Annotated in this window: 89 protein-coding genes and 14 pseudogenes (1 of these 103 running past the window's edge); 54 read left to right on the top strand and 49 right to left on the bottom strand. The window is 68.7% G+C overall.

Features of this window, described 5'->3' with window-relative positions; all coding sequences use genetic code 11:
- The 4 genes and pseudogenes from IG02_RS0105875 to IG02_RS0105860 form a co-directional block, all read left to right on the top strand.
- A protein-coding gene (locus tag IG02_RS0105875; RefSeq protein WP_234314619.1) for an APC family permease crosses the window boundary here: on the top strand, nt 1-847 show its end. 890 nt of this gene lie to the left of the window's left edge; the window shows 847 of its 1737 coding nt (coding positions 891-1737); its start codon lies off the left edge, out of view; it ends in the stop codon at nt 845-847.
- A gap of 98 nt (nt 848-945) precedes the next feature.
- Nucleotides 946-2517 (top strand): GMC family oxidoreductase, encoded by a 1572-nt coding sequence (locus IG02_RS0105870; RefSeq protein WP_030742613.1) that lies wholly within the window; start codon nt 946-948, stop codon nt 2515-2517.
- Between the two features lie 142 nt (nt 2518-2659).
- Nucleotides 2660-4183 carry an aldehyde dehydrogenase family protein gene (locus IG02_RS0105865; protein ID WP_030742611.1) on the top strand — a complete coding sequence of 508 codons (1524 nt, stop codon included), beginning with the start codon at nt 2660-2662 and terminating at the stop codon, nt 4181-4183.
- 18 nt (nt 4184-4201) lie between these two features.
- Nucleotides 4202-5908: pseudogene (locus IG02_RS0105860) on the top strand (ATP-binding cassette domain-containing protein); the annotation flags it as partial.
- Between the two features lie 280 nt (nt 5909-6188).
- On the opposite strand, the gene IG02_RS0105855 reads toward IG02_RS0105860, so the two are convergent.
- Complete coding sequence (locus IG02_RS0105855; protein WP_037802394.1) at nt 6189-7100, bottom strand: helix-turn-helix transcriptional regulator; 912 nt, start codon at nt 7098-7100, stop codon at nt 6189-6191.
- Nucleotides 7101-7322: 222 nt separating this feature from the next.
- Between IG02_RS0105855 and IG02_RS0105850 the strand changes: the two genes are divergently transcribed.
- The 3 genes from IG02_RS0105850 to IG02_RS0105840 all read left to right on the top strand — a co-directional run bounded on the left by IG02_RS0105850 (nt 7323) and on the right by IG02_RS0105840 (nt 9004).
- Complete coding sequence (locus IG02_RS0105850; RefSeq protein ID WP_030742605.1) at nt 7323-7643, top strand: carboxymuconolactone decarboxylase family protein; 321 nt, start codon at nt 7323-7325, stop codon at nt 7641-7643.
- A gap of 72 nt (nt 7644-7715) precedes the next feature.
- Nucleotides 7716-8150: a cupin domain-containing protein gene (locus tag IG02_RS0105845; RefSeq protein WP_030742603.1), complete on the top strand. Its 435-nt coding sequence runs from the start codon at nt 7716-7718 to the stop codon at nt 8148-8150.
- Nucleotides 8147-9004: an aldo/keto reductase gene (locus IG02_RS0105840; RefSeq protein ID WP_030742601.1), complete on the top strand. Its 858-nt coding sequence runs from the start codon at nt 8147-8149 to the stop codon at nt 9002-9004. Before IG02_RS0105845 ends, IG02_RS0105840 begins: the two co-directional genes overlap by 4 nt.
- 342 nt (nt 9005-9346) lie before the next feature.
- Here IG02_RS0105840 and IG02_RS37630 read toward each other — a convergent pair whose 3' ends face one another.
- A complete protein-coding gene (locus IG02_RS37630; protein ID WP_051764506.1) occupies nt 9347-10339 on the bottom strand; it encodes a helix-turn-helix transcriptional regulator in 993 nt (330 codons plus the stop codon).
- A gap of 123 nt (nt 10340-10462) precedes the next feature.
- On the opposite strand from IG02_RS37630, the gene IG02_RS41370 reads away from it, so the two are divergent.
- The 10 genes and pseudogenes from IG02_RS41370 (at nt 10463) to IG02_RS0105790 (ending at nt 18824) form a co-directional block, all read left to right on the top strand.
- Nucleotides 10463-10651: a hypothetical protein gene (locus IG02_RS41370; RefSeq protein ID WP_158712242.1), complete on the top strand. Its 189-nt coding sequence runs from the start codon at nt 10463-10465 to the stop codon at nt 10649-10651.
- Between the two features lie 786 nt (nt 10652-11437).
- Nucleotides 11438-12311, top strand: a pseudogene (locus IG02_RS35980) (helix-turn-helix domain-containing protein).
- A 2-nt stretch (nt 12312-12313) separates the two neighbouring features.
- Entirely contained in the window at nt 12314-13015 is a 702-nt protein-coding gene (locus tag IG02_RS0105825) for a hypothetical protein (protein WP_030742597.1), read from the top strand.
- A gap of 158 nt (nt 13016-13173) precedes the next feature.
- Nucleotides 13174-13806: a WhiB family transcriptional regulator gene (locus IG02_RS0105820; RefSeq protein WP_030742595.1), complete on the top strand. Its 633-nt coding sequence runs from the start codon at nt 13174-13176 to the stop codon at nt 13804-13806.
- Nucleotides 13803-15384 (top strand): annotated as a pseudogene (locus tag IG02_RS35975) (hypothetical protein). The gene IG02_RS0105820 and the pseudogene IG02_RS35975 overlap by 4 nt, the downstream one beginning before the upstream one ends.
- On the top strand, nt 15381-15572 hold the full coding sequence (locus IG02_RS0105810) for a hypothetical protein (RefSeq protein WP_030742593.1): 192 nt from the start codon (nt 15381-15383) through the stop codon (nt 15570-15572). Before IG02_RS35975 ends, IG02_RS0105810 begins: the two are co-directional and overlap by 4 nt.
- 87 nt (nt 15573-15659) lie before the next feature.
- The gene (locus tag IG02_RS42565; protein ID WP_078854235.1) at nt 15660-15896 is read left to right on the top strand and encodes a hypothetical protein; all 237 of its coding nucleotides are present in this window, start codon (nt 15660-15662) and stop codon (nt 15894-15896) included.
- A complete protein-coding gene (locus IG02_RS43800) occupies nt 15893-16513 on the top strand; it encodes a plasmid mobilization protein (RefSeq protein ID WP_037802392.1) in 621 nt (206 codons plus the stop codon). Before IG02_RS42565 ends, IG02_RS43800 begins: the two co-directional genes overlap by 4 nt.
- A gap of 5 nt (nt 16514-16518) precedes the next feature.
- On the top strand, nt 16519-18258 hold the full coding sequence (locus IG02_RS0105795; RefSeq protein WP_030742584.1) for a relaxase/mobilization nuclease domain-containing protein: 1740 nt from the start codon (nt 16519-16521) through the stop codon (nt 18256-18258).
- A 122-nt stretch (nt 18259-18380) separates the two neighbouring features.
- Nucleotides 18381-18824, top strand: coding sequence for a hypothetical protein (locus IG02_RS0105790; RefSeq protein WP_030742582.1), 444 nt, complete (start codon nt 18381-18383; stop codon nt 18822-18824).
- A gap of 537 nt (nt 18825-19361) precedes the next feature.
- Here IG02_RS0105790 and IG02_RS0105785 read toward each other — a convergent pair.
- The 3 genes and pseudogenes from IG02_RS0105785 to IG02_RS42555 form a co-directional block, all read right to left on the bottom strand.
- The gene (locus tag IG02_RS0105785; RefSeq protein ID WP_030742580.1) at nt 19362-20183 is read right to left on the bottom strand and encodes a DUF317 domain-containing protein; all 822 of its coding nucleotides are present in this window, start codon (nt 20181-20183) and stop codon (nt 19362-19364) included.
- 15 nt (nt 20184-20198) lie between these two features.
- On the bottom strand, nt 20199-20489 hold the full coding sequence (locus IG02_RS0105780; protein WP_030742578.1) for a hypothetical protein: 291 nt from the start codon (nt 20487-20489) through the stop codon (nt 20199-20201).
- 109 nt (nt 20490-20598) lie between these two features.
- Nucleotides 20599-20924 (bottom strand): annotated as a pseudogene (locus IG02_RS42555) (DUF317 domain-containing protein); the annotation flags it as partial.
- A 453-nt stretch (nt 20925-21377) separates the two neighbouring features.
- Here IG02_RS42555 and IG02_RS35970 point away from each other — a divergent pair.
- The 5 genes from IG02_RS35970 (at nt 21378) to IG02_RS0105745 (ending at nt 28713) form a co-directional block, all read left to right on the top strand.
- Entirely contained in the window at nt 21378-21956 is a 579-nt protein-coding gene (locus tag IG02_RS35970) for a TnsA-like heteromeric transposase endonuclease subunit (protein ID WP_078854233.1), read from the top strand.
- Nucleotides 21953-24076 carry a helix-turn-helix domain-containing protein gene (locus IG02_RS0105765; RefSeq protein ID WP_030742576.1) on the top strand — a complete coding sequence of 708 codons (2124 nt, stop codon included), beginning with the start codon at nt 21953-21955 and terminating at the stop codon, nt 24074-24076. Before IG02_RS35970 ends, IG02_RS0105765 begins: the two co-directional genes overlap by 4 nt.
- Before the next feature lie 206 nt (nt 24077-24282).
- On the top strand, nt 24283-25188 hold the full coding sequence (locus IG02_RS0105760) for a TniB family NTP-binding protein (protein WP_234314616.1): 906 nt from the start codon (nt 24283-24285) through the stop codon (nt 25186-25188).
- 17 nt (nt 25189-25205) lie between these two features.
- Complete coding sequence (locus tag IG02_RS0105755; RefSeq protein WP_158712240.1) at nt 25206-27365, top strand: TniQ family protein; 2160 nt, start codon at nt 25206-25208, stop codon at nt 27363-27365.
- Between the two features lie 415 nt (nt 27366-27780).
- The gene (locus IG02_RS0105745; RefSeq protein ID WP_037802387.1) at nt 27781-28713 is read left to right on the top strand and encodes a quinone oxidoreductase family protein; all 933 of its coding nucleotides are present in this window, start codon (nt 27781-27783) and stop codon (nt 28711-28713) included.
- Between the two features lie 109 nt (nt 28714-28822).
- On the opposite strand, the gene IG02_RS0105740 is transcribed toward IG02_RS0105745, so the two are convergent.
- Entirely contained in the window at nt 28823-29215 is a 393-nt protein-coding gene (locus tag IG02_RS0105740) for a winged helix-turn-helix transcriptional regulator (RefSeq protein ID WP_023536348.1), read from the bottom strand.
- 119 nt (nt 29216-29334) lie between these two features.
- Here IG02_RS0105740 and IG02_RS0105735 point away from each other — a divergent pair, with 119 nt between their 5' ends.
- From IG02_RS0105735 to IG02_RS0105715, 5 genes are all read left to right on the top strand, one after another.
- A complete protein-coding gene (locus tag IG02_RS0105735; RefSeq protein WP_030742565.1) occupies nt 29335-31575 on the top strand; it encodes an LLM class flavin-dependent oxidoreductase in 2241 nt (746 codons plus the stop codon).
- Nucleotides 31572-32474: an LLM class flavin-dependent oxidoreductase gene (locus tag IG02_RS0105730; protein ID WP_030742563.1), complete on the top strand. Its 903-nt coding sequence runs from the start codon at nt 31572-31574 to the stop codon at nt 32472-32474. The genes IG02_RS0105735 and IG02_RS0105730 overlap by 4 nt, the downstream gene beginning before the upstream one ends.
- A complete protein-coding gene (locus tag IG02_RS0105725; protein WP_030742561.1) occupies nt 32474-35245 on the top strand; it encodes an AAA family ATPase in 2772 nt (923 codons plus the stop codon). Before IG02_RS0105730 ends, IG02_RS0105725 begins: the two co-directional genes overlap by 1 nt.
- 159 nt (nt 35246-35404) lie before the next feature.
- Nucleotides 35405-36844: an aldehyde dehydrogenase family protein gene (locus IG02_RS0105720; protein WP_030742559.1), complete on the top strand. Its 1440-nt coding sequence runs from the start codon at nt 35405-35407 to the stop codon at nt 36842-36844.
- A 27-nt stretch (nt 36845-36871) separates the two neighbouring features.
- Nucleotides 36872-37462: an antibiotic biosynthesis monooxygenase gene (locus IG02_RS0105715; RefSeq protein WP_030742557.1), complete on the top strand. Its 591-nt coding sequence runs from the start codon at nt 36872-36874 to the stop codon at nt 37460-37462.
- A gap of 42 nt (nt 37463-37504) precedes the next feature.
- Here IG02_RS0105715 and IG02_RS38795 read toward each other — a convergent pair whose 3' ends face one another.
- The gene (locus IG02_RS38795; protein WP_158712239.1) at nt 37505-38092 is read right to left on the bottom strand and encodes an LLM class flavin-dependent oxidoreductase; all 588 of its coding nucleotides are present in this window, start codon (nt 38090-38092) and stop codon (nt 37505-37507) included.
- Between the two features lie 271 nt (nt 38093-38363).
- On the opposite strand from IG02_RS38795, the gene IG02_RS41355 reads away from it, so the two are divergent.
- On the top strand, nt 38364-38522 hold the full coding sequence (locus IG02_RS41355; protein WP_158712238.1) for a hypothetical protein: 159 nt from the start codon (nt 38364-38366) through the stop codon (nt 38520-38522).
- A gap of 243 nt (nt 38523-38765) precedes the next feature.
- Here the strand turns inward: IG02_RS41355 and IG02_RS0105705 are convergent, their stop codons facing one another.
- From IG02_RS0105705 to IG02_RS0105675, 7 genes are all read right to left on the bottom strand, one after another.
- Complete coding sequence (locus IG02_RS0105705; RefSeq protein WP_030742556.1) at nt 38766-39908, bottom strand: Gfo/Idh/MocA family protein; 1143 nt, start codon at nt 39906-39908, stop codon at nt 38766-38768.
- A gap of 168 nt (nt 39909-40076) precedes the next feature.
- Nucleotides 40077-40799 (bottom strand): alpha/beta fold hydrolase, encoded by a 723-nt coding sequence (locus IG02_RS0105700; protein WP_030742555.1) that lies wholly within the window; start codon nt 40797-40799, stop codon nt 40077-40079.
- Between the two features lie 51 nt (nt 40800-40850).
- On the bottom strand, nt 40851-41756 hold the full coding sequence (locus tag IG02_RS0105695; RefSeq protein ID WP_030742554.1) for an NADP-dependent oxidoreductase: 906 nt from the start codon (nt 41754-41756) through the stop codon (nt 40851-40853).
- 52 nt (nt 41757-41808) lie between these two features.
- Entirely contained in the window at nt 41809-42891 is a 1083-nt protein-coding gene (locus IG02_RS0105690; protein WP_030742553.1) for an MBL fold metallo-hydrolase, read from the bottom strand.
- A 46-nt stretch (nt 42892-42937) separates the two neighbouring features.
- Nucleotides 42938-44053 carry an NAD(P)-dependent alcohol dehydrogenase gene (locus IG02_RS0105685; protein WP_030742552.1) on the bottom strand — a complete coding sequence of 372 codons (1116 nt, stop codon included), beginning with the start codon at nt 44051-44053 and terminating at the stop codon, nt 42938-42940.
- A 195-nt stretch (nt 44054-44248) separates the two neighbouring features.
- Nucleotides 44249-44962, bottom strand: a complete 714-nt coding sequence (locus IG02_RS0105680; RefSeq protein WP_420707727.1) for a Gfo/Idh/MocA family protein — start codon at nt 44960-44962, stop codon at nt 44249-44251.
- 364 nt (nt 44963-45326) lie between these two features.
- Nucleotides 45327-46955 carry an ISAzo13 family transposase gene (locus IG02_RS0105675; RefSeq protein ID WP_030742550.1) on the bottom strand — a complete coding sequence of 543 codons (1629 nt, stop codon included), beginning with the start codon at nt 46953-46955 and terminating at the stop codon, nt 45327-45329.
- A 349-nt stretch (nt 46956-47304) separates the two neighbouring features.
- Here IG02_RS0105675 and IG02_RS0105670 point away from each other — a divergent pair, with 349 nt between their 5' ends.
- Nucleotides 47305-47736, top strand: a complete 432-nt coding sequence (locus IG02_RS0105670) for an RICIN domain-containing protein (protein WP_030742548.1) — start codon at nt 47305-47307, stop codon at nt 47734-47736.
- Nucleotides 47737-47813: 77 nt separating this feature from the next.
- Here IG02_RS0105670 and IG02_RS40365 read toward each other — a convergent pair.
- Nucleotides 47814-48255, bottom strand: a pseudogene (locus IG02_RS40365) (IS5 family transposase); the annotation flags it as partial.
- 143 nt (nt 48256-48398) lie between these two features.
- Here IG02_RS40365 and IG02_RS0105665 point away from each other — a divergent pair.
- Nucleotides 48399-49705, top strand: a pseudogene (locus IG02_RS0105665) (IS701 family transposase).
- On the opposite strand, the pseudogene IG02_RS35960 reads toward IG02_RS0105665, so the two are convergent.
- The 5 genes and pseudogenes from IG02_RS35960 to IG02_RS0105640 form a co-directional block, all read right to left on the bottom strand.
- Nucleotides 49703-50196, bottom strand: a pseudogene (locus tag IG02_RS35960) (IS5 family transposase); the annotation flags it as partial. The pseudogenes IG02_RS0105665 and IG02_RS35960 overlap by 3 nt on opposite strands.
- A 95-nt stretch (nt 50197-50291) precedes the next feature.
- Complete coding sequence (locus IG02_RS0105655) at nt 50292-50780, bottom strand: DUF5994 family protein (protein ID WP_030742543.1); 489 nt, start codon at nt 50778-50780, stop codon at nt 50292-50294.
- A 282-nt stretch (nt 50781-51062) separates the two neighbouring features.
- A complete protein-coding gene (locus IG02_RS43795; RefSeq protein WP_420707723.1) occupies nt 51063-51584 on the bottom strand; it encodes a hypothetical protein in 522 nt (173 codons plus the stop codon).
- 6 nt (nt 51585-51590) lie between these two features.
- Nucleotides 51591-52127, bottom strand: a complete 537-nt coding sequence (locus IG02_RS0105645) for a DUF5994 family protein (RefSeq protein ID WP_030742541.1) — start codon at nt 52125-52127, stop codon at nt 51591-51593.
- A gap of 189 nt (nt 52128-52316) precedes the next feature.
- Nucleotides 52317-53294 (bottom strand): magnesium transporter CorA family protein, encoded by a 978-nt coding sequence (locus IG02_RS0105640; protein ID WP_030742540.1) that lies wholly within the window; start codon nt 53292-53294, stop codon nt 52317-52319.
- Between the two features lie 255 nt (nt 53295-53549).
- Here IG02_RS0105640 and IG02_RS0105635 point away from each other — a divergent pair, with 255 nt between their 5' ends.
- Both IG02_RS0105635 and IG02_RS0105630 read left to right on the top strand, forming a co-directional pair.
- Nucleotides 53550-54587 (top strand): fatty acid desaturase family protein, encoded by a 1038-nt coding sequence (locus IG02_RS0105635; protein WP_030742539.1) that lies wholly within the window; start codon nt 53550-53552, stop codon nt 54585-54587.
- Between the two features lie 458 nt (nt 54588-55045).
- Complete coding sequence (locus IG02_RS0105630) at nt 55046-55846, top strand: PP2C family protein-serine/threonine phosphatase (RefSeq protein ID WP_420707722.1); 801 nt, start codon at nt 55046-55048, stop codon at nt 55844-55846.
- A gap of 165 nt (nt 55847-56011) precedes the next feature.
- Here the strand turns inward: IG02_RS0105630 and IG02_RS0105625 are convergent, their stop codons facing one another.
- Nucleotides 56012-56572, bottom strand: a complete 561-nt coding sequence (locus IG02_RS0105625; RefSeq protein WP_030742535.1) for a TetR family transcriptional regulator — start codon at nt 56570-56572, stop codon at nt 56012-56014.
- Nucleotides 56573-56686: 114 nt separating this feature from the next.
- Between IG02_RS0105625 and IG02_RS0105620 the strand changes: the two genes are divergently transcribed.
- The 3 genes from IG02_RS0105620 to IG02_RS0105610 all read left to right on the top strand — a co-directional run bounded on the left by IG02_RS0105620 (nt 56687) and on the right by IG02_RS0105610 (nt 59633).
- Nucleotides 56687-57379 carry an SDR family oxidoreductase gene (locus tag IG02_RS0105620; RefSeq protein ID WP_030742533.1) on the top strand — a complete coding sequence of 231 codons (693 nt, stop codon included), beginning with the start codon at nt 56687-56689 and terminating at the stop codon, nt 57377-57379.
- Nucleotides 57380-57438: 59 nt separating this feature from the next.
- Nucleotides 57439-58494: an aldo/keto reductase gene (locus IG02_RS0105615; protein ID WP_030742531.1), complete on the top strand. Its 1056-nt coding sequence runs from the start codon at nt 57439-57441 to the stop codon at nt 58492-58494.
- A 134-nt stretch (nt 58495-58628) separates the two neighbouring features.
- The gene (locus IG02_RS0105610; RefSeq protein ID WP_030742530.1) at nt 58629-59633 is read left to right on the top strand and encodes an NADP-dependent oxidoreductase; all 1005 of its coding nucleotides are present in this window, start codon (nt 58629-58631) and stop codon (nt 59631-59633) included.
- 664 nt (nt 59634-60297) lie between these two features.
- Here the strand turns inward: IG02_RS0105610 and IG02_RS42545 are convergent.
- Nucleotides 60298-60594, bottom strand: coding sequence for a hypothetical protein (locus IG02_RS42545; RefSeq protein ID WP_051764500.1), 297 nt, complete (start codon nt 60592-60594; stop codon nt 60298-60300).
- 416 nt (nt 60595-61010) lie between these two features.
- Here IG02_RS42545 and IG02_RS0105600 point away from each other — a divergent pair, with 416 nt between their 5' ends.
- Nucleotides 61011-62180: a PP2C family protein-serine/threonine phosphatase gene (locus IG02_RS0105600; RefSeq protein ID WP_051764593.1), complete on the top strand. Its 1170-nt coding sequence runs from the start codon at nt 61011-61013 to the stop codon at nt 62178-62180.
- A 504-nt stretch (nt 62181-62684) separates the two neighbouring features.
- On the opposite strand, the gene IG02_RS0105595 is transcribed toward IG02_RS0105600, so the two are convergent.
- The gene (locus tag IG02_RS0105595) at nt 62685-63227 is read right to left on the bottom strand and encodes a DapH/DapD/GlmU-related protein (protein WP_030742526.1); all 543 of its coding nucleotides are present in this window, start codon (nt 63225-63227) and stop codon (nt 62685-62687) included.
- A gap of 102 nt (nt 63228-63329) precedes the next feature.
- Here IG02_RS0105595 and IG02_RS40355 point away from each other — a divergent pair.
- A pseudogene (locus tag IG02_RS40355) lies at nt 63330-63478 on the top strand (IS982 family transposase); the annotation flags it as partial.
- A gap of 53 nt (nt 63479-63531) precedes the next feature.
- Here IG02_RS40355 and IG02_RS42055 read toward each other — a convergent pair.
- From IG02_RS42055 to IG02_RS0105560, 7 genes are all read right to left on the bottom strand, one after another.
- A complete protein-coding gene (locus IG02_RS42055) occupies nt 63532-64026 on the bottom strand; it encodes a hypothetical protein (RefSeq protein ID WP_199813968.1) in 495 nt (164 codons plus the stop codon).
- Between the two features lie 147 nt (nt 64027-64173).
- On the bottom strand, nt 64174-64437 hold the full coding sequence (locus IG02_RS42050) for a hypothetical protein (protein ID WP_199813960.1): 264 nt from the start codon (nt 64435-64437) through the stop codon (nt 64174-64176).
- A 105-nt stretch (nt 64438-64542) separates the two neighbouring features.
- Entirely contained in the window at nt 64543-64833 is a 291-nt protein-coding gene (locus IG02_RS42045; protein WP_030742524.1) for a hypothetical protein, read from the bottom strand.
- A 159-nt stretch (nt 64834-64992) separates the two neighbouring features.
- Nucleotides 64993-65898, bottom strand: a complete 906-nt coding sequence (locus IG02_RS0105575) for an SCO6745 family protein (RefSeq protein WP_030742521.1) — start codon at nt 65896-65898, stop codon at nt 64993-64995.
- Between the two features lie 57 nt (nt 65899-65955).
- Complete coding sequence (locus tag IG02_RS0105570) at nt 65956-66846, bottom strand: fumarylacetoacetate hydrolase family protein (protein ID WP_030742519.1); 891 nt, start codon at nt 66844-66846, stop codon at nt 65956-65958.
- On the bottom strand, nt 66843-67622 hold the full coding sequence (locus tag IG02_RS0105565; RefSeq protein WP_030742517.1) for an SDR family NAD(P)-dependent oxidoreductase: 780 nt from the start codon (nt 67620-67622) through the stop codon (nt 66843-66845). Before IG02_RS0105565 ends, IG02_RS0105570 begins: the two co-directional genes overlap by 4 nt.
- Complete coding sequence (locus tag IG02_RS0105560) at nt 67619-68728, bottom strand: epoxide hydrolase family protein (RefSeq protein WP_234314614.1); 1110 nt, start codon at nt 68726-68728, stop codon at nt 67619-67621. Before IG02_RS0105560 ends, IG02_RS0105565 begins: the two co-directional genes overlap by 4 nt.
- A 94-nt stretch (nt 68729-68822) precedes the next feature.
- Here IG02_RS0105560 and IG02_RS0105555 point away from each other — a divergent pair, with 94 nt between their 5' ends.
- The gene (locus IG02_RS0105555) at nt 68823-69749 is read left to right on the top strand and encodes a LysR family transcriptional regulator (protein ID WP_030742512.1); all 927 of its coding nucleotides are present in this window, start codon (nt 68823-68825) and stop codon (nt 69747-69749) included.
- A gap of 367 nt (nt 69750-70116) precedes the next feature.
- Here the strand turns inward: IG02_RS0105555 and IG02_RS0105550 are convergent, their stop codons facing one another.
- Nucleotides 70117-70440 (bottom strand): ArsR/SmtB family transcription factor, encoded by a 324-nt coding sequence (locus IG02_RS0105550; RefSeq protein ID WP_030742511.1) that lies wholly within the window; start codon nt 70438-70440, stop codon nt 70117-70119.
- Nucleotides 70441-70488: 48 nt separating this feature from the next.
- Here IG02_RS0105550 and IG02_RS35945 point away from each other — a divergent pair.
- Both IG02_RS35945 and IG02_RS42540 read left to right on the top strand, forming a co-directional pair.
- Nucleotides 70489-71460, top strand: a pseudogene (locus IG02_RS35945) (MFS transporter); the annotation flags it as partial.
- Nucleotide 71461: 1 nt separating this feature from the next.
- Nucleotides 71462-71761: a hypothetical protein gene (locus IG02_RS42540; protein ID WP_234314637.1), complete on the top strand. Its 300-nt coding sequence runs from the start codon at nt 71462-71464 to the stop codon at nt 71759-71761.
- A gap of 140 nt (nt 71762-71901) precedes the next feature.
- On the opposite strand, the pseudogene IG02_RS38180 reads toward IG02_RS42540, so the two are convergent.
- Nucleotides 71902-73134, bottom strand: a pseudogene (locus IG02_RS38180) (transposase); the annotation flags it as partial.
- Between the two features lie 15 nt (nt 73135-73149).
- Nucleotides 73150-75117, bottom strand: a complete 1968-nt coding sequence (locus tag IG02_RS38175) for a DUF4158 domain-containing protein (protein ID WP_063756729.1) — start codon at nt 75115-75117, stop codon at nt 73150-73152.
- Nucleotides 75118-75662: 545 nt separating this feature from the next.
- On the opposite strand from IG02_RS38175, the gene IG02_RS0105535 reads away from it, so the two are divergent.
- Complete coding sequence (locus IG02_RS0105535; protein WP_030742509.1) at nt 75663-76058, top strand: peptidase inhibitor family I36 protein; 396 nt, start codon at nt 75663-75665, stop codon at nt 76056-76058.
- A 1595-nt stretch (nt 76059-77653) separates the two neighbouring features.
- Here IG02_RS0105535 and IG02_RS0105525 read toward each other — a convergent pair.
- Nucleotides 77654-81991 (bottom strand): trypsin-like peptidase domain-containing protein, encoded by a 4338-nt coding sequence (locus tag IG02_RS0105525; RefSeq protein WP_030742507.1) that lies wholly within the window; start codon nt 81989-81991, stop codon nt 77654-77656.
- Nucleotides 81964-82290 carry a CU044_2847 family protein gene (locus tag IG02_RS0105520; RefSeq protein WP_030742505.1) on the bottom strand — a complete coding sequence of 109 codons (327 nt, stop codon included), beginning with the start codon at nt 82288-82290 and terminating at the stop codon, nt 81964-81966. The genes IG02_RS0105525 and IG02_RS0105520 overlap by 28 nt, the downstream gene beginning before the upstream one ends.
- Before the next feature lie 70 nt (nt 82291-82360).
- Here IG02_RS0105520 and IG02_RS42535 point away from each other — a divergent pair, with 70 nt between their 5' ends.
- On the top strand, nt 82361-82798 hold the full coding sequence (locus tag IG02_RS42535; protein WP_030742502.1) for a hypothetical protein: 438 nt from the start codon (nt 82361-82363) through the stop codon (nt 82796-82798).
- Nucleotides 82799-83292: 494 nt separating this feature from the next.
- Nucleotides 83293-84706: pseudogene (locus IG02_RS35935) on the top strand (NF041680 family putative transposase).
- A 10-nt stretch (nt 84707-84716) separates the two neighbouring features.
- Here IG02_RS35935 and IG02_RS0105505 read toward each other — a convergent pair.
- Nucleotides 84717-85004, bottom strand: a pseudogene (locus tag IG02_RS0105505) (metallophosphoesterase family protein); the annotation flags it as partial.
- Between the two features lie 416 nt (nt 85005-85420).
- The gene (gene speB / locus IG02_RS0105500) at nt 85421-86416 is read right to left on the bottom strand and encodes an agmatinase (RefSeq protein WP_078854227.1); all 996 of its coding nucleotides are present in this window, start codon (nt 86414-86416) and stop codon (nt 85421-85423) included.
- 217 nt (nt 86417-86633) lie between these two features.
- Here speB and IG02_RS38755 point away from each other — a divergent pair, with 217 nt between their 5' ends.
- The gene (locus IG02_RS38755; protein ID WP_158712237.1) at nt 86634-87707 is read left to right on the top strand and encodes a serine hydrolase domain-containing protein; all 1074 of its coding nucleotides are present in this window, start codon (nt 86634-86636) and stop codon (nt 87705-87707) included.
- Here the strand turns inward: IG02_RS38755 and IG02_RS0105490 are convergent.
- The 10 genes from IG02_RS0105490 to IG02_RS0105445 form a co-directional block, all read right to left on the bottom strand.
- Nucleotides 87644-88129: an aldehyde dehydrogenase family protein gene (locus tag IG02_RS0105490; RefSeq protein ID WP_030742498.1), complete on the bottom strand. Its 486-nt coding sequence runs from the start codon at nt 88127-88129 to the stop codon at nt 87644-87646. The genes IG02_RS38755 and IG02_RS0105490 overlap by 64 nt on opposite strands.
- Before the next feature lie 57 nt (nt 88130-88186).
- The gene (locus tag IG02_RS0105485; protein ID WP_234314613.1) at nt 88187-89800 is read right to left on the bottom strand and encodes a GMC family oxidoreductase; all 1614 of its coding nucleotides are present in this window, start codon (nt 89798-89800) and stop codon (nt 88187-88189) included.
- Between the two features lie 47 nt (nt 89801-89847).
- Nucleotides 89848-90975, bottom strand: a complete 1128-nt coding sequence (menC, locus tag IG02_RS0105480) for an o-succinylbenzoate synthase (protein WP_030742496.1) — start codon at nt 90973-90975, stop codon at nt 89848-89850.
- A 2-nt stretch (nt 90976-90977) separates the two neighbouring features.
- Nucleotides 90978-91781: a hypothetical protein gene (locus IG02_RS0105475; RefSeq protein WP_030742494.1), complete on the bottom strand. Its 804-nt coding sequence runs from the start codon at nt 91779-91781 to the stop codon at nt 90978-90980.
- Nucleotides 91778-95083 carry a serine hydrolase gene (locus tag IG02_RS0105470; RefSeq protein WP_030742492.1) on the bottom strand — a complete coding sequence of 1102 codons (3306 nt, stop codon included), beginning with the start codon at nt 95081-95083 and terminating at the stop codon, nt 91778-91780. The genes IG02_RS0105475 and IG02_RS0105470 overlap by 4 nt, the downstream gene beginning before the upstream one ends.
- A complete protein-coding gene (locus IG02_RS0105465; protein WP_030742490.1) occupies nt 95080-95880 on the bottom strand; it encodes an ABC transporter ATP-binding protein in 801 nt (266 codons plus the stop codon). The genes IG02_RS0105470 and IG02_RS0105465 overlap by 4 nt, the downstream gene beginning before the upstream one ends.
- A complete protein-coding gene (locus IG02_RS0105460) occupies nt 95877-97748 on the bottom strand; it encodes a dipeptide/oligopeptide/nickel ABC transporter permease/ATP-binding protein (RefSeq protein ID WP_051764493.1) in 1872 nt (623 codons plus the stop codon). Before IG02_RS0105460 ends, IG02_RS0105465 begins: the two co-directional genes overlap by 4 nt.
- Nucleotides 97748-98683: an ABC transporter permease gene (locus IG02_RS0105455; RefSeq protein ID WP_234314612.1), complete on the bottom strand. Its 936-nt coding sequence runs from the start codon at nt 98681-98683 to the stop codon at nt 97748-97750. The genes IG02_RS0105460 and IG02_RS0105455 overlap by 1 nt, the downstream gene beginning before the upstream one ends.
- An 8-nt stretch (nt 98684-98691) precedes the next feature.
- On the bottom strand, nt 98692-100251 hold the full coding sequence (locus tag IG02_RS0105450; RefSeq protein WP_037802373.1) for an ABC transporter substrate-binding protein: 1560 nt from the start codon (nt 100249-100251) through the stop codon (nt 98692-98694).
- 192 nt (nt 100252-100443) lie between these two features.
- The gene (locus IG02_RS0105445) at nt 100444-102063 is read right to left on the bottom strand and encodes a PucR family transcriptional regulator (RefSeq protein ID WP_158712236.1); all 1620 of its coding nucleotides are present in this window, start codon (nt 102061-102063) and stop codon (nt 100444-100446) included.
- A 116-nt stretch (nt 102064-102179) separates the two neighbouring features.
- On the opposite strand from IG02_RS0105445, the gene IG02_RS0105440 reads away from it, so the two are divergent.
- Complete coding sequence (locus tag IG02_RS0105440; protein ID WP_030742480.1) at nt 102180-103025, top strand: M55 family metallopeptidase; 846 nt, start codon at nt 102180-102182, stop codon at nt 103023-103025.
- Here the strand turns inward: IG02_RS0105440 and IG02_RS0105435 are convergent.
- Both IG02_RS0105435 and IG02_RS38750 read right to left on the bottom strand, forming a co-directional pair.
- Entirely contained in the window at nt 103011-104186 is a 1176-nt protein-coding gene (locus tag IG02_RS0105435) for a M20 family metallopeptidase (protein WP_078854257.1), read from the bottom strand. The genes IG02_RS0105440 and IG02_RS0105435 overlap by 15 nt on opposite strands.
- A 785-nt stretch (nt 104187-104971) precedes the next feature.
- Nucleotides 104972-105187 (bottom strand): annotated as a pseudogene (locus IG02_RS38750) (transposase); the annotation flags it as partial.
- Nucleotides 105188-105926: 739 nt separating this feature from the next.
- Here IG02_RS38750 and IG02_RS0105420 point away from each other — a divergent pair.
- From IG02_RS0105420 to IG02_RS0105380, 9 genes and pseudogenes are all read left to right on the top strand, one after another.
- Nucleotides 105927-107705 (top strand): multicopper oxidase family protein, encoded by a 1779-nt coding sequence (locus IG02_RS0105420; protein WP_199813959.1) that lies wholly within the window; start codon nt 105927-105929, stop codon nt 107703-107705.
- Nucleotides 107706-107879: 174 nt separating this feature from the next.
- Nucleotides 107880-108383, top strand: a complete 504-nt coding sequence (locus IG02_RS0105415) for a hydrogenase maturation protease (protein WP_030742472.1) — start codon at nt 107880-107882, stop codon at nt 108381-108383.
- 165 nt (nt 108384-108548) lie between these two features.
- Nucleotides 108549-109727 carry a 4Fe-4S dicluster domain-containing protein gene (locus IG02_RS0105410; protein ID WP_030742470.1) on the top strand — a complete coding sequence of 393 codons (1179 nt, stop codon included), beginning with the start codon at nt 108549-108551 and terminating at the stop codon, nt 109725-109727.
- Nucleotides 109724-110179 (top strand): Crp/Fnr family transcriptional regulator, encoded by a 456-nt coding sequence (locus tag IG02_RS0105405; protein WP_030742467.1) that lies wholly within the window; start codon nt 109724-109726, stop codon nt 110177-110179. Before IG02_RS0105410 ends, IG02_RS0105405 begins: the two co-directional genes overlap by 4 nt.
- Nucleotides 110176-110982, top strand: coding sequence for an FAD/NAD(P)-binding protein (locus IG02_RS0105400; protein ID WP_030742464.1), 807 nt, complete (start codon nt 110176-110178; stop codon nt 110980-110982). The genes IG02_RS0105405 and IG02_RS0105400 overlap by 4 nt, the downstream gene beginning before the upstream one ends.
- 1 nt (nt 110983) lies before the next feature.
- The gene (locus tag IG02_RS0105395; protein ID WP_030742463.1) at nt 110984-111790 is read left to right on the top strand and encodes an oxidoreductase; all 807 of its coding nucleotides are present in this window, start codon (nt 110984-110986) and stop codon (nt 111788-111790) included.
- Entirely contained in the window at nt 111787-113142 is a 1356-nt protein-coding gene (locus IG02_RS0105390; protein ID WP_030742462.1) for a Ni/Fe hydrogenase subunit alpha, read from the top strand. The genes IG02_RS0105395 and IG02_RS0105390 overlap by 4 nt, the downstream gene beginning before the upstream one ends.
- 277 nt (nt 113143-113419) lie before the next feature.
- Entirely contained in the window at nt 113420-114889 is a 1470-nt protein-coding gene (locus IG02_RS0105385; RefSeq protein WP_030742461.1) for an AAA family ATPase, read from the top strand.
- A gap of 205 nt (nt 114890-115094) precedes the next feature.
- A pseudogene (locus IG02_RS0105380) lies at nt 115095-115343 on the top strand (sodium:proton antiporter); the annotation flags it as partial.

Genomic DNA, 115343 nt, shown 5'->3' with positions numbered 1-115343 from the left:
CATGTACGGCTTCGACACGGCGTCCTCGCTGGGTGAGGAGTCGCGCGACCCCAGCCGCAACGCGCCGCGCGCCATCCTGCGCGCGCTGATCGCCTCGTTCCTCATCGGCGGGCTGATCCTGCTGTTCGCCCTCCTGGCCGTACCCGACCTGCACGCCAAGGCGCTGGTCGTGGACGGCCTCCAGTACGTGGTGCTCTCCACGCTCGGCCCGACCGTCGGCCAGATCGTGCTGTGGTGCGTGGTGGTCGCCATCACGGTCTGCGCGCTGGCCGTGCACGCGGCCGGTATCCGGCTTGCGTTCGCGATGTCCCGCGACAACTGCCTGCCGGCGTCCTCGCTGCTGGCCCGGGTGAGCCCGCGGTTCGGGACGCCCGTGGTCCCCGCTGTCGTCATCGGGCTGATCGCCGTCTGCATCCTCCTCCTCAACATCAACCAGCCGCAGATCTTCTCGGTCATCACGAGCATCGCGATCATCATGATCTACGTGGCCTATCTGCTGGTCACCACGCCCCTGATGATCCGGCGGCTGCGGGGCACCTGGCGGCCGGCCGAGGGCCGCTTCTCGCTCGGCCGGCTCGGGCTGCCGGTCAACGTCCTGGCCGTGCTGTGGGGTATCGGGATGGCGCTCAACCTCGCGTGGCCGCGCCCCGAGGTCTACAACGCGACCGGCCCGCACCACTGGTATCTGCGCTGGGGAGCGTTCCTCTTCGTCGGCATCGTCGCCGGAGGCGGCTTCACGTACTACTGGCTCGTCCAGCGCAAACGGACGGGCGTGCTGGAGGCACACCGGTCCTCCGCCCAGCAGCCGCCCGCCCGGGAACAGCCGCCCCCCACCGCCTCCCCCTGAACCTTTGTCGCTGTGCACCCCCTCGCCTCTCCCCTCCCTCGATTCCCAAGCCCTATCGGTTCCCTGTCGACCCATCGGCCCCGAGGACTGGAGCAGAGATGTCAGCGGAAGACTCACCGCACGCCTTCGACTACGTCGTGGTCGGCGGCGGCACCGCCGGGGCGGTCGTGGCCGCCCGGCTGTCCGAGGATCCGGACGTCACGGTGTGCGTGCTGGAAGCAGGCCCCTCGGACGTCGGCGACGGGAACGTCCTGCGGCTGGACCGGTGGATGGCCCTGCTGGAGTCCGGCTACGACTGGGACTATCCCGTCGAGCCGCAGGAGAACGGCAACAGCTTCCTCAGGCACGCCCGAGGCAAGGTGCTCGGCGGGTGTTCCTCGCACAATTCCTGCATCGCCTTCTGGGCCCCGGCCGAGGATCTCGACGAATGGGCCGCACGAGGGTGTACGGGGTGGAGCGCCGCGGACTGCTTCCCGCTGTACCGACGGCTGGAGACCAACGACGCGCCCGGGGACCACCACGGCCGCTCCGGGCCGGTCACCATCCGTACGGTCCCGCCGGACGACCCGTGCGGCACGGCCGTACTTGACGCCTGTGCCGCGGCCGGGATTCCCGTGACACCGTTCAACACCGGTACGACGGTGGTGCGCGGGGCGCACTGGTTCCAGATCAACGCCCGCGAGGACGGTACGCGGGCGTCGGCCTCGGTGTCGTACCTGCACCCGCTGATCGGCGGACGGACCAATCTGGAGATCCGTACCGGACTCCAGGCCAGAGCCCTGGTGTTCGACGACACCGGGCGCTGCGTGGGCGTCGAGTACCTGCGGCCCGACACGGTCCACACCGGCACGGTGGCGGCCCGCCGCGAAGTGGTCGTGTGCTGCGGAGCCATCGACTCGCCGAAGCTGCTGATGCTCTCGGGCATCGGCCCCGCCGGCCACCTGCGGGAGACCGGGGTGGATGTACGAGTGGACTCCCCCGGCGTCGGCTCGAACCTCCAGGACCACCCGGAGGGCGTGATCATGTGGGAGGCGAAACGGCCCATGGTCACCTCCTCCACGCAGTGGTGGGAGATCGGGATCTTCGCCGCCACCGAACCGGGCCTGGACCGGCCGGACCTGATGTTCCACTACGGATCCGTGCCGTTCGATCTGAACACCTACCGCCGTGGCTATCCCACCTCGGAGAACGCCTTCTGTCTCACACCGAATGTCACCCGGGCGCGGTCGCTGGGGACGGTCCGGCTGCGCACCCGCGACTTCCGGGACAAGCCGGCGGTCGATCCCCGTTACTTCACTCATGAGCACGACATCCGGGTAATGACGTTCGGGCTGCGGCTGGCCCGGGAGATCGTGGCGCAGGCACCGCTGGCCGAGTGGGCGGGTACGGAACTGGCGCCGGGGCGGGCGACGCAGACCGACGACGAACTCCTCGAGTACATCCGGCAGACCCACAACACCGTGTACCACCCGGCGGGCACGGTGCGGATGGGCGCGCGGGACGACGCGGACGCGCCGCTGGACCCACGGCTGAGGGTGAAGGGGGTGACCGGGCTGCGGGTGGCGGACGCGTCCGTGATGCCGCTCCTGCCGACCGTGAATCCGTGCATCACGACAATGATGATCGGCGAGAAGTGCGCGGACATGATCAAGGAGGACGCGTCGACGTGACGGGCCGCGGGGCGCCGAGGTTTCGCCACCCGAACGAGTGACACCCGCCCCGTGCAACCCGGTCGCAACGTTGTGCTCTCTAGCCTTTGGGGCCCGGGCGCCGCCCGACGGCGGGCGGCGCGGACTCCGAGAGGGCACAGAGATGACCCGTTACGCAGCGCCCGGCAGCGAGGGCTCGATCGTCTCGTACGCGTCCCGTTACGACCACTGGATCGGCGGGGAGTACGTCCCGCCGGCCCGCGGCCGGTACTTCGAGAATCCCAGTCCGGTCAACGGCCGTCCCTTCACCGAGATCGCCCGGGGCACGGCCGAGGACGTCGAACGCGCACTGGACGCGGCACACGGCGCGGCACCCGGATGGGCCAGGACACCGGTCGCGGAGCGGGCCGCCGTACTGAACCGGATCGCCGACCGGACGGAGGCGCACCTGGAGGAGCTGGCGGTCGCCGAGAGCTGGGAGAACGGCAAACCGGTACGGGAGACCCTCGCCGCCGACCTCCCGCTGGCCGTCGACCACTTCCGCTACTTCGCGGGGGTCCTGCGCGCGCAGGAGGGGTCCGTCAGCGAACTGGACGAGGACACCGTCGCGTACCACTTCCAGGAGCCGCTCGGGGTCGTGGCGCAGATCATTCCGTGGAACTTCCCCCTGCTGATGGCCGCGTGGAAACTGGCGCCCGCACTGGCGGCGGGCAACGCCGTGGTGCTGAAGCCCGCCGAACAGACCCCGGCCTCGCTGCATCTCTGGCTCGGCCTCGTCGCCGACCTGCTGCCGCCTGGTGTGGTCAACATCGTCAACGGCTTCGGCGTCGAGGCGGGCAAGCCGCTGGCGTCCAGCCCGCGCGTGGCCAAGGTCGCCTTCACCGGGGAGACGACGACCGGGCGGCTGATCATGCAGTACGCCTCCGAGAACATCAAGCCGGTCACGCTGGAGCTGGGCGGCAAGAGCCCGAACATCTTCTTCGACGACGTCTGGGCCATGGACGACGACTTCCGCGACAAGGCCCTGGAAGGCTTCGCCATGTTCGCCCTCAACCAGGGAGAGGTGTGCACCTGCCCGTCACGTGCCCTGATCCAGGACGGCCACTACGGCGACCTGCTCGCCGCCGGCGTGGCCCGCACGGAGGCGATCGTCCCGGGCCACCCCCTGGACACGGCCACGATGATCGGCGCCCAGGCGTCCAACGACCAGTTGGAGAAGATCCTTTCCTATGTCGACATCGGGCAGCAGGAGGGCGCCAAGATCCTCACCGGAGGCCAACGGATCGAATACGACGGCGAACTGGCCGGCGGCTACTACGTACAGCCCACGATCTTCGAGGGCCACAACCGGATGCGGATCTTCCAGGAGGAGATCTTCGGCCCGGTCCTCGCGGTGACGTCCTTCAGCGATTTCGACGACGCGATGAAGACTGCGAACGACTCGCTGTACGGACTGGGCGCGGGCGTCTGGACCCGGGACATGAACACCGCCTACCGCGCGGGCCGCGCGATCCAGGCGGGCCGGGTATGGACGAACTGCTACCACGCCTATCCGGCGCACGCCGCGTTCGGCGGATACAAGCAGTCGGGCATCGGCCGTGAGAACCACCGGATGATGCTGGACCACTACCAGCAGACGAAGAACCTCCTCGTGTCGTACTCGGCCAAGAAGGCCGGACTCTTCTAGCCTCGTGCTTTCACGAGGCTAATGTGCCAGGTCGGAACCGGTGTGCTCGCGGCCCTTGGCCTCCTGGCGGTCACGGGAACGATCACCGCGCTGATCTCCACGGGCGACATCGCCGAGCGGCTGTGGGACGCCGCCCCGCAGCTGTCCGTCATCGCTGCGGCCACCGGTCTGCGCGCACTGCTGGGCATCACGGTCGTCTGGCTGACCGGGCGTCTGCGGCCGGTTCTCGGCCGGGCGGCGGAACTGACGATGATCGAGGCCGCGCTCGGCGCAGAACTGGCCGCGAACAACAAGCCCGGCTACAACGACGCCTACGACATCGCCGATCGCGGCGCCCAGGTCACCCCCGACCTGGTGGAAGAGGCACAGGACGTGCTCTCGGCGACCGCGACGCTCGCGGCCGGCGCAGCCGTCCTGACCGTTCTGCACCCGCTGCTACTTCCCCTTCTCTTCCTCGCGTGCTTGCCGCAGGCCGCCGCCTACGTCCGGTCGGCACGGGTGATCTACCTCGCTGGCCTGGAGACCTCCGGGCGGCGCCGGATGCTGGGCAAGCTGCGCTGGCACATGGCGTACATGGAGTCCAGCGAGGAGATGCGGGCCTGTCTGGCCGGCCCCTTCCTGATCGGCCGGTACCGGAAGCTGGCCGCTTCGGTTAACGCGGCGGAGCGCAAGGCCGCGAACACGGGCGCGTGGATGGGGCTGGCCGGTGCTATCGCCGGCGGGGTAGCTTCGATCGCGGTATGGGCGGCCCTGCTGTGGCTCCTGGCATCCGGCCGCATGAGCCTGGCAGCCGGAGGCGGCGCGGTCTTCGCTCTCCAGACGGCCACCGGCTCGGTGCGCGGCATCATCAACGGCGGGGCCCGCCTGGTGCGCACTGGCTGGTACGTGCAGGACTGGCAGAACTTCCTCGACAATGCCCACGGCCAGGCCATGACCGACTCCCGCGGCGCTACAGCCCTCCCTGCGGTCCCGGAACGCTTCGAGGTCCGCAACGTCACCTACCGCTACGACGGCGCCTCGAAGAGCAGCCTCAGCGGAGTGTCCCTCCACGTGCGGCGCGGCGAGATCGTGGCCCTAGTCGGGGAGAACGGCTCCGGCAAGTCCACCCTCTCCCGCTTGCTGTGCGGACTGCTGCTGCCCACCGAAGGCGAGGTAGCCTGGGACCACGGCTCCACGGCGGAACTGGATCCCTGGGAGGCGTGGAAGCACGTCGCCCTGGTCCCGCAGAAGTTCACATATCTGCCGCTGACGATGCGCGACAACATCACCTTCGGGCAGGGCGATACCAGCGACGCAGCCCTGCTCGCCGCGTGCGAGGCATCCGGCGCCGCAGAGATGCTCCCCAACCTCCGCTCCGGCCTGAACACCCTTCTGACCAGCGAGTGGTTCGGCGGGCAGCAGCTCTCCGGCGGTCAGTGGCAGCGACTGGTGCTCACCCGCGCTTTCCACCGGCAGGCGGCGCTGTTGGTGATGGATGAGCCCACGGCCGCCCTTGACGCCCGTGCTGAGCACAGGATCTTCTCCGGACTGCGGGAACTGGCCAAGGACCGCGCCGTCCTGCTGATCACGCACCGGCTCACCAATGTCGCCGTCGCCGACCGTATCGTGGTCCTGGACGAGGGACGGATCATCCAGGAGGGCACCTACGTCCAACTCACCCAGGAGCCGGGGCTCTTCCAGTCACTGTGGGAACTTCAGCGCCGGATGAGCGGCGGCACGGACTGATCACCGCTCCCCGATCCGCGCCGTACACACGTCCGTCCACCGTCCTAAAAGGCAGAGCCACCTGCCCTCTCCCGCCTCCGCGATCGTCACCGACCAGGTCAGCCGCGTCCTGCTGATCCACCCGGCGACGCGGTCCAGCGGCTGCGCCCCGTGGACGGGCTGGCTCTGTTCACGAGAACCGACAGCACTTGTACACGAGTTTGGACAGCACTCGACTTCACTGCAGGAATCGAACAGTCCGCTGATGCCGGGCGCGACGAGCGCTGTCGGATCGGCGTTCTCAGCGCCTGCCAGTGGTGGTGTCGGTTGACGACTTGCCGGGGAGTCCGTCTGCACCTGGGGCGTGCTCGGTGGCGGCCCAGGTGGCGAGGAGTCGCAGGGTGTCGTGGTCGGGGGTGCCGGGGGCGGCGCTGTAGGCGGTCAGGGTCAGTCCCGGCAGGGCCGGTAGTTCCATGGCGTCGAAGTCGAGGGTGATCTCGCCGACGGCGGGGTGGTGGAAGGCTTTGCGGCCGGTGTGGTGCAGGCGCACGTTGTGCTTGGCCCAAGCGGTGCGGAACTCGTCGCTGCGGGTGACGAGCTCGCCGATCAGCCCGGTCAGCTCGGTGTCGTGCGGGGCCCGTCCGGCTTCGGTACGCAGCAGGGCGACGGTGGTGTTCACGGCTTCCTCCCAGCGGGGGAAGAAGTCGGGGCCGGTGGGGTCGAGGAACTGGAAGCGGGCGATGTTGACCGGTTCGCGTGCGCCGGTGGCGTAGAGCGGGCTGTACAGGGCGCGGCCGAGGGGGTTGGTGGCCAGGACGTCGAGGCGGCCGTTGCGGATGAAGGCCGGGCAGTCGTCCATGGAGCGCAGGACGCGCAGCACGCTGTCGGGCAGGGGGCCGCGGGGGCGCCGGGTGCGACGGGTGGGGCGGTGGGCGGCGGCGCGGGCCAGGTCGTACAGGTGGGCGCGTTCGGCGTCGTCGAGCTGGAGGGCGTTCGCGAGCGCGTCGAGGACTTCTTCGGAGGCTCCGGCGAGGTGGCCGCGCTCCAGGCGGACGTAGTAGTCGATGCTGACGCCGGCGAGCAGGGCGACTTCCTCGCGGCGCAGGCCGGGCACGCGCCGGTTGCCGCCGTAGGCGGGCAGCCCGGCCTGCTGCGGGGTGATCTTGGCGCGGCGGGAGGCCAGGAACTCGCGGATGTCGCTCTCGGTACTCATGCCTTCCACGCTAAGCCGGGCGGGGCAAATGTGGGGGGTCCTGTCGGTACCTGTAACAGCAGACCCTTCTCCACCTTCTTGACCTGGTGTTTCCTCGATATCACAGGCCGCCGGCGCGGTCGGGAGCCGTACGGGAGCAAGTTGCCGCGGCTGCCGTGGTGCCCGGTCCGACACATTGTGGAACCAGCCTGGTCCACCCGTTCGATCTAGGAGACCTTTCTCATGCCGAAGCAGTCCGCCCCCCAGGCGCTTGCCGCGATCGCCCCGAAGCTGGTCGAGGTCACCGACGAGGTTCTCTTCGGTGACATCTGGGAGCGCCCCGGGCTGTCGCCGCGCGACCGCAGCCTGGTGACCGTGAGTGTCCTGGCGGCGCTCTACCGCAGTGAGCAGCTCGGCTACCACCTCGGTGTTGCCCTGGACAACGGGCTCAGTGTGGAGGAGCTGTCGGAGGCGATCACGCATCTGGCGTTCTACGCCGGATGGCCCAACGCGATGACCGCGATCACGCAGCTGAAGAAGATCGCCGACGAGCGTTCCGCCTGACCTTCGGCGCGAGCGACGCAACACACCCGGTACGGCCAGCCGGCCGTACGAGACCGACGAGGAGAGAACACCATGACCGCAGGCGAATTCGACCAGATCTTCCCCCTCGGGGAGAAGAACGACGCCTACGCGCAGTACTTCACCGGCCAGAGCTACCTGGCCCCGCTGGCCACGGGGAGCGTTCCCGTCAGCAACGTCTCCTTCGAGCCGGGCTGCCGCAACAACTGGCACATCCACCACGGCACGGGCGGGGGCGGCGACCAGATCCTGCTGTGCACGGCGGGCAGCGGCTGGTACCAGGCCGAGGGCGAGGAGCCCGTCAGCATGGAGCCGGGCACCGTGGTCCGCGTCCCGGCGGGCACAAAGCACTGGCACGGTGCGAAGGCCGACTCGTGGTTCTCCCACCTCGCCTTCATCACCCCGGGCGAGAACGTCAGCAACGAATGGCTGGAGCCCGTCACCGACGAGACGTACGGGCAGCTGCCGCAGAACGGAGCGCACGAATGACCGCCCTGGACGAGACCTACACACTGTCCAACGGGGTCGAGATCCCCAAGCTGGGGCTCGGCACCTGGTTCATCGACGACGACAAGGCGGCCGAGGCGGTGCGTGCGGCCGTCGGGATCGGCTACCGCAACATCGACACCGCCCAGGCATACGGCAACGAGCACGGCGTCGGCGACGGCGTACGCTCCTGCGGGGAGCCTCGCGACGAGCTGTTCGTCTCGACCAAGCTCGCCGCCGAGATCAAGGACTACGACCAGGCGATCGCCGCGATCGACGGCTCCCTCACCACGCTGGGCCTGGACCACGTCGACCTCGTGCTGATCCACAGCCCACAGCCCTGGGACGACTTCCGCGGCGGCGACTACGCCCAGGGCAACCGCGAGGCATGGCGTGCCCTGGAGGACGCCCACCGGGCTGGCAAGATCCGCTCTATCGGCGTCTCCAACTTCCAGCGGCACGATCTGGAGAACATCCTGCAAGGCGCGAGCGTGGTTCCGCACGTGAACCAGCTGCTCGTGCACGCCGGCAACACCCCTTCCGACCTGCTGGCCTACTGCCAGAGCAAGCAGATCCTCGTCGAGGCGTACTCGCCGATCGCCCACGGCGCGATCCTGACGAACGCCGAGGTCCAGGCGATGGCACAGAAGTACGGCGTGTCCGTCCCTCAGCTGTGCATCCGCTACACCCTGCAACTGGGCACGGTGTCGCTGCCCAAGACGGCCAACCCCGAGCACATGCGCTCCAACGCCGAGGTCGACTTCGAGATCTCCGGCGCCGACATGGACGTCCTGCGGGACCTGCGCGGCGTGGACTACGGCGAACACAGCGCGTTCCCCGTCTACGGCGGCAAGTGACGCCGGACGGGCCACTGTGCGCACCCCCATAAATCCGGCCGAAGGGCATGTGAGGGGCTTGCGCCCAGGCCGTGTGGTTCTCCGTGAATATCGAACACAACGCGCCGTCGATGCCTCCCAAACTCGTGTACAGGTGCTGTCGGTTCTCGTGAACAGAGCCAACGGGCAGATCGTGCTCGCCGCCTACCGTGCCCGGCGCGGGAACACCGCCACCGCCCACCTCACCGACGGCCGGCACATCCTGGACGTGCCCGCGCTGGATCGCCATGACGTCCACATCCGCCACCGGCCGTTGTGGGACAGCCCCCCTCAACCGGGCTCCGCACCGCGACTTCCCGCCGTCTACAGACAACTCCGCACGGACCGCGAGCTGCTGACTTGCCGACGAGCATGACGCGTCTGTGGGGAATTCATCAAAACAGGTATGGCGCCACCGCGTTGAGGATCTGTTTCAACTCCCATTCCCTGATGTGAGCCAACGTCGGAGCCGCTTTCCTCACTCGGCCTGTCTCGCTCATCATTCTCGACCCGGGTAAGTACCACCAGCCGGCAGTCGGGCATGCCTGCCGGGCGCAGGACGTGGCTGACGACTTCGATGGTTTCGCCGGCGAGTGCGGGCACTGACATGCGGAAGACGTGGCCGTCTCGGGTTTCTATCAGTTCACTATCCGTCATGCAGGCGTGCCACACGTGCGGGTCTTTTCTGACTTCTTGGATGAGTTTCAGCAGTTCATTGTGATCGCCAGGGGCAGCCAGGGCGAACTTGAGCATGTGAACGTATATGGAGACGTGCTGCGTCCAGTCGTGGAACTGGGCGCGCGCTTCAGGGGCGAGGAGTGCCCATCTCATCAAGTTGGCATCCGGCTCGGTCACCCATGGCCACCATTGGGCCATCGCCTCGTTGTACGCGAGGATGTTCCAGTTCGGGTCGCAGAGGTAAGCCGGGCTGGGCATCTGCCGGTTGATGAGCAAGCGCAGCCCCCAGGCCAGTTCGGGGTGGTCGCGTCTCGGGGACGGCGGGAGGGCAGTGCCGACGTTGTAGAGCAGCAGGACGTGGCGCTCGTGTTTGTCCAGGTCAAGCAGGCGGGCCAGGTTCTCGCATTGCTCGCGCTTGAAGCGGGGTGGTCTTTCTCCGCGTTCGATCTTGCGGTAGGTGCGTTCTCCGAGCTTCAAGGCTCGGGCGACGACGAGCTGGGTCTGCCCGGCCGCGGTTCGCCATCTGCGCAGTACGATGCCAAATTCCATGTGCTCCTTGGAGACAGCGTCCTCGGCCTCAGAGGGTATCTCCGTGCCCTCGGTGACGTCCGGAGCCGGTCCATTCGCGCCCGTCACCATGACCGGTTCCTCTCTTCCTATCCGCCCATCAGGGATCCCACTACATCGGGTTCCATGAAAAAAAGGGGGTCGGCGTGACTCGCCGGCCCCCACCCTGCTCGTTTCGCCACAGACGATACGCATTTGCAGATTGATCTTGACCGCGGGGTGCGAGGACCGATCCCCCCACCAAATGATTCAATAGCCAACGAAACAGACATCTCGACCGGCAATTTTTTGCCGGTTATCGCGACCGGCAAAAAATTGCCGATATTCACGCCGACGCAGAAGTGGCCGCATTTTGGGTGTCCCTATTTTCCGGCGGCCACCTGATGGTTTCTCAGCCGCGCCACACAAAAGGGGACTTGGCTACCAACTCAGGGACCGACGCCATACACCAAGACGTTGGTCTACGCGCGTCAACTCTGTCGGGCCCATGCGTTGACGGGAGCATGGTGGCTTGGCTTAAATCCTCTGACCAGCGCTGACAACCCAGCGTCAACGTCCGATAACCTAACGGGGGCCGGCATGGTGATCACCACCCATGGCTGCTGCAGCACATCGTCCAGGGCGGCTGCGTCCTGTCGCAATCGCCAGCAGTCATCCGGCGGCCCGCTTTCCTCTGCGGCGTGCACGGGGCTCTTCCGCTAAGGACTTGGCGATCGCCCGGCCGGCGTCGCGCCCGAGCGTACGACTACTACAGCGTTTAAGAACCAAGTCTGGACCTTGACGCCAGGCCGTGCGTATGTTCGTCGTCCCCGGGCACACCGCCCGGTCGATGAACGTGAGGAGCGGTAGAGACGGGCCAGACCGTGTTGGTCCGCATACAGCGGCGGCGCCCGGAAGCGGCAAACTCCCGGACGCCGAACGCTCAACGGCAAACCGCCCCGGCAAGGGCGGGCATTGCCCACCATCACCACGCTGATCCCTTCCACGGGGCGCGTCAGCGTGGCAACACTGCAAAGGGGAGTATCACATGCCTCCTGCCTTGCGCGAAAGGCCAGCCCGCCTGGCCTGCGCGTCAGCCACCTCCGCCTCGGTGCCTTCCGGCCCCGGGCCGGAGCACACCACCCCGGCCTCGGCGCGCCGTCGGCGCCGCTGCGTGAGCGGGAGCGGCCGATGAGCAGCGATGCCCGCGAGTGGGTGTGGGAGCACAGCTCCAGCCGGGGGACCGCGCGGTTGGTGCTGCTGTCGATCGCCGATCGGGTGGCCGACGAGCAGTGCGTCTCCTGGGCCTCCCTGGCCAGCCTGGCGGAGCGCACGAACGCGGGCCGGTCCACGGTGCGCGATGCCCTCGACCGGCTGCTCGGCAGCGGTGAGCTGGAGCAGCTTGACGATCTCACCGGTCCGCAGCGCAGCACGGTCTACCGCCTGCCTCTCGCCGCGAAGGCCATGGCACAAGCCGCCAGCGAGCAGAACGAGGGGGGCGACGAGGAAGCCTCGGCGAACGAGGCCGAGGTGGGCCTGACGCTCCGGCTCTCGGTCCTGCGGCGGTACGGAATCCGTCCGCGTAAGGTGCCGGAATCCCCCACGAAGGGCCAGAAACCGGCAGGTCCGGAAACCGGTACCTCCCGACGGAAACCGGCACCCCGGCGTGCCGGAAACCGGCACACAGAACCGTAGTGAACCGGAATGGAACCGTAGGTACAGCAGTGGTGGTGCTGCCGTCACCTCGGCTGCCGAGTGGCAGGTCGACCCAGACACCCACGCCTGGGTCCGCCAGCACGGGCACCTCGATCGCCTCGGCGATGAGGGCCTGGCCGCCGCAGATGCCAAGTGGCGTGCGCACCGCGCCGACTTCAAGCCCCGCTCGGCTGGGGCCTGGGCTGCCGACTGGCGTTCCTGGGTCGCCCGGGAGCACGCTCCGGTACACCCGAAGCTCTACGCCGTACCCGACAGCGGACACCGTCCGGTGCGGAGCATGACCCGCACCGAGGCGCACCAGGCTGCCCTCCTCGCCGCTCTCGACGAGCCGACCGGAACGGAGGGCTGACCGTGGACCGCCGTGAAGTCGCTGCCCTGCTGGCCTACATCGGCCGGCTCGACCCTCGCACTACCCGCACCGATCCGGGCGAGGCCGGTGAGCAGCTCGCGCAGTGGCACGAGCTGCTGGGTGACGTGCCGATGGCTACGCCGTACGGCTGGGACGCCCGTGTCACCGCCCGTCGGCACATCCGCCTCTCGCCGTATCAGATTCTGCCCGCGGATGTGGCCCGCCCGTGGGAGAGCTACCGGCGCGACCGTCTGGCCCGCCATTCGGATCCCACGCCGTGCGTCGACCCGGACGACCAGGCGGCCTGGACCGCCGAGCTGGTCGGCGCCCGCCGCGCCGTCGCCGCCGGCACCGCGCAGCCCGCGCAGGCCCGGGCGATCGCCAGCGGTCGAGGCGGGCTCGACCCGAGGCTGGAGGCGCGGCTGCGGGAGGTCGGCTCGTGCATACCGCCCGCTGCCCGAGCCGCCCTCGCGCCGTACCGGCCCGCCAGGGCAGCACGCGAGGCGGCTGTCGCCCAGGGCCGGCCCGACGCCCTGCGTGTCCGCTGCGAGTGGTGCCTGGCCCAGCCCGGTGAGCCGTGCCGCCGCCGGAGGATCGGCCCCGACGACGGAGCACGCGCAACCGCCCCGCGCGCCACCCCGCACCCCAGCCGCGTCGCAACCGCCCAGCAGACCGAGCAGGTCCAGCAGCCCGCACTGGCCTGACCGACGCGCGATGCCGTGCATCCCCGTCCGGTGCACCGCCACCCACCGACCCGGCCCCGGCCGCGGCGCACTCCCCGCACCGCAATCAGCACCCGACGCCGCACCCACCCAGCGCCGGCCCCTGGCCGACCAGCGCGGCAGCACATCGGAGACCCCTCTTGCGCCACATCACCACCCACGACGCGCCGGCCACCGGCCTGCGCGGCATCGGCGACACCAGCTGGCACACCCGCGGTGCGTGCCACGGCATGGACGTCGAGGACGCCGACGCCGTGTTCTTCCCACTCCCCCGCGACCACGACGCCATCGCCGAGGCGAAAGAGCTGTGCGGCTGGTGCCCGGTCCGCCGCGACTGCCTCAACTACGCCCTGGAAAACGTCCTCAAGGAGGGCGTGTGGGGCGGGCTCACCGAGGCCGAGCGGCGCCCCTGGCACGACGGACTGCACCAGCGCCTCGACTACCGGCGTGTCAGCGCGTTCTTCCAGGGACGCGACGTGCACCTGACCGAGGCCGAGCGGCAGGTCGTCATCGACCACGCCTACGTGCGTGGCTGGCGGCCCGACCGGCTCGCCGCAGCCCTGCAGATCAGCCACAAGCACGCCCGTGACCTGCTCCGGCAGGCCGCCAACAAGGTCTTCGACCGCGACCGCACCTACGGCGTGCCACGGCCCAAGAAGAAGCGGAAGAAGACCGCTCCAGCCACGGGCAGCCCCGCGCCCGGCATACGGAAGTCAGCAGCCCGCTTGGCAGTGTCGACTCCGGCGAACGCCCCTCTCGGAAAGGCCACATGACCCACCCTGTCCTGGCCCTCAGCACCGCCCCGGACCTTCCTCTCCTCCTCGCCGCCGTCGTGCCCGCCGCACTGGTGCTCGTGCTGACCGCCTGGGCCATCCGGCGCCGGGGCACGCGCCCCCAGAAACGTCTCGGCGGTCCGGCGGTCAAGGTCGCCGCCCTTGCCGCCCTCGGCTGCACCGCCTACAGCGCGGATACGAGCTGGCGTTTCGCGGCCGACTACCTCGACATGGCCGGCACCGCCGAGCGGGCTGGGATGTTCGCCGCTGCTGAGCTGGCACTCTTCGCGACCGCGTTGATGGCCCGGCAGAACCTGGCCACCCAGGGTGCCCCCGGTCTGCCGGGCACGCTGGTCTGGGTGATCACCGGAGTGCAGGTGATCCCCGCCTATGCCGAGAGCGGTCCTGTCGGCGGCACGGTCCGGGCCTTCGTCGGGCCAATCATGGCGGCGATGCTGTGGCACCTCGCGATGGGCATCGAACTGCGCCTGCGCACTCCAGGCGCCGCCTCACACGGGCTGATCGCCGTCCTGGGGCGTGTCGCGCGAGCGGCTGCTGTCTCGCCTCGGCATCGCCGCGCGAGACCGCGACGCCGCGCAGATCACCCGGGACCGGGCCACCGCCCGCGCGGTCGCCCTCGCCGCCCGCCTTGCCGAGTGCACACCCGAGCAGCAGCTCAGCTGGCGCGGCCGGCGGCTGACCCGGCGCTTGTCGAAGGCAGTCGGCAGGGCCTCGGTCGGCACCGACCCCCTCCAGCGAGCGCAGCTGCTCGACCAGCTTGCCGCCCGTCGGCACGCCCTCGCGCTCGCCACGGTCCCGCTTCCCTCGCCCTGGTCCCCGGCGCACAGCACCACAACGGCAGGCTCGGTCCCCTCGCCGCCGACGCCGAATGCGCCGGTCCCCGTCCCCGGTCCCCACAGTCCCGACGAGCCGGAGGCGGACCGGGGACCGGACGGCTTGAGGGGACCCGTCCCCGAAATCGCAGACTCAAAGGCGTCGTCAAGTAAGGGGACCGAAGGCAAGAAGGCGGGGACCGAGGCCCCAGAAGCGGGCGCAGCCCCGGGGACCGGTCCCGCTAATCTGGAAGCCGCAGAGGGGAACGCCGCAGACGCGGGGACCGACCGCGCTGCGCGAGAAGCCCCTGGTCAGGGCCCTGGTTCGTACCTGGGACCGAACGCTGCCGAGTCGGCGACCGAGACCACCGGGGACCGGGGACCGAGCGCCGTCGAGTCGGGGACCGAGACCACCGGGGACCGGGGACACACGGCCCCCCTCCGGCGGAAGACGACCACGAAGCCCCGCACGAAGAGCAAGGGAAAGCGCGACCGGTCCCGTACCCCGCGGACACAGCGGCCGCCACGCGAGCCGGAGCAGTCGGTAGGCCAGCTCGCCGAGCAGGTCCGTCCCCACGTCCCCGCCCTGCTCGAACGGGACGGCAACGAGTCCGTGACCCGTGTGCAACTACGGGAGATCCTCCGCCGCGAGGGCCTCCCGGGCGGCCGAAACGACCGGCTGAGCCTCGTCCTCCAGGAACTGCGGAGCGACGACACCACGAAGACAAGGAGCACCGTCCGATGAAGACCTGCCACCAGTTCGACACCGTGCGGGCGGAGTACGAGCGGGAGATCGGTTTCATGATCGCCCATTCCGAGCGGCACGCGGGCAGGCCGGCGGCGAAGTCCAGCGCGAAGCAGGCTGCCTCGACGAAGCAGCGCATGGCCCGCGCGCTCAACAGCCACGTCGGGCGCTGCCCCGAATGCGGCTGAACCGCCACATCCCCAGTTCAACGTCCCTATCCGCAACCGGTGGCCTGGTTTCGTGCCGGGTCACCGCCCCGCTCCAGGAGACACGCCGTGATTCCGCGTCCCCCTCGCTCATCCGAGCCCACCACCGCCGAGGCCGGCGCCTGGGCAGACGTCCTCGTCCGTCAACGTCTCCTGCACGCCGCCGTCCTCACACCGACCGGCCAGTGGCTCGTCCAGGACCACCCGGCGGGTCCCGTCCGCGTCCTTCTCGGGCCGGCCGACGTCCTCGCGCTGGCCGCAACCATCCAGCACCACACCCGCTCCACGAGGCCGGGATCCCGATGACAAACCCGAACTTGAACGGCACGACCCCGGAACCTGCTCCCGACTTCAACTCGGTCTCGGGGCGAGCAAGTTATCCCCTTGGGTACTCCGCCTTGAGCGGAGTATCCAAGGGTTCCCCTGCCCCGGTGGGGCCGGGGCTCGTCCGGCGCCGGGGGACGCCAGACGAGGAGGCTGCGACCGAGGGCGGATCGCAGTCAGAGGGGATACAGGACGGACGTAAGCAGCCGCGCACGCGCCGCCGCAAGTACCAGCGTCGCCAGCGTCCGCATGTCCGCAACACCCGCTTCAGCGACGACGAACTCGCCCTCGTGACAGCCGGAGCGAAGGCCGCCGGCCTCACCTTCGCCGGCTTCCTCGCCCGCGCTTCCCTCTCCGCCGCTCGGGACCTCGAACGGACCGCGAGTGCCGTCGCCGGCGAGCGTGAGGTGATCGCCGAGCTATTCGCCGCCCGTCGCCACCTCGGCCACGTCGGAAGCAACTTGAACCAGATTGCCCGAGCGGTCAACGCCGGAGGGCACCCTGGCGAACTCGACGTGGTCATCACGGCCACCGACCGTGCAGTCCAGCGCGTCCAGCACGCCACCGACCGGCTCCTCCACCAGGACAGCACCCCCTGACCGGCATGATCCCCAGGATCCAGAAGCGCGGACAGCGCACCATCGGCCTCCTCTACTACCTCTACGGGCCGGGCAAGTTCGAAGAGCACACCGACCCGCACCTGGTCGCCTCCTGGGATGACAACGCCCCCGACCCCGGTCGTGCCCCCTCCGCCACGCTCAAACAGCTCCAGCAGCTCCTCGATCAGCCCGTCGAGAACGTCGAGCAGGCCAACCGGCCCAAGAAGCATGTGTGGCATCTGTCGGTCCGCAACGCCGAAGAAGACCGGAATCTGAGCGACGAGGAATGGGGCGAGGTCGCCCGGCGCATGGTGGCCGCCGCCGGCATCGATGACCCCGAACAGGGCGCTGGCTGCCGCTGGGCGGCGGTCCGGCACGCCGACGACCACATCCACATCATCGCCACCCTCGTGCGCGAGGACGGGTTCAACCCCGACCTCGACCACGACGCCGCCCGCGTTCAGGCCCAGGCCCGCGCCCTCGAAGTGGAACTCGGCCTGCGCCGCCTGAACAAGGGCGACGGCACCGGCGCGAAGCGACCCACCAGCGCTGAGCGCCACACGGCTGAGCGCCAGGGGCGCGAGCGTACAGCCCGCGAGGAACTGCGAGAAACGGTACGGCGGGCGGTGACCGGCGCGAGGAGCGACGAGGAGTTCTTCGACCGGCTCGCCGCCGCCGGCCTCCTGATCCGCAAGCGCGCCGCGCCGTCCGGTGACCTGCTCGGATACAAAGTCGCCCTGCCAGATGACCTGAACAAGGACGGCGAGCCGGTGTTCTACCCCGGCGCGCGCCTGGCCCCCGACCTGTCGCTGCCCCGCATCCGGGAGCGCTGGTCCGGCGACGCCCAGGACGCCCCCGCTTCCGTGCAGGAGGAAGTGATCCGTACAGGGCCGGGGAGTCCGGCCGCCGCGCGCCGCGAGACGGCGTCAGCCGTGTGGCAGGCCGTGCTCGTCGTCGAGCACGGCGAGGACGCGGTTGCCGCCGCCCACATCGCCGCAGCCGGGGAGGTCCTGGACGCCCTCGCGAAGACGTCCGCCGCCCACACCCGCCGCGAACTGCGCGACGCCGCAACGGCCTTCGAGCGCGCCTCGCGCTCCCACGTCCGCGCCGTACGGGAACACGACCGCGCGCTACGGCAGGCCGCCCGCGACCTCGTCCACGCAGGGCCCGCCCTCGGCCGCGGCGAGGACGGCGCCACCACTGCGATGGCCATCGACATGCTGTTCTTCCTGATCACCGCCGCCGCGCACTGGCACGCCAGAAAGGGACACGCCCAGCAGGCCGAAGCCGCCACCCGGGCCGCCGAGCACCTGCGCACCGCCTACCGGACCGCAGCCACCCAGCCCCTCGGCGTGCTCCACCAGCGAAGTCGGCGCCTGAGCCGGCCGATGCTCCAGCGGCAGACGGTGCTGCTACGCGAGGCGCTGCCGGAGCTGGCCGAGCAGATCCTCGCCGAGCCCGGCTGGTACGCCCTGGCCGCGACCATCGCGGATGCCGAAACCGCCGGCCACAGCCCGGCCGCACTCCTGACCGACGCGGCAGCGCGTCGCGAACTCGACACCGCGGGCTCGGTGAGCGATGTACTGGTGTGGCGGCTGCGGCGTCAGGCCGATCTTCCGGCCGACGCCTTGGGACAGCCCAAGAACAGCACGGCGACGAATCCATCCGCCGCGCGCCCGGCGGCATCCCGTACCGCTGCCCCTGGCCGGCGTCTCGATGAAGAGACGGCGGGCAACACACGATGAGCCCTCTCGGTTCGCCTCTCGACCGTCACTCGGCTGGACTGTTGACTCTGTGAATTGAAGCTCCACCGAGTCACGGCGCACGATCATGACGCGAGCAGGACGAGACGAAGGAGTACGGCAGGGTGTTTTACCGGATACGCCGCCGGGCGGCGAAGCCCAGCAATACAGTGCGCCGGTTCATTGAACGGTCGGCGCGGCTGGAGGGCCAGGTGCCACCGGAGGTCGAACAGGTGCGGGCGGAACTGGAACGTATAGAGCCGGCCGCCGTGGTGGACGACTTCCTTCCGCCGGAGCTGCGAGTGCCCAGCCACGACCAGCTCGACGGCCGGATGATGCCGTGGAAGTGGCCGCTCGTCCTCGACGGCGAGATGGTCGCCTGCGCCGAGTGCGGCGCATACCGGGACTGGCTCATCCTCTCCACCCGCGACCAGATCTGGCTGCGCTGCCGGGCCGGCCACCAGCAGCAGGAGACGCGCCTCGACACCGCCTGGTACAACCGGAACTCCGGACCGGCGGACGCGACACACCCGACGTTCGAGGACTGCCTGCGCCACCTCGGACACTGACCCCACCCCCACAACCCCACCGGGCCCGCGGGCCCGCACTGACCATCCGTCGCCTGGAACAAGGGGCCAGTTCAGCCATGGCGGTCGCGTCGCCACCACAGCCCTCGGCCCCACCGCCGCTCTCCTCGCCGTGCCCGCCTGCTCCACCGACACCACCGAAGCCAAGCCCGACACCGCCTCCTCCCTCCTGGAGGAAAACCGGCCGGACCCACCCGGAGCGCCGCTCCGCAGGCTCGGTGACGAGCAGTGGAGCCAGCTCCTGACGTGCTCCACCAGTGGGCGGAGCACCGTGGTGGCGCAGACCGCGATCCGGGAGGGCGCTGATCGTCTCCGGCTCCCCTGCCCACGTCGATCGCCACCTCGACAAGGCCACAGCTACCAGCTGACCCGTCCCCGACATGCTGCTTCCCCGCCCGTCGCGTTCGGGGGCATCAGCGCGTTTGCGCGCGGGCGTTCCATACCTGAGAAGCCAGAAGCCCGGCCCCCTTCGGAAGAGGCCGGGCTGCATAGGCCGGATTGCAAGAAGACCCCGGGCGGTCAGCTGGCCGGCGCCCGCAGGAGTCGTTCCCGTGTCGCCTCGGGCAGCACCCGGCGCAGGACCGGTGCCGTCGAGCTGAGGCAGTCGGCGAAGGCAGCCACGAGGTCGTGCGGGACGCTGGCGCCGAAGGACACCGCCCACAGGTACGGTGCGCCGAGCGCGGGCTCGGACCATGCTTGCCATCCGGCCGGGCCCGGCTCGTCGGGCTCGGCGGTCAGGGTGTGCGGGTCGACGTCCTGGATGAGGGGTGGCACCTCGCCAAGGCTGACGTGCGAGGAGAATGTGGGGTCCGTCGCTCCCGCCTGAGGCTGGTCGATGTCGCGGAGCCACCCGTGTGCGGCCACGGCGTCCAGAACCAGCTCGGGACCGGCGAGCGGCATGGCGGGCCGGGCGCGGGCATCGAGCGCGACCAGGAAGCCGGCCAGGGCCTCGCCGGGAACGTCAGGGGTGAAATAGGCCGACCACTGAGCGAGCGAGCTGCTCGTGTCCGCACGGGCGGAGACCTGCCAGGCGATCGGCAAGTCCCCGAGGCGGAACGGCTCGTCCGCCAGCACCCACTGGGCCCATCGGAGGGTGTCGGGGCTGATGTGCAGGACGGTGCTGCGCAGGACCTGGCGGTCCTCCGATGCTTCGTCCGGATCAGACCGGCCGCGGACGATCGTCAGACTCGTCCAGCCCAGGCCACCGAGCGTGTCGGCGACGGTGTCGTAGAGGCGCCCGTCGTCACCGGCCAGATGCCGGGGACCGACCCAGAACGCAGGCTGAGCACCGTTCGGATCCGACGGGACGGGCGGGAAGTCGGGGTACAGGGGCGCCTCCAAGGGCTCGGTACGGTTCTACTTGCCGCCGGCACTGCGGCGGGGGCGACGCGGGGGCGCCTGGACGGGGCCCTGCCAGGCCAGAGCGACGGCGACCTCGGGCGGCACATTTCCGAGCTGCGTGTCCTCGTCCCGCCCCTCGGCGAGGTAGACAACAGGCCGACCGGTTTCGTCCACGGACTGCACGACCTGCGCGAGGCGATGCGCCATCGGGAAGAACGGGTTCATGGCCTGGCGTACCGGAGCACTCCGGTCGCAGCCGGACAGCAAGTCGATGAGCTCGCCGACAGTCATCTCCGAGTGCGTCACGAGCGGCCTCCTTGGGTGAGGAAAACGGTGAGCGGTGGTACCGGCCTGCCGCCGGCAGTCGGCGTGCCGCCCTCGGGTGAGGACTTCCGGGCAGCACATGCGGTGTCTCACGGGGCCGTAAGGTCGCCAGCACGCATGCCACGGCGGCGGCGATGCCGGCCGGCGTCTCGGTGTCGAAGAGCAGGTGGTGGCCGCGCACCTTGGCCGTGCCGGTGACGGCTATCGTTCGTCCCTCTCCGTCAGAGCCGGGGTGGTCACGGTGGAAACAGCCGAGGTGAAAACGACCGTCCTTCAAGCTGGCATGCACGCCTGCACGGTCGTCCACGATGAGGTTGAAGTCCTTTGCAGAGAACTCGTCCTTGACGAGCGTGGCCAGCCGCAGAGCTTCGCGGTGGTGGAGCAATCCGGGTTGACAGGAGCTACGGTTACCGACAACCACCTCTCTGACCTGGGGATTCTCGCAAGGTGATCTACGTTGACATGCCCTCGCACGCGTTGGCCAGTCGTTCCGCGATCTTCCCTGTCTGCCCCAAGCGAACTCCGAGTCCGGCCTCTTGTGTGGGATCTCAAATTTCGCTGCACAGTCTCAGGGCTAATTGCACTCTGACTGCACTTGTGCAGTCAGCATGAGACCCACTGTTCAGTATCGACGCCCATTCGAGTGACGGCACCAGATAAGCACTCGCCCACGTCAGTCGGACTGCATCTTGGATTCGTTGGCTGTTCCTCGGGGTGGGGGTAGTGCCATGAGTAATCTCACTGTGACAGTCAGCGCACGCCAGACGAACGGACAGCTTCTCGAGGACCGGCCGTGGGCCGAAATCTCGGTCGACGCGCTGGGGGCCGCTGCTCCGTGGCGAACCTTTCACTGGCGCAAGGGACAGAGGCATTTACTCCGGCACGTACTGGTCGTCCACGACACGAAGCCACGTGATCTATGAGTCTCGGCTGGAGCTCGCGCGGCTGCTGTGCGCTGACTTCGATCCCTCGGTGCACGGCATCGTCGCGCAGCCCTTCCTGCTGAAAGCCCTGGTCGACGGCCAGGTCCGCAAGCACGTCCCGGACTATCTGTTGATCACTGATTGCGGCCCCGTGGTGGTGGACGTGAAGCCGCGCTGGCGGTGGTCCGCGCCGGTCGTATCGTTCACCTTTGCTTGGACCCGACAGGCGGTAGAGGCACGCGGCTGGTGCTACGAAGTATGGGATGCGCCTCCGCCCGCAGAGCTGGAGAACATTCGCTTCTTGGCTGGATACCGACGCCCGTGGCTGTTTGATCCGAGCCTCCTGGGCGAGCTGCACCGGGTCGCGCTGGATGGTGTTCCACTTCGACTGGCGCCTTCGAGGCTGCCAAACCGGCCCGAGCCACAGGTTCGTGCCGCGGTCCACCACCTGCTGTGGTCGCACGATCTGTACACGGATCTCACTGCCCCGCTATGCCCTTCCAGCCTGTTGAGGAGGACCGCATGAGCGGCGCCGCGGCTCGGGTGGGAGTCGGCACGCGCTTCCGCTACGAGGGCGAGATCTTCGAGGTGGTCGAGATGGCCGCAACAACGTCGGGGAATGAGGTGGTCCTCAGTGACGGCCAGGGGCGTGTCCTGCGATTGGCTCTGAGGGAGCTGCTGTTCTCCGATCGTGCGCAGGTGATACCTGATCAGCCGGGCCCGTCTGCTGACGATGTCGAGCAGATCGCCTCGGTGGTGCTGGGCCAGCTGCGTCTCGATGAGCGGGAGAAGGTGCTGGAACGAGCCGCTCACATCCGGGAAGTGCTGACGGGATACCACTCCGGCAGCTCCGCATCGGCCCGCGCGGACGAGCCACGCCCTCAGTTCACGCCCGGCACGCCGGCAGAGCTCAGGTACTTGTCGAAGGCCAAGGAGCTCGGCGTGTCGATCCGCACCGTGAAGCAATGGGTATCTGACTTCCGCCAGTACGGCGAGGCCGGCCTTGCACCAAAGCGGAAACGGGCAGGACAGCCACGGTCTTCCGTTGATGAACGGTGGGTAGAGACCGCTCTGGAGGTGATAGTCGAGCACACCGGCCAATCGCGGCCGTCACGGACCCTGGTGATCGAGCGCACGCGGGCCAGGGTGACTGCTCGCTTCGGGCCGGAGGTCGTTCGTCAGCCGAGCAGGGCGACGGCTTTTCGCGTGCTGGCAGAGCTGGAACGGCGTCATCCGTTGTTCCGGCTGAGCACGAAGCGGAACCGTGATATCGCCGAGCGGCCGGAGGGGCCGTACGGCAAGCTCCGCCCGACGCGGCCGGGTGAGTATCTGCTGATGGACACGACGCGGCTGGATGTGTTCGCGTTCGATCCGCTCACGTTGAAGTGGGTGCAGGCTGAGCTGACGGTGGCGATGGACTGGTACTCCCGGTGCATCTGCGGAATCCGCCTCACACCAGTCTCCACGAAGGCGATGGATGTGAGCGCGGTCCTCTTCGAATGCTTCCGCCCGCGGCCGGCCGGGCCGGACTGGCCGAAGCACGCGGTCTGGCCAGAGCACGGCATCCCCCGGACCGTCCTGGTCGACGTCGACCGAGCTCAAGGACCGGGGCTCGCCTCACCGCCGGTCGTGCCCGAGACGCTCGTCGTCGATCACGGCAAGGTGTACGTCTCGCAGCATCTGACCAGTGTGTGCCAGCGGATGGGCATCTCGGTGCAGCCTGCCCGGCTGCGCACCGGCCGGGACAAGGGCCCGGTGGAGCGCTTCTTCCGGACGCTGCACGAGGGGCTGCTGGAGGCGCTACCCGGCTACAAGGGACCGGACATCCACTCACGCGGTGAGAACGCCGAAGGCGAGGCGTTCTTCTTCCTCGACGAGTTGGAGGCGATGATCCGGGAGTGGACGGCATCGGTCTACCACTGCCGGCCTCATTCCGGGCTGGTAGACCCGGGTCTGCCCGGCCTACGGATGCCTCCGGCGCAGATGTTCGAGCACGGCATCGCGAGGGCCGGTTACATCAAGGTCCCCCGCGACCCGGATCTCGCCTTCGAATTCCTGCAGACGAAGTGGCGCACGGTCCAGCACTACGGCGTCGAGATCGACCGCCGCCGCTACCGGGGAGCGGGCCTGCCCGATCCTGGCATCCGCAGCCCGTACGCAGGCCCGGTGAAGAACGGCTGGCCGTTCCAGGTCGACCCCAACGACATCACCCGCATCTACTTCCGCGACCCTGACACCCGCGTCTGGCACGCACTGACCTGGGAGCATGCACCGTCGATGCAGATGCCGCTGAGCGAGGACGCGCTCGCCTTCGCCCGGAAGCTGGCGGCGGCCAAGTACCGCTACCCCGACGACCGCCTCGCGGTCGCCGACCTGCTGGAGCGCTGGAACCTCGGACTGGGGACGACGCTCGCCGAGCGCCGAATGGCCTTGAGAACCTCCCGGGAACAGGCTGGCCTCGACCTGCCAGAACCTGGCGTCGCGGCCTGCGGTTCACTCGGGTCCGTGCGCAGAGCGCTCGGACAGGCCGAGGTACCCACGGGGGCAGACGCCGATCCTGTCGCCGAGGCAGGCGATGACGACGCCGGTCTGGACGATCTCCCCCCTGAAGAGGACTTCTACGCGGACGCCCTGGAGGACGTGTGACGACGGGGACTCTCGCGGGTCTGGGACATCTGGCCCTGTCCAGGAAGGAAGACTTTAAGACCTTCGTCGACGCGCCTCGCCGGACACAGCCCGCAAGGCTGGCCCGGAAGGCCCTCCATGCTCTGGATGAAACGGCGCGGACGGCCTACGAGCGCGACCGGCGAACCTGGCACGCGAACCTGGGACCCATCAAGACCCCTCAACTGGTGAGCCTCCACGATGACTTGTGGGACATCGTCGACAGCAACCAGCAAGACGGCGACAAGGCCAAGGGCGCCGTCGCCGTCGACGCCTTCCCCGGCCTGGGGAAGACCACCGCCGTGCTCGCCTTCGCCCGGGAGTTTCACCGCCGGGAGATCGCCGAGCACGGCGCGTTCACCGCGCAGGGACATGAGCGGTGGCCGGTGTGCCGGGCGGGGCTGACCGACAACACCGGCATGAAGGACCTCAACCGAGCCATGCTGGAGTTCTTCGGCCACCCCGGGCGCCAGACCTCGACCGCCGCCCAGCTCGGGCTGCAGGCCCTGGACTGCGTGCTGCTGTGCGAGGTACGTCTGCTCATCCTGGACGACTTGCACTTCCTCAAGTGGCGCAAGACCAGCGGCATCGAAGTCAGCAACCACCTGAAATGGATCGCCAACGAATTCCCCGTCACCTTGCTCAAGGTCGGCGTGGGCCTCACGGACAAGGGTCTGTTCAGCGAAGGAGAAGCCGCCGGAGACACTGCGCTGGCACAGACCGGCCGGCGCACCACCCGCCTCGACATGCCGCCCTTCACCATCGACACCGAACAGGGCCGCCGCCGCTGGCGCCAACTCCTGCTCGCCCTCGAACAGCGCATCGTCCTGGCCGACGCCCATCGCGGCATGCTCGCCGACGAACTGTCGGACTACCTCTTCGTCCGCAGCACCGGGCACATCGGTTCACTGATGACCTTGATCAACCGCGGCTGCCAGCGCGCCGTCCGTAGCGGGGCCGAACGTCTCACCCGCGATCTCCTGGACCAGGTCCGCATCGATGCGGCCGCCGAGCAGGCCCGTGCCGAGCTCGAGTACGCCCTCCAAGCCGGCAAAGCCACCAGTCGGCCGACCCGTGTACGCGCCTCCCGGTGAACACTACGCCCAGGACCTTGCCGATCCGGTATCCGCCCGTCGCCGGTGAAGCTCTCGACTCGTGGCTGGAGTTTCTCGCCGCGCGCCTGCACTGCCGCTTCGTCGACGTACTGCGCTCCCTGGGACTGCCGATGCGGGATGCGGCCTTGGCCAAACCCATGCTGCCCCGTTGGGCTGTACTCGCAACCGCTGAAGAGATCGCCTCAATCGCCGCAGTATCCGGAATCGCTGAGGGTGTCCTCGGGGCGATGACGCTCCGGCGGTTCGACGGGCACGCGTTGGTGATCCGGCCGGATCAGCGGCGGGTGGAGCGACGAGTTCTGTGGGGGCGAGCCGGTTCTCGCTACTGTCCTCTCTGCCTGGCCTACAGCGGCGGGCGCTGGCAGTTGTCCTGGCGTCTGGGCTGGTCCTTTGCCTGCACGCGTCATCAGGTGCTGCTGACCGACCGCTGCCCTGCCTGCCACCAGGGCCCCCGCGTTCAGGCCCACCCACGACGCGAGACGCCCCGTCCGGGGCGGTGCGCCAGCCCCGAGCTCGACGGGCCACACGGTGCCCGCTGCCACCATCCGCTGGCGGACACCCCGGTCGTACCCCTTGAACCCGATGGAGCCGTGCTGCGAACCCAACGCCTCATTGATGATCTCCTCGCGGACCCGGAGCAGGCGGTTCGCTGGCCGCTGTACGGGACGGGTGGTGCTCCGGTGAATGTGGTGCTGCGGGACGTGCGCGGCTTGGGTGGGCTGGTCCTAACCCACGCTGACTCCCGCGATCTGACCGACCTGGCCGAACCTGAGGTCCTGCGCCAGGCGGACATCTACCGCTCCCGCCCGCTCTCCGTCGGACCGCAGCACATCCCCACGCATCAGCGCTTCGACGCTCACAGCTACTTCGCGCCCGACAACGCAGCTGCCACCGCCGTGGCGGTCACAGCCGCAGCACAAATTCTGACCGTCGGGTCGGTGCCCGCAGCCGGGCAGGCAGCAAAGGGGCTGATCGAGCGGGTAGCCGGCACCGGCCGCCCGCTACACCCGGGCAACGTGGGCTCGCTGGGCGGCGGCTTCTCACCAAAGCTCCATGCAGCCCTTCGCTGCGCGCTCGCGGCGAAGCTCATGCCGGTGGCACGGCTGCGCCACCGAACCGCAATCGCTTCCGCGCGTGCCCCCAGCAACCAGGACGCCCGAGCCAGGATGCTTCCGAGTGCCCTGTGGTCCGAATGGAGCCTGCGCCTGACACCCCAGCACGCCAGTGGAAATCCCGTCGCACGACGCGCGGACGAACTCCTGGCCGTCGCCTGCCTCCTGGTCGGAAACAGCACACCCATCCGCGCTGCTACCCACCTGACCGGCACCACGGTCAGCAGCCACAACGTGTCGACCCTCCTCGCGGAACTCACCCGCCGCCCCGACTGCGCGGACGTCATGCGGGCCTTGATTCTGCTCGCTGATCACCTCGACCAGCATGGCAGTCCCATCGACTACGCACGCCGCCGGGCCCTGTTCACCACGCGCGCCTGCTTCGTCGCCCCGAAAGACTGGCAGAACCTGCAACGCCGCCTGCGATCGACCCGTACCCTCGACATCGCACACGCCCAGCGCTGGATCTTCCACACCCTGACCGGATCACCCCCACACCTCGCGCACCCAGACATCGCACCCGCCACTCCGGCCCAGCGCCAGCAGTACAAGCGCTTTCGCTGGCGCATCCTGCCCGCCGAAGCCGAACTGCTGGCCCACACCGCACGCACCATCCTCGACGAGCACGGCATCGACGAACCCGTCCAGTGGACCCCGACGCTCAGTTCCGCCGACATGCGCTGCCTACAACTGCCCGGCCCCGACCCGGGCAGCATCACTGCGGCCCAGCTCCACCGGACCGTACCCGCCGGCGACTTCTCCATCGCCCACGTCGCACAGGCACTCAGCACCACAACAGCTCACGCCATCTACTTGCTGTCACAGCATCCGGTCGACTGGAGCCCGCCCCGCTTCCGACACACCCAGCAGACCGCTACTCGCGTCGGCCAGTGGAGAATCTGGTACGAGCAGGACCACCTGTCACTCCAGGACATCGCTGACCGTGAAGGAACGAGCCTGGCCACGGTGCGTCTGGCTCTCCTCAAGAACGATGTCCCGCTCCGCCCCGCAGGGTCCTACCCTGGCCGCCCCAGGCGGAGGTGACCCACAACGTAGACACCGCACCGGCGCACCGGCGCTCACCCAGCAGCCCAATCGGCTCGAGCGAGACCTCGGTCAGCCCCTGCTCACACGAGCTGAACGCGGCATCGCCATGAAACTGACCGCCTTCGGTGGCTTCGGAAAGCACTCCGGCCGGTGATCGGCGCCGTGCTGCCGCTGGCCGACGTCGCCCACGCCCACAGCCTTCTGGAAGGCGGCTCCGTCGACCAAGGACGCGGACGCCCGCGCGGCAAGATCGCTCTCGCCGTGCATCCGTGGACGAGTCCCCGCACGGGGCGGCGCCCCGGCCCTGAGCGACGCGACCGTGCCTGGCCCGGGTGATCGGTCCCGTCGGACCGAAGGAATGGGGCACCTCGCGCACCTGTTGTCCTCTCGTATGAGCGAAACAACTGCGGTAGTGGCGGGCGCATATGGCGGTCCCGAGGTCCTGTCGGTGATCGATGTCGCCGTCCCGGAGCCGAGGCCGAACGAGGTACGGATCAAGGTCCGCGCGGCCGGCGTCAATCCCTTCGACTACCAGTCATACAGCGGTGCCTTTGGTACCGATCCCGAGAGACTGCCGGTGCGGCTCGGTGTCGAGGCGGCGGGCGTGGTGACAGCCGTCGGTACCGACGCGATCGGCCCCGCAGGTGCGATCGCAGTGGGTGACGAAGTGATCACCTACTCCGCGCCGGGTGCCTACGCCGCCGACATCGTGGTACCGGCCCCGTCCGTGGTGCCGAAGCCTGTCGCCCTGTCCTGGGAGCAGGCCGGCGGGCTGCTGGCCGCCGGGGCCACAGCCGTACACACGCTTGAGGCGATCGGCTTGGGCAAGGGCGAGACGGTGCTGATCCACGGTGCCGCGGGAGGCGTCGGTCTCGTGGCCGTGCAGCTCGCGGTGGCACGCGGCGCGACGGTCGTGGCCACGGCGAGCCGGGGCAAGCACGACCTCCTGCGAGAGCTGGGAGCGATCCCGGTCGTCTACGGGCCGGGACTGGCGGACAGGGTGCGCGCGGTGGCGCCGGAGGGCGTGCACGCGGCCGCCGATCTCGTGGGCACCGAGGAGGCGGTGGACGTCTCCGTGGAGCTCGTGCCGGACCGCTTGCGTATCGCCACCATCGCGGGCCACGAGCGCGGGGCTCGTTCGGGAATCAAGCTCCTGGGTGGTGTGCCGGGCGCGGATCCCGGCACCGAGATCCGCCAAGCCGCCCGCCTGCAGCTCACGGAAGCCGCGACAGCAGGCCGCCTGCGCATCGTGATCGCGGACAGCTACCCCCTGCGCGAGGCCGCCACTGCCCACCGCGAGATCATGGCCGGCCACACCACGGGAAAGATCGTCCTGGTCCCGTAACCCGTTCCTGTTCCTGCACCGCTGAAGCCACACCGCGAGCGGCCGCCCGCGCAATCACCGATCCCAGTACGCAGCGGATCGGGTGCGTGGGCGGCATGCGACCAGCTCGTCAGGTGTCCATGTCCTCGTTCTTGGCGCTCCATTCGATCAGTGGATGCAGGACACGCATCAGGCTGGCGCCTTGTTCGGTGGGCCGGTACGTGATCTGGACCGGCGTCGTCGGTACCACGAGCCGCTCAATTAGTCGGTGGCCCTCGAGCTCACGCAGACGCTGGGACAGAAGGTGGTTCGAGATTCCGGGGATCCGCGCTCGGTAGTCGACGAATCGGCGCGCGCCCCGCATCGCCGCCAGGAGCACCGCGGCGCTCCACTTCTTGCCCACGATCTCGACCGAGCGCTGAAAACTGCGGCACACGTCGTCGTCGATGTGTTCGTAGCCCGCTTCCGGGCGGCTCTGGCCCGCGGTGGCGGAGGAATCATCGGGCTGTCGAGGACCGGTCATACGGTCACGATACTGGAGCGTGTCACTTTTGATGACCTGGTCATGTCCCGTTTGTTGCCTGTGATCATCGCCGTGCAGCCTTGGTCCATGAACGCACACTCGGCCTGTCACCACGCGCTATGAACTACGGGCACGCGCTGAGGTTCGGACTGCACCTGCCCTCTGACGCCGACTGCGGGGCCGGCCGGTTGGTCGCAGTGGCGGGCCTGGCCGAGCAGTGGGGACTGGACTTGCTGGTCGTCCCGGCCGGAACCGCCGGCGACGATCTCGAACCGTCGACTGTGGCGTCCTGGATCGCCACGGCGACGGTCTCTCTCGGACTGGTGCTGGAGGCACGCCCCGCCACCCTCCATCCGGCGATGCTCGCACGAGCCGTCGCAAGCCTGGATCGGCTCACCGAAGGCAGGGTCGAACTGGCTTTCCGAGCGGGCCCGTCAGCCGCCGCGTCCGGGACAGCCGATTCGGTCGCGGCACTGGGTGAAGCGATCGCCGTCGTTCGCGAGCTCTGGAATGTCCTCGACCGTGGCCTTGGCCGGTTCACCGGCCGCTTCTACCGTCTCGCGGGAGCTGAGAAGGCCGCGCCCGCGCACGACGTGCCGATCTCCGTGGACGGCCAGGGCCAAAACCTGCTCCGGCTGGTCGGGCTGCGGGCTGACGAGTGGTCGACGGGGTGCGACGCCGTCACGTTGACGCAGGGCAACCGCGCAGTCGACGAGGCGGCGCGAGGGGCAGGCCGCGATCCCCGCGAGATCCGTAGACGGGTCACGATCCGCGGTGGCTTCGGCGAGCGGACAGGCAGGTTCACCGGGACCGCCGCGGACTGGGTGAACGACCTGCTGCCACTCGTCGTCGAGCACGGGGTGGGCACCATCGTGCTGGACACCGTGGAGCGAGACGTCGCGGCAGGCTTCGCGAGCGAGGTCGCCCCGGCCCTGCGGGCGGCCGTGGACGCGGTGCTTCCGCGCGGATGGTCGGGCGCGCGGGTCCGGCGGTCCGCCGTGCGCGCCAGGCGCCGGCCGGGGATCGACTACGAGAGCGCTCCGCCGGAGATGGCCGAGGTCGTCGAGCCCGGTGATCCGGCCTACGCCCGGCTGCGGTCCGGGTACCTGCGCGGCGGTGCGCCCGGGATCATCCTGCGGGCGGCGACGAACGAGCAGGTGACCCAGGCGCTCGCGTTCGCCCGTCGGCATCCCGGCGTGGCCCTGTCTCGGCGAAGCGCCGGACACGGGGTCTCCGGCCGCTCCACCAATCACGGCGGGATCGTCATTGACGTGTCACTGATGAATGCGATCGAGGTGCTCGACAGGAAGACACGCCGGGTGCGCATCGGCCCGGGTGCGCGCTGGGCCGAGGTGGCGGCCGCACTGGAGCCCTACGGCTGGGCGTTGAGTTCGGGCGACTACGGGGGTGTCGGGGTGGGCGGCCTCGCCACGGCGGGGGGCATCGGGTACCTCGCGCGCGGGCACGGACTGACCATCGACCGCCTGCGGGCCGTGGAGATGGTGCTCGCGGACGGCTCCGTCGTGCGGGCCGACGATTCGGAGAACCCCGATCTCTTCTGGGCCGTGCGAGGGGCGGGCGCGAACTTCGGGATCGTCACTGCTTTCGAGTTCGAGGCCGACGACGTGGGTGCGATCGCCTTCGCCCGGCTCACCCAGGACGCGAGCGACCTCGAGCGCTACCTCGTCGAGTGGGGCCGGGCGGTCGAGGACTCACCGCGGGACCTCACCAGCTTCGTCATCGTGCCGCCCCCGCGCGGCGGACGACCAGCGCTCGCGGTGAGCCGCACCATGGTCCACTCCTCGGACCCGGAGACCGTGCGCGCCCGGCTGGAGCCACTGGCCGCGATCTCCGCGATGTACGCCCAGGACATCGTCATCACCTCCTACGCGGCCGTGATGGACAACGCGAGCGACGACCCACCGGTCTCCCACGGCGAACCGGTCTCACGCAGCGGTCTGCTCCGGCACGTGACCCCGCAGTTCGCCGCGGCGGCGGCTCGCATGATCCGCAGCGGCACGATCGGATGGTTCCAGCTCCGCTCGGTCGGCGGAGCCGTCGCCGATGTTCCCGCGGACGCCACGGCCTACGCCCACCGCGACGCGAACTTCTCGCTCGTGGTGATGGGCGGTGCCGACGAGGTGGTCGACCGGGCCTGGGCCCGGCTGAGCCCCTTCCTCGACGGTCTCTACATCAGCTTCGAGTCCAGCCTCCGGCCCGAGCGGATCGCCGCGGCCTGGCCGCCACGGACCCTCTCGCGTCTGCGTGAGCTGAAGAGCGTCTACGACCCCGAGGGCGTGTTCGGCGACAACTTCGCCCTCACGCCCGCCGCGAACCACCCCGGAGGAAGCACCCCATGAGCGACTACGGCCACGAACTGTGGTTCGGCAGCTTCATCACCCCCACCGCCCGCCCGCCTCAGGCGCCGGTCGAGCTGGCCCAGACCTCCGAGAGGGCCGGCCTCGACCTGGTCAGCTTCCAGGACCACCCCTACCAGTCGGCGTTCCAGGACACCTGGACCCTGATGTCGTACGTCGCCGCACGCACCGAACGAATCCGGATCAGCGGCAACGTGCTGAGCCTTCCGCTGCGGCCCCCCGCCGTACTGGCCCGCGCCGCCGCGAGCCTGGACCGGCTGACCGGCGGGCGAGTCGAACTGGGCATCGGCGCGGGCGCGTTCTGGGACGGCATCGTCGCGATGGGAGGCCGCCGGCTCGAACCGGCCCAGGCCGTGCGGGCGGTGGAGGAGGCCGTGGACGTGATCCGAGGGCTGTGGGCCACCGACGAGACCGGGCCCCTCCGTGTCACCGGGGAGTTCTACACCGTGAACGGCGCAAAGCGCGGCCCGGCACCCGCCCATCGCATCCCGATCCGCATCGGTGCCTACAAGCCGCGCATGCTCCGGCTGACGGGCAAGATCGCCGACGGTTGGCTGCCCTCCCTGGGTTTCCTGCCCGAGGGCCCGGCATCGCTGCGCGCGATGAACGAGCAGATCGACGAGGCCGCATCCGCCGCCGGTCGGGAGCCCGCGGCGGTCAGCCGCCTGCTCAACCTGAGCGGCCGATTCACGTCCGGCGCCGGCGGCGGCCTGTTGCAGGGGACTCCCGGCGACTGGGCCGAACAGATCGCCGACCTCGCCCTGCAGTACGGCGTATCCGGGTTCATCCTCGCCTCGGACGAGCCTGCCGACCTGAACCTCTTCGGTCACGAGGTCGCGCCGCGCGCCCGCGAACTCGTCCAGTCCGAACGCGTGACGTGATGCGTTGGGCGCGTGGCGGGCCCGGTGACGGAGCTGCGACAGCGGCAGCGCCGACGGAGCTGTTCGGACGCCGCGAGGAGGCCGCGGTTCTCGACGGGCTGCTCTCGCAGGCCCGCGGCGGGAGCGGTGGCGCGCTCGTGGTGTGGGGCGAGCCGGGTATCGGCAAGTCAGCTCTGCTTCACCACGTGTACGGCCAGGCTGCGGACTTCGTCCGGCTGAGCCACTCGGCCACCCGGCCCGAGTCGGACCTGGCTTTCGCGGGGCTGCACGGGCTGCTGCGACCGCTGGCCGATCGTGTCGAGCTGCTGGCGACGGCCCAGGCCGCCGCTGTGCGTACCGCGCTCGGGCTGAGCGGCGAGCCGACGGACCGCCTGGTGGTCGGGGCGGCCGTGCTGTCGCTGCTCTGCGGACTCGCCGAGCGGCAGCCCGTGCTCGTCGTGGTGGACGACGGGCAGTGGCTCGACGAGGCCACCGCGCTGTGCCTGGGGTTCGTCGCTCGACGCGTAGGAGCGTATCCCGTGGTCGTCGTGCTCGCCGATCACAGCGATCCGGCCGCCCGGCCCTGGGAAGGCGTGGCCGACGTGCGGGTCGACGGCCTGAGCGACGAGAGCGCGCGGCAGCTTGTGGCGGCCGTGGCGCCGCTCACCGACAAGGCGACGACGCGGAACATGGTCCGGGAGGCCGGGGGCAACCCCTTGGCGCTGCATGAACTGGCCACGCTCGGGGGCGACCTGGACGACGCCGAGCATCGCCGGAAGCGAGGACGACCGCCCGTCGGGCCGCGCCTGCAGCGGGCTTTCCGTGCCGGGATCGAGGCCCTGAGCCCTCCGGCGCAGTTGCTGACCGTGCTCGCGGCGGCCGAGGAGCACGGCGACCGGCTCACGGTGCAGCGGGCCGGCCGTGCGTCGGGTGCCGGTGACGCCGTCTGGGAGGAAGTGACCAACGCGGGCCTGCTCCACGTGGCGGGCAACCGCGTCGGTTTCCGGCACCCCGTCGTGAGCAGAGCCATCTACGAGGGCTGCGGTGACGCGACGAGGCGCCGGGCTCACCGCGCCCTGGCCGCCACGATGCCGCACGAGGCGGAGGAGCGCGCATGGCATCTCGCCGCCCTGGCCCACGGACGCGATGAGGACGTCGCGCGGCTCCTCGAACGGACCGCCGCCCGCTCCCGGCTCCGCGGGGCCACGAACACGGCGGCACGGGCGTGGTGGCGGGCCGCCGAACTGTCGGCCGCACCGATCGACGCCTCACAACGCCTTGCCGAGGCGGCCAGGGCTGCCTGGGACGCCGGGTGGGCAGCCACGGCGGAGCGCCTGCTCGATGACGCAGAACGGCTGGCCCCCGGTGCTCACGTCGCCCGGCGGAGCCGGGGTCTGCGGGGGATCATGGAGTTCGCCCGGGGCATGCCCGAGATGGCGCACCACTTCCTGATCACCGACATGAAGCGCGTCCCGGAACCGGGAACGGCGCTGGAACTGGGCACGCTGGCCATGCGCGCCGCCTGGTCCGTCGGACGCGGCGACCTGCGGGACAGAGCGCTGGATCTGCTGCTCGAAGACGACGTCGAGGGCCGGACCGGATTACCCGGCACGCTTGCCTGGTGGAGCGACGACGTGTCTGCCGACGCGGCGCCGGCGGACCCCCCCGACCTCGGTGATGCCGCCGCGCGGGCCCGTACGACCATCCTGCCGTTGCTGCCGCCGACACCCCTCGCCCTGGCCTGGGGGATCGACAAGCCGATGGCGGATGCGCTGCGCCGCCGGTTACCGCACCTGCGGCGGCGCAGCGAGCGCGCTCGGCTCGCCGCCGCCCTGGCCCAGACCGCGATGCTCGACAACGCTGCCGGCCGCTGGCCGCAATCGGAGTCCTCGGCCGCGGAGGGACTGCGGCTGGCCCAGGACCTGGGTGCCGACCACGTCGCCTCCCACTGCCTCACCACCCTGGGCTGGCTCGCCGCGGCGCGTGGTGACGAACGTGCCGTCGCGGAGGCCACCGCCAGGACTCTGGAGACGTCACTCCCGCAGGGCGTCCGCGCGCTGAGCGCCGCCGCGTACTGGAACCGCGGCATGGCCTCGCTGTTTCACGAGCGTCCCGAGGAAGCGCTGGACATCCTGGTGCGCCTGACCGAGCCGGGCCATGGCGCGGAACACCCGACCTTCGCGCTCTTGGCCGCTCTCGACACGGCCGAGGCGGCCGTGCGCGTCGGCAGAAGCGACCTCGCGGACGAACGGGTACGGGTGCTCGAAGCCTGGGCGCGGCGCACGGGAGCGCCGTGGGCCCGCTGTGCCGCGCACGTCACGCGCGGGCTCCTCGGCGGCGCCCGGGCCGAGGGTGCCTTCCGGGCCGCACTCGACGTGCCGGGTGCCCGATCCCACCCGCTGCTCTACGCGCGCGCTCAGTTGTCCTACGGCGAGTGGTTGCGACGGGGCCGCCGGCGGACCGATGCGCGCGTCCGGATCGGCGCCGCCTTGGAGGCGTTCGACCGGCTCGGTGCCGAGCCGCTGCGCCAACGCGCGCAGCGCGAGCAGGACCTCACCGGAGCGCCGGGACGCCGGGGAAGCTCGGACACCAGGGCGATGAACCGGCTCACCGCCCAGGAACAGCGAGTCGCCCAACTGGCCGCCGAACAGCTGACGAATCGCGAGATCGGCGTACAGCTGCGGATCAGCCACCGCACCGTGGGCCACCACCTCGGGAACGTGTTCGCCAAGCTCGGCATCAACACCCGAACCGAGCTGAGCGACCTCCACGCCGGTTGTGAGCCGCCGTGAGCGCAGGGAGGCCGCGGCGGAGCGGGCGCACGACGCCTCCGGCGGAAAACGACGGATTGCCCGCCCGATTCGCCCACCGGCCCTGATTTGTAGCGTCGCTGACGTTGGCCCGCGGACCCGCGGCGAAACGCCGTGCGACGCATGACGAGAGGTCACCTCATGCCCACATCCGAAACCCTGCCTCACGCGCGCCACTACATCGACGGGCAGTGGCAGGACTCCGGCTCCCGCGGCGAGTCACGCAGCCCCGCGACCAACGGACTGCTCGGCACCTTCGCCGACGGCGGTGCGCGGGAGGCGAGGGCCGCCGTGGCCGCGGCCCGAAGGGCCTTCGACTCCACCGCCTGGTCCCGCGACCGTCACCGGCGTGCGGCAGCGCTGCACGGACTGGCCGACCGGCTCGAGCACCGCAAGGACGAACTGATCACCCTCCTGGCGCGGGAGAACGGGAAAGTACTCGCCGAGGCGGCCCTCGAAGTCGAAGGCACCGTGCCCAAGCTCCGCTACCACGCGGCGCTTTCCCTCACCGACCACGGCAGGGCCGGGGAAGTGCGGCCCGGCATGTACTCGATGACCCTGCGCGAAGCCGCGGGCGTCGCCGCGGTGATCGTGCCGTGGAACTCACCGGTCATCCTCTCGGCGCGATCCTTCGCACCCGCCCTGGCCGCCGGCTGCACCGTGGTCATGAAGATGCCGGCGCAGACCGGCCTGGTCAACGGAGTGCTGAGCGAGATCATCGCCGACACGCCGAGCCTGGACCCGGGCGTGCTCAACGTCTTCACCGAGAGCGGAAACGCCGGGGCTCCGGAGCTGGTCTCCTCCCCGGACGTCGACGTGATCAGCTACACCGGCTCCACCGCGGTCGGCCGCGTGATCATGGAACAGGCCGCCCCGACGCTGAAAGCGCTGTCCATGGAGCTGGGCGGAAAGACGCCGATGCTCGTCTTCGACGACGCCGACCTGGACGCCGTCGTGCCCGTGCTCACCAAGGCCGTCACCATGTTCGCGGGCCAGTTCTGCATGACGGGCAGCCGGATACTGGTCCAGCGCAGCGTGGCCGACGAACTCCGGCGGCGGCTCGTCGCCGCCCTCGAAACGGTCCGGGTCGGGCCCGGCGACGACCCCGCCAGCGAGATGGGCGCCATGATCGACGAAGGAAACGCCCAACGGGTCGAACAGACCGTGGCCGCCGCGGCCGACTACGCCACCGTCCTCGTGCGGGGCAAGCGGGATCGGGCGCTCCTCGGCCCGTCCCTGATCGAGGTCGCCGACGTGTCCTCGCCGATCGTGCAGCGCGAAGTGTTCGGGCCGGTCGCCACCTTCGAGGTGTTCGACTCCGAGGCCGACGCCGTGGCGCGTGCCAACGCCACCGAGTTCGGTCTGGCCGCGAGCATCTGGACCCGTGATGTCGACCGCCCCCTGCGCGTCGGCCGCGAACTGCGGGCCGGGACCGTCTGGACCAACACCTGGGCCATGGTCCACGACCAGTTCGAGGAGGGCGGCTTCAAGCAGTCGGGAGTGGGCCGCCTGAACGGCATCCGCGGGATCGAGGAATTCCAGGAGACCAAGCACCTCGTGCATGTGGCACCGCAGCTCTGACAGCTCTCGACGACGGAATGAGAATCGATGACCGAGACGGACGACGTCGGCCCGGCCGACGTCACCCTGCTGACCGCGCGCGCTGTGGAACCCGGCTACGAGCAGGACTTCCGGGAGTGGTTCGGGCGGGTGACCGACACCGCCTCAGCGTTTCCCGGACACCTGGGGGACGGGTTGTTCCGGCCTGCCACGGCCGCCGGGCCATGGGTTCTGATCCACCGGTTCCGCGACCAGGAGTCCGCGCGGCACTGGACGACGTCACCTGAGCGGGCCGCACTGTTCGACCACTGCGAGGGCCATCATCAGAGCGAGGTGGCGCGTCGCGAACTCTCCGGAATGGAGAACCTGTTCACCACTGCGCACGACACGCCCACGACGGCGCCGCCTCGGTGGAAGATGGCGCTCGCCGCCTTCGCGGCCGTACTCCCGATCTCCCTGATCGGCAACGGTCTTCTGGGTCCGGCGCTCCGTGCTTGGCCGCTTGTGGCGCGGGTGCTGATGCTCGCGCTGCTGTTCAGTACGTTGATGACGTATCTGATGATGCCGGCTGTGACCCTCGTCCTGCGCCGTTGGCTCTATGCCGCCACCTCAACCGCGCGCGAGGGACCGACGCGATAACGCGGCCCCCGGGGCGGACGGCGCCGTCTTGCGGCTCGGCTTTCAGCGAGACAGTTCCATCGTCTGACGTAGCAGTTCCAGGGCCTGGTCCACGCCTTGGTCGGCCAGGTGGACAAAGTCGACGAAGACGTGGTCGACGTCCGTCTCGTCTCCCGTACGGAGGATGATGTCCGCGATCTCCGGCACGGTTGACTCGGTGGTGGGGTTGACCCTCAGGATGGCGTCGGTGTCGGCCGGGTCGCGGCCCTCGGCCTCGGCGAGGCGGCGGACTTCCCGCAGCGGCTGGTTGATCACGGCGGCGGGGTCGAATGCGGAACCCCGGACGGGCACCGCGACGGGAAGTACGCCGTCCGCGCGGCGGGCCGCCCGGCGTCGGGAGGCCGGGGCGAAGCCGGACAGGTAGATCGGGGGCCGGGGGCGCTGGAGCGGCTTGGGCCCGATGTGCGCGGCGGGGAAGGTGTAGTGCCTGCCCTCGTGTCGCGCGACGGGCTCGGTGGTCCACACGGCTTCCAGCACGTCCAGACACTCGTCCACCCGCGCGCCCCGCTCCTGCCAGGGAACGCCCACTCCCTGGTACTCCTCGGGCGACCAGCCGGTTCCGAGGCCGGTGATGAGACGGCCCCCGCTCACCACGTCGACACCGGTCAGCGACCGGGCGAGCAGCTAGGGGGGAGTACCAGGGTGCGACGCGGGTGGATGTGCCCAGCAGCACCCGTTCGGTGACGCTCGCGGCAACGCTCAGCGCCACGAATGGGTCGAGCATGGTGCGCAGCTGCCACGGAATCGTGTCCGTGTCCATGTAGGGCTCTTCGCAATCAGGGGTGCGCGCCCCACGCCCTGACACCCGGGAGAGCACTGCGGGATAAATGTCCCTGAACCGCGTGTGCGATTCCGCGGATAAATGTCCCGAATCGCGCTGCGCTCGATCGTTGTCCTGATCGTCGGGCTCTTCAAGGATCATCCCGACCGAAGACGCACAGGCATGACCACGCCACGCCTGCATTGCCGCTATGAGGGCCAGCTGTGCCTTCGCGGCCAGCTGGTGTCGAATGCCACCTGAGCAGCCTGCGCCGTGGGGCACACATGGGCACGATTCGGCGATGCGGATGAGCGCTGCACGGCGCGGGGGAAGCGGTGGGCGAGCGACGCAGTCGGCGCCGCATTGCAGAAGAGGGATGGAGGGCGAGGTCCCGCTGGTCGGCAGAGTTCTTCGATACGGTGCGAGTCAGCTCTGTGTGATCAAGTCAGGGTTAGCTCGCGGATCGCCATCTCCTCGGGTCCTGCGGCAGTGCCTCTCCCGGGTTCAAAGATTGGAGTTCATTCGGTCGGGGCGGGACAGATGCTGCCGATGACCTGTTTCAGCGGCCCGTGTGATCGCCTCGAGTACCCGGTGGCGATCGAGTGCGACCGCGAAATCCGGCGCATCGGCGGTTCCGTCGCGGAGGTCGGCGGCGAACTGGGCGTAGAGGCGGGCGACCCCCGCTGCGGGTGCGTCGAGTTGCAGGTCAGGAGCCGCATAAGCGGGGGGGACCTGTAGCACTTGGACAGGCTCGCTGCCGCGGCGCAGCGTGATGGTGAAATCGGTGAAATGGATGTAGCCCGACGCCGACTCCACACGCACACCGCCCTCGGTGCCCTGGATCTCCCATACCATCGCCGAGCTGGCAGACTGCCCGGCACTGTAGTGCAGCGAAGTGACGATCCCGCCTTCGAGAACGCCGGCGACGACGATCTCATCCGGCGCGTCCTTCGGCAGCGACGCGCCATCGGAGAGGCGGACTCCGTCACCGCGCTGATTGGCGACGACGGCGGACAGACTCTCGAACGTGCCGAGCACGCGCGCAAGCGGTTCGAGCCCGTGGCCGAGCATGATGCTCAGAAGCGTGGCGCCATGCTTTGCGTGAGCCATGTACTCGACCGGCGGGTCATATCGGCCGACCCACATGTCGTCGGTCAAATGCGCTCGGATGCTCGTGCTGAGCGGCTTGCCAATCACGCCTTGCGCGATGAGGTCGCGAAGGAAGAGGATCGGCGGGTGCAGGCCGCCCTGCAACCCGACAACCGTCCGCAGCCGCCGCTCGCGGGCAAACCCCTCCAGCGCTTCGGCCTCCGATAGGTTTCTTGCGAGCGGCCATTCGCAATAAACCATCTTGCCCGCGGCCAGCGCGTCGGAAACAATCTGCTTGTGCTCCGGCACCTTGACCGCAACCACCACCAGGTCGACCTCCGGTCGCACGACCAGAGCCTCATATGTGTCGAAGGCGAGATCGGCGCCCAGCCGACGAGCGGTCGCGTTCGCGCTCTCCATACGAGTCGTACTGACGGCGCGGATCTGGAACGCGTCGAGCGCCTGCAGCGCCGGGACGTGAGCAATTCCGCCCCAACCCCGATCGGCACTAGCCCCGATAAGGCCGATGCCGATCCGGGTATTTGCTGAATTCGCCATTAGGATGCTCCTGCCGTGCGCAGCCCCGGCAACGCTCTCCGGGCTGCGTCACGATGATTCGTTTCCGGACAAATGCGTGGGCACTCGGGCTCACCATGGCGAGCGAGCAATTATTGCCGTTCGCGTAGCGGCCGCGGGGTTTGAGCCCGAGTGACCCAAGCGCAGGTTTTACACGTGAGCCCAGTGGGCCTCGAGTTCGCGCGCGACATCGGCCGGACACTCTATCATCGGCCAGTGCGAGCTGCGCAGCTTGAAGACGGCACGTGCGCGTGTGGCATTACCGAGCTCGTCGGCGAAGCGGTGAGGAAGAAACGGATCGTCTAGGCCCCAGATCACTAGCGCTGGTGCGGTCACATTGCTCAAACCTGGCTTCCACTCCGCCCCGACCTCGATCGCCGAACGGTAAAGGGCGAGAATGCTTGCTCTCATAGTGGCATCGAGATGCCGGACCGATTCGTTTGCCGCGTCGCGCGGCATCTGCGCCTCGTTGAGGCTTGCTGCGAACGCCTCGAGGTCGAGGTCCGCCATCCATTGCTCGCCCTCGCCTGGCGTTTGCCAGATCTTGGCAAGATAGTGCCACGGATACTCCGGATCGATTGGTCCGCTGATGCCTGTCCATGTCCGCACCAGATCTGGTCGGATAGACGCGAGACGGCCCGTGAGCAGGGACCCCCAATCATGACCGACCAGGTCGACGGGTTCGCCGATTTCTTCGATCTTCTTAATAAGCCAATCGAGATACTCTTCTTTCGTCGACGTGAATCCCGCTGGTAGTGGTACGCCAAACCCGGGGAGGTCGATCGTCACAATATCGTCGCGTTGAAGATAGGAACGGACGGTGTCCCAAAGCCGGCGGGTATCAGGTACACCATGGACGAGGACTGCAGGCATTTCGGATTCTCCAATTGATTGTTGTCGTGGTTGAATGGCCGGTCGGCCGAGTCAGGGAAGGAGGATGACTTTGCCGTGGGTGTGGCCCGTGGCGACGAGGCGATGAGCGTCCGCGGCCTCGTCGAGTGGGAAGCTCCGGCCGATGCGTGCGGTCCATGCGCCGGCGGCGATCAGATCCAAGGCTTCCTGGACAGGGCCGCGGTTGCGGTTCCCGCTGCCCCCGGGGCTGAATGCGACTCCGTGTTGTGCGGCATCGCGGTCGGCGAGCGTCACGATCCGGCCGGGGCCGCCGAGAAGATCGACGAGGGCGGGAAGGAGCCCCTTGCCGGCGGCGTCGAGCGCGGCGTCGACCCCGCCCGGAGCGGCGGCACGGATGCGATCGACCAGGCCCGGGCCGTGGGCGACAGGGGTCGCTCCGAGACTCCTGACGAAGTCGGCGTTGGCAGTCCCGGCGACGCCGATCACCGTCACACCGCGCCGTCGCGCGAACTGCACGGCGGCGCCGCCCAGAGCACCGCTCGCGCCGGTGACCACGAGCGTTTCACCCGGGCGAATGTTCAGAAGCCCGAGAGCCCTCGCCGCGTTGTCGGCGCCGATGACAGTAGCCGCGGCCTCCTCGAAGGAAACGCCGTCGGGGATCATCGCGAAGTTGCTGCTGACCGTGTACTCGGCGTAGGAGCCCTGGGTGGCGGAGTCCGGCCACCCGGCGACGCGGTCGCCGACCACGCCCACGTCGACGCCCGGGCCGACCGCCTCGACGACGCCGGCGAACTCGAATCCGATGATGGCGGGAGCACGCAGGCGGAACGCTCCGGCGCGTGCCTGGATCTCCGCCGGGTTCACCCCGGCGGCGTGAACCCGCACCAGTACCTGACCCGGACCCGGCACCGGTCGCGGAGCCTCCGCAACCCGCAACACGGAGGGTTCGCCGAACGAGGTGATGACGGCGGCTTTCATGATGATCCTTCTCGTATACAAGAGTCATTTGCTCGCACCGTTCAGAACGGTGTCAGGTCAGGAAGACCGGAGGATTCTCGCCCCGCAGGCGGTAGTCGGGCCGGGGCCGTTCGAGGCGGATCGATTCCAGCACGGTGTACGCGTGGTACTTGGTCTGGGTGGTGGCTCCCGCCAGTCGTTCCCACCAGAGCCGGCCGTCGCTCGTTTCCTTCTCCAGGACGTGGCGGGTGGTGTAGTTCGCCATGGAGCTGATCCAGTTCTCGGTACCGACGAATATCCTGTCCCAGCCGGTGCCGGTCACGATGTCGGCGAGCGCATCCGAGCGGCTGAACCGCTCGACCGCCGCAGTCGCCCCCTCGAGCACGTCGGCGAAGTACTCCACGCACAGCTTCACCTGCTCGTAGGTGCCGTAATGCATGTGGTGCCCGCCGACGAAGTAGTCGAAGTCGTATGCGAGGATCTGAGACTGAGCTTCGTACCAGCCGGAGATGTTCTGCGAGGCGTCGCAGTGCATGAACGTGACGCTTCCCGGACTGACGATGTCGACGGCCGTGAGCACCTTCTGCCGCGGTGCGTAGATGAAGATATTGCCGGGGCAGTGGTTCTCTCCCCTGTAGGAGAGCTGCAGGCTCACACCGCCCACTTCGAGGACGAGTTCGTCGTCGAACGTCCTCGTCGGCAGGGGGCGCTTCGGGTCGGGGAAGCGCTCCAGGAGTTCCTTGGTGATGCGGTGGGCGACGATCTCGACGTCGGGACCGAACACGGAGGCCGCGCCGATGTGATCGGCGTGCCAGTGGCTGTAGATGACGTGGGTCACCGGTCGGTCGGTGACGTCCTCGATCGCCGCCAGCATGTTCTCGCCCAGCGTCGGGGGTGCGTCGATCGCGACCACGCCCTCCTCGGTCACCACGAATGCGGCGTCGTAGCCGGCACTGGTGACCCAGTAGAAGCCGCCGCGCAGTTCTTCCACGTGGTAGCCGTACTTCTGGAAGTGCTCGCTCTGGAAATACGGGGGGTAATAGCCCTCGGGGTCCAACGGGTCGTCCGCCCCCGAGCGGGGGAATCCATAGTGGTCGATCCCGTAGAAGCTCGGGGTTTCTTCGACGCTGATGGGTATCTGACTGCTCTGGCACATCGACGGGATCCTCTCTGTGTTCTTGGGAATCTGTCGAACGGGTGGTCTATCCCGGTGACGTGAATCGAAGGACCGCCTTGGTGACGCGGCCTGAGCCCGCATCCTCGAACGCGGTGTTGATATCGGCGAAGTCGTAGAAGGACAGCAGTCGGTCGATGGGGAACCGGCCCGCTCGATAGAGCTGGGCAAGGTCGTTGATCAGGAGCGACGAGACGGCGTCACCCTGGATGATGCCCTGAAGCGACTGGCCGAGCGTGAGCCGGCCGGCGTCGAGCATGGCGCCCGCTCCTTCGTGGAACGCCACGAAGCCGAATCGGCCCATCGGTGCCAGGGCGCCGACCCCGGCGTCGAGGTTCTCCGCGCGGCCGCTCGTGTCGAGGACGTACTCCAGACCGCGTTCGTCGACGGTCCGGAGCGCGCCGGTCAGATCCTCGACCTGGCCGGGGTTGACGAGGTGCGTCGCTCCGAGATCGCGGGCCAGCTCGAGGCGGCCGGCGTCGACGTCGACGGCGACGATGGTGGTGGCACCCGCGACATGTGCCGCCATGACCGCCGCCAGGCCCACCGCGCCCACGCCGAAGACCGCGAAGGACGCTCCCGCCGGCACGGCGAGTGCCTTGAGTACGGCCCCCGCGCCCGTCTGCAGCCCGCACCCCAGCGGCGCCATGACGTCGAGGGGCAGATCGCGGGGGACCTTGATCGTGTTCCGTTGGTGGGTCAGGGCGTGGGTGGAGAACGAGGACTGGCCGAAGAAGTGACCGTGTGGCTCTGTGCCGTGGGCGACGTGGAGACCGTTCGAGCCGTCCAGGCGGGCGCCTGCGAAGTTGGCTGCCCAGACGTTGTCGCAGTAGGCCGCGTGAGAGGACATGCACGGCTTGCAGCGGCCGCACGAGTGGTAGGAGAGGACGACGTGGTCACCGGGCTCGACGGTGGTGACAGCGGCCCCCACGCGTTCGACGACTCCTCCTCCCTCGTGCCCCAGCACCACCGGCAGCGGCGTCGCCATTCGCTGTGCCCGCACGTGAGCGTCGGTCGCGCATATTCCGGTCGCGACCATGCGAACGAGTACCTCGTCGGACCGCGGGTCCTCGATCTCGATGTCGCGGAAATCGAAGGGCCCGTCCTGCGCATCGAGAACAGCGGCGCGCGCGGAGGTGGTCATACGCCGTGAGCCTGCCGCGAAGCGCCGCGAGGGCCATGGTGACGAGGGACTGAAATCATCAACGACTCCCTGATCTGGGGGGTGGGCCTCAGGAACCCTTCAGCGGGTCCGAACCTATGTCGGCTGCCCGTGCCCGCGGATCGGTCGCCGTATCCGTCACGGCAGTAATGCACGGTGCCGCGAGGTGCGGTGGCGTCAGTGCCGGACGCCGGTCCGGGCGGCTTGTTCGACTCGGGCGATGAGACGCCTGTTGTGGGCGGCGTGCTGGAAACCCGGGGTGTGGTGGGTGCCGTTCGTGATGTCGCGGGCCAGGCTGGCGTAGACCTCGCCGACGTTGATGGAAGCGCCCGTCCAGATGTCGGCGGCAGTGGGTCCCGTGCCGGTGGCGACCGGGCGGTCGGGCGCGGTGAAGTCGACGCTCGACGAGAGGGTGAGGTCGCCGACCTGAACGCCCGCGGGGTGGTCGCCCGTCAGCCTCAGCCAGCCCTCCGATCCGCGTACTTCCAGACTGAAGTGGGCGTCGGAGGCGGGCACGCCCGCCAGGATCTGCACCCCGACCGGAGCCCCCGAGGAGGTCTTGGCGATGGCGTCGAGGTGATCCGGGACCTCGCGGACAGATATCGCGCCGGTGTCGACCAACTTCACCTGGGGCCAGAGGAGTTCGGTTCGGGCGTCGATCTCGGTGACGTCGCCGAGAACGGCCTCGACCACATCCAGGACGTGGCCCGCGGCAATGGTGAGGAAACCGGCTCCGGACGCTGCCTTGTCGAAGTACTCGTACGCGCTCACCGACTCCGGGCCGTTGCCAAAGGTCGTCGCTGCGACTCGCGCCGAGAGCAGCCGCCCGAACCGGCCCTCAGCGATGATCTCCGCCGCGCGGCGTACCGAGGGGTTGAGCCGGCCCTGCAGGCCGGCAACCTGGCAAGGGCGGAGGCGGCGGAGCGGGAACTCCGGAGACAGGGCACTGTGAGGAAAGCCGTTCCACTGACCGTGGTAGAAGGTTGTCGCGGGAACGCAGGCTGAGGACGAGAAAATCAGCGGCCCGAGTCCGGCAAAGCGTCTTGGCTGCTCTGCCCGGTCTGGGCGCCGCTACCTCGCCAAGTCCAGTCGGCAGCGCGGGTGGTCCGGAGGTTGCGGTTGGCGGTAACGCTGAGTGCCGCCTCCATTGCCTAATTGAGTTTACGACTGTGCGTTGAGACCCTGGGTGAGAGGGCGGCCCACCCCCGCGCGTGCGGCGGTGCGAGCCGCGACCTGCCTAAGGGCTTGCAGATCATTAACACGTCGTCTTGATCTTGCTGTAGGAGTTGTCGCTCTGGGATCGAACCCGGGCCTGGAGAGCTGTGAGGGCGGCGGGTGGGGTGGCTGCCGGCGCGATGACGATGTCGTGGGCCGTGAGTAGCCTCCTGATCTTGAGCAGGGTGCGGTGCATGGCGGTCCGACTGCTGTCGAACAGCACGGCGAGGGGTTCCGCGGCCAGGGCGACCCGTAGGTGGAGCACGCTGGCCAGGACTTGGTCGGGGAAGGCGAGCCGGGGCGGGCGGCCGCGCTGGGTATCGCCGTTCGGAGCCAAAGTCTTTGTGAAATCGGCCAGTTGTTGTCGGGACATCCCGGTCAGCGTGGGATCGGACAGCAGGTCCTTGTCCCATTCCGGGGCCGACGTCTGCGGGGCCCCGGCCGCCGGGATGGCCGGGCACGGCTGTGGGTGCAGGGCGTAGTTCCAATCGCCGTGGAAGACGTGTCGGGTCAGCGGCAGGGCGGCCATGTCCGCGTCACCGATGTGGATTCCGGTCGGGTAGGTGTTCGTGTCTAGCTCTGCTCTCACCCGTAGTCCGGTGCGGGTGGTGGTCGCGGCGATGGACTGGACGATGACTTCGTGGCTGGTCAGCGGGCGCCCGCGCCAGTTCATGGTGATGTGGGAGAACAGCCGGTGCTCGATCTTGTTCCACTTCGAAGTTCCCGGCGGCAGATGACACACCGTGATGGTCAGCCCCGTTTCCCCGGCGAGCTGGGCCAGTTCGAGCTTCCAGGCCCGGGTGCGGTAGCCGTTGGAGCCGCCCGCGTCCGCGGTGATCAGCAGCCGTGTCGAGCCCGGGTAGGTGCTCCGCCCCTGATCGTGCCACCAGCGGCGGATTGATTCCACCGCGAACGCGGCGGTGTCGTGGTCGGTGCCGACGTTGACCCAGCCGGTGTCCGCCGCGAGATCGTAGATGCCGTAGGGGACGGCCTTGCCCAGCTGCGGGTCGGCGAAGTCGTGCACGTTCACCCGTACCGGATCGGCTGCGGGTCGCCACTGCCGTCCGCCGTTCTTGAACGCGCCGACGAGTTCCTTCTTCTTGGTGTCGACGCTGATCACCGGCTGACCGGTGTCCCGGTGCTCGCGGGCTTGCTCGTTGAGATAGCGGAACTGGGCATCCCGGTCCGGATGCTGGCCGCCCTCGATGGTTTTGGAGTTGGCCTGCAGACTGAAGCCCTCCTCGCGCAGCAGGCCGGCGACCGTGTCGGCGCTGACCCGGTGTCCGGCCCGGGTCAGTGCCAGCGCCAGCGTGCGCGTCGACTTCACCGTCCACCGCAGCGGCGACATCGGATCACCCCGCACATCCGGCTCTACAAGCGCCAGCAGTGCCGGTCGCAGTCCCGGATCCAGGTCCGTGACCCGCTTGCGGCCTCCGCCCGGACGCCGCACCCTGCCCAGAGGTCCCTCGCCGGCTTCCAACTCGAACACACCCTTGCGGACCGTGGTCTCGCTGACCGCAGCCGCTCGCGCGACGGCCCGAACGCCGCCATGCCCCAGAGCACGTGCTTCCGCGGCCATCAACAGCCGCCGCTGCCGTTCGTCCAGATGCGGCAGCAACACGGCGAGCTTCATAGCAAGTTGGTCACGTGTCTCGTCCGGGATGCGCATACCACACCAACGATCCCAAGAACGGGAAGCAACACCTTGATTCCCTGCAAGCCCTTAGGAGCTGTCCGGCCGATCACGGGGTGCGGGCTCTCAGCTCGTGATCGATCAGGGGTGCTTCTCTGCTTGAGTACTACCTACGTGCGGATCTTGCCGTCGTGGCGTTCGAAGCAGGACATGGCACGACACGGCGAACTATCTCTCGGCCCGGGCGTCAACGGCACTGTGCCCTCATTCGTAGGCCGAGTGTTTTTCACTCGACTGTGTGGTTTGGACCCCACCGACAGGCCGGTTCGGCTCTCCTGCGTCTAACTTGCATGGTTGGCAATAAACCTAACGAGAAGGAGGAGACATGAATGACTTTCCGACCGGCGACTTCTTTATCCGGAACGTTTTCAGTGAGAAGGTGCTCGACGTCGCAGATCACAGTACCGAGCCCGGCCACGAGGTCGTGGTCTTCGACAGGAAGCGCAACGACCACGACAGCCAACTGTGGCGATACGAAAATGGCTACCTGATCAACAAGAACAGTGGGCTCGTCCTTCAGGTCCCCGGGCGCGACGGCGGCGGAAATATCGATCCGGGAACGATTCTCACTCAGGGAGTGAAAGCGGAACGGGCACTGAACCAACTCTGGGCGTGCAACTACAATCTTTTGATGCCGTACGACCCCGCAGTCGCCATCACCGCACAAGGCGGCGAGTTCGCGCTGGGCACGAGTGCTGTCGTCGAAAAGTATCAAATGGGCGATTCCAAGTTCGAGTGGACGTTCGATACGCCCTAAGTGCCTGGAAAGCGAAGCCGGTTATGACTTCTCGGAATCGATCCAGTCACATCGAAGCGGAATTCCAGCACACCGATTCATGATCGCAGCCAGATGATCAGAGCTGCGGCGGTGACCGTTCCAAGGAACATGTAACCGCGCTTGTCGTACCGCGTTGCCACAGCTCGGAAGTTCTTCAGCCGATTGATGGCCCGTTCGACAGTGTTGCGCTTCTTGTACTGGTCCCCGTCGAAGCCTGGTGGGCCGGCCGCCGCGTGAGCCCCTGCGCAGGCGGGCGGCCTGGCTGTCGGTCTTCTCCGGAACGGTGTGCCGGATTCCGCGACGGCGCAGGTACTCCCGGCATGGGCCGTTGCTGTAGCCCTTGTCCGCCGCAACGCTGGCGGGCTTCTTACGGGGCCTGCCCGGCCCGAGTCGAGGGACGCGAATCTTCTCCAGCACCGGCACGAATTGGGTGCAGTCCGCCCGCTGCCCTGCCGTGACAGTCAGGGACAGTGGGCGGCAGCGGCCATCGGCGCTTAGTACTCCAGTCTGGTTTCGCGATCTTGTCGCGGACGCGGCTGGGAACGGGTACGGCCACCGCGTGATCACCGGTTGGTGTGTGGACAAACGAAGATCGTGCGGTGGCCGCGGGCCATAGCGTAGACCCTGCTCACTGGCGGGAGATGTTCGACCAGGCCATGGCCCGGATCGCGGGACGTTTCGGCCGGGTTGAGCCGAGGGCGAGTGCCCGTGCCTATCTGCTCGGGCTGCTGTCGACGGCGGAACGGAAGAACTGCTGGCAGCTGGCGGAACAGGCTGGTCACGCGCGGCCGGGGTCGATGCAGCGGCTGCTGCGCCACGCCCGCTGGGACGCCGATGCCGTCCGTGACGACCTCCGCGCCTATGCCGTCGAGCACCTCGGCACCGACGGCGGCGTGATCATCGTGGACGAGACCGGTTTCGTGAAGAAGGGCCACGCCTCGGCGGGGGTGCAGCGCCAGTACACCGGCACCGCAGGACGCATCGAGAACGCCCAGGTCGGGGTCTTTCTCGCCTATGCCACCAGCCGGGGGCGGACGCTGATCGACCGCCGGCTCTACCTGCCTGAGCACTCGTGGTGCGCCGACTCCGAGCGCCGCCACGCTGCCGAGATACCCCAGGAAGTGCAGTTCCGGACCAAACCCCGCCTGGCCTGGGAGATGATCGCCGCCGCGCTGGAGGCCGGGGTGGAGGCGCGGTGGGTGACCGGGGACGAAGCCTACGGGCAGGACCCGCAGCTTCGCGCCGCCCTGGAAACGCGCGGCACCGGCTACGTCATGGCCGTTGCCTGCTCGGCGCGGGTACGGATCAACGCAGGCCGCACCGCCATCCGCGCGGACACCGTCGCCGAACGTCTGCCCGCCACGGCCTGGCAGCGGCACAGCGCCGGGGCTGGTGCGAAAGGGCCGCGCTACTACGACTGGGCCTGGATCCACATCGGCACCGGCGGCCACCGCCACCTGCTGATCCGCCGCAACCGCACGACCGGTGAACTCGCCTTCTACCTGTGCTGGTCACCCACCACCGTCACCCTTGCGGAACTCGTCCGCGTCGCCGGTGTCCGCTGGAGCGTCGAGGAGTGCTTCCAGGCCGCCAAGAGCCAGGTCGGACTCGACCACTACCAAGTCCGCAACTGGACTTCGTGGCACCGGCACATCACCCTCGTCATGCTCGCCCTGGCCTTCCTCACCGCCGTCGCCGCCAGCTCAGCCCACGCGCGACCCGCCCAGCCGGCCCATCTCACCAGCGATCACCCCGCGATCAAGCTGACCGTCCCGGAGATCCGACACCTACTCGCCTTCTTCAACCCACCAGCCGTGTCAGCGGCCACGCTGTTGCACTGGTCCGACTGGCGGCGACAACACCAAGCGACAGCCCGGCGCAGCCACTACCGACGACGCTCCAGCGACGAACCGACTGGATAGATCACGAAACCGCACTGGAGTATTAGGTGGATCTTGCTGGTGAAGCCACCGCGTGAGCGACCCAGGCTCTCGCCTTGCTCACCACCTCCGCCAGGCGGCCGACGACACCCTGCCACGACGTCTCGTCCTGGTGTTCTGGCGGTGCCGCCCCCTTTGAACCGGGGGCGGGCGGCGGATTGATGCGGGCGCCCGCCGCGTGCTGATGGGCACGCACGACAGTGGAGTCGACCGAGATTTCCCAGTCGATCTGGCCCACCGCATCAACCCCGGCCTGAACCTGCTGGAGCAGGCGTTCCCACGTTCCGTCAGCCGGCCACAACCGGTGCCGTTCATAGACGGTCTTCCACGGTCCGAACCGTTCAGGCAGGTCACGCCAGTGCACTCCGGTCCGCACCCGGTACAGGATCCCGTCGATCACCTGGCGATGGTCACGCCACCTGCCACAACGCCTGTTGCTGACCGGCAAGAGCGGCCGCAACCGCTCCCACTGGGCATCTGTCAGATCACCGCGCCCCATGCCCGCACCAACGATCCGGGCGCGACGCAGTTACATGATCGGCCGGACGGTTCCTAGGGTCCAGGCCGACGGGGAGTCGATCCGCGACGGACGTGTCAGGCCGGCGTAGGCGGCGTGTCTCCGCCCGTATCGATGAGGATCTGTCCGGCCTCGGTGACGTTGTCGGCCCGTACGGCCCTGGCCATCGCGGCGCGTGCCGCGTCGGGCGACGTGTCCGGAGGGACCAGCATCAGGGAGAAATGGTCCCGGTCGCCCCGGGTGACGAGGACGGTGTCGTCACCGACCGGGAAGGAGTCGAGGTGGACGACTCGGTCGTCGACCATCACCCGGGGCGGCAGTCCGTCCCAGGCGCTCCCGTCCAGACCGACCCGGGTGATGGGCCCGAGATGCTCGGTCAACGCGGAGATCAGCGAGGGGAGCTCGGCACCTATGTCCCGGGACCGCGGCCACCATGCGCCGTCCAGGATTCCCTCGCGCGCGTGCGTCGTCTCCAGCCTCAGCAGGGCCGTCCCCGGTCTCACGGACCGGTGAACGGCGTCCGGCAGGAGCCGGGGGAGATGATCGGAGGTGTCCGAGTCGGCCATGATGTCCGCCCGTCGTAAAGGTCAGTGCCACCGCGGAGCATGCGACCGCGTACGACCCTGCTCGCTCACCGTACTCCGCACGACGCTCGCGCGAGCACCTCGCCGCACGGCGCGGTTACGGAAACGGGCAACGGCTCCGGCGTATACCCGCCGGAGCCGCCCTTCCGGGTCATTGCACGTGAGCGTGCGCCGACCCGCTTTCCACGTTACGCCAAAGGGACTGATCCGACAGGAAGAATCCTTGCGAAGGTTCGCTTCGGTCCGAGAAAGCGACGCGGCGGCTCAGCCACGCCCTTCCTCTTGCGTCTCCATCTGCCGGATCCCCTGGTGCGTCAGCGTGATCATCGCGGGCGTGTTGCCCCTCCCCCAGTCCACGACGACCCAGCCTTCGTCCGCCAGGTACATGCTGGCAGCGGCCATGTCCTGCTCAGGGATGCCGAGGTCGGTGCGGAGCTTCGCCCCATCGACGCCCAGGAGGCGATTGCCCTCGGCGGCTTGGTACAGAGCCTGCATGATCCTCTCGCGGTACGTCTTCCGGTCTCGCAAAATCGCCATGACGCGCCTTCCTCTACCGTCCGCCGGGCCGAAGTCGATGTCATCCGCGGCAGCCGTCGCGGGGTGCGTCGGAACGCTCGCGTCCACCGCCGGCCTACGGCGCCTCCGGGGCCGACGCCCGATCCCCGGCAGAACATCGCTGTAGTGGAAGGCAGCGATCCGTTCGTCGTGCTGACCATTGAGCTGGTGGATCAGAACGACTCCGCCGGCGACCAGAAGGAGCAGGACGGCCACGGCGATGACGAGCACGGGATCTCACCTCCGCCGACCGGCGGGCGAGGGCCCCGCCGAGCCGATGGGCCGGGGCAGGGACGACGGTCGACCTGCTCCGCCGTCGGCCTCCCAGGCTTCCTCCCTGTTTCGTGCATCGATCCTGTCTGCCGCTTGCTCCCGGGCCGGGACATCGATGCCGTCGCCGGCCATCAGCTGCGCGGCGGCGTCAGCACCGGTTTCCGGCGGTATCACCAGCATGTCCCGGCGGCCGTCAGCGGAGAAGAGAGTGAGTCTGTGCGGATCCTGCTCCTCGGTGGACCAGTCCACCTGCACGGTGCGCCCGGCGTCGGACACCCAGTGCGGCAGGACGGGCCAGTAGGCCGGGTGCACGGTTACACCCGTGATACGACCCCAGCGATCGCCCAGTGCGGCCGTCAGGGACGGCAGCTCACGGGTCAGGGCACGGGAGCGAGGCCACCATATGCCGTCCAGCCCGCCCGGCGCGGGCGTCAGGGACAGCCGGGCCGGCTGCGGCGGCGCGCGCCTGCTCGATGTCGTACGGTCAATGGTCACGGCCATGGCGCGGACCCGTCCCCGGGCTCGTGGGTGCGGCCCGGCGCTGTCGATCACCGGAAACGGCACCCGCAGCGGAGCCGGTGCGCGAAGGACTCCCGGTGTCTTCACACTACTCCGCTCACCGGCCCGAAAAGCCCGGGATGACCAGGGAGTTTCCCGCCTTCGGGACCTGGTCGCCGGTGCCGATGCCGGTCAGAGCCAGTCCTTGCGCTTGAACGTCAGATACAGCAATGCGGACAGGAGCACGATGACGGCGGCGGAGGTGATGAATCCCGACTCGCGGCCGAAACCGGGATAGGGGAGATTCTGGCCGTAGTAGCCGGTGATCGCGGTGGGAACGGCGATGATCGCGGCCCAGCTCGTCACCTTCTTCATGATCAGATTCATGCTGTTGGCCCGGACCGAGAGGTTCGTCTCCATGACCGAGGCCACCAGGTCCCGCAGTGATTCCGTCCACTCGGTCGCACGCAGCACGTGGTCGTAGACGTCCTGGTAGTACGGGACGAGAGGGTCGGTGATCAGGTGCAGGCCGGGGCGCATGAGCCCGTTGACCACCTCGCGCATCGGAAGCACGACGCGGCGCAGCCGGACGAGCGACTTGCGCAGTGCGAAGACCCGGCGCTGCACGGCTTCGATCTCACGGCGCCCGGCCGCGAAGAGCAGGCCCTCCAGCTCTTCGCTGCTGTCGTCCAGTTGCTGAACGGCGGCGAAGTGTCCGTCCACGAGATGGTCGAGCAGACCGTGCAGCAGGAATCCGACGCCGTGGCCGGCCAGGTCCGGGCTCTCGTCCCAGCGGGCGACGACGTCCTCGATGTCGAGGCCGTCGTCCTTGCGGACGGTGATCATGGCCTGGCCGGTGAGGAATACGGCGATCTCGCTGTACGTCAACTGCGCACCGTCCGGGCTGACGGTCACGGCATAGGCGCTGAGGAACTCGTGGGTGCGATAGCGGTCGAGTTTCGGCCGCTGTCCACGCTGGGCGGCATCCTCGAGAGCCAGTTCGTGGATGCCGAACTCCTGACCGAGCATGGTGAGTTCAGCGGCTCCGGGCCGGTGCAGGTCCAGCCACAGGACCGACGCCGGATCAGCGAGATGCGCAGGGACGTCACCGACGGGAAAGTCCTCCAGGACCAGAGTGCCGTCGTGATACAGCCGGGTACGCGTCACCATGGCCCGAGGCTAGTGTCTTATATCCCTTCGATGCCGCTTCGCCCCGATTGCCAGCGCGGAAGGTCATCGACAGCGGCCACCCTCCGGGGAGGACCTCACGACGGCAGAGCCCGGCGACATCCGCAGGCTCCGGCCGACGAGCACCAAAGTGCCGGCCCGAAGGCAGGAGTGCGGGTACCCGGCTACGGCATCGCATCCGGCGTACACCGCCCGACCGGATGCGACCCGCCAGGCCAGGAAGGACACGCCGACAGCATGACCGCGCACACCCCTCCCCGTCGCCCGCCTCCCCCCGCAGGCGGCAGTGATTTCGCCCGTCTGTCCAAGAAGATCGCCGAGGCCAGCCTGATGAACCGGCGCCCCTGCTACTACATGGTCCGGTCCATCGCCGTGGCCGTTGCCTACGCCGGGGGCTGGGGGGCGTTCGTCGTCATCGGCGCCGGCTGGTGGACCCTGGCGGTCGCCGCGTTCCTCGCCGTGATGTTCGGCCAGGTGGCTCTGCTGGCCCACGACGTCGCCCACCGCCAGGTCTTCCGCCGGCGCCGGCCCAGCGAGACGGCCGGCCGCATAGCCGGGGCCGCGATCGGGATGGGCTACGGATGGTGGCAGGACAAGCACACCCGCCACCACGCCAACCCCAACCACGAGGACCTCGACCCCGACATCGCCCCCGACCTGCTCGTGTGGTCCCAGGACCAGGCCCGCGCCGCGACCGGACTGCCGAGGCTCCTCGGCCGCTGGCAGGCGTTTCTCTTCTTTCCGCTGCTCCTGCTCGAAGGGGTCAACCTTCATGTCTCCAGCGCGCGAGCACTGGGCAACCGCGCCCTGGACGGCACGCTGCTCTACGGGCACACCGCCGCCTACCTGACCGCAGTGTTCCTCGTCCTCCCACCCGGCACGGCGATCGCGTTCCTGGCCGTCCACCAGTGCCTGTTCGGCCTCTGCCTCGGTTGTCTGTTCGCCCCCAACCACAAGGGCATGCCGATCCTGACCGGCAACGACCGCCCCGACTTCCTGCGCCGCCAGGTCCTCACCGCACGCAACGTACGCGGCAGCTGGTTCACCGACCTCGCCCTGGGCGGCCTGAACCACCAGATCGAACACCACCTGTTCCCCAGCATGCCCAGCCCGCACCTGCGCAGGGCCCGGCCCCTCGTCCGCCGCTACTGCCAGGACCTGGGAGTCGACTACCTGGAAACCGGACTGATCGCCTCCTACCGGCAAGCACTCGCCAGTCTCCACCGAGCAGGAGCGCCACTGCGGCGAGCCCGTATCGGCAGCGCCCCAGCATGACGCACCGGCGCCACCGGTAGATGATCTCGCCGCCCTCCCTGAACCAGGAGGCAATCCGTCGAACCGCTTCCATGAGTCGGCAGCCGTAACCCATCCAGATGTCCTTGCCGTACTCATCGACGCCTGAGCCACAGCCCGGTAGCACGGCCCCTCGCTTCCGGTCGGCCCCGCGAGCATCCAGGCCGGGCACGGGAGTCAGCAGCCCCCCACCCGTACGCCGATACCAGCGACAAGGCCACCGGGCACGACCGAGGCGACCACGTTCGCCGACGCCGTAAAGCACCACCTCATCGACCAGAACAAGCAAGCAGCCAGCGAGAAGGGACGGGCGCTTGGCCGAGTGGAACACCGGCCAAGGGCACCGTGGGTGCCATACCACCTGCCCGGCACCGGGCTTTTGGCGCGGGCCCTCGCGCTCCAGTCCTACTCCGGGGAACTGGCACGGCCAGGACAGGGCGATGACCTTGGCGGGGACGCTGGCGGCGGCGGAGACCGCGGCGCCCGTGGAGTCGCTCGACGTAGTGGCGCGCATACTCAAGGATCGTCTCAGGGCGAATTCTGTGTCGTTCCTGATCACCGACTTCACCGGCGGCTCGGTCGTACGGCTGGGGGCAGCGGGCAGCGTCGACACCGATGAACCCGCCCGGCGCATCACGCTGCGCGGCACCCTGTACGACGACGTGATCCGCACCCAGCGCCCGAGCATGGAGGACAAGGGCGAGGAGACGCTGGTGCGGATCGTCGCCCCGGTGACCAACCGCGGGGACGCCATCGGGCTCCTCGAACTGGTCCTGCCCGCGGCGCCGGACGCGGAGGTGATGCGGGAGATCGGCGAGACCGCGCACGCCCTGGCTTACATCGTCATCGCGAACCGGTCCTACACCGACGTGTACCAGTGGGGCCGCCGTACCGTCCCGCTGAGCCTGGCCGCGGAGATCCAGCACCGGCTGCTGCCGTCGTCACTGGCATGTGAGGCGGCGCAGTTCGCGGTGGCCGGGGCGCTGGAGCCGGCCGACCACGTCGGGGGCGACACCTTCGACTACGTGATCGACCGGGACACCGTCCAGCTCTCCGTCACCGATGCCATGGGTCACGACGTCGACGCCGCGCTGCTGGCCACCCTCCTGGTGGGCGCGCTGCGCCGGGCCCGGCGGGCCGGCGCCGGCCTGGCCGAACAGGCTCGCCAGGCCGACCAGGCTGTGCGCGAGCACGGCCGCCAGGGCTCCGTAGGCTCCAGAATCGCCACGCACTCCACGTGATGCGTCATCGGAAACATGTCCGGATTCCCCAGCTGGAGAAAACCGCAGGTAAGAGGGCCTTTTCCGGGCACCGGAACGGCCTGCCCCGGGCCGGAGCGTCATATGAGCGTCACGGGCGTGCCCCTCTGACGCCGTCATTCGCCCGGCCCCGGCTGCTGCCCTTGATCAGCCCGCTTCGGTCAAGGCTGCGTGCGCGGCGGCGAGGATCTCCCCGGAGAGCGGGGAGCCCTTGGTGGCACGGGACAGGACCAGCGCACCGAACAGCGTGCAGAGCCGGACGATGCCGTCCTGGTCGTCACTGGCCAGGAAATCGGCGAAGTCGGCCACCCCCTCGGCGTAGACGCGACGGGCCTCGCGCCCCCCGCCCTCGCGCGCGATGTCGGTGGCGAGCGCGGCGACCGGGCAGCCGTCCGCCGGGTCATCGCGGTGCTCGACGGAGAGGTAGGTGTCGATCAGCGCCTGCTGGGCGGCGGCGCGCTCCCCGTCGTGCCGCTCCAGCCCGGCGCTGTGGCGTTGGGCGAGCTCGGCGAAGGCGTGGGCGGTGGCCTCGTCGACGAGCGCCTCCTTGGCGGCGAACTGCTTGTAGAACGCGCCGTGGGTCAGACCGGCGGCCTTCATCAGGTCGGCGACGCTGACCTGCATGCCCTGCTCCCGGAACAGCCGGGAGGCGGTGTCCACCACACGCCTGCGATTCTCCTCCGCCTGCGCCTGTGATGCGCGACCCATGACCACCCCACATTTGGATGTCGACTGGCATCTATCATAGGCCCGCGTTTAGATTGAAGTCATAATCTAATCCCTTGCGGGTGGCCGAGGCGCCCGCCACAGCCAGGAGCGAGCATGGAACTGAAGAACGCGGTCGCGGTCGTCACCGGCGCCAACCGGGGCTTGGGAAGGCACCTGGCCGCCCAGCTCGTCGAGCGCGGCGCGAAGGTGTACGGCGCGGCCCGACGCCCCGAGACGGTCGACGTGCCGGGCGTCATCCCGCTGCGGCTGGACGTCACGGACGAGGCGTCGATACGGGAGGCCGCGCGCGTGGCGTCCGACGCGACACTGCTGATCAACAACGCGGGTATCTCCACCGGCGCGTCGCTGATCGGGGGCGAGGTGGCCGAGGTGCGCCGGGAGATGGAGACCAACTTCTTCGGCCCGCTCGCCGCGACCCGCGCCTTCGCCCCCGTCATCGAGGGCAACGGCGGCGGCACCGTACTCAACGTCCTGTCCGCCCTGTCCTGGTTCCACCCGGCAGGACTCGGCTCCTATGCGGCCTCCAAGGCGGCCGCTTGGGCGCTGAGCGACGCGACCCGTGAGGAGCTGGCACCGCGCGGGATCACCGTCTCGGCGCTGCATGTCGGCTACATGGACACCGACATGGCCGCAGGCGTGCCCGCCGATCGGAAGGTCGCCGCCGACGACGTCGCGGCCCAGACCCTGTACGGCATCGAGACCGGCCTGCCCGAGATCCTCGCCGACGAGACCAGCCGGTACGTCAAGCAGAGCCTGTCTGCAGCACTCCAGCCGAACGCGGGCTGACCCTCACCCCCGCCACCCCGGCGTGACCACCTTCACACCCCTTTTTGCAAGGACATCCCATGCGTTACACGACCTTCGGCCACCGGACCGGACTGCGCGTCTCCGAGTACGCGCTCGGCACCGCCAACTTCGGCACCGGCTGGGGCGCCGGCGCCGAGCCGGACGAGGCACGCCGAATCTTCGACCGGTTTGCCGAGGCCGGCGGCACATTCCTCGACAGCGCGGACGGCTACCAGTTCGGCGAATCGGAAGAGCTCACCGGCAAGCTGGTCTCCGCCGACCGCGACCACTTCGTCCTGGCCACGAAGTTCGCCCTCGGCGCCGCCCCGCAGCCGGACATCTCCAAGACCGGCAACAGCCGCAAGGCCATGGTCGCCTCGGTCGAGGCCAGTCTGAAGCGCCTGGGCACCGACTACATCGACCTGCTCTGGGTGCACTTCCCCGACGAGCTCACTCCAATGGAGGAGCTCCTGCGCGGACTCGACGACCTGGTGAGCGCCGGCAAGATCCACCACGTCGCGCTGTCCAACTTCCCCGCCTGGCGCGTCTCCCGCGCGGTAACCCTCGCGGACCTGAAGAACTGGGCCCCGATCGTGGGCATCCAGCACGAGTACAGCCTCGTCGAACGCACCGCCGACCGCGAGCTCCTGCCCATGGCCGCGAGCCTCGGACTCGGCGCCGCCCTGTGGTCCCCGCTCGGCGGCGGACTGCTCACCGGCAAATACCGCAGCTCCTCCGAGGGGCGCCTGCGCGACCTGGGCATGGTCATCCACACCGAGAGCACCGGCCAGAAGACCGCCGTCGTCGACACCGTTCTGGCGATCGCCGAGGAGACCGGCATGACGCCCGCCCAGGTGGCGGTGGCCTGGGTGCGCGAGCGCGCCGCCCGTTCCGTGGCCACGCTCGTCCCGATCATCGGCCCGCGCAACCTCTCCCAGCTCGACAGCTACCTCGGCGCCCTGGACGTCCACCTGACCGATGAGCAGTACACCCGCCTGACCGAGGTCAGCGCGGTGCCGCTCGGTATGCCCCACGAGGGAATCGCCGCCTCCCTGGACCGCCTCCAGGGAGGCGCCGCCGACCGCGTCACCGCCCCGGTCGTGCCGGTGGCCTGATGGGTGAACGCGGCTGAGGACGCGGTGCGCCAGCGCGCGGCCAGAAAAACAACACGAACTATCTCGTACTGGGAAAAGCCCGGGGCGAACGGAGACCCCGACCTTTCACGGACGGGAACGGAACGGAGACGACGATGAAGGCTTTCATGGTCGAGAACTACGGCGACCAAGCCGGGATGCGCGCCGCCGAAATACCCGACCCCCAGATAGGTGCCGACGACGTCCTGGTCAAGATCCACGCGGCGGGCATCAACCCGCTGGACCTCAGGATCCGCAACGGAGACTTCAAGGCGTTCATGCCCTACCGTCTCCCGCTCGTTCTGGGCAACGACCTCGCAGGAACGGTCGTCCGGGCCGGCCCGTCGGTCACCCGCTTCGCGGTGGGCGACGAGGTCTACGCCCGGCCCGACAAGGACCGCATCGGCACCTTCGCCGAACTCATCGCCGTCCACCAGGACGACCTGGCACCCAAACCGGCCACCCTCACCATGGCCGAGGCCGCCTCCCTCCCCCTGGTCGCCCTGACCTCATGGCAGGCACTGGTCGAGCGGGCACGGGTTCAGCCAGGCCAGAAAGTCCTCATCCACGCGGGCACCGGCGGCCTCGGCTCCATCGCCGTCCAGCTGGCCAAGGCGCTGGGCGCGCATGTGGCCACCACCGTGAGCACCGCCAAGGTCGACTTGGCCATGGACCTCGGCGCGGACGTCGTCGTCGACTACCGCACCCAGGACTTCGAAGAGGTCCTCCACGGCTACGACGTCGTCCTCGACAGCCTCGACGGCGAGAACCTCGCCAAGTCCCTGCGCGTTCTCAAGCCCGGCGGCATAGCCATCAGCGTCGCGGGCCCGCCCGACCCTGCCTTCGCCCGCGAACTGGGTGCGAACCCGATTCTCCGCCTGGCCATGACAGCCCTCAGCTTCACAGCCCGGCGCAACGCCAAGCGCCACGGTGTGTCGTACTCGTTCCTGTTCATGAAGGCCAGCGGCAACCAACTGCGCGAACTCACCCCCCTCATCGACACCGGGAAGGTCCGTCCCGTCATTGACCGCGTCTTCCCGTTCGAGCAAACCCTCCAGGCCATGGAATACGTGGAAAAGGGACGGGCAAAGGCCGGCAAAGTCGTCGTCGCAGTGACGTAAGGGCGGTGACGAGTCGCAGGCGCCCGTCACCTCCGACAACAAGAAGTCCCTGAACACCCCGCTCCCCGCCACACCACCTGAGGACCCGGCCATGAGCACGCCGCCCAGCTCCCCCACCCCGACGTCGTACAAGAACACCCCGAACCGCTCCGTTTCCGTGCGTGGCGTGGCCTTACCCGGCCCTTGCCGGACAGCTCGACCGGGTGGCCCCGTCCGCCGGAGGGGGCGGCAAATCCGTCGACGGGTCCAAGTCCATGCCGTTGGCATAGCCGCTGGTTGCAAGGTGCGTCTGCAAGGTGGTGTGGGTGTCGCGCAGCCACGTGAGTCTGCGGTCGACGGGGGTGGGGGCGGTCAACTGGTGCCAGCAGAAGCGGTGCTGTTCTCCGTCTAATCGACTTCCAGCCACGTCAGCCCCCTCGTTCGAACGAACCGACTCGAAGCACCCGTCGCCGACGAAAAGAACTGACACCTTGCCGCCGTCGTAAGTCACTTCAAGTCGAAGGCGGACCAGGAACCGCGGGTCAATGAGCGGCAACTCTCGGTGTTGCAGAGGGTGGAAGCCGGGCGCCCTGCCGTTTATGGGAGACCAGCTGGCTTCCACGGATAATCAGGCCCTCAACGCCGGGGACCGCGGCCCAGGACATCAGCCATTCCCGGGCGAGGGTCACATCGCCGTTTCCGGGCACAGCGTCCACGGGTCGGCCAGGTGGTGTTGGGCGAACACCGTATCCAATTGCACCCGGCACTCGGCGTATTGCCTCCGCAACAGTTCGTGACCGTCGATCTGGAGGGCATCGAACACGACGAAGTGGGCCGGCATCTGCTCAGCAAGCCGGGCGACAGTCGGGCCGTGGGAGGCCGCGCGTCGTTGCAGGGCCTCGAAGGACAGGTGCTCACCGGCCCACACCAGCAGTTCTCCACCGAGGATCAGGCCGCTGGGAAGCTCGGCCGCGGCGTGCACGAGGTCGGGGAATCGGGCCTGGATCAGTGCCCCGCGCCGGGACTGGATCAGGACGGGTCCGGGCGCCAGGGCCGGGGGTGAACACGAGGGCTCTGCAGCCGTCCTTCTCCAGACTTTGCCGTGCTCATGGGACATGGGCCCGTTGAAACGACTGGGGCTGCGAGTACGGCGGTGGGAGTGGATACGGCAGTGCCTCGTCGAGTCCCGGGACCAGACGGCAGCGCCGCGAGGCGGACGCCGGGTCGATTCGTCTCTGTGTACGTAGAGCTTGACCACCGCGCATGACCTCGCGCAGATTGACGCCTGCGGTGACGGTCACCAAGCTGGAGACGGGGCCGGTGGAAGGAGCCGTGATCGTGAGCGGTGGGCAGAGTGGACTCCCCCGGCTGCTGACCGCAGCGGAGAGGGCGGCACCGGTGGACGCCGTCGCGGTGGTCGCTGAGGACCTGCGGCGGCGGTTCGGGGCCACGCAGGTGTCCTTCTTCATTGTGGACCTGACGGGAAAGGCGGTGGCACGCCTGACCACGGCCGCCGGCGCGGAGGGTGGGCGGGAAGCGGAGCGGATTCCCATGTTCGGCAGCGTCTACGAGCAGGTGATCCGTACCCAGCGGCTGTATCAGGAGGCGACCGGCCAGGGACAGCGGGTGATCGTGCCGGTCACCAACCGCGGCGACGCCATCGGACTGCTGGAACTGCTCCTGCCCGCCAGCCCCGGCGACGACGTCCTTGACGAGGTCGGCGAAGCCGCCCACATCCTGGCCTACGTCGTGATCGCCAACGGACGCTTCACCGACCTCTACACCTGGGGCAAACGCTCCAGGCCCCCCACGTTGGCAGCTGAAATCCAGTACCAGCTGCTGCCCCCGTCACTGTCGTGCGAGGCTGCGCAGTTCACCTTGTGCGGGAGCTTGGAGCCCTCCGAAGACCTCAGCGGCGACACCTTCGACTACGCGCTGGACCGCGACACCCTGCACGTGTCGGTGACCGACCCCATGGGCCACGACATCGATTCCGCCCTGGCCGCCACCGTACTGGTGGGCGCCCTGCGCGGCGCCCGTCGTGCAGGAGCCGGCCTAGCCGAGCAGGCCCAGCGGGCCGACCAGGCCCTGGCCGACCACGGCCACGGTCACGCCACCGGGCAACTGCTGCGCATCAACCTCCACACCGGTCGCGCCCAGCTCGTCAACGCCGGCCACCCCTGGCCACTGCGCATGCGCGACGGTACTGCGGAAGCGATCACCTGCAAGGTGGACCACCCCTTCGGACTGCCCGTGTCCGTGCCCCACCCCTACCGTGTTCAGGACCTCGATCTGCGCTCCGGTGACCGTCTGCTCATGGTGACCGATGGCATGCTCGAACGTCATGGGGAGAAGGTCGACCTGCTCGCCCTGCTGAAGCGAACCCGGGATCTGCACCCGCGGGAGGCGGCGCTGACGCTGACGTCCGCGGTCCGGGACGCCGCCGGGGGCCGGCTCGCAGATGATGCCACCGTGATGTGCCTGGACTGGCACGGCCCCCAGGAGACCCTGCGACACGTCAGCTCCGGCGCGGACACTGAGCAGGCTTCAGCCGGCCGCACGAAGTAGTAGCCGTTGACCAGGGCGCTGTGCTGGACGGTCCCACTCGGCCAGTGCATGGCTCTCGCGCCTCGCCCCTTCATGCGCAAGCCTGAGTTCTCATATTGCTTAAGAGGTCGCGCGGATAGGCACTCTGCGGCGACGAGTTCCCAGTCCCCTGGAGCTCTGGCGAACGGATCTACGAGCGAGGGTGTGAGGCATCGGGCGGATGCCTGACCTGAGCACCCCTCCCTGGTAGCGTTCGCAGCATGTCTGCTGCTTCGTGCGCGGCCGCTTGTGCCGCAGTGACCAGGACGTCCCGCTAGCGGCGGGGCGTTCGACTCACACCTTCCTGGACGTCCAGCCGCTTCGTGATCAGACCGGAGCGGCACGTTCGTGCTGCTCAGAGCTTCCTCTGAGCAACGATCCTGCCCGAAGGCAGGTGCCGCAAGCCAAGGCGCTGTCCCTTCTAAATGAAGAATTCCAAGGGGTCTGGCTGCCCTCAGTCGGGCTCGGCGGGGCCACGAAAGACGGTCACCACTTTCGGTGCACGGTTGCCTTGCTGCCGGTAACCAGACTGGCGGGCGGAACGTCATCGGCCACGACTGCGCCAGCGGCGACCACGGCGTCTCGGCCGATGCTGACGCCGGGCAGGATGGTGGCACCGGCGCCGATCCACACGTTCTCCGCGACGTCGATAGGTGCGCCGGTGAGGTAGAGCCGCCGCTCCTCGGGATCAACCGGGTGGCCGCCGGTGATGAACGTGGCCTTCGGTCCGATCATCACGCGCTCGCCGAGGCGGATGCCGGCATAATCCAGGAACGTGCAGTTCTGGTTGATGAAGACGCGTTCGGCGAGGTCGAGGTTCAGGCCATGGTCCGTGTAGAAGGGCGGATAGATCGTGACTCTCGGCGGCAGTGGCTTGCCAAGGATCTGTTCAAACAGTTCCGCCTTGCCCGCTTCGTCTTCGAAAGGCAGGACGTTCAGGCGGGAGGTGAGCTCGGTGACCCGCAGGACCCTCTCGGCCATGGCCTGGAACTCGGCGCTGTGGATGCGCATGAGACGGTCGCTAGACATGCCACGATCCTTTCTGTGTACCAGTGGCTGGGCAAGGCTCACCGGATGATCAAAGCCAAGGGGGCCGCCGGAGACGAAAACGAGGGCACCCAAGATCGTTTTGTGACGAACAACCTGGATACCCTCGCGACGGAACTCTACGTGAAGACCGACGATCTACTGAAGGCGTCCCCTCATCTGGCGCCGGAGCGTCCAGCTGTGGGATCGCCCCGCAGCTCACTGACGCGGAGCTCGTCACGCTGGCGATGATGTTGGGCGACACGAGAACGTCAGTGGTCGGCGACGTTGGAAGTGTCAGTGGCGCTCACCGCCACGGATGCCGCAGGCGGTACTTCACACGGTCCCACCGGGCGGGCTCGGGCGGCAGCGGAGTCTGGTCGGTCCGACGGACCTTGCTCGCCAGGCAACGCTCAAAATGCCGCGCGACCACCCTGTCCGTCGGGGCTCGGACCAGTTGATGGCTGTCGAAGACCTTGACCCAGTTCTGGCCGTCTGCGTCCTGGAAGCGTGCAGCCAGGGCACTTGAGCCCGAGCCGTTATGCGTGTACTCCCTGGATCGGCCAGGCGGGAGCGGCCCTTCCGGGTCTCCGGTCTGCTGATCAGTGCCCCACTGATCAGCATTGAACAGGCCGACGGAGAGAAAGGGGCGGTCCGACATGTTGGTTACTCGTACGACGTGCGGGTCCCCTCCGTGGGGCGTGTTCGTGCTGAAGACGAGCTTGCGAGCTTCCTCTGCCTCTTCCTTGCGTCGGTCACGCAGGAGGATGTAGAAGCCGAGCAACAGCGAGCCGCTGGTCAAGATGGGGCTCGCCCATGCGGGGGTGACGCTGAGGCGAGCCCGGAAGCCGCCAATAGTTGATCTTGGAGCCTCTGGCGGGCAGCCGCCGAGGCAACCCGGTTCAACCCCGTCGGCGGGCAGCAGGGTCCCGCTCGGCGACGTGTCGGGCTACTGCGTCGACGCCGGGGCGGGCGTACCGCTCCAGGGAGCGGACAGAAGCGTGGCGGGAGCGGGCCAGCAGCATCGGGGGGAGGTGCCGCCCTCGGCGTCGTGCGTGAGCGCGGAGTGCCGCGGCCGGTGCAGGGTCCAGCCGTCCAGGTCCTCGATGTCCTCGGGTGAGGCGAGCGGGTTGGCCAGCAGCCGGGTGTTCTCCTCGAAGATCTCCTCCGCCCGGCGGTAGGAGAGCAGGGCCCGGCCGGTCTCTGGGCACACGTCGAGCGTCGGTGTCCCGGCCGGGGCCTTGCGGTCGGTGAGGAACAGCGGGCCGCGGGTGCGGCGGGAGATCAGTCGGGGCAGGAGCTGGGCGGTGCCGGACTGTCAGTGGATCCACTCTGTCGCCCCGCCCTTGGCGGTGATCCTGCCGCGCTTGTCCTGCGGGTACAGGTCCTCCACGTTCAGGCACAGCACCTCATCGGCCCGCGCCGCCGACTCGTAGAGCGTCCTCCGGAACGTCTTCTCCCGCAGGGCGACGTCCAGGCGCCACAGGGCGGCGATCTGGTTCTCGGCCAGGGCCTTGCTGCGGTCCGGCGGTGCCGGCCGCCGCTCGATAATGGCCCGCCGCAGGTCGCGGTGATCACCGTAGGCGCTCTGCCGCAGTAAATCCGGCATTTACTGCGGCACCACCCGAGCCGTCAGGTGCGCCGGAAGTCCGATAAGCGGAATCACTGCTACCGATGATCGCTGTACCGTCGACCCTCGCGCCCGGTCCAGCCCACAGCGTCACCCTGCGCTACATGTCCGTTCGTCGCGGCTACACGAGAACGGGGCCTACCTGGCGGCCTCCGGATCGGCGGACTGCGTGTCTGCCATCTCCACGCGGAAGGGGTATGTCCTGGCTGCGGTGAACGCGTCGTGGATCGGCATGATGAGCGAGGTGAGGCGACGGACGTTGGCGTCGCCGATCGGCGTCCACAGCGCCGCGCAGTGCTCGTCGGTCTCGACCTCGATCTGCTCGCGCGCCGCGATGCCGACATCGGTAGCGGTGCCGTCGGCGTTGAGCCAGCCGCGTGCGACGAGGCGTGTCGTTGCCGCAGCCACCTCCTCGTCGTCCCACAGCCGGGTGGCACGCGCGATCGCTTCCGGGAAGTGGCCTGTCGCGGTCTGCAGAACGTTGCAGTCACACGGCCCGAGGTCGTTGGCGGCGAGCACGGTGAAATGCGCGTCGCCGCGCCACTCGCGCGCCACCGTGATCTGCTGCCACAGCGCGACGAGCGGATCGGCTGGGAGGGGGACCGAGGCGTTGGCGGCAGCCATCGTCTTCCCGGCATAGTCGGCGCTCGCGACGACCGGGGCGATCAGCGATCGTGCCTCGGCGATCTGATCGTAGGTGAGGTTCACGTCGACGCGCTGCAACGCACGATCGACGGCTGCGAAGCGAGCGGCCTGCCACTGTTCTGGCGTCGCTATGTTCCACACGCCTGCCATGGCCTGTACCGACCGCGGGCTGAAGTTGTAGAAGGCCGCGAGCGTGACCTGCCACGGGACTGCGCCCATCGGGGCTGACCGGAACGCGAAGTACGCCGGTCCGTACTCGGTCACGCCCAGCTTGGCGGCCTCTTCCGGTGCCTCGGGGATGAAGTAGACGAACAGGTGGGTCGCGTTGATGGTGAGACTGACCTCGCGGACGCCATTCAGGTCCATGTCAGCGCGAGCGAAGGTGCTGGCGAGATGCATCGCGGTGGTCTCCCGGCAAGTGGAAGGATCAAGATCGTCTTTGGTGTGTCCGGTAAGTCAGGGCGGCTCTGGCGCGGTGATCCGTGCGGAGATCACGCCGAGTTCCTGCACTTCGATCCGGACTGTGTCTCCCGGTGCCAGGTAGGGGCGGTGGTCGGACAACTCCTGGATGCAGCCGGTGCCCACGGGGCCGCTGGCGAGGATGTCACCGGCTCGCAGCGTGGTGCCGCGCGACGCGTGCGCCAGCATCTCGCCGAACGACCAGTGGATCTCGTCCCAGCTGCCGCCGCCGTAATGCTCGTCGTTGACGTACCCGTCCATCCGCAACGCATAGCCCTTGCCCGAGCGGTAGGGCTCCAGTTCGTCGGGGGTGACGAGGAACGGGCCGAGGCTGGTCGAGGCGTCCTTGCTCTTGGACGGGCCGTACACGAACCCCATCTCGCTCGCGGAAATATCGCGTGCGCTCCAGTCGCAGTAGACCAGGTAGCCGGCAATGTGATTCTCCGCCGTGGCGGCGTCAACGTTCGAGCAGTCCCCGGCGATCACCGCTGCGACCTCGACCTCGTAGTCCCACGACTGAGCGCCCGGGGCGATGGGGACCTCGTCGTGCGGTCCCTTGATCGCCGCCGGGTTGGAGAAGTAGAAGAGCGGGTACTCGTACCAGACCGGGCTGACCGTGCCGTCGCCAACGGCTGCCTTACCCGCGTTACTGATGTGACGTTCGAACGCGGCGAAGTCCCGGACCGCCGGGGGCACCGGTATCGGCGCCAGCAGGTCGGCCGTGGCCAGCTCGACGATCTCAGCCGGTTCCCTGGTTGCGGCGGCCTCCAGCCCGCCTTCGGCGCGCAACAGCTCCAGCAGGTTCGTACCCAGGGCGTGGATTTTGTTGTCGTGCACCACGCCGCAGCGCGTGGAGCCGTCGGCGGAGCCGTAGCTGACCCACTTCATCGGGCAAGCACCTCCCGGGTGTGGTCGTAGAGCCGTCGTGCGTCGGCGAGGGAGGATGCCTGAGGGTCCAGGGGGATGGCGACTCCCTCACTCACGGCGACGGGGTGGCCCGGGGTGCCGGAATCCAGGAACGGCAGGATCTCCTTGACGGCGGTCTCCACGGGTTTACCGGTCGCGCGTAGACGGCCGATCTGCGCGGCCTCGGCCTGGTCGTAGTCGCCAGCGAAGCTCGTGGCGACGGTGCCGGGGAAGTTGTTCACGTACCGGATGGCGGGGTGACGGCCGACGAAGTCGACCGCGAGCGCGGCGTTGAGGATCCCGGCCTGGATCATCGCGGTGAGGCCGTGATACTGCGTCCGCTGCTGAAGGTCGTCCCAACGTGGGGGCCCGAAACGCCCGGCGCCGCCGAAGTTGAGCACGACCGGATCGGCGGCGCGGCCGAGCAGGCCGGCCAGGCCGTGGCTGAGCAGGAAACGGCTGAGGTAGGTCAGCGCGAAGTTGGACTCCAGGCCGTCGGCGGTCTCCGTACGCTGGGAGCGCTGGAACCGGGCACCCAGGACGAGAACGTCGATCGTGTCGAGTTCGGCGGAGAGCCGGTCGATCAGCCGCCTGTTCTCGTCGATGAGCTCCAGGTCGGCCCTGAGAAACCAGGCGCCGGGCTCGGCCTTGGTCTTGTCGGTCCCGACGACCACGACCCGATCCCCACGCCCGAGATAGGTACGGGCGATGCCGCGCCCGATGCCGTCCGTGCCGCCGGTGATCACGACCGTCTTCATGCGGCCACCGTCCGCGCGAACTTGACGATCTCCTCGACGAACAGCTCCGGTTGCTCCAGAGCGGCGAAGTGGCCGCCCGCGGGGATGTCGTCGTTGAAGTAGCGCAGGTCGTGATAGGCGCGCTCGGCCCAGATGCGCGGGGTGCGCGTCAGTTCGTCCGGGAAGACGCTGACCCCGACGGGAAGGTCCAGCTCGGTCGGAGCGAGCGGCTGCCGGGCGTACTCCCAGTACAGGCGGGCGGAGGAAGCAGCGGTGCCGGTGAACCAGTACAGGGAGATGTGGTCGAGGACCTCGTCGGGGGTGAGGGTGTCGGGCCGGGCCCAGTCGAGGAACTTCTCGTAGATCCAAGCGGCCTGCCCGGCCGGGGAGTCGGTCAGGGCGTAGCCGATGGTCTGCGGCCGGGTGCGCTGCACGATGTGGTATCCGGAATGGACGGCGAGGAAGCGGCTGCCCTGTTCGAGTGCGGCCTTCTCCTCAGGGGTCGGGTCGTCACCGACCGGTGGTGCGGCGAGGAACTCGGGGAAGTTGACGTGGATCGCGCGCAGGCCAGCCGGGCGCTGCGCCCCCATGCGGGTCGCGACGACACCGCCCCAATCGCCGCCCTGAGCCAGGTAGGAGTCATAGCCAAGGCGCTGCATGAGTACGCCGTACGCGCGGGCGATCCGGTCCGGGTCCCAGCCGGTCGAGGCGGGCTGGTCGGAGAAGCCGTAACCGGGCATCGAGGGGACGACGAGGTGGAAGCCGTGCCCGGTGAGCGGGGCGACGGTCTTGAGGAACTCCAGGAAAGAGCCCGGCCACCCGTGCAGCAGCAACAGGGGGGTGGCGTCGGGGCGGGGCGAGCGCACGTGCATGAAGTGGATGCCGAGACCCTCGATGGTCGTGCGGAACTGGCCCAGCTCGTTGAGCCGCCGCTCCAGAACGCGCCAGTCGTACCCGGTGGCCCAGTACTCCAGCAGCTCCTCAAGGCGCTCCCGCTGCACCCCCTGGCTGCTGTCCGGCGCTGTCTCCCGGCCGGCAAGGCGTACCCGGTGGAGCCGGTCCTTCAGATCCTCCAGGGCGCTGTCCGGAATGCCGATACGAAACGGTGTCACGCTGTCCGATGTCATGGTCACCACGGTGCGGCCGCGACGAGCGCGCAGTCCAATGATTGTTCCGATACACGTAATACGGGCCGCGTATAAGGCCAGCTAGAGTGGGATGGTGTCCGAACGCTTCCCCGCACCCGTGGACCTCGACCTCCGGCTGGTGCAGTGCTTCACGGTGGTCGCCGAGCACCAGCACTTCGGCCGTGCCGCCGAGGCGCTGCACACCACCCAGCCGTCGCTGAGCCGGCAGATCCGCCGCCTCGAGCAGCAAGTGGGCGTCCGCCTGCTCGACCGCACCACGCACGGCACCCGGCTCAGCGAGGCCGGCGAGGTTTTCCTGCCCCAGGCCAAGGGGCTGCTGCGCACCGCTGTCGAGGCGATGGCCCGCACACGTGCCGCGGCCCGGCCCAGCAGCATCACCATCGGCTACACCAAGGGGCTGGTCATCACCGCGGCCGTGCGGGCCCTGCGGGACCGCAACCCCGATGCCGAGGTCCACACCCGCCTGCTCGCCTGGAACGACTCACGCGGCGCGCTGCTGGAGCACCGCGTCGACGCGGTGGTGACACGCCTGCCGTTCCCCACCGACCGGCTGCGCGTCACCGTCCTCTACGACGAACCGCGCGTGCTGGTCGTGCCCCGGGACCACCGTCTGGCCGGCAAGGAGTCGGTCACCCTCGGCGACATCGCCGACGAGCCGATCCCCCACGTACGCCAGTCCGACCCGTTGCTGAACGCCTACTGGCGACTCGATCCCCGGCCCGACGGGCGGCCCGCACCCGATGGCCCCCTGGTCGAAGCCCTGGAGGACAAACACGAACTCATCGCCGCCGGGCAGGCCGTGGCCATCGGGCCGCCCCTCGACCACGCGACCGGCCTGCATCCCAGCCTCACCACCGTCCCGTTGCACGGGGTCGAACCGAGCCAGGTCGTACTCGCCACGCGCACCGGCGACCGCAGCCGTCTGGTCACCGCTTTCCGCAAGCATGCCGAAGCTCTGCTTACCGGAACCCACCGTGCGGGACCGATCCGCACGACATGATCAGCGGCGGCTCCGCCCGCATACGCAAGCGATCATGGCCCGTGCCTGGTCTGCCGCCACAGCGTCCCGACGAGATCGGCGGTCTCCTCCGGGGACGTCCTGCGCACCGCTGAACTGGACGACGCCGAGCGGGCCGCGCTCGATCAGGGCATAGACAGTACGGCGCGGTCAGGGCTGCACCTCGCGCGTCAGCACCACACCCGGTGTGCACCGCGCTCACCGCGCCCGATGCCAGCCTTTCAGCAGTACCCCGCCATCCAACAGAGCCGATCCGGCTGCCTGATGGCACCGCCCTCCCTTTCCCCTCGCGGGTTGAGCGGAAGAGTTCGCCCAGGCCGCCGCGAGCGCGACGTCGGGTGTCAGCCTTCTACGGCTGAGTGCGTGGGCGAGCTCCGTTCAGTACGGAGTCGAGCAGGCCGGGGAACAACGTGTCCAGGTCGTCACGACGAAGCCGCACCAGCCGGGATCGGCCCTTGACGGTGGTCCAGGTGACCCCCGCCTCGCGCAGCACCCGGTAGTGGTGGGACAGCGTCGTCTGGTGAACGTCGAGGTCGCCGCCGATGGCGTTGCAGCTCTCCTCACCGGTCACGGCGAGACGCTGGATGATCTCCAGTCGCACCGGATCGGCCAGCGCACGTAGCACCTCCACCATCCGGATCGCCTCGGTCGCCGGCTGGGACACCTCACGCATCGCTTCCCTCCATCCGTGCCAGACCTGAGCCTATCCACTCATTGATTCATGGACAAGCATCCATGTATTTCTTACGGTGTCGATCACCTACCTACGCGGCACTCCGGAAAGGCGGAACGATCCTTGTTGAAGCGACTCCTTCCCCTGGCCCTGGCGACGTTCGCCGTCGGCACCGACGGCTCCGTCATCGCGGGCTTGCTCCCCTCCATCGCTGCCGACCGTGCAGTGTCCACCCCGGCGGCCGGTCAGCTAGTGACGGTCTTCGCCTTGACGCTGGCGTTGTCGGCGCCGGTGATGGGAGCCCTCACCAGCGGCCTGGATCGGCGGTCGGCATTGCTGATCGCATTGGGTGTGTTCGTGATCGGCAACGCTGTCACCGCCTTGGGTACCAGTTACGAGGTGGTGATGGCGGCCCGGATCGTCACCGCCGTGGGAGCGGGCATCATCACCTCCGCTGCCTCCAGCACCGCGGCGGCCATCGCTCCGCCGGAACGCCGTGGCCGGGCCCTGGCCTTCGTGTTGGGCGGCCTGACCTTGGCGAACACGCCGGGACTGCCGCTCGGCACGCTGATCGGCCGCACCGACTGGCACATCACCCTGTGGGCCGTCGCCGGGATCGGCCTGCTGGCGATCGTCGGCATCATCGTCGGCCTCCCCAGCGTGATGCTCCCCGCCGCCTCGCTGCCCGACCGCCTGCGTCCGCTCAAACAGGGCCGCGTACTGGCACTGCTGGCGGTCACCTCCCTCGCTTTCCTCGGGGCCTACACCCTCTACACCTACATCGCCCCGGCCCTGCGGGACGCCACCGGCGGCAACGAGTCGCTACTTACCCTGATCCTGCTGGCCTGGGGCGTCGGCACCCTGGCCGGGAACATCACCGCCGGCCGCCTGGTCGACCGTCACGACTCCGCCCGCGTCCTCACCGGCTCCCTCGCCCTCGCGGCTCTCGCCCTGGCACTGACCCCGCTGGCGACACGCGCTCTCGCGCCCACCCTGGTCTGGGCGGCGGTCTGGGGCGTGAGTGCCGGCGTCATCGTCGTCCCGCAGCAGCACCGGCTCCATCGCCCTCAGCCCCGCCGCCGCGCCGGTCCTGCTCGGTCTCAACTCCTCCGCGCTCTACATCGGCGTCGCCCTCGGCGGCGGTTTCGGCGGGCTGGCACAGGAGTGGTTCGGGCTTGCCCCGGCAAAACTTGGGCCGGTGGCTGCCAGCGTCACCGTCCTCACCCTCCTCTGGCACCTGGGGACCACGCGTCGCCCCGTCGCGCCCGTCCCCGTGACGCCAGCGCCGACCTGGGCCGGCCCGGAGAAGTCCAAGGCGTGACTGGTCCCTCCTCATGGTGCCCCGGGTCGATACACGCTCCGGGGCACACCGTTCTGCACGGGCAGCCTCAACAGTTGGGTGGCACTGCAGAGGCGCCGACTCGTGCGTACGGGGCGGGCGTGGCGGAGTCCTTCGGTATGTCAGGCGGCTTGGCCGAGGCCGGCGGTGGTCAGGTCCTGGTCGCGCAGCGGGGTGAAGTCGACGTCGAGCTTCGGGTCGTACGCCTCGGGCTCGATGCCGAGTTCGTGTGTGGAGTACTCGCCGAACCGTCTGATGTGCTCGGTCAGGTACGGCGAGATGTGGCCCAGGTCCTCGGGGGCGATCTCCCAACCCTCCTCCAGGAGCTGGCGGACGATTTCGGCGATGTCCAAGGCGTTGTGGAAGATCACCGCGTTGGTGAGCAGCGCGTTGAACTTCATCGCCTTCTCCTGCTCGACGGGGTCGTTGTCGGCGATGACACCCTGGTTGCCGAAGCCGACCCACTGGGAGAACCGGTTGAACGACTCGACCTTGTTCGTCGCGGCGGTCACCCGCCGGCGCAGCGGCGCGTCCGTCAGATACCGCAGTAGCTGCACGGTGCGGATGACGCGGCCGACCTCGCGGAAGGCGACGTACGTGGCGTTCTTGTGCGACCCGGACCGCAGCCGCTTGGGCAGCGTCGCCGAGGAGATGGCGCCCTCGCGGACGGAGACGGCCACCCGCATCAGGTGCCGGAACTGGGACTCGATCAGGGCGAAGTCGATGACGTTCTTCCCGGCCTCGCCGAACAGGGCGTCGATGTGCACGTACTCCGTCTGCCTGCTGGGCCGGTAGAAGGTCAGGCCCTTCCAGTTCCTGATCCTGGGCATCAGATCGAAGCCCAGCAGGTGGGCGAGGCTGAGGACAGGCAGCGACTGGCCCTGGGTATCCGCGTGCACGGTGGTGGGCTTGACCTCGGAGGAGTTCTTGAGCAGGCCCTCGATGATGTAGACGGCCTCCCACACTCCGCACGGGATGAAGTGCGTGAACAGCGCGATGTAGGTGTCTGAGATGTGGCGGTAGGCGATGCCTCCCGGCTTCCCGTACTGGACGCTGGTCTCGGCGAGCAGGTTGTCGAGGTAGGTGTCCATGTGGGTGCCGTCCGCGGCCACGGCGGTGCCGTCGCCCCACGCCTGCGAGATGTCCAGGCGCGCGTGCGCGTTGACCAGGTCGGCGATCGCCTCGTTCAGCAGCACGAGGGAGAAGTGCCGGTTCGCCACGTACGCCAGCTCGTGCCCGCTCACGCCGGGGATGTGGCGGGCCGCCTCGTAGGGGCCCATGTTGGTGCCGTTGACGAAGGTGGTGAGCACGTACCGGACGAACGGGTCGGCGAGTTTCGGGTCGTTGCCCGAGGGCGGGCCGAAGCGGCGCTACCACTCCCCCCAGTACGCGGTCCGGGCGCAGATCCCGATCAGTGTGCGCTCCGGCATCCTCGCCTTGATCTCTTGCTCCAGCCGCTTCGCCGACGGGCGTTGCCCCTCCGAGCGGTGCGCCTTGAGCGAGGGGATACCGGTCGACGGGTCGATGACCAGGCTCTCGTTGTCCGGGTACCCGGCGTCCGCCTCCGCCGCGGCGGCCCGCAGCCGGTCCTGCAGCTGGCGGCGGAAGGACACGGCGTCAAACCCGTCGGCCTCGCCCTCCTCGGCGAGCCCGACCTCCACCAGGTAGGCGGGCAGCTTCTCCTCGACGACCTCCCACGCAAGCAGTTGCCCCGACCAGTCGGCGTACTCCTCCGAGCCGACCACCGCCACGTCGCCCGTGCGCAGTTCCTCGGCGAGGCAGGTGAAGACCATCGCCTCGAAGTGCTTGCGGACGAACTGCCCCGGCCTGCTCTTGTCGACCACGGCCTTCTGCCAGTTCTGCGTGGCGAAGGAGATGTCGATGTGCCTGCCGTCCTCGCCGATCGCGCTGATGTACTCGCCGCGGGCGGCCTCGTTGCGCTGCGCGTGCGCGAGCGCGTCCAGCACCCGCCCGTCCTCCGATGTGGCGGTGAACTGGAGCTTCTCTGCCAGGTCGAACATCAGCGCCCGGTCCCGGCCGATCTGCCCGTACAGCAGCACCTCCCAGAAGTTGCCGTGGTGGGCGGAGACCTTCTCGATCTGCTCGTACTGCTTCGCGAACCCGCCGAAGCTCTCCACGGTCTTCGTGACCGTGCCGAGCCCGCCGGCCTCCACCAGCAGGGCCTTCATCAGAGCGAGGACGGCCGGGGAGACCGCGCCGTCCAGGCGCCGGGCGACCTCCTCGACCGACGCCTGTTCGTCCAGCCCCTGAAGGGCGGCCACGGCCTCCGTAGTCATCTCGGCAGCCTTCACCAGCGCGGTCTGGGCCGGACCCCCGTCATCGATGTCCTTGAGGACACTGCGGTAGTTGCCGATCAGCGCCTCAGTCATCTCCCGCCCGGCGAGCCGGATCTCCTCCAGCTCCTCCTTCGCCCTCTTGACCTTCGTGCCCATACGCTTGCAGAACATCAGCGCCAGCTCGTCACGGACCCGCATCCTCGCCTTGTGCATCAGGCACGCCATCAGCGCGACCCGTTTGACCGGCACGTACGCCTTGAGCTCGGAGGCGTCCGCCGCATCCGCCTCCCCGGCGAAGTCCGTGACCTTCCGCGAGGCGACACCATCCATCCACACCCCGGTGTCGCCCAGCCCATCAATCCAGTCCAGATGCGTGATCAGCCGCTTGAAATGCGACCAGGTCGGACTCTGCGCGGACTTCTTCAGCCGGTTGTACTGAGTGGTGCCATCCGCGTCGCGTTCCTCCAGCAGCTGCAGCAGCCCCGCCCGCTCCACCGCGCTCATCCGGTCGTGGATACCGGTGCAGATCGACGTGTTCACCTCTTTGCGGACCGCCGAGGCCATCGCGTCGAGAGTGGAGAACGCGGGCAGCTCCAGCCCAGCCCCCACGACCCTCTCCAACGCGATGTTGATCAGATCAGCCGGACGGTTCTTCGCCGCGGCCTCCTTCCGAATCGATCCCTTCGCGAGCCGACGGGCTTCGGCCTGGTCATAAGTCGCCCCCACCCGGCGGCGCACCTCCGTACGCTGCCGCTCCACCGTCCGGCCCGTCGCCCACAGCGGCATGGTCTCTTCCGGCAGCTCAACCACGCGGCGGACGAAGTCGACCACCATCTCCGGGTATTCGTCCGGCTTCGGGAACCGGCCCATCCGCTGATAGGACTTCAATGCCAGCAGCAGCGCGAGCTGATGGCCGTCGGAATCCATCCGCTCAGCCGCCCACGCCGCCTCCTCCCGGGTCGGCGCGAAGAACAGATGCAGCTCATGCGCAGTGATCAGCCGCTTGAACCGCGGATACGCGGTCCGTTCGATCGAGGTCACAACCCACCCCGGCCCAGACGATGGTCAACATCACCACCAACGGCACTGAGCTGAATGGGTGACGGCCGACGACAGCCGAACCCCAAGATCAACTACTGGCGGCTTCTGGGTTTACCTCGGCGTCACCCCATGCGGGGACAGTCCCCCAGTCCAACCCTGTCATGGTCGGGTTCTGCGTTCACCGGCACCATCTGAAACCGGACTTGAGGTAGACCTGAGGAGCGTGCTGCTGCGCGGCTGGTCCTTCGCGTACAGCCTGCGGATGCTCTCCGAACCGTCGCCGCCTACTGATGTCGTCTGCCACGAGACTGTCAGTCGTCCTGCCACGTGAAGTGTCAGTGGCTTGGGTGGAAGGTGACGACGGGATTCAGCGGCTTGTGCGATGCCTTCCGGACGATGTGAAGCGTAGATAAGCGCAGCCCTCTCGCATCGCGCGCCCCTCCTGCTACTTCTGCGACCTCTCACGCCCCCTGAGTGCTGGTGAAGGGTTCACTGCGAGATCTTCAGCAGCCTGTTCACGAGCAGGCCAACGACAGGAGCAAGTGATGGGACAGTCCCTCAAGCAGCTCAAGCTCGCCCTGGCCGGCGCCGCCGCGATCACTGCCACTGCGTGGCTCGTGCCGGGGCCGGCGACGGCAGCTCCCACTGCGTGGAACTGCAACAGCGGCTCCTTCTGCGTGTACAGCGGAGACAACGGGACGGGGTCGGTCTGCGCGTGGAGCGGGGACGACCCCGACTGGCACAACGGCACGAGTCAGTGCAGCTGGACGGGGAGCACTCGCGTGCAGTCTGCCTTCAACAACGGCCTCTCCGGGATGCCGATGTCGGCCTACACAGCCATCAATTACGGCGGCACGAAGGTCTTCTGCCTCGCCAAGGGCGGCAAGACCAACCTGTCGGGAGTCGGTACCTACCTGCGCTCTCACACGTGGTCCTGTTGATGTGCCGAGCGGCTGACTCCGGAGGTCATTGGCGCCGGTCTTCGTTGAGGCGGCTGCCGGATCGCGAGTCCTGTTCGGTCGAGGCCACCCGCTGGGCGGTCAGAGCGGCCTGAGCGGTGTGCGGCTCGATGACGACCGAACTCGTACAGGCCGATCTCCAGCGCGTCCTCGACGGTCGCCTCCGGGGACCGTTTGAGGGCGAGGGCTGCGGCGCCGCGGGCGATGGTCTCCTTGCGGCCGGGTGCGTCGGGGTTCTGGAGCGCGGACAGCACGGTCCGCCACAGCGTGGTCACCGGCCCGTACCGTCGCCGGCTGGCTCGGCGGGCGTCTGGCCGTGTTCGTCGTCTTCGCCGCTGGTGTCCGATCTGTACGGCCCGTAGGGCCCGCTCTGCCCGGGCCGGGTGGCGCCCAGGAGGAGGGCGCCGCCCTTCATGCGGTGCGGGCATGGGATCACGCGTCCTCCCCGGTCGCCTGCGCGGGAAGGACGGCGGTGTCGGCGGGGCGGAACTTGGCCAGGCACACCCCGCACAGCAGTGGACCCTGCTCGTAGAAGAAGGGGGTGACCTGCTGGCGCCGGGGGACGGGGGTGCACTCGCAGATGATCGCGAACCGGGCGCCGGAGCGTCCGCCGCGCGTCGGCGTGGTGCAGCAGGCCCTCCATCAGGGGCCGCCAGCCCAGGCCGAGGGTGCCGGAGGAGACCTGGAGCTCCATGGTCAGGTGCCCGTCGCGGACGAAGCGCCGCCCGGTGCGCAGGGCGTTGCACTTGGTGGGGTTCTGGGCGCCGGCCGTGGGCGGCACGATGACGGAGATGTGGGGTCCGAGTAGGAACGGACCAGGAAACCGGTGTTGCTGTCAGAAGTTTTGACAGGCCGTGATCCGTGCCGCTCATGGTCGACGTCCGGCACGGTCGGCAACCTGGGCGGCGGCTGCCAGCGCGCATGACCGGCCGGCCAAGAGCGGGCGGCCGATTTCGTCGGCCGCCCGCTTGGCCCCTACCTACCCCTCGTCGCCGATGCCGAGCCAGGTCTTGGCCTCGTTCCACAGCCACATGCCCACGCCGACACCGATGCCTTTCGCGACGCCACCGATCCCACCGCGAGCGACGACACCGCCAACCCCGGTTCCGTCGTCGGTCGCTCGCTCTGCGGCGTCTGCCGGGCGTCTGCCGTCAGCTGAGCCTCGTTGGTCAAAACCCCCGCAGCCGACTGACTACCGCTGCACCACTTGCGGCACGCTGCTGACCACCGACGCGAACGGCGTCGTCGACGACATCAGCGGCTGACTGTCACCCGCCGCTGATGCGGCACCAACCTCACGAGACAGCACAACTAGCAGGTAAGAGCGGTGCCCTCGACCGCCTGGGCAGCGACCGCTGCTGGCCGGCGACGACTGCGGACGACGCGGATCGGTCAGATTCCCGAACCTGTTCCAACGGATCGACCGTCAGCCGCGTCAGATCGCCGACCAGCAGCCAGGGACGGACCTCGATCGAGTGTGGAAGAGTCCGACGGCCAGGCACCGAGAGGCGTCCGTTGGAATGGGAATGGCCAACGGACGTGCGCCAGTCGGACTTCTTATCCGAGGACAGCCCCGGTCAGGGACAGATCCGCTGATACGGAACTCCGTCAGGGACGTAGCGGTGCCATTCCTGTTCCGTCAGAGAGCGGCCCGCGATCGTGCACGCCTGGTCGGTGAGAGCGGAGGAATCGTGGAAGGGGCGGGCGTCCCACAGCCGTACGGTCAGGTCAGAGCTGCTGGTGACGAGTGTGTTCCCGTCCGGGGAGAAGAGAGCGGAGTCCACAACGCCGGTGTGGCCGGTGTACAGGGCCACCTGCTGGTGGGTCTCGAGGTCCCAGAGGCGTATGGTGCGGTCTTCGCTGGTCGTCACGAGGGTCTTTCCGTCCCTGCTGACGACGACCGATCCGACAGTGGCGGTGTGGCCTGTGAAGGTGGCGAGGCGACGGTGGGCGCGTGCGTCCCAGAGTTTCACCGTGCCGTCCTGGCCGCTGCTGACGAGGGTTTTCCCGTCGGGGGTGAAGGCCACCGCCTGCGCCATGTCGGCGTGACCCAGGATCGTCGCGGTGAGGCGGCGGCGGCTTACGTCCCACAGCCTGAGCTTGCCGTCTCCGTTCGCCATGGCCAGGGTTTTGCCGTCCGGGCTGAAGATGACGGAGTGGAGACTTTTGTTGACCGCGTCCAGGGTGCCGAGGCGCCGGTGAGTCCGGACGTCCAGCAGGTGCACGGACGAGGACAGGTAGTCGCCGGTCACCAGGGTTTTGCCGTTCGGGCTGAAGGACGTTCTCGCCCCAGCTTTGATGGACACCAGCTGTCTGTGGGTGCTCACGCTCCACAGGCGGGTCGTCCTGTCGATGTAACTGCTGGTGGCGAGGGTCCGGCCGTCCGGGCTGAAGCGAAGGGACTGCACGGGCCTGAGGTGGCCTTCGAGGATGGCGGCGCGACGGTGGGTGCGTGCGTCCCACAGCATCACCGCCGCACTGTCGTGGCTGCTCGCGGCGACGTACCTGCCGTCCGGGCTGAACTTCACCGAGCTCACCATGCCGCTGTGTCCGGTCAGTCGGGCCCGTGTGCGCTGCGTGCGGGCGTCGTACAGACGTACGACCCCGGTGTCGTCGCTGACCGCCAGCACTTTCCCGTCCGGGCTGTATGCCGCCTGGGGTCTCGCAACGATGGTCTTGGGTTGTGAACGGTTCGATCCGGCGATCGTGGCCCGTGGCCGCCCCACCCGCATGTCCCACAGCCGGACAGTGCCGTCCTCGGACCCGCTGGCCAGCATCGCGCCGTCCGAGCTGAACGCGAGTGCGTTCACAAAGCCGGTATGGCCGGTCAGCCTGGTGACGGCTTTCCGCGCCGGAATGTCCCACAGCCATACGGAACGGTCCTGACTTCCGCTCGCCAGGGTCTGGCCGTCCGGGCTGAAGGCCAGGGCGAATACGGTGCCGCTGTGCCCGGTGAGCCTGGCCAGCCAGCGGTACCTGCGCACGTCCCAGAGAAGCACCGTGGAGTCGCTCGCCCCCGTGGCCAGCGTTTCGCCGTCGGGGCTGAACGCCAGCGAATGCACCCAGCCCGTGTGGCCCGTGAGCGTGGCCGTGCGGTGTTTCCCCCGGACGTCCCAGAGCTGCACCGAGGACTTGTCGCTGTCGCTGGCCCGGTGACCGGTGACGGCCACGGCGAGCGTCCGGCCGTCCGGGCTGAAGGCGAGACGGTGGGGCCAGACGCCCTCGTCGCTGCGGTGGACCCGGAGCTCGCCGGTCTTCTGATAAGCACGCGCGTCCCAGAGCTGGACCCTGCCCTTGTTCCCGCCGGTCGCGATCGTGTCTCCGTCCGGGCTGAAGACCGCCGGATCCCCGACGCCGGTCAGGACGGCGATCTGCTGGTGCGTGCGGAGGTCCCACACCCGTGCGATCAAGCCGCTGTGGCTGGTGACCAGCGTCTTACCGTCGGGACTGAACGCCACCGTGAGCACTTGGCTGCTGTGCCCGTCGAGGGATGCCAGTTGCCGACGCCCGGCCACGTCCCACAGTCGTGCCGTGCCGTCGCTTCCGCTGCTCGCGAGAGTCCTTCCGTCGGGGCTGAAGGCGACCGATCTCACGTCTTTGGCGTGCCGGGTGAGCGTGGCTCGTAGAGGTGAGGACACCGTGGCCAGGAGCTGCGCGCGGGTCTGCGGCGTCGGAGAGATACGATGCGCCGCCAGGGCAAGGCGGGCCGCCAGGGCCGGGTCGGCGCTGGCGTACTGCCGGCTCTGCTCGGTCAGGCTGCGGGTGGCGGCCAGGGCGCGCTGCTCGCTGCTGTCGCGGGCGCTGCGGGCGGCTAGGCCGACCGCGACGAGGGCGAGTACGGTGAGCACAGTGAAACCCGCGAGGACCAGGCGGCGCCGACGGGCGCGACTCTGCTGGACCTGGTCACTGGCCTCGACGAAGTCGGTCTCTTCGGTGGGTACTTCGGTAACCCGATCGCGGATCCAGCGCCGTGACTCCGTGACCTGTTCCCTGGTGAGGGCCAGTGCGGGCGGGTGCCCCTGTTCCTGCCAGGCCCGCAGGGAACGGCGCAGCCCTTCCTGCCAGCTGCGGAACTCGCGGTTCTCCTCGACCCAGCGTTGCAGCTGCGGCCACTTCTCCACCAGGGCCTGGTGCGCGAGTTCAGCGGTGTCCTGCTCTGTCGGGCGGCGCGTCACGACGACCAGGCGTGTGCTGGCCAGCCGGTGGATCAACTCCCAGTCAGCTGCGGAGAACTGGGTGCGGGTGGCGACCCGGCGCGTGTCCGGGCCACGCTCCCCGGCGTCCAACTGCTCGCCGGGACGTACGAGCTGGATGAAGATCCGTTCCAGTGCCTGACGCTCGGTCTCGTCCGCCCATTCCCAAAGCCGGTGCTTCGCGTCTTCCGCCAGGGCTCCCTCCACGCCGCCGAGCTCCTGGTACGCGGTGCTGGTCAGCCATCCGCGTTCCTGTCGCTCCCACAGTCGGCTCAGGGCGTACTCGAGCATGGGCAGCGCGGCCGGGCCTGGCGGGGTGTCCCGCAGAATCTGCTCGACCAGGCCGTCGGCGAAGCGGACCCCCGCGTGCCCTGTCAGCGGGCGGGTGATCGCCTCGCGCAGCTGCGTCCGCGTCATCGGCTGTACCACCACGGACGCGGCTTCCCATGCCGTACGGATATGAGGGAGTTGCTCGATCTGCGGGAGAAAGTCGATCCGGGCGACGACCACCGCCTGGGCGGGGCGGCTGCCGTCTGTCCGGCGGGCTGTCAGAACCCCGAGCATGGCGTCCAGCCGGCGGGCGGTGTCGGGCGACTCCGCGAGGAGCGTTTCGAACTGGTCGGCCACCAGCACCAGCCGGGTCCGTCTGCCGTGGCGGGCCAGTGTCTGCTCCACTGCGGTGCGGATGCCCTGCTCGTCGGTGAGCTGCCGGACCAGCGCCGACCACCGGTCGTGCCAGTCCGTCTGCATGATGTCCGCGTTTCCCGCCGAGGCCAGGGCCCAGGCCAGCAACTCCTCGGCCGTGAGGCGCAGCCCGTGGGGCAGGCGTGCGATCACATACCGGTCGCGGTCGAGGTGCGCGAGTAGGCCGGCGGCGACCAATGAGGACTTGCCGACTCCCGAGGGCCCGAGCACGGGCAGGACCGGTACCCGCTGCTCGAGGAGCTCGACCAGCTGCTGCGTCTCGTTCGTACGGCCGTGGAAGACAGCCCGGTCGTGCTCGGTGAACGACAGCAGTTCGCGGTACGGGCTGTCGGCCAGCAGCCTTCTGCGCAGCTGGGGCCACTCCCGGGTGAGGGACTCCACGGTGAGGGCGTAGCCGGTCCGGCGCCGCTGGTCCCCCTCGACGGCGACAACGACACCGATGACCCCGCGGTACGCCTCGTCCCACACCGGAGCCCCGCTGAAGCCGCCTGCCAGCGGGAACGGTACGTCCTCGTCGCAGGTCAGCTGCCACCACCCGGTGCCCTCGCGGCCCTCGATGATGCCGCGCGTCCAGATGCCAGCGTCCTTGCTGCCGCCTCGTCCCGAGTACTTCGGGAAGCCGAAGGCCCGCCAGCGATGCCCGGCCAGGTCCTCCGCCTCCACGATGCGCAGGGGCGCAGCACCCGGCGGGGGCTCGTCGCTCAGCTGCAGGACTGCTACGTCGCCGCTGCTGTCACCGGCCACGGGCACGCTGAAGTGCACGGAGGCCGTGGCCCTGGGACACCCGGGAAGCAGCGGGAAGTCGAGGGTGACCGGCAGGGAATCCGGAAGGGGTTCGTCCTCCGGGAGGCCTGCGGTGGAGGCGACGACGTGGGCGCACGTGAGCAGCAGCTGGTCGGGGATCAGGAACGCCACCCCGACCGGACGGCCGTCGTGCAGTACCCGGGCCGTCCCGCGCTCCCACGCGGAGTCCGGCTCGCCCGCCGACGTCACCTGCCGCCCTCGGGGCGGCTCCACTCCAGTTCCAGCTTAATGTGAGCGTCCCCGGAGCCCTTCGCCACCACCAAGCCGGCTTCCGCTGTCACCCGCAGTCCGAACTCCGCACGGACGTGATCGGGGCTGCGTGGCAGATCAGCCAGACGCTCCAGCATGGTCGCGGCCACCCGCTGCACCCGGGCCATGCCCGACTCGAACGTGTCGGCGGACGTCTCGAAGAGCTCGTCACCGCGACTTGCCCGGATCACCCCGGAACCCTGCTCGTCGGACAGCTCGACGACGAAGACCTCACCGTCTTCGAACGGGACACTCAGGTACACGCCATGGCCTTCCTATTGCTCCATCAGATTGCCTTAGAAGCAGGGTAATTGAGCTGTCACGGCCTGGAGGGTGTCGGCGGAGAAGCGCCGGGCGGCCGTCGAACGGCTGTCCCGGCTACGAGAGGACGCGGCGCTGACGGCCGCGCACGTCCGTACGGTCGCGGACGCGCTGGAGGTCTCGGAGCGGACGGTGTGGCGGTGGCTCGCGCCGCCGAAGCCCGCCGCGCCGGCCGCGCGGCCGCGCTACGAGCTGAGCGACACCGACCGGGCCGGGTTCGCGTTCTACCGGGGCAACGTCGCAGCCCTGGCCCGCGCCCGGCACGCGGTCACCGCCGGAGACGGGATACATCCGGATTCTGGATCGTTCCCGTTCCTCGCCCTTGCGACCATTACCGAACACAATTTCGAGTCCCGGCCGGGGATTTTGGCTCGCCTACCGGTCCGCCGGTGCCCTGCCCATCTGGGCGGACGCGAGGCCGTGCCATCGCACCTTAATCCCGTCCAGTGAGAGCTGGGTCGTGTTGCTGTCGACAGATCGGGGCGCCGGAAGCGCGACAGAGTACCTCACGATCAGAACCCTTGTTCGCAGCCCAGAACAGCTATCCGGGGCAGAGCAAACCCCGTCGACCGCCGCTCAACCGGGCCCATCCCCGTACGCGGAGACCCCCGCCGGTTCAAGCCGACGGGGGTCCACATCGGTCACGCCTGTCACCCGCGTGTCACCAACAGCGTCGACGCTCCGGAATCACAAGGCCCTGACCAAACGCTCCGCTGGTCCTGGCGGTGGATGCCGATGGCGAGGTTGCGCAGGCCGGCCATGACGCGGGGCAGGTTGCCTGTGCGGGTGTGCGAGGCGTCCTCGTGGAAGGCGCGGTCGCGGACGTGGTGCAGCTGGTTCTCGATGCGCCAGTGGCCTCGAATCCAGGTAGCGAGTTCGCTGCCGCTGGCCGCGCCGGGCGACAGACTCGTGACCAGGCTCCTGCAGGTACCGCCGACGCCGCACTGGGCGTCCTGTCCCACTTTCGTGTCGAGTTCTACGACTGCCTGTACAGCCGCGCGGACGCGCTCTTCGAGCTCACCGACGCGATGCTGTGCGTGGACGGGCCGGTGAAAACCCTGGTCGAGCTCTCCTTGGCGGTCGAGCACCGGCGCGGGCACGGTGCGCTGTACGCGGCCCTGGACCGTGGCCGGCTGAAGCCGACACGGTTGCGCCGCGCGCTGGCGGGTCTGCCGCTGCCGAAGGCGGCCGACGGGCGGATCGTGCTCGCCGTGGACGTGTCGCACTGGCTGCGACCCGACGCTCCCACCAGCGGTGACCGGCTGTTCTGCCATGTTTATGGACGCGGTGACCGCAGCTCTGACCAGCTGGTGCCCGGCTGGCCCTACTCCTTCGTCGCGGCCCTGGAGTCCGGCCGCACTTCCTGGGTCGCTCTCCTGGACGCGGTCCGTCTGGGCCCGGCCGACGACGCGATCACCGTCACTTCCGCTCAACTCCGCTAGATCGTCGAGCGGTTGACGAGCGCAGGTCACTGGGAGCCGGGCGATCCGGACATCCTGATCGTGATGGACTCCGGCTACGACGTCGCCTACCTGACCCACGCCCTCGCCGACCTGCCCGCCGTGCTGGTCGGGCGTCTGCGCTCGGACCGGGTCATGCTCCGCGACCCCGGCCCCGCCCGGTCAGGTCCCCGGGGCGGGCGCCCCCGCCGGCATGGCGGCGTCCTCACGTTCAAGAAGCCCGACAGCTGGCACGAGCCCGACGTCACGACCGACACGGACACCGCCCGCTACGGCACGGCCACCGCGACGGCCTGGGACCGGATGCACCCCCGGCTCACCCACCGCGGCCCCTGACTGAACCACACCAAGGAAGAACTCCCCATCCTTCACGGCACGTTGATCCACCTGAAGGTCGAGCGCCTGCCCGGTGACCGTGACCCGAAACCGGCCTGGCTCTGGTGCTCGGCCACCGCCGCCGCACCGGCGGACGTGGACCGCTGGTGGCAGTCCTTCCTCCGCCGCTTCGACCTGGAGCACACCTTCCGGCTGACGAAACAGACCCTGGGCTGGACCGCCCCGAAGGTCCAGGAATCCCGGCACGGCCGACCTGTGGACCTGGCTGATCATCACCGCCCACACCCAACTCCGCCTCGCCCGGTCCCTCGCCGAGGACCTCCGCCGGCCCTGGGAACGGCCAGCGGAAGCCCGCCGCCTCACCCCCGCCCGAGTCCGCCGGGGGTTTCGCAACGTCCGTGCGACAGCCTCCAGCCCACCCGGCAAGCGCACCGAAACCGTCCCGACCAGGCCCCGGACACCCACCCGGCTCGAGAACAAGCAACGGGCCAGACACTACGACGTCGGCAAGACCGTCAAACGCGCCGAATCGATCAAGGAACACCAAGCCCAGCGAGGTTAAACGCCAAGCTGAGGCCGGATCCGACGCCGAGGCGGTGGGCGGAGTCGTGGTTACCGCTGATCATGATGACAGGCATGCCGAGGTCGGCGAGCTGGTGCAGGGCGCGGTTGAACAGGCGCACGGCGTCCAGGCCGGGGATGGCCCGGTCGTAGCTGTCCCCTGCCACGAGGATCGCGTCGACGTCGTCGGTTCGGACGGTGGCGACCAAGTGGTCGAGGAAGGCTCCCTGGGCGGGAAACAGGTCTTCAGTGTGGAACCGGCGGCCCAGATGCCAGTCCGAAGTGTGTAGAAACCGCATGAGCACAGACCCTTGATGCCGGTGCTGGAGGCCCATGGAGATGGGCCTCCAGCACCGGCATCACACCACCACACCCCCCCATCCGTCATGGGCACATCAATCATCCGCGCCTACAACTCCCCCCGCCTCAAAGGACTTACCCGCGAAGTTGCAACACCTCTCATTACAACTAACGCACACCAGGTCAGAAGCTTGATCAAGTTGGAGCCGGTTCACATAGTCGCTGCTCAACAGCCCCCACGATTTCTACCCGTTGAACTGCAGCACCCCAGGACAACGATCTCATGATGTGGCAACTGGACAGGTAACTGACAGGGGATCGAGGTGTCTGGTCGCTTCCAGCAACCCCGCCACTGATGCCTCGGATTCTGGTACGGCGAGGAGAAGCGCGGCCCGGACTTGGGGGCGTGGTGCTGCTACTTCCCGCGGGCAACCATGGCGAGGAGGTCGAAAGTGAGGCCGGCGGCGGCCAGTGCGGTGATCTGGGCGTGGTCGTAGGCCGGCGAGACCTCGACGACGTCGGCGCCGACGATCTCGAGGTCTGCAAGAGAGTGCAGCAGCATCTGCAGTTCCCGGGTACTCAGCCCTCCGGGCTCGGGCGTGCCGGTCGCAGGTGCGTATGCGGGGTCAAGTACGTCGATGTCGATGCTGATGTAGACGGGCTTGTCCGCCACTCTCGCTCGGAGGCGGTCGGCAGCGTGCTCGATGCCGCGCCGCGCGACGTCGAGCGTAGAGATCGTCGCGAACCCCAGCTCTTTGTCATCCTCCAGGTCCTTGGCGGCCGGGGTCGTGTGCCGAATGCCCACGTGGGCACAGTGGTTCACGGCCACCAGACCCTCCTCGGCGGCGCGTCGGAACGGAGTGCCGTGCGTCAGCGGCGCACCGAACATGTTGTCCCAGGTGTCGAGGTGGGCGTCAAAGTGGATCAATGCCACAGGACCATGGTGTCGATGGGCGGCCCGCAGCATCGGAAGCGCGACGGTGTGGTCACCGCCCAGAGTGATGATCCGGTCAGCACGGGAGTACAGCCGCTGAGCGGCAGCCTCGATCTGCCGCACCGCCTCGGGAATGTCGAAAGGGGTCGCGCCGACATCTCCGGCATCAGCGACCTGCAAGGTCGACCACGGCTCGATCTCGAGCCCGAGATGGTAGGGCCGCAACAGCTTTGATCCAGCGCGAATCGCCTCCGGGCCAAAGCGCGCACCTGGACGATAGGTGGTTCCGGAATCGAAGGGCACCCCGAAGATCGCCACGTCAGCCCGCGAGACCTCCTCGAGCCGCGGCAGGCGTGCGAACGTGGAAGGACCGGCGAAACGCGGGAGCTGCTGCGTCGCGCTGGGCGGTCCGATGATTCCCGTGTCGGCGGTCTCCCCCTGCGCCGCCCCGAGTCCTTCGTTCCCGCTGTCCGACACGGCCACTCTCCCTCCAAACTTGGCCGGTGCCCTTCTCTCTGGGCCTCACGGCATGCCTCTCGAACCTAGTGAGATCTCTGCTCCGCCCCTTCGGTCAAACGCACGAGATACAACCGCTACTTCCAGACGTCAGCACCATGTGCGGGCCAGGATGAGGACGCATCATGCGAGATTCGTCATCACGCTGCCGCACCTAGAGAATGAACGAGGACTGCCCATGGTTGAGAGTGCACCCGAGTCAGCTCTGTCGCCGACGACAGATGCGGCCCTAAGTGATCGGGGACTGATCGAGACCCTGGACGCAGAGCGCCAGCGATTGGGAATCCCCGGTGCCGTCGTGCACGTCAGTGGCCCGTCGCGAGGCATCTGCACGCGGGCGCTCGGCGTCCGCGATCTGGCCACCGGCGAGCCACTCGCCGCCGATACAAGAATGCGGGTGGGCAGCGTCACGAAGATGATCGTTGCCCTCATCATCCTGAGGCTGGTGGATGCCGGAGACCTGTGCTTGGACGACGAGATCCACGAGCATCTGCCAGAGCTGTCCGACCTGCAGGTCCCTCGAGGAGTCACCGTTCGCCGCCTCCTCAACATGACTTCGGGTCTGCCCGACTACACCTCAGAGGAGTTCGTGGAAGGCTTGCTCGTCGCCCCGGACCGACTCTGGACTCCCTCCGAGTTGCTCGAGGTGGCCTTCTCAGGCTCGCAGGAGTTCGCCCCCGGCACGTCGTGGGCCTACTGCAACGCCGGCTACATCGTGCTGGGGATGCTGATCGAGCACCTGAGCAATGCCCGGGTCGAGGACGTCGCACGTCGACTGGTCTTCGACCCCCTCGGCATGCACGCAACCGAGCTTCCCCCGCTCACCCACGGCTCATCGACGCTGCCGGACCCACGGCTGCGCGGCTACCACCGCCAGGCCGACGAGCTCGCCGACGCGACGCGCATCAACCCATCCTGGGCCTGGACCGCCGGCAACGCCGTGTCCACTGCGGGCGACGTGCGACTGCTCGTCGAGGCCTCGGCGCGCGGCGACCTGCTCCAGGAGCAGACCCACCGAGAACGCATGAGCACCCACCCGGTGCCCGAGACCACTCTGGGCTACGGCCTCGGAATCGCGAACTTCGACGGAATGTGGGGCCACAACGGCGAACTGCCTGGCTTCCAGTCGTTCGCCGGCTATGACCCGGCGACCGGGACGACCATCGTCGTCCTCACGAATCTCGACGATCACTCCGCGGACACCCTTGCCGCCTTCCTGCGCGCCCGGCTCGCCGACACCGCTGGCTCATGATCACAGTGCCAACACAAGCGCCAGGGCACGAGCCGGATCAAGGTCTCTTCCAGGCCAAGATGGGGTTCGCGGACGACGATGGTCCGTCCGGACTCACCTGGGGCGGTGACGTCGGCGATGAACGGATAGGAACGGGCCCGCTCGATGCTGTGCCGGAGCGCGGCGATCCCGCCCGCGATGAACTGCTCGGCGAGCGGGATGGGCTTGCCCATCTCCTCGTTTTCCAGTTCTGCCAGCTCGCGCACATACCGTTCGACGTTGTCGGCGATCCGGCTCGGGTGGTCCAGGCGGTCTGGGAGGTCGAGCCTGGCCCACCCGGGGTGCGCGAGGCGCGCCGAGTTCACCGCCGCGGCCGCGTCGGCGGCCGACCCGACCGGGATCTGGGGCGACGACTTGTTCGGTGGCCGGGTTGACGACGTCACGCCGCTGCGAGTCAGTGGCTTCGACGGGGATGCCGTCGATGATGTTGCGCAGGCGCTTCATGTGCTCGCGTCTTTCCGGATCGTGGTCGTTTTCGGGGGAGCCTCGCGTGCCACGTGCTCGCCGAGCATCACGCAGGCAAGGTGGGTGTTGGCGCGCGGGACGGAGGGGAAGATCGAGGCGTCGACAACGCGCAGGCCCCGGAATCCGAGAACAGTGCACGCCGGGTCGACGACCGTCTCCGGCGCCTCCGGGTCTCCCATCCGGCAGGTGCTCGTCGCATGCTGTGTGTCGACGACGTGCGCGCCCAGATAGTCACGCAACCGCGCAGGCGTGTCCAGTGCCTCACGCAAGGGCCCGTTGATCCGCCAGAGGTCGCCGTCGGCGATCTGCGTGAACCCAGGGTGGGACACCAGTTCGCTGAGGAGCCTGATGCCCGCCTCGAGGCGATCGGTGTCGCGCTCGTCGGACAACATGTTCAACGCCACGCGGGGCTGCACGCCAGGGTCGGCGCTGTGGAGTTGCAGTGTTCCTCGTGAGTAGGTCCGGTTGACGAACACTCCGACGGCGCCCGCGCCGGCGCGCACGTCGCCTGACGCCATCGCGAGCGCGTTCTGGTTCAGGGCGACCATCATCATGTCGTTGCCGCCCGGCACGGTGCCGCTGCTGTAGCGCACGCAGCAGTTGGTGTGCCGATCGGCCGGGCCGGCCGAGGCCGCCTCGGTGAGCGGGATGCCGATCAGCGCCATCGGATGGTCCTGCAGCCCGTGTCCCACCGGCAGGTCGCCACGAACCTCGATGCCCAGCCGCCGTAGGTCATCGGCGGGTCCGATGCCCGAGCGCATCAGGATCGAGGGCGACGCCGTGGCGCCTGCGCTCAGCACGACGTGGTCTGCGTGGTACACCCGGTCGTCGGCCAGTCGCACGCCGATGGCTCGGTCGCGGTCGAAGAGCACCACGTCGACCAGGCTGTCGCCTTGGATCGTGAGACCGGGGTGCTCTCGACGTGGCTCCAGGTAGGCGTCGTGGCACGAGACCCGTTGCTTGTTGGTCGAGTTGATCGGGTAGGGCGAGACGCCCGTCGCGCCGGGCGCGTTGACGTCAGGTGCCCAGGGAAAGCCAGTTGCGAGCGCCGCCTCCCGCAGCGCCTTGTCGACCGCCCCCCACTCCTCGACCGGGGCCCGGTAGACCGGGATCGGGCCGGTCATGCCGTGGTAGTGCTCCTCGCCGAAAGAATCGTCGAATTCCAGGGTGACGAAGTCCGCCATCACCTCGCCCGAAGACCATCCGGTGCATCCGACGGCGGCCCACTCGTCGAAGTCCTCGATGGGTGGGCGGATCGCGATCTGCCCGTTCACTGTCGAGCTTCCGCCCATCCCTTTGCCGCGCCAGTACAGGTAGGGCTCCTGGGCCTCGGTCCTGGTGGCCAGGTGGCCCTCCCACAAGAACGTCTGGTAGCTGGAGTCCATGATCGCGTTCACAGGGTTCGGCGAGCGCCACGCGTCCGGGAGCTGGGAGGCCATGTAGTCACGACCCGCCTCGAGCAACAGCACTTGCTGCCCTCTGTCGGCGAGACGCGCCGCGAGGGCCGATCCCGACGAACCTGCCCCGACCACGATGGTGTCGTAGTTGCGGTGGTTGCCTTCTGTACCCATCTGCTCTGCCGGTCCCATCTGTCCTGGTCCTCGGTGTCGTTGCTACGTCTCGCCTGTGGGCGGTGTCAGGGAGTGAGGTCGAGCGTGTGAACGGTCATGTCGCTCAGTGCCGCGGGAAGGGGCTCGACACCGAACCCTGGCTCGCTGGGGATCGCCACCTCGCCGTCCTTCATGACGATCGGCTCGGTGATGTCGTGGGCGTAGAACCGATCCGAGCCCGAGATGTCGCCGGGCAAGATGAAGCCCGGGAGGCCCGCGAGCGCCGCGTTGGCGGCCCGGCCGATGCCGGTCTCGAGCATGCCGCCGCACCAGACCGCGACGCCGTGCGCCAGCGCGAGGTCATGGATACGTGCTGCCTCGAGGTAGCCGCCCACCCTCCCGGGTTTGATGTTGATGACGCTTGCCGCTCCCAACGCGATCGCGTCAGCAGCGGACTGCGCGCTGACAATCGACTCGTCCAGGCAGATCGGCGTGCTCACCAGGCGCGCGAGTTGCGCGTGCTGTCGAAGATCCTCCTCGCCGAGCGGCTGTTCGATCAACAGGAGATCGAAGGGGTCGAGTCTGCGCAGCAGATGGGCATCGGAGAGTCGGTATGCGGTGTTCGCGTCGACCTGCAGCGCGATGTCTCCGAACCGCTCACGTACTGCCTTGACCGGCTCGAGGTCCCACCCGGGCTTGATCTTGAGTTTGATGCGAACATAGCCCTGGGCGACGAAGTCGCCGACTTGCGCCAGCAGGTCGGGAATCGACTTCTCGATGCCAACGCTGACCCCCGACGGCACCGAGGCACGGGTCACACCGAGGTGCGCTGCGAACGATCTGTTCTGCAGCCGCAGCTCGGCGTCCAAGATCGCCATTTCCAGTGCGCCCTTGGCCATTCGGTGCCCGACCACGTGCTCGATTGCCGACCCGACCGTCGACGCTGCCACGGGACGACCCGCGGCCTGCCAGTCGAACAGCGCGGGCACGAGAAAGCGCCGCAGGATCTCACGTGCTCCCTCGAGGTACTCCGGCGAGTAGAAGGGCTCGGCAAGGGCAACGCACTCGCCCCACCCCGTGACAGTCCCACTCTGGCCTGAGGCCGTGACACGGATCAGGAGTGGACGACGCTCGGTCTGAGTGGAGAACGACGTGGTGAACGGGTGGATCAGCGGCATCCGGACCGTGATGAGTTCGACGCGCTCGATGTGCATTCTCAGATACTCCTTGCGAGGCAGTAGTGACCCTGGCGATCGAAGTCGACGACGACCCAGCCTTCTTGCAGCAGCACATCGAGCGCCCGTCGCAATGCGAGCCGCCAATCGATGGCCGCCTCGGGTTGCCGTCGCCGCAGTGCCTCGATGTCCGGGGGGATCTCGAGCGTGCATCTGCTGACAGATGCGGCCTGGTTCAGGTCGAGCTGAGGTCGTCCGCCGACGGACCTCAGCACGGCAGGACCTTGACGCTCGTCAGTTCGTTGCGTCTGGCTCTGCTCGAGACGCCAGGCCACCATGAGCCGATCGCTGTGCTGGCCGTAGTTGACGCCGTCGCTCATGGATCCGTAGAAGTCGGGAAGGTAGACCTCGACATCGCAGCCGAGCTTGTGAATGTTGAAGTACGCGTTACGCGCGACCAGCGGGTCGTACGTCCACGTCACCCGGGTGACACCGCGCTCCAGGCACCAGTCGCGCTGGTGGTATTTGAGGGCGCTGCCCCATCCCGTGCCTGCTGCGTCCGGTCGTACGCCGGCGATGTGGGAGTGCAAGGCGGTGGCGCGGGGCGGGTGGAAGAACCCGACGCAGACCGCCATTAGCTCGTGGCCGCTGAATCCACCGGCGACGTAGTTGCCTGCGTGGGCGAACGCCGTGAGGAGCTCGGGGCTGAGATGCGACTGGGCGGGCTGGACCTTCCAGATCTGCGCCAAGAGTTCGGAGGCGGCAGCCATCTCCTCCACGCCGTGAAGCGGCCGCAACTCCATCGAGGCTGCCAGCGGCGTCGAGCTCGGCGCCCCGGTCGTCATGAGCACACCTGACGCAGGAAGCGGTTTCCGTTGTAGGCGCCGCCGGCAACGGGCCGGAACTGCTCCCACCCCGCGAGTTCAGCGGTGGTATAGGCGTACACGCCCGGGATGTTCGATGCATGCAGTGCCACGACCTCGGGCTGTGCTGTCGAGCCGTCGAGCAGGACTCCCATCCGGTTCCACAACGTCAGTTTGAGGCCGTCGGCGTCGGGGGCCACCTCCGCACGATAGCCCGCGCACTCAAAGGCACCCTTCAGTGGTTCGGGCGGACGCGTCCTGTCGGCCCGGACTCGAATCGTGGGCACGCTGCCGTCGATTGACGACGTGATGTCTGCGAACAGCTCGTAGAAGAGCCCATCTGGTTGACCGCCTGTGGTGAGCAAAGCCACCGCGTAGTTCGTGCCGGGGATCAATCGCAGGTACGAACGCTGGCCGATCGTGCCGCCGTTATGGCCGTACACGAAGGTTCCCTGCCAGTCCTCGAGGAACCATCCGAGTCCCCACCCTTGGGCGGTGACGACGCTCTGCCTCAGATCGACATGCTCGATCGTCATCAGCCGAGCGCTGGCGGCTGACAGCAGACGGACGCCTTCCCGGGTCACTCCTCCGCGAAGCGACAGTTCGGCGAAGGTCAGCAGATCGCCGACGCTGGCCACGATCAGGCCCGCGGGTCCCATGGACCTGGTGATCGACCACTGGGGCACCGGGACCGACGCGTCGCCGAATCCGGTGTGGCCGGTCGCCGTGGCGAACCTTGGTGCTTCCTCGCTGCGGGTGATGGTGTGCCGCAGACCCATGGGCTTGATCAGATAGTGAAGCAGCGCCTCGTCCCACGTCATGTGGCGGAGTACCTCGACGATGCGGCCCGCGATGACGAAGCCGGCATTGCAGTAGGAGAACCGTTCTCCGGGAGAGTGGATGTGCGAGACGCCGGCGAGGTCCTCCACGTACCGTGCGACGCAGTCGTCTCCCGTGCCGGTGTCGGTGAAGACGTCCCCGTCGATGCCGCTGGTGTGGTTGAGCAGCGCCCGTACCGTCACCGACGGTGACTCGTCGTCGGCCAGTCTGAAGTCCGGCAGGATGCTGCGCACCGGAGCGTCGAGCTCGAGCAGGCCCTCGTCGACGAGTTGCAGGATGAGCATCGTCGTCCAGACCTTCGTGATCGACCCGATCTGGAAGACGGCATCGTCGATGACGGGTTCCCGCGTCGAGATGTCCAGTACCCCGGAGCTGACCGTTAGACGGTCGAAGACCGTTCCGTCGTGATCGAGCTGCACGATGCCGAGTTGTGCCCCGACGACTCCGTGCCGTTCCCGGAGGAAGTCCAGACGGCGGCGCCAGTAGGCCTCTCCACGTGTGGCCGGCGACAGCGCCCCGGGCCGTACGGCGGCGCGAGCGTAGAGCTCGACCCATTCCACGACTCGGGCGTGATAGTCGATGCGGTGATCGACCTCACCGTCGGCGATGAAGAGGTGGCTGCCTCCTGGATAGGCCACCAGACGGGTGGGTACACCCTGAATGCGCAAAGCCGAGAACCACTGCTGTGCTTGTCCGACCGGGCAGGTGTCGTCGTTTGCGCCGTGCAGCACCAGCGTGGGTGTCTTCACCTGCGCAACGCGTGCGATCGGCGATGATTCAGCGAGCGCAACCACGTCGGTCGGCGTGAGGCCTGCGGTCGCCGTGGCGAAGAAGCCCTCCGGCAGCAGTCGCTGGCCTGCGATGGAGGCGAAGTCACAGAGCAGGCCTCCTGCCACTGCGGCCGCGAACCGGTCTGTGTGGGCGGTGAGGGCGCAGGTGGCCAGGCCGCCATAGCTGTAACCGGTGACGGCGAGTCGATCCGGGTCGACGAGTCCCTCAGCGATCAACTGATCGATCGGCTCGAGGAAGTCCGGTACGTCGACTTGTCCCCAACCGCCGTCGACAGCTCGATAGAACTTCGCGCCGTAGCCGTCGGATCCGCGCGGATTCAGCGTCAGGACACGCCATCCGCGCGCTGCGAGCAACTGTTGGTACAGGTGGATGTCGTCGGCCACACCCGCCCATGCGTTGTGCGGCCCGCCATGGATGTCGAGCAGGAGCGGGGCCGTCCCGGTGGTGTTCGATGCCGACAGCAACCAGCCGTGGACGACGGTGCCGTCGCTGATCGTGAACTCTCGCGGCTCCGGTCGACAGAGCTCCACCTCGGGCAGGCTGTCGTCCATCAGTGAAGTCAGGATCTCGACCTCGCCGCCGGCGAGGTCGACGATCGCGACTTCGGCGAACGACTCGGGCGTGGTCAGGACGACCGCGGCGCGGGGTGCCTCGGCGGCCACCGAGAGCGCGGAGACGACGCGCTGCGGCTCCGCGGCGATCGGCCGGGCGTCTCCGCCGTACGGGCCGATCCCGTACAGATGGGTCCAGCCACGATCACGCAGACAGAAGATGATCTCGCTGCCGTCGTGGCTGTACGCCGGATGGCCGCCTGGATAGCCTGTCGCGCCTGGCATCACATTGCGGTCCAATGCAGCTGTGATGGCGGTGTCGGGCCGGCCATCGTCGTACAGCCGGAGGAGGTGGGCATGGCCAGTCACCATCGTGGATGATCCGACGGCGACGAGCGAGGCGCCGTCGCGATCCCACATGACCGGACCTGTCACCCCCATGGCCTGTCCGATCTCCTGCAACGGAGCGAGCGGGTCGTCGACCTCGACTGTGTAGACGCGGCGTTCGAGCTCGACGTCCGCGCGATGGGCCACGGAGGCGGTGAATGCCAGGCGGTTGCCGTCGGGCGACCAGACCGGTCCGCCGGCGTCGTAGTCGCCCTCGGTGACTTGTCGTACCTGTCCGGAGTCCAGGTCCATCACGAAGAGCTGCCGCCGGATGCTGCCGATCCAGCCGATCCCGTCAGCTTTCTGCTCCAGGGTGTCGACGACAATCGGCGCAGCGGCGCCACCGGGCGCGCGGTCCACGGGTGCGGCAAACGCGACCCGGCGGCGGTCTCCGCTGAGGACCGCTGTACCCGCTCCGAGTGGCAGCTCGGTCAGCTGTGTCGGCTCACCCGTGTGCGGCAGGAGATGCAACTGCGGGACTCCCTCGACATCGCGCAGGAACAGGATCCCGGCTGGGACGATACGAGGTGCCCGATCGGTCGGCCCCTGAGTCAACTGCTGTGGCTGCGAGCCGCTGGAAACTGTCCACAGCGAGGTCTGCCCGGCGGCCTGACGCCGTGTGAAGACAACTGTTCCGCCATCCGCCGTGATCGCAGTCTCGGGGACGGTGACGACCCGGCGGATGTCGTCGAGACCGAACGGGCGAGAGTTCATACTGCGGCTCCTTCGCCGAAGAGCGGAGTACCGATCCTGGGAACGGCATCGACCAGCTCATGGGTATAGGGGTGTTTGGGACGGTCGATGACCTCCGTGGCCGGTCCGGCCTCGACGAGCTCGCCGTCCTTCAGGACTGCGACGTCCTCGCACAGCTGTCTGACCACAGCGAGGTTGTGGCTGATGAAGAGAACCGTCAGATCGAGGCGCTGCTGGACACGCATCAGAAGATTCAGCACGGTCCCCTGCACCGAGACATCCAGCGCCGACGTGATCTCGTCAGCGAGCAGGATCCGCGGCTCGGCGGCGAGCGCCCGCGCGATCGCGACGCGCTGACGTTGCCCGCCCGACAACTGCATCGGCAGATCGCCGGCACGGGCCGGGTCGAGCTCGACCATCTCCAGCAGGGCGCGTACCTCGCTGCGCCGCTGGGCGCGATCGCGCCGAGCGGATCTTCCACGCACAGCGAGCGCCTCCTCGATCGAGGCTCCGATGGACATCCTTGGATTCAGGCAGGAGTTCGCGTCCTGGAAGATCATCTGCACAGTACGGCGAACGGACGCGGCACTTCCCCGGGCACCGACGACATCGGTGCCGTCAACGAGGATGCGGCCTGTGCAAGGCTCGTGCAGACCGACGACGGCACGAGCCAGAGTGGACTTGCCCGAACCGGACTCCCCCACCAGCCCGACGGTCCGGCCGCTCGGCACAGTGAAGCTCACGCCACGGACCACCTCGTGGGCGGAGCGCCCACTGCCGTACCTGATTCCGACGTTCTCGAAGACCAGATCGCTCATACCGGCTCCTCCCGCACGGCGTCGAGGGGGAACTCGGTGTCCTCGGTGATCGTGGCGAACTCGGTGCCCGGGACGGCGTCCATGTGCGGTACCGCCGCCACCAGTGCCCGGGTGTAGGGATGCTCCGCGCGTCCAGCCGCGAGATCCTCGGTGCTCAGGCTCTCCACGATGGCACCCCGGTACATGACCAGGACTCGTGTGCAGAACGACGAGACCAGCGAAATGTCGTGGGAAACGAACATAACCGCTGTCCCATGTTCACGGTTCACCTTCCGCAAGAGCGCCAGGACTTCCCGCTGGACGGTGACGTCGAGGGCTGTCGTCGGCTCGTCAGCGATCATCAGCGCCGGTTCGACCATCAGCCCCATCGCGATCATCGCCCGCTGCCGCATGCCACCCGAGAGCTCATGGGGATACTGGCGGGCACGACGAGCCGGGTCGGACAGCCGAACCGCGGCAAGCCGGTCGACTGCGCGGTGAAATGCCTCGCGCCGCTTCAGGCCGCCATGCAGAAGACCAACCTCCGCGACCTGCGTACCGACACGAAGGGCAGGGTTGAGCGAGGTCGAGGGGTCTTGGAAGACGAAGGCCAGTCGCGTACCGAGCTGGTGGGCCAGCGCCTTGGAACGCTGTCCTCCCGGCAGCTTGCCCTCGACGACCAGTTCCGTCTCTTCGAAGCGGATCGATGAGGCAGCGACATGGAGTGGTTCTTCCAGGAGTGACGCGACCGCCATGCAGGTCAGCGATTTGCCGGAGCCTGATTCCCCGACGATGCCTACGATCTCGCCCCGGCCGATGTCGAAGCTGACGCCACGAACCGGCGTTGCCCAGCCGCGCTCCTGTGGCGCCTCCACCCGGAGGTCTCGCACGCTGAGGACGGGGGTGTCTGCGACGTGCAGGACAGGTGAGGCTGCCGCCGAGTGAGTGGCCTGCCGCCGGCGCCGGCGGGAGGGCCGGTGGAGCCCGAATGCCCGGGCGAGCACCTCACCGACAAGCGCGAACGTCACGCCGGCGAACACGATCGCCGCGCCCAGACCGAGAGCTGGAGCGGGGTTCACGTAGATCGACCCCACGCTCTCGTTGAGCATGCGACCCCAGTCGTACTCCGGCGCCTGCACACCGAGGCCCAGGAATGACAGCCCGGTCGCCGCGACCAGCGCAGTACCGGCGCCGATGCTGGCATTGACGATGAGTGGATCCCGCACGTTCGGAAGGACATGCCGCACCAGGATCCGCGGTCGGCTGACGCCGAGGATGCGAGCAGCGGCCACGAAGTCGCGCCCGGTCACCGACGCACCGAGGGTTTGCGCCAGCCGGGCGAAGGACGGCGCCATGGCCAAACCGATCGCGAGCGTGACACTCACCGAGCCGACACCAAGGGTGATCGACACGACGATGGCAAGCAGGAGAGCTGGAAACGCGAGCGCGACTCCGAGGGCGCTGTTGATCAGCCGGCCCAGGCGGCGAGGCGCGATTGTCGGTAGCAGACCGATCACCACACCGACGGATACGCCGAGCGCGGCCGCCAGGACGGCGGTAACGATCGAGAGCCGGGTCGCGGTCAGCACCCGCGCGAGAACGTCCCGCCCACCCGCGTCGGTACCAAGGAGGTGATGTGCGCTGGGTTTCGCGGACAGTTGGGTCAGATCGGCCTGTCGCGCAACATCGCCCCACAGCACCGGGCCGAATACCGCGAAGAACGCGACCACGATCAGGGCGGCCACGGCACAGATGCCGATGGGAGAACGCAGTACGGCCACGAACCTGCGCCGCGCTGAGGCCGCCACGCGCGTCTGCTCGCTCGCCACGGCCACGCCACCCTCTTCCGTCAGCGCGGAGTCGGGGGAAGACAGTGTTGTCAACGCCATCACGTCTCCTTCAGTGCTGAACGCGGGTCAAGGCAGACCAGGACGATGTCGACCAGGAGATTGGAGACGAGCACGATCAGGCCGTAGACGAGGACGATTCCCTGTGCGAGCGGGAAGTCTTTGCTCCGTACCGCGTCCACGATCGTGAGCCCCAGTCCGGGCCAGGAAAAGATGGTTTCGATCAGCACCGTGCCCGCTACCAGTGAGCCGAGCACGATTCCGGCAACGGTCAGCGAGGAGGTGACCAGGTTCGGCAGAGCGTGGCGGAAGTACAGACGCCACCTCGGCATGCGCTTGGCCCGCGCTGTCCGGATGTAGTCCTGCTCGAACACGGTCAGCGCCTCAACACGGACGATCCGCGAGACGCCCGCGGCAACTCCGATCGACAGTGCCAGGACGGGCAGCACGTACGAGCTCGGACCGAGACGGCCGGCCACCGGCAGCACGTGGCTCCGTACGGCGAAGAGATACACCAGAGCAACTCCCATGAGGAACTCGGGGACGACCGCGAACAGGCCGCTCACGGAGGTGTAAGCCAAGTCAACAGTCGGCCTGCGGCCACCTCGGGTAAACGCGGCGACGACAATGCCGATCGGGACCGACAGCAGGAGCACCACGGCCAGCGACAGGAACGCCAGCTCCAGAGTCGCCGGCAGGCGCTGCTCGATGATCGTTGTCACCGGCAAATGCAGAGCGAAGGAGTCTCCGAGATCCCCTGTGAACAGACCCTTCCAGAAATCGAGGTACTGCTTCCACAGCGGGTCGTTCAGTCCCAGGCTCTCGCGTCGCGCCTCCACGACCGCCGCGGTCGCGTGGGTTCCGAGAGCATTGCGTACCGGGTCTCCCGGGATCAGACGGATCATCAGGAAGACAACAGTCACCAGGGCGACCACCGAATACGCGAGCCGCAGCAGGCGCCTCAGGACGAAGGCCACCGGCTGACTCACTTCAGCACCCGAATCGCGGAACCGGGCAACTGCCCGCCGACCGGCTGGTAGAGCGCCATCGCGCGACTGAAGTACATCTTGTACGGCGTGACGGATACCGGGATCAGGTCGGCGCTTGTCATCAGGGCCTGTTCCGCCCGGGCCCAGGCCTTGCAGGCGGCGTCACCGCTCAGGCCCGCGGCCGCGGCGACGCGAGTGTTGTAGTCCTTGTTGTCAATGGAAGCGAAGTTCGTCCCCTTGGGGGCGGCAGGTCCGGACAGGTACTGCGGGAAGATGGCCGGTGTTCCCGACTGCAGGTTCAAACCCAGCGATGCCGTCCAGCCCGACGGATCCTTGCTCGCAAAGGTCCGGCTGATGACGTAGTTCTCGTCGCCACCGTCGAGCTTCACGACAGCCCCGGCAGTCTCCCACCGCTTTGCGACATACTCCGCCGCAGCGCTGCCGGTGTCCGTGGTGTTGTCATAGACAAGCGTGATGTTGATCGGCGTGCCCACCGCACGCAGAGCCTTACCAGCGGCCTCAGCGTTGTAGGAAGGCAGCTCGCCCTTGACGGTGTCGTAAGTACACAGGCTCGGGTTTTCGGAGAGCAGCGAGGTCGCTCGTTCGCCCTTGCCGCCGGTCAGGATCCTCGTGAGAGTGTCGAGGTCGATCGCCTGGGTCAGTGCACGCCGCACGTCGGCATCCGCAGTTGGAAGACCTTGGTGGTGGTTGTAGGCGATCATGCCGGACATGGTCGGCGATGGCAGCGACTTCAGATTGGCGAGGCGATCCTCGTCCTTGCCACCCACCATGGCCGCATTCAGTTGGCCGGACAGCAACAGATTCGCTCGGGTCGACGGACTCGGAACGATCTTGATTGTCACGGTCTTCGGCAGCCCCGGCGTGTCCGACGTGCTGTTCTTCGGCCCCCAGGTGTAGCCCGCCCTGCGCGTCAGCGTGATCGAGTCTCCGGCGACGACGCGATCAATGACGAACGGTCCGGTGCCGTCACTCCTCGCAGAGAGGCTCTTGGGGTTCTTCAGACCGTGCTCGCAAACCATCTGCTGCGCACCGATGTTGTACAGCATGAAGGGTGTCGGTTTGGAGGTGGTGACGGTGAGGACGTTCCCGTTCGCGCTCGCTTTGGCATCTGCCGGAACAACGGATTCCAGCCGAGGCGACTTGTTGGCCGGGGCAACGATCCAGTTGAGGTTGTCTGCGGCAGTCTGCGCGGTGAACGGCGTACCGTCGGCGCACGTGATGCCGTCGCGCAGGGTATAGGTGACCTTGGTCGGGCTTTCGGTCCAGCTCGTGGCCAGGAACGGCGTGGGCTTGGCTGTCTCAGGGTCTCCGAAGATCAGCGTGTCGTAGGAGTACATCCCGACGATCTGCGCGTTCACGAGGTTGGTGACGAGCGGATTCAGGTCGCCCGGGTCGGAGTCGATCGCGACGGCGAACGAGCCATCCGCGGCGAAATCCGCCTGGCCCCCGCCCGCGCCCGAGCTCGAGCCACCACACGCAGCCAAAGCCGGCACAGCAATGAGGAGAAACGCGACAGCAGCTACGCGTCGATTCATGACGGACCCGCCTTAACGTCAGGGGAACGGGGTGTGACTTCAATCACCCAGCCTCACCCTCGCAACCCGGCAACACATCGTGCGCTCGTCCGATCTGGAACCGGTCAGCTTGGACGATCGAACGACCCCGAGGCTCCCCTGGCGGCGGCCATTTGTCCTGACCTGCCGCTGCGGTGCTGCGATGCTGCGGGTCTATCGGGTCCGGTTCGGTCGCTGCCCGAGGCGCAACTGGAGCATCAGACCGAATCGTTCGTCGGGGTCGGTCAGATCCACTCCCGCGATCTGCTGGATGCGGTCGAGCCGGTAGCGGAGGGTGTTCTTGTGCACGTGGACGGCCCGGGCAGCGGCGGCCACGTCCCCGAAGTGCTCGAGCCAGCTCTGCAATGTCGGCAGCAGATCGGTGCCGTGTTTGGCGTCGTAGTCCTCCAGGTCGGCGAGCGGGCCGGCCAACTCGATGCGGTCGGCCGCCATCAGGTCGCTGAGCCGGAGCAGGAGGGATTCGATCAGCACGTCCGCCAGTGATGCGACCCGTCTGCCGTCGCGCGGATTCGAGCGCAGGACCCGCAATGCCGCATCGGCGTCGCGTCGCGATGCGGCGAGTTCGCTAACGTTCTCGACGACGCAACCGAGGCCCGCGCAGAACTCGGTGGTGGTGTCCAAGCGCGCAATGAACTCAGCAGCCAGGTCCTTCACAGCCTCCACCGCCGATGGAGTCGCCGCACGTACGGGGACGACGGCGTATACCGCGCCGCCGAGTTGGGCAGCGACGGCACGCGGATACGTCGGCCTGAGGTGGGTCCGAAGCGTGGAGGCGATGCGCTGGATATCGGCCGCCGTACGGACCTCCTCATCGGACTGCAGCGGCCCGAAGACCAGGACACATGCCGACGACGAACCGAAGCCCAGCTGCTGTGCGGATTCGAGCGCGCCGGCCCCTCCCTCGATGAGCGTCGACAGCAGAGCCACTCCAAGCCGTTGGGAGGCATCGGCGCTGACACGAGCACGCAGCATCTCCAGCGCGATCACCCGTGCTGCCTCGATCATGGTGGCTTCCCGCTCGGGGGTGAGCGGCGCTGCGACGGCAGCCCAGATGGAGCCGAGGATCTCGTCGCCGGCTTGGACCCTCATCGCTACGCGGGGATGTACGCCGGGGGCGGGGTTCTGCATAAAGACCGGTCGGTCCGACGCGTACACGAGGCGGAACATGCCATGTTCCCTTACGTATCCGCTGTAGATCTCCGGTACCTGGAGGCCGAGGATCGTCAGGCGGCGCGGTTCGTCGGTGCCGGCCTGGTCCGCCGAGAAGGCGAGTACCCGCGACGACAGGTCCTCAATGGTGACCGGGGCGTCGAGAAGAGCCGACAGCAAGTTCGCCAACGCGAACAGGTCCCGGTCCGCGTCGCCACCCACCGACGGGTGTCCATCGGTGCTGACATGCAGCGCGCCGCTGAGCAAAGTCGCCACGTGGATCCAGGATGCGCCCTGCACCAGACCGAAGATGGACACGTTACCGGTCTCTGCCTCGCGCGCGACCACCTCGTCGATGGCGACCGGCTCCCGGACCACGAGGGCCGTGGCCCCGGCCTTACCCAACGCTCTGACCAGAGTGGCCAGGCTGTCGTCAACTGCCACACCGACGCCCAGCACCACCGCGTCCGGTGGGACGTCGGGTCGGTCCAGAGGATCATGGAGGACGACGGTCGTCACGGCGCGACCCGGCTGACGTGGGCCTGCCTTGATCGTCAGCAACGTCGAGCCGAGCCGCTCCACCAACCGCCCCAGGTCCGCTTCCGCGGACATTCCGCCATCCATTGTGTGATCGTACATCTGGACCGGCTTCGATTTGGGCGATCGGCCCAGCCCTGCTATGGCAGCTTCGACAACAATGAGCTGGCAACATGCTGACACGATGAAGGAGAAGATCAGCCATGAAGGCGTACATCTCCGTCGACATGGAGGGCATCGCCGGCATCGCGACCCTCGACCAGATCGTGCGCGGCGGGTTCGGCTACCCCCGCGCGCAGGAACTCATGACCGAGGAAGCCAACGCCGCCATCGCGGGCGCCTTCGACGGCGGGGCGACCAGCGTACTCGTGAACGACTCCCACGGAACGATGGACAACCTGATTCCCGAGCGCCTCGACCCGCGGGCACGGCTGGTCTTCGGGAAACCCAAGGCCCAATGCATGGCCGAGGGCCTGACGGAAGACTGCGCCGTGGCACTCTTCGTGGGCTACCACGCGCCGGCTGGTAAACCTGGAGTGCTGGCACACACGTTCTCCGCCTACTTCAGTGAAGTCAGAGTCAACGGATCACCTGTGTCAGAGGCCGAGGTCAATGCCCTGTACGCGGCATCGCTCGGTGTCCCTGTAGGGCTGGTGACCGGGGACGACGTCATCGGCGCGATCGCAGCGGACGTCTTCCCCGAGGCCACGATCGTGACCGTGAAGAACGCCCACGGATTCTCGGCCACGGACTCTGTCGCTCCGAGCGTCGCGAGGGACCTCGTGCGGGAAGGAGCGGCGGACGCGATGGCACGCGCGTCAGCGCTGAGCTGTCCGCCGCCACCCGCGTCCTTCGAGGTCGAGGTCGACATGCCCTCGCCAGTGGCCGCCGAGCTCGCCGCATGCATTCCTGCTTGTACCCGGACGGCCGATCGGACGGTGTCGACGGTGCTTACAGCGTCGACGGATCTCCTCGGATATATCACCGTCCTGTATGAGCTCGCAGCGAGCAGCGAGCGCGCGCGTCAGGTGATCTCAGACCGACGGTGAGACCCCGCGCGTGAGTTCCTCGGTGAGATTGGCGAGCAACTTGGTGCGCGGGAGGATCCACGCTGTCTCGGCATGCTCGTCTCGGGCGTGCGCGCCACCGCCGACAGCACCCAGCCCGTCCAGGGTTGGCACTCCCATACCCGCAGTGAAGTTGCCGTCCGATGCGCCGCCAACCGTCATCTCCTGTAGCGGCGGATGGCCGAGGCGGCATGCGATTCCTTGTGCCCGGGTGAACAACTCTGCCGCCACGCTCGATTCCATGGGCGGCCTGTTGATTCCGCCCTGCACCCGAATCGCCGCTCCCGCCAGAACCGGTCTGACAGCGCGTATCGCCCGGTCCACGCGATCCTGCTCTTCCGCGCTGCTCGCCCTGACATCGACCGCCACAGTCGCCGCCGCAGGCACGGTGTTGGGCGTCGTACCAGCGCTCATCACCGTCGGGGTGACGGTCGTACCGGCGGCCGAGTCAGCGAGCTGGGCGATCGCCAGCACCACCTCGGCGACTGCGATGGTCGCATTCACTCCCTTCTCCGGCTCGAGACCGCTGTGTGCCGCACGACCGAGCACCTCGACCTCGTAACGGGACACACCTTTCCGACCAGTCTTCAGAGCGCCGCCCGGGCCGGACGCCTCCAGCACCAGGGTTGCCTCACAGTCGCGTGCTTCCTGCTCGATCAGCGATCGCGAACTCGTGGACCCCAGCTCCTCATCGCCCGTGACGAGGAGCGTGACCTCGTCGAGGACTTCGGTACCATGGCGCTGCCGCAGCCAAGCGAGTGCATGGATCGCCTGGACGAGGCCAAGTTTCATGTCGAAGCAGCCCGGGCCACGTACGACGCCGTTGGATTCGGAGTAGGGCAACTCGTCCAACGTGCCGAGCGGCCAGACCGTGTCGTGATGCCCGAGAAGCATGACCTTAGGGTCCGCCCCGCGCAATAGCACATGGTCGACTCCGTCGACGTTCAGAATCTCTGGCCGCCGCCCTATACGCTCGTCGACCAAGCCGGCAACCACCCGCGCAGAGCGGCTCACCGCATCCAGGTCCGTCGAGGGCGACTCAGTACGGACGAGTCTGCTCAAATCGTCCAGGAGCAGGGGAAGCTGTCTGCTGTCTTCCCCGTCATGGCCGGACGCGATGTCAGAAGTAGATACGGACTGCATGAAGCACCTCGTAGTCATCCGTGACGACTGGAAGCAGACGCCACATGTCAAATCTCGCGCAGTGGTTTGGCAGGTATCCAACTGAATGCCCGCGGGCGCAGTCCATGAGTATTCTCGGGCACAGACGCGAAGTATCCGTTCGATTGAACAAAGATGGTCCGTCGTCTTCGGCCGCGCGACTGACGTCCAGGGACCGGAGCGGGTGATGCTGGCAATCCCTGGCGCGGGAAACCGCAGGGCAGGTGACGACGATCCGCCCGCCGGCCGAGGGGGACGTCGGGTCGTTGCGCGTGCGTCGGCGAGTGTGTCGGTACGGCGACGACATGGGCTCCTCGTTCGGCGAGCTGTGCCGTCCATCCTTGTCGCCCGAGAAGCCCTGCGGCGTTGTCGACATCGACAGACCCTGCAGCCCCGGTTGCACAATCATGCCGACGAGATGTCAGTGCGCGCCCTTGATCACACCTGCCCGCTCCCGCCGCCAACCGCAGCTTCGACCGAGATCATCCGGCAGTTCACCGCTCTCCGGGAACTGAGGTCGTGGAGGGCCGGTGCGGCTCTGCCGCATCTCAACGATGTACGTATCAGGCTTCCTTGGCGTGTGCTGCCGGACCCAGAATGACACTAGCCTCGAAGTTTCGTTACGGTCCACCGACGGAGTCGGTGGACCGTTTTGCGTCGTGGGCTGAGGGTGTGGAGGCCGAAGACCCGAGTGTCGCCTCGGGGTGGCGCCGGTTTCCACTGCTCCGGGTGTTGAGCTGCTGTCGTAGGGACGGGGAATCCGTTGGTCAGCCGGGGTTCGGCAGGAGTGCGAGCCGCTCAAGAGCCGTGGTGATGTGGCTGGTCCAGGGCCAGTGCCGGGCCAGGCGGAGGATTCGCCGACGGCCGGTGGTCACGAGTTGTCCGGCCGTGGTGAACAGGCGGAGCCGCAGGCGGCGGGGCTCCCAGAGCCTGGCCTTGCCGGTCAGGGCGAGCATCGGCATCCAGGCCAGCAGGTCCAGTGAAGAGGGCCTGCGCCTGCTCGCCTCGTGGGCCGCGACACAGGAAGCCCTCGCCGGACGACCGCGAGAGAACTGACCCTTCTCCCCGCAACGCGGCCGCAGCCCCGGAAGATGGCGTCGCCTCTTCCAAGGCACCAGAGATGGCAAGGAGGCAGAGGTCGTCCCGGATGCGCGATCCGTCCGGGGCCTTGGGCCGGTGGAGCGGCGGGCCGCGCGGCCGTCGTGCCGCTGCGGCTGTTCGCCGACCGGAACGAAGCGGCGCCTACGTCACCCGAATGCTCTCCATGGGCGCGATGATGGGTTTCTTCTTCACCGCACAGTTCGTGCAGAGCGTCCACCACTGGACTCCGCTGCAGGCCGGCCTCTCGTTCCTGCCGATGAGGGCGTATGGGTGAGGCCCGCGTCCAGGCGGCAGTCCACGTCCTCCGAGTGGAGTATTCGACCCCACACGGACACGCCGGAGGCGGCAACCTGATGGCACCGTGCTGGTCGTGGTTCCGGTGAGGCGCCCGGGGGCCACCCCGCCAAGCGAGCGGACATGGGGCCGGGAGTTGGTCCGAGGAGCACCGGAGGAATACGGGTGGTCACGAGACGCCATGTGGTTCAAGCGGCGGTCGGGGGCATGTTCGCGTTCCTTCCGCCGGGTACCGCCCCTCCTCGACTGTGGGCGTCGACCGGCGGGAGCGCGCTGGACCCGAAAAGCGTGGACAAGTACGTCACACGGCTCGTCATCCCACCGGCCATGCCACGGTCCCCCGGTGCCGTCAGTGATCGCGTCGACCTCTACACGATCGGCGTTCGCCAGTTCCGGCAGCGGATACTGCCCCCCGGCCTGCCCGCGACGACGGTGTGGGGCTACGGTTCCGCCCGGCATCCGCGCACGTTCCACTACCCCGCCTTCACCATCGAGGCCCGATCCGGGACGCCCGTGCGGGTGAGGTGGCAGAACCAGTTGCGCGACCGTGGGGGCCGGTACCTGCCGCACTTGCTGCCGGTCGACCCCACACTGCACTGGGCCAACCCTCCGGGCGGGATCCCCGCCCGGGACTCACGTCCCGCGTTCCGCTCGACACCCGGGCCGTACACGGGCCCGGTACCGATCGTGACGCACCTGCACGGCGGGCGGAACACGGAGGAGAGCGACGGTTACACCGAAGCCTGGTACCTCCCCGACGCACTCGATCTTCCGGCCGGATACGCCGCGGTCGGCTCCTACTACGAAGAGTTCAAGAGCAAGTTCGAAGATCTGTTCGGCGACGCCTGGGGGCGGGGGGACGCCGTGTACCAGTACACCAACGAGGGACGGGCCTCGACCCTCTGGTTTCACGATCACGCCCTGGGCATCACGCGCTTGAACGTCTACGCCGGACTGGTGGGGTTCTACCTCCTGCGGGGCGGTCCAGCGGACCTTCCCGAAGGGGTGCTGCCCGGTCCCGCGCCCCGGCCCGGCGATCCGCCCGGCCGGAAGTACCACGAGATCCCCATCGTCATCCAGGACCGGTCGTTCCACGCCGACGGCAGCCTCTCCTACCCATCCGGACGCGTTGCCTTCGACGGCTTCAAGGGGCCCTACATCCCGGACAGCGACATCCCTCCGATCTGGAACCCCGAGTTCTTCGGCAACACGATGGTGGCCAACGGAAGGACGTGGCCGCTCCTCCACGTCGAAGCACGCCGCTACCGGTTCCGGTTCCTCAACGGATGCAACTCGCGTTACCTGATCCTCAAAATCGTCACGCACCCACTCGCCCGCAGGCCCGCGCACCCGGCGCTCCCCTTCTGGCAGATCGGCAGCGAAGGAGGATTCCTTCCGGCACCGGTACAGCGCGACCACCTGCTCATCGCCCCCGCCGAACGCGTCGACGTGGTCGTCGACTTCGCCTCGGTTCCGGTCGGAACCGGTCTGTATCTCATCAACGAGGGCCCGGACACGGCGTTCCGGGGCGGCACGGCGGGAACGGACTTCCCGCCCGCGGACCCGGCCACCACCGGGCAGGTCATGAAGCTCGTGGTCGGAGCGCCCACGGCCCGGGACACGAGTGTGCCCCCCGCGCAGCTGTCACTTCCGGCGTTCGAACCGTTGGAGGAGGCGGGCCGGGTCCGGCGGCTCTCCCTCAGTGAGCAGAATTCCGATTCCCTGCCGCACATCGGCCCTCGGCAACTGCTGCTCGGCACCCTGGACCGGAACGGCGTCGCGGTGCCACTGCGTTGGGACGACCCCGTCACGGAGAATCCGGCGGTGGGGGCGACCGAGATCTGGGAAATCCACAACTTCACGAAGGACGCCCATCCGATCCATATCCACGAGACGCAGTTCCAGCTCCTCGACCGACTGCGGGCCGACCGTACCGTCCGGCCCGCGGAACCGTGGGAGAGAGGGTTCAAGGACACGGTGGTCGCCTATCCGGGTGTGGCGACGAGGCTGAAGGCGACGTTCGACCGGCCGGGCCGGTACGTCTGGCACTGCCACATGCTCGAACACGAGGACAACGAAATGATGCGCCCCTACGACGTGGGATGACCTCGGAGCTCCCGCCCCTCTCCTCCGCGTCCCACCGGCTCCCTCTCGGCGACGTGACGCGGCGGGCAAGGGCAGCACGATCTACGCCCCGCACGGCAGCGGCGGATCCGTGTGAGCACGTCACGCCTCCCCTGGGGCCGTCCCGGAGGGGACACGAAACACCCGGAGCGAACCATGGCGATGCCCCACCACATCACGGTCATCGGAGTCGGCAACGAATTCCGACGGGACGACGGTGCGGGTCCCTCGGTCGTCGCCCGGCTGCGTGAGCGTGCGGTCCTCGGCGCCCTTCCGACCGGAATTCGGCTGGTGTGCTGCGGCGGGGAACCAGGACGGCTGATCGAGCTCTGGGCGGGCGCCGCCCTGGCGGTGGTCGTGGACGCCGCCCTCGCACTTCCCGGACATCCGGGCCGGATCCACCGGCTGGAGCCGTGCGAGTACCCGATCCGGCACGGAGACGCGGCGAGCAGCCACGGGCTCGGCCTCGGCTCGGCGGTCGAGCTGGCACGTGCGCTCGACAGGACGCCCGGGTGTCTCGTCGTCTACGCGATCGAAGGAGCGGACGGTTCTCCGGGAACGGGGCTCACCCCGGCCGTCGCGGCCTCGGTCGGCCCGCTCGCCGAACGAATCGAGAAGGAGATCACCCAGTACCTCGCCCGGGCTCAGGGCGAGGCGTGACAGTGGGGGACGGGGAGGGGAGACCTTGTCCGTGGGCTCCGGCCGGCTCCCCCGCCGAGCCTCCCGGACGGCTCGCCCTCCTCCGCCCTGCTCGGCGTGCGGACCTGCGGCGGTGTGGTCAGGCTGAGAGGGCAGCACCGCCCTCGAGTGAGAGCAGGAGAGGCCATGACCGCCGTGGCAGTACCGCCGGACGCCGACAGCCCCGCCTGTGTGCTGGACGGCGAAGGCGTCGGGGCGCTCGTACGGGAACTGCGCGCCCGAGGACGTACAGTGATCGGCCCCACCGTACGCGACGGCGCCGTCGTACTGGCCGAACTCGAATCCGCCGACGAACTGCCCTACGGCTGGGGGGTGGAGCTGGAGGCCGGCCATTACCGGATCAGGCGGCGGTCCGACACCGCGGCCTTCGCCCACAGCGCCGGACCGCAGTCCTGGAAGAACTTCCTGCATCCCGAGCGGGTGCGGCAGTGGAGCGCGGACCGTGGCCCGGACGGTGGGGTGACGGTCCGTGCCGAGCGCCCCGAGCCCACCTCGTTCGCCTTCTTGGGCGTACGGCCCTGCGACCTGAGGGCGATTCAGATTCAGGACCGGGTCATGACGGGCGGCCGGCACCGGGACGACGCCTACGAGGAGCGCCGCTCCGGCGCTTTCCTGGTACTGGTCGAGTGCACCGAGCCGGGCGCCACCTGCTTCTGCGTCTCCATGGGCACCGGCCCCGCCGCCCAGCCCGGCTACGACCTGGCTCTGACCGAAGTCCTGGACAGTGCCGGGCACCGCTTCCTGGCCCGGGCCGGCACCGCTCGAGGCGCGGAGGTCCTGCGGAGCCTGCCGCGGCGACCCGCCGACGACGTCACTCGCACGCGGGCCCGCGAGGACGTCGAGGCCGCCGCCGGACGGATGGGGCGCACCATGCCACCCGTGGACCTGCGCGCCCTGATGGCGGACAGCCTGACGGCCGAACGCTGGGACGACGTCGCCGCCCGCTGTCTGACCTGCGGCAACTGCACCATGGCCTGCCCGACGTGCTTCTGCACCACCACGGAGGATGTCACCGATCTGACCGGAGACCACGCCGAGCGCTGGCGGCGCTGGGAATCGTGCTACGACCTCGACTTCACCCACCTGCCCGGGGGCTCCGTCCGTACGTCCCCGCGCAGCCGCTACCGGCAGTGGCTCACCCACAAACTGGGCACCTGGTGGGACCAGTTCGACAGCTCCGGCTGCGTGGGATGCGGTCGCTGCCTCGTGTGGTGTCCGGTCGCGATCGACATCACCGAGGAGGCACACGCCCTGCACCAGGAAGCCCTCGACCGGCGAGCCGGGGGAAAGGACGAAGCGCCGTGAAGCGCGTCGGTCTCCTCGCCGCCATCCCCGAAGGGTCCCGCGAACGGCTCATGGAGCTGGGCCGTGAGGTCTCGTTCCCCGTCGACGCGAGGATCTTCGAGGAGGGCAGCCGGGCCGACCGGTTCTGGTTGATCCGCACCGGCACCGTCAACCTCGACATCCATGTCCCGGGACGCCGGGCCGCCGTCGTCGAGACCCTCGGCGAAGGCCGGTTGCTCGGGTGGTCCTGGCTGTGCCCGCCACACCAGTGGCACCTGGGCGCGGAGGCGGCGAGTCCGGTACGCGCCTGGGAATTCAGCGCCGCCGAGGTCCTCGCCCTGTGCGCCCGCGATCACGAACTCGACCACGCGCTGCTCACCTATGTCGTGGAGGTCATCGGCCGCCGCCTGCGAGCCGCCCGCACCCGGCTGCTGGACCTCTACGGACCGTACGGAAGCGGGTCGGACCAGTGACCGCGGTCCCCCTCCCCTACCGAGTGGTCGGCAACCGGGCCGAGACCACCGACACCCGCACGGTCGAACTGCTACCGGTCGGCGATGGAGCGCTGCCGGCCTTCCGCCCGGGGCAGTTCGCCATGCTGTACGCCTTCGGGGTCGGTGAGATCCCGGTGTCCGTCGCCGGCCTCCGGGACGGCGTCCTGACCCACACCATCCGCGGGGTGGGAGCGGTGTCGCGCGCTCTGTGCGCCGTCCGCCCGGGGGCGCACGTAGGGGTGCGGGGCCCGTTCGGCACCGGCTGGGACCTGGCGACCGCCGCCGGACGCGATCTGCTCGTGGTCGCGGGTGGCATCGGTCTCGCTCCGCTGAGGCCACTCGTGCAGGCGGTGGTGTCGATGCCCCACCGTCACGGCCGGCTGAACGTCCTCATCGGTGCCCGCACACCCGAGGACCTGCTGTACCGAGACGAACTGGAGGGCTGGGCACGCCCGTACTGCGGTGTGACGGTGGACCGTGCGGGGACGGATTGGCGCGGTCAGGTCGGGGTGGTGACCACCTTGCTGGATCAGGCGACGTTCACACCGCACGACACCACCGCCTTCGTCTGCGGCCCCGAAGTGATGATCCGTGCCACCGCCCGCGAGTTGCTGCACCGTGGTGTACCGGCGCGGCACATCCGTGTCTCTCTGGAACGAAACATGCACTGTGCCACCGGGCACTGTGGTCACTGCCAACTCGGCCCCCTGCTCCTGTGCCGGGACGGTCCCGTCGTCGGCTACGACCGCGCGCAGCCCCTGCTCGCGGTCCGGGAGCTGTGACATGAGCGGGCCCCAGCGTCTCCGCCCGCGGCTCGGCGTGTTCAAGTTCGCCTCCTGCGACGGTTGCCAGCTGACCCTGCTGGACTGCGAGGACGAGTTGTTGCCGCTGGCCGCCGAGATCGAGATCGCCCATTTCGTCGAGGCGTCGAGTGACATCCGGCCGGGTCCGTACGACCTGTCGCTCGTCGAGGGCTCGGTCTCCACACCGGAACACCTCGAACGTGTCCGGCGCATCCGTGCCGAATCCCGTCATCTCGTCACCATCGGCGCCTGCGCGACGGCGGGCGGTGTCCAGGCCCTGCGCGACTTCGCCGACGTCGCCGAGTTCCGCGCGACCGTGTACGCGAGACCCGAATACATCGAGACTCTCGCCACCTCCACGCCCATCTCGGCCCATGTCCCCGTCGACTTCGAGTTGCGTGGCTGTCCTATCGACCGTGGACAACTGCTCGAAGTCATCACCGCTTTCCTCGCCGGTCGCCGGCCCGACATCCCGAACCACAGTGTGTGCTTCGCCTGCAAACGCCGCGGCATCACCTGCCTCCCCGTCGCACGCGGCATCCCGTGCCTGGGGCCGGTGACGCACGCGGGATGCGGAGCGCTGTGCCCGGCTTACGATCGGGGGTGCTACGGCTGCTTCGGCCCGTCGGCGTCGACGAACATGCCCGCCATGATTCCGCTGCTCCGCGGCGACGGCATGAGCGACGAGGACATTCTCCGTTTTCTGCACACCTTCAACACCCGCGACTTCGCGGCGATCGAGCCACCCGGCGAACTCGGCGACAGAGAAGAGGGGACGTCGTCATGACGCGCCGCGGCGCACGCGTCCTCCGTGTCGGCGCCCTCGCCCGCGTCGAAGGTGAGGCGGCGCTACGGCTGATGATCAGCAACGGCACCGTGACCGAGGCCCGGCTGCGGATCTACGAGCCCCCGCGCTTCTTCGAGGCGTTCCTGCGCGGCCGCCGGCACACGGAACCGCCGGACCTGACTTCGCGTGTGTGCGGCATCTGTCCCATCGCCTACCAGACCAGTGCCTGCCACGCGGTCGAGGACGCCTGCGGCGTCACCGTCGACGCGGGACTGGCCGCGCTGAGGCGACTGCTGTACTGCGGCGAGTGGATCGAGAGCCACACCCTGCACATCTACCTGCTCCACGCGCCCGACTTCCTCGGCTGTGACGACGCGATCGCTCTCTCCCGCACCCACCGCACCGACGTCGAACGGGGTCTGCGACTCAAGCAGGCCGGCAACGCCATCGTCGAGTTCCTCGGAGGCCGGGCCATCCACCCCGTCAACATGCGCGTCGGCGGCTTCCACCGCGTCCCCGCGCGTACCGAACTGCGACAATTGGCCGAGCGCCTGCGGCAGGCGCTCGACGACGCCCTCGAAACCGTCGCCTGGGTGGCCGGCTTCGACTTCCCCGACGCCGAGTGCGATGCCGACCTGCTCGCCCTCAATGAACCGGGCACGTACGCCATCGAGAGGGGCACGCCCACCGTGCTGCCCCACGACGGCGGAGGCCGCACGTGGGCGTTCCCCCTCCCCGACTTCACCACTCACGTGATCGAGGAGCAGGTACGCCACTCCACCGCGCTCCAGGCCCACCTGGACGGCCGACGGCACCTCACCGGCGCACTGGCCCGGTACGCCATCAGCGGCCATCAGCTCCCGCCCACCGTCCGGGAAGCGGCCCGAGCGGCCGGACTGGCCGATCCCTCCTCCGGAACGATCTGCCGCAACCCCTTCCGGAGCATCGTCGTCCGCGCCGTCGAAGTCCTCTACGCCGTGGAAGAGGCGCTGCGTCTGATCGACGCCTACGAGCCTCCGCCCCGGCCCGCCATGGACGTACCCCCGCGAGCCGGAGTCGGCCACGGCGCCACCGAGGCACCGCGCGGCACCCTCTATCACCGCTACACCCTGGACGCCGACGGGCTCGTCACCGAAGCCTGCCTCGTCCCGCCCACGTCCCAGAACCAGCGCGCCATCGAGGAAGACCTCCGCCGGGTGGTGCAGGACCGGCTGCGGCACGGTGACGCCACCGACGCCGAACTGACCCGCTTGTGCGAGCGGGCCATCCGCAATCACGACCCGTGCATCTCCTGCTCCGCCCACTTCCTCGACCTGGACGTCGACCGATCCAGAGGCAGGGGACACCGGTGAGGTACCTCGGGATTCCGTGTGGTCACCAGCGGTCCTCGATCCGCCCCCTCCCGGGGCCGCTCCCCCGGCGTGCGGCGTCCGGACCGCTGCACCACCATGAGTGGCAGGCCCGGAAGTACGCGGGCCGGGATCACGGCTCGTCACGAGCGTTCGGGCCGAGGGCGATCGAGGTGAGGGCATGGCACCGGCGACTTCCCCGGATCCGGCGCACGCGTTCGCCCGGCCGTCCGATACGGGCGGCCGGGTCCCTCCGGAGGCGGAGGCGGCCCGCGCGGGGCTGGCGGAGACGCACACCGCGGTGGTGGTGTTCGTGGGGAACAGGGCCTACAAGGTCAAGAAACCCGTCGATCTCGGGTTTCTCGACTTCCGGACGGTCGAGGCCCGGCGTGCCGCGTGTGACCGTGAGATCGCCCTGAACCGGCGGTTCTCACCGGACGTGTACGAGGGGCTCGGGGAGTTCGGTCCTCCGCGTGGCGGGCCGGCGGAGCCCGTCGTGGTCATGCGCCGCATGCCGACGGCCCGCCGGCTGGCCCATCTGGTGAGCGTGGGCGCGCCGGTGGGAGACGCCCTGCGCGGGGTTGCCAGGCTGCTGGCGGCCTGCCACGCCCGTTCACCGCGGTCTGCCACGATCGACCGTGAGGGGACTCGTGACGCGTTGCTCGCCCGGTGGGAGGCGAGTTTCGAGCAGGTGCGCGGACTGGGCGAGCGGCCACTGAGCGGGCTCGCCGAGATCGAGCACCTCGTCCGGCGCTATCTACGGGGCAGGAAGGACGTGTTCGACGTCCGCATCCGGGAAGGCCGGGTGGTGGACGGGCACGGCGACCTGATGGCGCAGGACATCTTCTGTCTCGACGACGGTCCCCGTGTCCTGGACTGCCTGGAGTTCGACGATCGCCTGCGCTACGTCGACGGACTCGACGACGCCGCCTTCCTCACCATGGATCTGGAGCGGCTCGGGGCCCCCGACGCGGCCGCCGCCTTCCTCGCGGCCTACAGCGAGTACTCCGGTGATTTCGCACCCGTCTCGCTGCGCCACCACTACGTCGCCTACCGCGCGTTCGTCCGCGCCAAGGTCTCCCTCTTCCAGGCCCACCAAGGTCTGGGCGTCTCACACTCCGACGCGGAACGACTGGCGGACCTCACGACGCGTCACCTGCGCACGTCGGCGGTGCGACTCGTCCTGGTCGGCGGTCTTCCCGCCAGCGGCAAGTCCACCCTCGCCGGCGCGCTCGCCGACCGGTTCGGCTTCACCCTGCTGAGCAGCGACCGGCTGCGCAAGGAACTGGCCGGGATCCCACCGGACCGGGCCGCGCCGGCCGCGTACGGAGAGGGCATCTACACAGCCGAGTGGACGCGGCGCACCTACGACACGCTCGTCGGCCGTGCCTCGACGCTGCTGTCCGCCGGGGAGTCGGTGGTCCTCGACGCCACGTGGACGGACGGGGCGCACCGGGCCGCCGCCGCCCGGGCGGCCGAGCGGTGCAGCGCCGATGTGATCGCGTTGCGCTGCGAGGTGCCGTCCGAACTGACGGCCCGACGGCTGAGCGAACGTCCGCCGGGACCGTCCGACGCCGGGCCCGCCGTCGTCGACGCCCTGGCGACGACAGCCGATCCGTGGCCGGAAGCGACCGTGGTGAACACCAGTGGGGCTCTGGAGGCCGCGGTCGCCCGGGCCTCCGGCCTGATCCGGCCCGACGGCCTCGACCACACCAGGATCTTCCGGCGTTCGTACATGGAACCCGGCTGAGTCCCGGTGCCCTGAGCGGCGGGCGGCGTTCGCCGTGCCCTTCGGGTGACACCGGGCCGTCCGCCCGGCGCGGTCCGGTCAGGACCGGTCGATGGCTCCTACGGTGGTGACGGCCGTGGCCGGCGGTCGGGCACCCCGTGGTCGGGCACCCCGTCATCCGGGGCACCGGCCGCCGAACGGATGCCTGGTCGGGAGGAAGACGCCGGTGGACGCGACCTACTCGGTTGTGCTGGCCCTCCTCTTCGGATGGGGACTGTGCTCCCGGCGGGTGGCGAAGATCGAACTCACCGCACCCGTGGTCTTCGTCCTCGTCGGCTTCCTGATGCACCAGGGCTTCGGCGAGCTGGGCCCGGCCCCGTCCCGCGAGGCGGTCAAGGCGGTGGCGGAGACCACGCTCACCTGGGTCCTGTTCACCGATGCCGCACGCCTGTCCTTCCCGTCCCTGCGCCCGGAC

The organism is Streptomyces sp. NRRL F-5135, assembly GCF_000719775.1.
Classification (GTDB): domain Bacteria; phylum Actinomycetota; class Actinomycetes; order Streptomycetales; family Streptomycetaceae; genus Streptomyces; species Streptomyces hebeiensis.
The sequence above is the reverse complement of the archived record's forward strand: the minus strand, read 5'-3'. Positions and strand labels throughout refer to the sequence as shown.

Bases quoted from the DNA above. Each gene is read 5' to 3' on its own strand.
- IG02_RS0105390 (WP_030742462.1), top strand. From the start codon at position 111,787: ATGACGCGCCGCGGCGCACGCGTCCTCCGTGTCGGCGCCCTCGCCCGC.
- IG02_RS37630 (WP_051764506.1), bottom strand. From the start codon at position 10,339: ATGGTGACGGGCGCGAATGGACCGGCTCCGGACGTCACCGAGGGCACG.
- IG02_RS0105855 (WP_037802394.1), bottom strand. From the start codon at position 7,100: ATGAGTACCGAGAGCGACATCCGCGAGTTCCTGGCCTCCCGCCGCGCC.
- IG02_RS0105435 (WP_078854257.1), bottom strand. From the start codon at position 104,186: ATGCAGTCCGTATCTACTTCTGACATCGCGTCCGGCCATGACGGGGAA.
- IG02_RS38755 (WP_158712237.1), top strand. From the start codon at position 86,634: ATGGTTGAGAGTGCACCCGAGTCAGCTCTGTCGCCGACGACAGATGCG.
- IG02_RS0105595 (WP_030742526.1), bottom strand. From the start codon at position 63,227: ATGTCTAGCGACCGTCTCATGCGCATCCACAGCGCCGAGTTCCAGGCC.
- IG02_RS0105610 (WP_030742530.1), top strand. From the start codon at position 58,629: ATGAAGGCTTTCATGGTCGAGAACTACGGCGACCAAGCCGGGATGCGC.
- IG02_RS0105420 (WP_199813959.1), top strand. From the start codon at position 105,927: ATGCCACGGTCCCCCGGTGCCGTCAGTGATCGCGTCGACCTCTACACG.
- IG02_RS0105840 (WP_030742601.1), top strand. From the start codon at position 8,147: ATGACCGCCCTGGACGAGACCTACACACTGTCCAACGGGGTCGAGATC.
- IG02_RS0105625 (WP_030742535.1), bottom strand. From the start codon at position 56,572: ATGGGTCGCGCATCACAGGCGCAGGCGGAGGAGAATCGCAGGCGTGTG.
- IG02_RS0105535 (WP_030742509.1), top strand. From the start codon at position 75,663: ATGGGACAGTCCCTCAAGCAGCTCAAGCTCGCCCTGGCCGGCGCCGCC.
- IG02_RS0105395 (WP_030742463.1), top strand. From the start codon at position 110,984: ATGAGCGGGCCCCAGCGTCTCCGCCCGCGGCTCGGCGTGTTCAAGTTC.
- IG02_RS0105415 (WP_030742472.1), top strand. From the start codon at position 107,880: ATGGCGATGCCCCACCACATCACGGTCATCGGAGTCGGCAACGAATTC.
- IG02_RS0105570 (WP_030742519.1), bottom strand. From the start codon at position 66,846: ATGAAGTGGGTCAGCTACGGCTCCGCCGACGGCTCCACGCGCTGCGGC.
- IG02_RS42045 (WP_030742524.1), bottom strand. From the start codon at position 64,833: ATGCCGGATTTACTGCGGCAGAGCGCCTACGGTGATCACCGCGACCTG.
- IG02_RS0105850 (WP_030742605.1), top strand. From the start codon at position 7,323: ATGCCGAAGCAGTCCGCCCCCCAGGCGCTTGCCGCGATCGCCCCGAAG.
- IG02_RS0105720 (WP_030742559.1), top strand. From the start codon at position 35,405: ATGCCCACATCCGAAACCCTGCCTCACGCGCGCCACTACATCGACGGG.
- IG02_RS0105695 (WP_030742554.1), bottom strand. From the start codon at position 41,756: ATGAAAGCCGCCGTCATCACCTCGTTCGGCGAACCCTCCGTGTTGCGG.
- IG02_RS0105410 (WP_030742470.1), top strand. From the start codon at position 108,549: ATGACCGCCGTGGCAGTACCGCCGGACGCCGACAGCCCCGCCTGTGTG.
- IG02_RS0105640 (WP_030742540.1), bottom strand. From the start codon at position 53,294: ATGGTGACGCGTACCCGGCTGTATCACGACGGCACTCTGGTCCTGGAG.
- IG02_RS0105575 (WP_030742521.1), bottom strand. From the start codon at position 65,898: ATGCATCTCGCCAGCACCTTCGCTCGCGCTGACATGGACCTGAATGGC.
- IG02_RS0105460 (WP_051764493.1), bottom strand. From the start codon at position 97,748: ATGGCGTTGACAACACTGTCTTCCCCCGACTCCGCGCTGACGGAAGAG.
- IG02_RS0105465 (WP_030742490.1), bottom strand. From the start codon at position 95,880: ATGAGCGATCTGGTCTTCGAGAACGTCGGAATCAGGTACGGCAGTGGG.
- IG02_RS0105870 (WP_030742613.1), top strand. From the start codon at position 946: ATGTCAGCGGAAGACTCACCGCACGCCTTCGACTACGTCGTGGTCGGC.
- IG02_RS0105865 (WP_030742611.1), top strand. From the start codon at position 2,660: ATGACCCGTTACGCAGCGCCCGGCAGCGAGGGCTCGATCGTCTCGTAC.
- IG02_RS0105740 (WP_023536348.1), bottom strand. From the start codon at position 29,215: ATGACCGGTCCTCGACAGCCCGATGATTCCTCCGCCACCGCGGGCCAG.
- IG02_RS0105685 (WP_030742552.1), bottom strand. From the start codon at position 44,053: ATGACCACCTCCGCGCGCGCCGCTGTTCTCGATGCGCAGGACGGGCCC.
- IG02_RS0105795 (WP_030742584.1), top strand. From the start codon at position 16,519: ATGATCCCCAGGATCCAGAAGCGCGGACAGCGCACCATCGGCCTCCTC.
- IG02_RS0105630 (WP_420707722.1), top strand. From the start codon at position 55,046: ATGACCTTGGCGGGGACGCTGGCGGCGGCGGAGACCGCGGCGCCCGTG.
- IG02_RS0105705 (WP_030742556.1), bottom strand. From the start codon at position 39,908: ATGGCGAATTCAGCAAATACCCGGATCGGCATCGGCCTTATCGGGGCT.
- IG02_RS0105810 (WP_030742593.1), top strand. From the start codon at position 15,381: ATGAAGACCTGCCACCAGTTCGACACCGTGCGGGCGGAGTACGAGCGG.
- IG02_RS0105655 (WP_030742543.1), bottom strand. From the start codon at position 50,780: ATGGCCGACTCGGACACCTCCGATCATCTCCCCCGGCTCCTGCCGGAC.
- IG02_RS0105445 (WP_158712236.1), bottom strand. From the start codon at position 102,063: ATGGATGGCGGAATGTCCGCGGAAGCGGACCTGGGGCGGTTGGTGGAG.
- IG02_RS0105700 (WP_030742555.1), bottom strand. From the start codon at position 40,799: ATGCCTGCAGTCCTCGTCCATGGTGTACCTGATACCCGCCGGCTTTGG.
- IG02_RS0105675 (WP_030742550.1), bottom strand. From the start codon at position 46,955: ATGCGCATCCCGGACGAGACACGTGACCAACTTGCTATGAAGCTCGCC.
- IG02_RS0105845 (WP_030742603.1), top strand. From the start codon at position 7,716: ATGACCGCAGGCGAATTCGACCAGATCTTCCCCCTCGGGGAGAAGAAC.
- IG02_RS0105635 (WP_030742539.1), top strand. From the start codon at position 53,550: ATGACCGCGCACACCCCTCCCCGTCGCCCGCCTCCCCCCGCAGGCGGC.
- IG02_RS0105615 (WP_030742531.1), top strand. From the start codon at position 57,439: ATGCGTTACACGACCTTCGGCCACCGGACCGGACTGCGCGTCTCCGAG.
- IG02_RS0105715 (WP_030742557.1), top strand. From the start codon at position 36,872: ATGACCGAGACGGACGACGTCGGCCCGGCCGACGTCACCCTGCTGACC.
- IG02_RS41355 (WP_158712238.1), top strand. From the start codon at position 38,364: ATGTCCCGAATCGCGCTGCGCTCGATCGTTGTCCTGATCGTCGGGCTC.
- IG02_RS0105565 (WP_030742517.1), bottom strand. From the start codon at position 67,622: ATGAAGACGGTCGTGATCACCGGCGGCACGGACGGCATCGGGCGCGGC.
- IG02_RS0105485 (WP_234314613.1), bottom strand. From the start codon at position 89,800: ATGGGACCGGCAGAGCAGATGGGTACAGAAGGCAACCACCGCAACTAC.
- IG02_RS0105645 (WP_030742541.1), bottom strand. From the start codon at position 52,127: ATGGCCGTGACCATTGACCGTACGACATCGAGCAGGCGCGCGCCGCCG.
- IG02_RS0105550 (WP_030742511.1), bottom strand. From the start codon at position 70,440: ATGCGTGAGGTGTCCCAGCCGGCGACCGAGGCGATCCGGATGGTGGAG.
- IG02_RS0105560 (WP_234314614.1), bottom strand. From the start codon at position 68,728: ATGACATCGGACAGCGTGACACCGTTTCGTATCGGCATTCCGGACAGC.
- IG02_RS43800 (WP_037802392.1), top strand. From the start codon at position 15,893: ATGACAAACCCGAACTTGAACGGCACGACCCCGGAACCTGCTCCCGAC.
- IG02_RS0105470 (WP_030742492.1), bottom strand. From the start codon at position 95,083: ATGAACTCTCGCCCGTTCGGTCTCGACGACATCCGCCGGGTCGTCACC.
- IG02_RS0105735 (WP_030742565.1), top strand. From the start codon at position 29,335: ATGAACTACGGGCACGCGCTGAGGTTCGGACTGCACCTGCCCTCTGAC.
- menC (WP_030742496.1), bottom strand. From the start codon at position 90,975: ATGCACATCGAGCGCGTCGAACTCATCACGGTCCGGATGCCGCTGATC.
- IG02_RS0105440 (WP_030742480.1), top strand. From the start codon at position 102,180: ATGAAGGCGTACATCTCCGTCGACATGGAGGGCATCGCCGGCATCGCG.
- IG02_RS0105670 (WP_030742548.1), top strand. From the start codon at position 47,305: ATGAATGACTTTCCGACCGGCGACTTCTTTATCCGGAACGTTTTCAGT.
- IG02_RS0105765 (WP_030742576.1), top strand. From the start codon at position 21,953: ATGAGCGGCGCCGCGGCTCGGGTGGGAGTCGGCACGCGCTTCCGCTAC.
- IG02_RS0105450 (WP_037802373.1), bottom strand. From the start codon at position 100,251: ATGAATCGACGCGTAGCTGCTGTCGCGTTTCTCCTCATTGCTGTGCCG.
- IG02_RS0105690 (WP_030742553.1), bottom strand. From the start codon at position 42,891: ATGTGCCAGAGCAGTCAGATACCCATCAGCGTCGAAGAAACCCCGAGC.
- IG02_RS0105730 (WP_030742563.1), top strand. From the start codon at position 31,572: ATGAGCGACTACGGCCACGAACTGTGGTTCGGCAGCTTCATCACCCCC.
- IG02_RS0105475 (WP_030742494.1), bottom strand. From the start codon at position 91,781: ATGACGACCGGGGCGCCGAGCTCGACGCCGCTGGCAGCCTCGATGGAG.
- IG02_RS0105725 (WP_030742561.1), top strand. From the start codon at position 32,474: ATGCGTTGGGCGCGTGGCGGGCCCGGTGACGGAGCTGCGACAGCGGCA.
- IG02_RS0105620 (WP_030742533.1), top strand. From the start codon at position 56,687: ATGGAACTGAAGAACGCGGTCGCGGTCGTCACCGGCGCCAACCGGGGC.